Origin of the sequence: Myxococcus sp. CA033 (assembly GCF_013336625.1) — a bacterium.
Classification (GTDB): Bacteria; Myxococcota; Myxococcia; order Myxococcales; family Myxococcaceae; genus Myxococcus; species Myxococcus llanfairpwllgwyngyllgogerychwyrndrobwllllantysiliogogogochensis.
Genome location: NZ_JABUMU010000002.1, coordinates 461,374 through 576,716 on the forward strand (window position 1 = coordinate 461,374; position 115,343 = coordinate 576,716).

Consider the following 115,343-nt stretch of genomic DNA (forward strand, 5'->3'; position numbering starts at 1 on the left):
CGCGCTCACGCACCTGCCAGGTGAGGTCGTAGACCCAGCCCTCCGGCCGCTTCGCCTCCGAAGCGGGCGCTGCGGCCACCACCGAAGGGGCCTTCGCGTCGTCGGACTCAATCCAGTACCGCGAGCGCTGCCACGGGTAGAGCGGCAGCGCCGCCAGCCGGCCTCCCGACGGGAAGAGGCGCCCCCACTCCACGGGGAACCCCTTCACGTGGAGCCCGCCCAACGCGCCGAGCATCACCGTCTGGCCATCCCGACCCTTGCGCAGGGACGGCACCGCCGCGCCTTCCAGCTCGCGGCGCTCCAGCATCTGGAGGACATACCGGCCCAGCGCGGGCTGCGGCCCCAGCTCCACGAAGAGCCGTTGGCCCTCATCGAGCAGGGCGCTCATGGCGTCGGAGAAGCGCACGGCCTCCCGGATGTTGCTCGCCCAGTAGGTCGCATCCAGCGACTCACCTTCGATGACCTGGCCCGTCACCGTCGAAATCATCGGGATGGACGTCGGCCGCGTCTCGAGCCGGCCCAGAGCCTGGACGAGCTCGGCCTGGAGCGGGGCCATCTGCTGGCTGTGGAACGCGTAGTTCACCCCCAGGTCGCGCGTGGAGACACCCCGCGCGCGCAGGGCTTCGAGCACCTCTCCGAGTGCCGCCGGCTCTCCCGAGAGGACGACGGCGCGCGCGTCGTTGATGGCGCCCACCGACAGCCGCCCGGCGTAGCGCGTCAGCTCCCGCTCGGCCTCCTCGGGCGACAGCTCGACCGAGGCCATGCGGCCCTGGCCCGTCACCCGCTGCATGATGCGGCTGCGATGCGCCACCAGGCGCGCGGCCTCCGCGAGGCTCAGCGCCCCGGCCACGTGCGCGGCGGCGATCTCACCCACGCTGTGTCCCACGACGGCGACCGGGACAACCCCGAGCGCGCGCCAGGCCGCCGCGAGCGCGACCTGGATGGCGAAGATGGCGGGCTGTGCCACCTCCGTCTCGTCCAGCCGCGACGCATTCCCTTCGACTTCGAGCGCCTGGATGATGGAGGCACCGGTGTGCGGGGCCAGCAGCGAGTCGCACTCGCGCAGCGCGGCGGCGAAGACCGCGTCGCGTGCGAGCAAATCCCTGCCCATGCCCTGCCACTGCGAGCCCTGACCACCGAAGACGAAGACGACCTTCTCCCGTCGGCTCTCGGCGAGCCCCGTCGTGAGGTACGGCGGCGCCGCGCCCTCCAGGAAGGCCTGGAGCTGCTCGCCCCACTCCTGCCGCGAGCGGCCCGCCACCGCGAGCCGATGCTCGTAGGGGTTTCGTCGGAGCGCGGCGGTGTAGGCGACGTCTTCGAGATTCGGTGCCTGGTCCTCCGGTAGTTTCAGCAGCTCCTGGTACGAGCGCGCCAGCGCCCGCAGCGCACCCTCGCTCCTCGCGGACAGCGCGAGGAGCTGGGCTCCCACGTCGGTGGCCTCGGGAGCGGGCGGCGGCGTGGGGGCCTCCTCCAGGATGACGTGCGCGTTCGTCCCGCTGATGCCGAAGGAACTCACGGCCGCGTAGCGACGCCGCTGGGACACGGGCCACGGCTGCTGCCGCGTCGGGATGACGAAGGGCGTGTCCTCGATGGAGATGCGAGGGTTGAGCGCCTTGAAGTGCAGGTGCTTCGGGATGGCTTCGTGCCGCAGCGCGAGCAGGACCTTGATGAGGCCCGCCATGCCGGCGGCGGCCTCCAGGTGTCCGAGGTTCGTCTTGGCGGAGCCCAGGTAGCAGAGAGAGCCGTCCTCGCGGCGCGCGCCGTAGGTCTCCCGCAGCGCCTCCACCTCTATCGGGTCACCGAGCGGCGTCCCGGTGCCGTGCGCCTCGATGTAGCCAATGTCCTTGGGTGACAGGCTCGCGGCCGCCAGGGCCTCGCGAATCAGCGCCTGCTGGGACAGGACGTTGGGAGTCGTCAGGCCGGTGGAGCCACCATCCTGGTTCACCGCCGAGGCGCGAATCACGCCGAGGACGTTGTCCCCCTGGGCCAGGGCATCGGAGAGCCGCTTCAGCACGACGACGCCGCAGCCCTCGCCACGCACGAAGCCGTTCGCCCTCGAATCGAACGTCCGGCAGCGACCGTCGGGAGACAGCGCCGTCAGCTTGGAGAGCCAGGTGCTGGGCCGCTGGGAGAGCAGCAGGTTGACGCCGCCGACGAGCGCCGCGTCGCACTCGCCGTTGCGCAGGCTCTGTCCCGCCAGGTGCAACGCCACCAGCGAGGACGAGCAGGCCGTGTCCACGGACAGCGCCGGGCCGCGCAGGTCCAACAGGTACGACAGGCGTCCCGCAATCACGCTGTTGGAGCAACCGATGACCGAGTAGACGTCGCCCGCGACATCGCGCTCCGCCTGAAGCATGGCGTAGTCATTGCCGCAGACGCCGACGAAGACACCCGTCCGGCTGCCCACCAGACGCGACCTGGGCAACCCCGCGTCCTCGAGCGCCTCCCAGGCGACCTCGAGCAGCAGTCGCTGCTGCGGGTCCATCGCCACGGCCTCGCGAGGGGCGATGCCGAAGAACTCCGGGTCGAAGCCATCCACCCGGTCCAGGAAGCCACCCCAGCGCGTGCCCTTGTGCTCCGCCGCGTCCGTGCTGCTCCGCCAGCGGTCCGAGGGGACCTCGCGGACGGCGTCCACGCCTTCACTCAGCAGCCGCCAGTACGCTTCGGGAGCGTTGGCGCCGCCCGGGAAGCGGCAGCCCATGCCGACGACGGCGAGCAGTTCGGGGCCCTGTCCGGAGGAAGTCTCCGGGGCGGACGTCCGTGTCTGCTTTACCGAGGGGCGAGCCGAGGGACGCGCCTCGGCGTCGAGCGCGGGCTCCAGCTTGCTGAACAGGTACTCCGTCAACGCCTGCACCGTGGGGTAGGCGTAGACGAGCGTCGCGGACAGCGTGAGCTTCAGACCCGATTCGATTCGGTTGCGCAGCTCCAGGCCCGTCAGGCTGTCCATGCCCACGTCGCCGAAGGGCTGGTCGGCTTCGATGCGCGCCGGCTCCATGCGGAGGATGCGCCCGAGCTGTTCGCGCAGGTAGGACTCCAGAAGCCCCCGTCGCCGGGCTGGCTCCGCCGCCGCCAGTTGCTCGCGCGCGTCGCCCTTGCGCGAGGGCTGCGTGCTCGCCCGCTCCTGCATCAGCACGGAGAGGAAGGGCGACTGCGCCGCGCTCAGATAGAACTCACGCCACTGCCGCAGGTCCAGCGGCACCACCGCCACCTGCACGGCCTCGCGCGCCAGCAGCCGGCCCAGCGCATCGAGGGCCTGCGACGGCGGCATGTTGCCTACGCCCCGCAGCGCCAGACGGTCGCCCCGGCTCGTGGCCACGGCCGCGAGGCCCACCTCGGCCCACGGCCCCCAGTTGACGCTCAGCGCGGGAAGGCCCGCCGCGTGGCGGTGATGGGCCAGCACGTCCATGAAGGCGTTGGCCGCCGCATAGTTGCCCTGCCCTGGCGAGCCCAACATCGACGCCGCCGAGGAGAACATCACGAACAAATCCAGGGGCCGCCCCTGCGTCTGCGCGTGCAGGTTCCATGCGCCCTGGACCTTCGGCGCCAGCACCGTGCGCAGCCGGGTCTCATCGAGTTGCGTCAGCACGCCATCGGCGATGACGCCGGCCGCGTGGACGATGCCTCGCAGCGGCGGCAGCTCCGCGTCCATCGTCCCGAGCAGGCGCGCCACCTCGGCGGCGCTCGTGACGTCCGCGCCGTAGACGCGCACCTCGACTCCGCCCGCTCGAAGCTCTCCGAGCACGCGAAGCGCCTCCTCGGAGGGAGCGCTCCGTCCCGTCAGCGCCAGGTTGCGAGCCCCCCGCTGGACGAGCCACTTCGCCACCTCCAGCCCCAGGCCTCCCAGGCCGCCGGTGATGAGGTAGGTGCCCGCCGGGGAGAGTTCACTCGGCTCCGAAGCCACTCGCTCGGAGGTACCCCGCTCCAGCCGCGCGACGTGACGAGACGTCCCACGCAAGGCGATGCGGTCTTCCGCCCCATCCGCGAGGAGTTCCTCCGTCAGCGACGCCAGCTCCTCGGGTGAGGGCTCCGCGCCCAGGTCCACGTGCGCGCATCGCAGCTCGGGATGCTCGTGGGTGATGACCGCGGCGAGCCCCGACAGGAAGGCCGCGGCGGGCGCGCCAGACGGCTCGCCCTGGGCCAGCACCTGCATGCCCGCCGTCACCAGCCACAGTCGAGGGGTGTCACGCCAGCCGCGCTGTGCCCACGCCTGGAGCAGGTGAATCACGCTGGTGCCACCCAGGGAGACCGCGCGCTCGAACGCCTCGGGCTTCGACACGTCGGACGCCACATCGAGCCCGAAGAGGTGCACCATGCCTCTGCACGGCGACTGCTCGCTGAACGCATCGCGCAGGAGCGCCTGGAAGTCCTCGAGCCGGGAGGGATTGACGCGGTAGTGCTCCGCGTCGAGCCGCTCGTAGGCGGCGCCCACCTCCACCACGACGCTGCCTCCGGAGCGCTCACCGAGTCCCGTGGCCAGCGACGCGCCCAGGCCCCGCGTGTCCGCGAAGACGAGCCAGCGGCCCTCGCCGCGCGCGCCCACCGTCCCCGTCGGACGCGGCTGCGACCGCCACTGGACGGAGTAGAGCCAGCGGTCCACTTCATCGACGGGGGCGCTGGTGACGGAGACCTTCTTGCACACCAGCCGCCGCACCTCCGCCACCACCCCACCCTGGTCATCCAGGAGCGTGACGTCGCACTCGATGGCGCTCGAACCCGTGGCCGCGCCACTGACGATGCGAACGTGGCTCCAGAGCCCGGCCGACGGGGGGCGCGACAGGACGCGCAGGTGCTTCAGCTCCACGGGGACGTAGACGCCCCCTTCGCTGTCGATGCTCTCCAGCGCCGCGCCCAGGACCTGGAAGCAGCCGTCGAGCAGCGCCGGATGCAGGCTGTAGTGCGCCTCCGAGGCCGTCAGCTCGCCTTCGAGCCGCACGCGGCCCAGCGCCTCACCGTCCGCCCGGTACAGCTCCCGCACGACACGGAAGGTGGGGCCATAGTCCAGCCCGATGTCCCGGAGCGTCTCGTAGTGCGCCTCGACCGGGGACTGCTCACCCAGCCGCGCGCGAAGCTCCGCGAGCACGACGGGGGCCGTGTCCGCCGCGACCTCGCCCTGTCGCAGCGAGCCTTCGGCGTGGAGCGTCCAGTTCAGCTCGTCCGAAGGCACCTCGCGCATGACGGGTGCGCTGAAGAGGCGGAACGTGTGGGCCCCCGGACGCTCCGTCGACAGCCAGAGCTGGAGGACCCGCTCCTCGTCCTCGGGGAACGACATCAGCGCGCTGAAGGTCACATCCTCCAGGGAGACGGGCTCTCCGAGCGTCTGCCTCGCCGCGCTGAGCGCCATGTCGGCCATGGCCGCCGCCGGCAGCGCGGGCACGCCCTGGACGCGGTGCTCCGCGAGCAGCGGGAAGTGCTTCGGTCCCAACTGCACCTGCCACAGGCGGGAGACGTCTCCCTGCGCGGACAGGTCGATGCGCTCACCGATGAGCGGATGCCCGGAGGCGGTCCGCGACGAGCGCGCGGCGCGGGAGACAGGCTCCATCCAGAAGCGCTCGCGCTGCCAGGGATACGCGGGCAGTGGCACGAGCTGCCCCTTGCCCGGATACACGCGGTTCCACGCGACGCGGTGGCCCGAGGCATAGAGGGAGCCCAGTGAAGCCAGCAGGGTGTGCCGCTCCTCCTCGCCCCGCCGCAGGGAGGCGAGCACCAGGCCCTGCTGCGTGCCCTCCGCGCCCATCGTCTGCTCGACGGCCGGGAGCAGGACGGGGTGGGGGCTCACCTCGATGAAGAGGGTGTGCTCGCTCGCGAGGAGCCGCCGCGCCGCCGCCTCGAAGCGCACCGGGAGCCGGAGGTTGTTGCCCCAGTGGGCCGCGTCGAGCTTCGCGCCGTCGAGGAACTCGCCCGTCACGGTGGAGCAGAGGGGCACGTCCGAGGCGCGCGGAGTGATGCGTGCGATGCGCCCTTCCAGCTCCCGACTGATGACCTCCACCAGCGGGGTGTGCGACGGCACGTCCATCTTCACCCAGCGGGTGAAGACACCCCGGTGCCCGAGCGCGTCGACCGCTTCCTTGACCGCCTCCGGGTCTCCGGACAGGACCTGCGAGCGGGGGCCATTCAGGCCTCCCAGCCAGAGCCTGCCACTCCAGGGACGGATGGCCTCCTCGGCCTCCTCCGCGGAGAGCTCGACCATCGCCATCGTCGCGCCCCGCCCACCCAGGGTGCGCATGAGCTTGCTGCGGTGGCAGATGATGAGGACGGCGTCCTCGAGGCTGAGCGCCCCGGCCACGTGCGCGGCGACCACCTCGCCCATGCTGTGACCCATCACCGCGTCCGGCTCGATGCCCCACGAGCGCCACAGCGCCGTGAGGGCCACCTCCACCGCGAAGAGCACGGGCTGGTTGACGTCAATCTCCGCCAGACGCGAGTGCTGCTCGTCCGCGGCGATTTCGTCGAGCACGCTCCAGCCCAGGTGGGGCCGCAGCGCCTGGTCCACCTTGACGAGCGCGTCGCGGAAGACAGGCTCTTGCTCCATCAACGCCCGCCCCATGCCGGCGCGCTGCGCGCCCTGCCCCGGGTAGACGAAGACGACCTTGCGGCGCGCGCCGAACGACTTGCGGCCCGTCCAGGTGTCCGCGGGCTGCTCTCCTCGCGCGAAGGCCCGAAGCCGCTCGGCGGTGCGCTCGCGGGAGTCCGCCAGCACCGCGAGACGGTGGGCGTGGTGCGTGCGGTGCGCTGAGGCCGTGTAGCAGACGTCCGCGAGGCTTCCGCCCCCGTCCCGACCCAGCCGCTCCGCATGACGCTCCGCGAGCGCCTGGAGCGCCTCCCGGCTGCGCGCGGACAAGGGCAACAGCTCCGGACGCTGGGGCAACACGTCCTTCACCGGGGACGCCGGTGCCTCTTCGAGGATGACGTGGGCATTGGTGCCACTGATGCCGAAGGAGCTGACGCCCGCGCGACGCGGCTGCCCGGCCACCTCCCACGGGGTGAGCCGCGTGGGGATGGTGAGCGCGCTGCCCTCGAGCTGGATGCGCGGGTTGACCTGCTTGAGGTGCAGGTGCGCCGGGATGCGCTGATGCCGCATCGCGAGGACGACCTTCATGATGCCCGCGACGCCCGCCGCGGACTCCAGGTGCCCCAGGTTGGTCTTCACCGAGCCGACGCCGCACACGCCGCCGTCAGCGCGCGGGACGCCGTAGGTCTCCCGCAGCGCCTCCGCCTCTATCGGGTCGCCGAGCGGCGTCCCGGTGCCGTGTGCCTCCACGTAGCTCACGTGCTCCGGCTTCAGCCCCGCGTTCTCCAGGGCCTGACGGATGAGCGCCTGCTGCGAGAGCACGTTGGGGGTGGTGAGCCCCGTCGACTTTCCGTCCTGGTTGATGGCCGAGCCGCGAATCGTCGCCAGGATGTGGTCGCCGTCGGCGAGCGCGTCGGAGAGGCGCTTGAGGACGAGCATTCCGCAGCCCTCGCCTCGGGTGAAGCCGTTGGCGGAGGCGTCGAACGCCTTGCTCCGGCCATCCGGAGACAGGGCCTGCAGCTTGGACACGAGCAGCAGGGACTGCGGCGAGAGGATGAGGTTCACGCCGCCGGCGAGCGCCAGGTTGCACTCGCGGGCCCGCAGGCTCTGGCATGCCAGGTGGAGCGATACGAGCGAGGACGAGCACGCCGTGTCCACCACCAGGCTCGGCCCCTGGAGGTTGAAGAGATAGGACAGGCGGCCGGACAGGACGCTCGCGGCGACGCCCGTGGCGCTGAACGCGTCTCCCGTCTCCGGCTGCTCCACCTGCATGCAGTGGTAGTCGTCGTTGCAGGCGCCGATGAAGACGCCGCTGCGGCTGCCCGAGAGCTTGTCGACATCCAGCCCCGCGTCCTCGAGCGCCTCCCACGCCACCTCGAGCAGCAGGCGCTGCTGGGGGTCCATCTGCACCGCTTCACGCGGGGAGATGCCGAAGAAGCCCGGGTCGAAGCCATCCACCGCGTCCAGGTAGCCGCCCCAGCGCATCGCCCCTTCACCCAGGCCGGAGACCTCATCCCGCCGCCAGCGCTCCAGCGGAATCTCCCGCACGGCGTCGACACCGGCCTCGAGCAGCCGCCAGTAGGCGTCCACGTCGTCGGCCTGAGGGAAGCGGCACGCCATGCCCACGATGGCGATGGGCTCCTTCGCGGCACCTTCCACCGCGTTCAGCCGCGTCTGCATCTTCTCCAACGCCACCAGCATGCGCTTGGCGGGGGACAGCTCGCTGGACTCGTCGTTGCGGTTTGCCATGGGGGTTCTCTTCACTCAGCCAATGCGGCGAGCTTCTCCGCGAGGAGCGCCTCGGCCTCTTCGTCCGAGAGCTGATTGACGTTGTTGACGAGCACGGCTTCGAGCGCCGCCGCTTCATCGCGGGGCTGCTCGGCCTGAGTCGTGATGGGAAGTTTCAGTTGCTCGGCCAGGTGCTCGACGAGTGACTCCACCGTCGGGTAACGCCACACCAGCGTCGCCGGGAGCCGCAGCCCCAGGCTGGCCTCGAGCCGGTTGCGCAGCTCCAGCCCCATGAGCGAGTCCAGCCCCATGTTGCCGAAGGGCTGCTGCGGGTCGATGCGGGAGGGCGCCAGCCGGAGCACATGCCCGGCCTGCTCGCACAGGTGTGTTTCCAGCAGTTGAGCCCGCTTCGGCCGCTCCGCCGCGCGGAGCGTCTCCACGAAGGCGCCCCGGTCCGCCGGGCCTTCCGCGCGACGGGACTGCTCGCCAGCGAGCCGTGACAGGAACGGCGACTTCGCCGCCGTCAGGTAGAACTCGCTCCACTGGCGCATGTCGAAGCGCATCACCACCACCCGCGCGTGGGAGCCCGTCAGAATCCGGCCCAACGCCTCGAGCGCCTGCGCCGGCGGCATGCTGTCCACGCCTCGCTGGGAGATGCGCTCGCCGCGCGCCTCCGCCGCAGCCGCCAGTCCCACGCCAGCCCAGGCGCCCCAGTCGACGCTCAGCGCGGGCAGGCCCAGTCCCCGCCGGTACGACGCCAGCGCGTCGAGGAAGAAGTTGGCCGCCGCGTAGTTGCCCTGTCCCGGTGAGCCCAACAGCGAGCCCGCCGCCGCGAAGAGCACGAAGCTGTCCAGCGGCAGGGCCTGCGTCAGCACATGCAGGTTCCACGCGCCATGGACCTTGGGCTCCATCACCTTGCGCAGGCGCTCCGCGGTGAGGTTCGCCAGCACGCCGTCATCGAGCACCGCCGCCGCGTGGAAGACGCCCCGCAGCGGAGGCATCTGGGCCGCGAGTTCTCCGAGCACCCGCTCCAGGTCCGCTCGCACCGCCACGTCGGCCTTGCACACCCGGACCTCCGCGCCCGCCGCGCGCAGGCCCTCCAGCGTCCGCTGCGCCTCCTCGGACGCACCGCCCCGGCCCAGCAGCGCGAGGTGGCGGGCGCCGCGCTCCACCAACCACTCCGCGAGCTTCAGGCCCAGACCTCCCAGGCCGCCGGTAATCAGGTACGTGCCATCGGCGCGAAGCTCCGCCGGCGCGGCCTTGCTTCGCTCCATGCGCGACAGTCGGGCCACGAACCTCGCGGGCCCACGAAGCGCGACCTGCTCCTCCGGCGTCGACGCGAGCAACTCACTGGCGAGCCCGCGTGCCTGGTCCTCGTCGAGCGCGCCCAGGTCCACCGAGCAGCACCGGAGCTCGGGGTGCTCCAGCGAGAGCACCCGGCCCAGACCCCAGATGGGGGCCTGCTCCACATGGAGGACCTGCTCCGAGGGACGGGGGGCCTGGACACCTTCCGTCACCAGCCACAAGCGAGGCATGTCACGGAAGCCCGAAGCCACCAGCGCCTGCGTGAGGTGGAGCGCACTGCCCGCCCCGAGCATCCGCGCTCGCGCCAGGGCCTGGGGCCCGTCCTCGGGACGAGGCGCATCCAGGCTGAAGAGGTGGACGACGCCCCGGCACGATTGCCGCCCGGCGCCGAACTCGGCCTCCAGAATCCGCTCGAAGCCTTCCACCCGGGACGGGTCGACCACGTAGTGCCCGGGTTCGATGAGGCGGGACTCCTCGCCGTGAGAGACGAGGATGCACCGCTCGCCGCGCGCGCTCAGCGCCGCCTGCAACTTCCGGCCGAAGCCCTGCCGGTCCAGGAGCACCAGCCAGGCCCCGGGCGTGGAGTCCGGAGCGGGCGTCACCTGCTCACGCGGCATCTCCTGCCAGTCGACCTGATACATCCACGAATCGACCTCGTCGGAGGACCGCCGCCGCATCGCCTCCAGCCGGCGGCACAGCAGCCCCCGGGCCTCCATCAGCACGCGGCCCTCGCCGTCCAGCAACGTCACATCCGCTTCGAGCGAGCCCGCGCCGCTGCGCGTGCCGGGCCGGATGCGGGCGTGTCCCCACAGCTCCCCGCCGGGGCGCCCGTGGGCACGCAGGCTCTCGACAGCCATCGGAACGAACGTCTCTCCCGGCCGGTCGCCCAACCCCGCTCCATTGATGACCTGGAGGCAGGCATCCAGCAGCGCCGGATGGAGCTGATGGGCCGCCATCTCCGAAGCAACCGACGACGACAGCTCCAGGCGCCCCACCGCCTCCCCGGGCCCCTTCCACAGCTCCTTCAGCAGTTGGAAGCTGGGACCGAAGTCGACGCCTCGCTCCTTCATGAGCTGGTAGTGCGTCTCACCGTCCATCCGCTCCGTGCACCGCGCACGCGCCTCGTCGAGCGCGAAGGCCTCCGCCGCCTCGGCTTCACGGAGCCGGCCCTCGGCGTGCAGCGTCCAACCACCGCCCGCTTCCGTGGACCGGCTGAAAATCTGGAACCGCTTCGCTCCGCCCTCGTCCGGGGTGAAGCGCATCTGCACCGCGAGCGGCTCGTCGCGGGAGAGCACCATCATCTCCTGGAAGCTGACGTCCTCGAGCGCATGACACGTGGGCCCCAGCGCCTCGGCGGCGCCCGCGAGCGCCATCTCCAGGTAACCCGTCCCAGGAAGGACGACCTCTCCGTGCACGACGTGGTCACCCAGATACGCCGGGCTGTCCGCCAGCAGCCCGGTCTGCCACAGGTGCGCGCCGTCCTCTCCGGCCAGCGCCACGTGGGCCCCCAGCAACGGGTGCTGCCCGGCGACCAGGACCTGACGCGCGCGCGGGGATGACTCGAACCAGAAGCGCTCGTGCTGCCAGGGATAGGTGGGGAGCGCCGCCCGGAGGCCCCGCACCGGGTGCTGGCGCTGGAAGTCCACCGCATGCCCCACGGCGTACAGGGAGCCCAGCGACGACAGCATCGAGCCCCGCTCATCCTCGTTGCGCCGGAGTGAAGGCAGCACCGCGCCCTCGCGCCCGAGGTGCCGCAGGTGTTGCTCCACGGCGGGCAGGAGGATGGGATGCGGGCTCAGCTCGATGAAGATGTCGTGTCCGTCGACCGCGAGTCGCTCGATGGCCGTCGAGAACAACACCGGCTCGCGGAGGTTGTCGGCCCAGTAGGAGGCGCCGAACGCCGCGCCATCCGTCAGCGCTCCCGTCACCGTCGAGCAGATGGGGACACGCGACGCGCGGGGTGAGATGCCCTGGAGGGCCGCGAGCAACTCCGGCCGCAGCGAGTCCATCTGCGGGCTGTGCGACGCGACGTCCACCTTCACGAAGCGGCAGAAGACCTCCCGCTGAGTGAGCGCGCCGGAAATCTTCTCGAGGGCCCCAGGGGCTCCCGAGAGGACGGTGGAGCGCACGCTGTTGCTGACCGCGACGGAGACCTGGTCCTCGAAGCCGCGCAGAGCCTCCTTCGCCTCTTGCAGCGTCAGGTCCACCAGGAGCATCGAGCCCTGGCCACTCACGCCGCGCAGCAGCCGGCTTCGGCGGCAGATGATGGTCGCCGCGTCCTCCAGGCTCAGCGTGCCGGCCACGTGTGCCGCGGCCACCTCGCCCATGCTGTGGCCCACCACCGCGTCCGGCTCGATGCCCCACGCGCGCCACAGCTCCGCCAGCGCCACCTCCATGGCGAAGAGCACGGGCTGGATGACGTCAATCTCGTGCAGACGACCCTGGCCCTCCTCGGCCGCGAGCTCCGCCAGGACACTGAAGTCGGCGCAGGCCCGGATGGCCACGTCGCACCGCTCCAGCGCGGCGCGGAACGCGGGCTCCTCCTCAAGCAGCCTCCGGCCCATGCCCAGCCACTGCGAACCCTGGCCTGGGAAGACGAAGACGACGCGGCGGCGGACCTGCCCCGAGCCGCGCCCGATGGCCGCTCCAGGCACGGACTCGCCCCGCGCGAACGCCTCCAGCTTCTCCACGAAGTCGGCGTGCGTGCGGCCCGCGAGCGCGAGCCGCTGCTCGTGGTGGGAGCGCGACAGGGCCGCCGTGGCGCACACGTCGCGCGGCGACACGTCCGGGTGCTCGGTGAGCCAACGCGCGTGACTCGCGGCCATCGCCCGGAGCGCGTCAGCGCCGCGCGCCGAGAGCACGAGCAACTCCGCGCCCCGCGAAGGAAGCGGAGGCGGGGGCGCCGGAAGCGGAGGCTCCTGCAGGATGACATGCGCGTTCGTTCCACTGATTCCGAACGCGCTCACCCCCGCCAGACGCGGCTGCCCGGCACGCGGCCACGGCTGCACCCGCGTCGGGACGACCACCGGCGCGCCGTCCAGGACGATGTCCGGGTTGAGCCGCTGGAAGTGCAGGTTCGGAGGAATCGCCTCGTTGCGCAGCGCGAGCGCCGTCTTGAGGACGCCGGAGAGCCCGGCCGCCGCCTCCAGGTGGCCGAGGTTCGTCTTGACCGAGCCCACGAAGAGCGGCGACTCGGCGCTCCTGCCCGTCGCCAGCGCCCGCGCCAGGGCCTGAAGCTCGATGGGGTCGCCCAGCGAGGTGCCCGTCCCGTGGGCCTCGACGTAGGAGATTCGCGAGGGCTCCAGGCCACCGCTCGCCAGGGCCTGGGCGATGACGCGCTCCTGCGCCGGGCCGTTGGGAACCATCAGTCCGCTGCTGGCGCCATCCTGGTTCACCGCCGAGCCGGCGACGAGCGAGAGAATCTCGTCACCGTGGGCCAGGGCATCGGAGAGCCGCTTGAGCACCAGGACGATGCAGCCCTCCGCGCGCACGAAGCCATTGGCGGAGGCATCGAACGTCTTGCAGCGCCCGTCGGGCGCGAGCCCCCTGCTGCTGGACAGCGCGATGGTCGCGTCCGGCATCAGCATCAGGTTGACGCCCGCGGCCAGCGCCACGTCGCTCTCGCGGTTGCGCAGGCTTTGGCAGGCCAGGTGGAGCGCGACGAGCGACGACGAGCACGCCGTGTCGATGGCCATGCACGGCCCCTGGAGGCCGAGCGTGTAGGAGAGCCGGCCCGCCGCCGCGTTCAGGGAGGTCCCCGTCAGGTGGTAGATGTCCGGGGCCCCGCCGAGCTGCCGCGCCTGGAGCTGCGCGTAGTCGCTTCCGATGATGCCCAGGAAGACGCCCGTCTTGCTTCCGGCGAGCTGGTCGGGCGGCTGGCCCGCGCGCTCGAGCGCCTCCCACGCGACTTCGAGCAGCATGCGCTGCTGCGGGTCCATGCGCGCGGCTTCGCGAGGCGACACGCCGAAGAACGCGGCGTCGAAGTTCTCCACGCCGTCGAGGAAGCCTCCCCAGCGCGCATAGGTGCGGCCCTGCTTCATCGGGTCGGCGTCGAACAACGCCTCCGCGTCCCACCGCTCACGGGGCACTTCGGTGATGGCGTCCACGCCCTCGTGCAGCAGCCGCCAGAATGCCTCCGGCGTCCGCGCTCCGCCCGGCACGCGACACGAGGTGCCGACGATGGCGATGGGCTCCGAACGCGTCCGCTTGAGGGCCTCGCTCTCCGCGTGCAGCTCGAGCGCCAGCAACACGAGCCTCTTGGGAGGGAGGCTCGAAATCTTCTCGTAGAATTCTTTGCTCATCGCCGTCGTGCCCGCCGCTTCAGCTCAGCTTCTGTGCAATCAACCGCTCGACTTCGTCGTCGGACAGCTCCGTGACCTGCGACAGGCGCGCGGAGAGGTCATCGATTTGCGCGGGCGCCACCTGCGCTCGCGGCTCTTGCGCCCCCGCCACGGTGGGCAGGGGGATTTCCACCGCGGTGACACTGCTGGCCAGACGCTTCGCCAGCGCCATGACGGTGGGGTGGTCGAACGCGAGGCTCGCGGGCAGCTCCTTCTCCAGCCCCCGCTGGAGCACCGCGCGCAGCTCCACGGACATCTGGGACGTCATGCCCATCTGGAAGAAGCCCCGGTCCGTGGGGGGAAGCTCGGTGGGCGCGAACCCGAGGATGCGCCCGACCTCTCCCTGGATGCGGAGCACCAGCGTGTCGAAGCGGCGGTCGGGCGGAAGCGACTGGAGCTCCGCGAGCAACCGCGCCCGCGAAGACGCCTCACCCACCGACGCGGACGCGGACTCGCCCATGTGTCGCAGGAAGGGCCGGCGGCGCCGGGCCTCCCAGATGGGCTTGAGCACGCTCCAGTTCACCGACGCGACCGTCTTGTGGCTCGCGCCCGAGCCCAGCACCTGGCCCATCGCATCGAGCGCACGCTCCGAAGCCATGGGATTGAGGCCGAAGCGCGCGAAGCCGCGCACGCTGTCGGCGCGCTCGCCGCCAATCTCGTCCCACGTCCCCCAGTGCAGGGTGGTCGCGGGCAGTCCCGAGGCCCGCCGGTGGTGCGCCAGCGCCTCCAGGAACTGGTTGCCCGCCGCGTAGTGCGCCAGGCCGGAGGCGCCCCACAAGGTCGACGTCGACGAGAACATCACGAAGAAGTCGAGCGCCAACCCGCGAGTCAGCTCATGCAGCACCCAGGTGCCGAGCACCTTCGGCCGCAGCATCGCCGTCATCGCCGTGAGGTCCAGGTCCTCCAGCCGTCGCTCCGTCAGGAGCGCCGCGGCGTGAATCACCCCGCGTAGCGGAGGAAGCGTCTCGGCCGTCTCGCGCAGGAGCGTCGCCATCCGCTCGCGGTCCGCCACGTCGGCGGCCAGCGCGGTGACAGTCGCGCCGAGTGCCCGGAGCGAATCGAGTGCCTCACGGCGCCGCTCCGACGCCGCGTCGCCGGAGCCCGACAGGCCCCCACGGCCCAGCAGCACGAGGTGCCGCGCGCCCCGCTCCACCAACCACCGCGCCACCTTCAGGCCCAGTCCTCCGAGCCCACCCGTGACGAGGTAGGTCGCGTCCTGGCGCAGCCTCAGCGGCTCCGTGGGTGCCGTCACCCGGCCACGAGTGAGACGGGCCACCAGCGAACGCCCCTCGCGGAGCGCGAGCTGGTCCTCGCCATCCACGCCGAACGCGGAGACCTCGCGAAGCACCGCCAGCACCTCCTCGGGATGACGCTCCGGAGACAGGTCGATGAGGCCTCCCCACACGCCGGGCTGCTCCAGGGACACGCTGCGACCCATGCCCCACAGCGGCGCCTGGGCCAGCGACACCCGCTCGTCGCCCACGCCGGTGACCTGTGCGCCCCGGGTGACCATCCAGAGCCGCGCGCGGCCAGGTGCGCCCATGAGTGCCTTCACCAGGTGCAGCGCGGCCACGCAGGACTCCGGCGTCCCCGTCTGCTCGTCGAGCACCGCGTCGAGGCCCCACAGGAAGAGTGCACGGCCCTCGTGTCCCGAGGGCAGCGCGGGCAACTCGCGCAGCAGACGCTCCATGTCCTCCGGCCGCTTCGGGTCCACCACGAAGCGCCGTGCATCCAGCCGCTGGAATCCGCCTCCCGAGGTCACGGTGACAGGCGAAGCACCCTGGCGGCGCAGCGCCTCCACGAGCCCGGCGCCCCAGCCCCCACCATCGACGAACACCAGCCAGTCCGCGGGCACAGGCGGGGCCACGCACACCGGCCTGGGCTCCCACGTCACGTCATGGAACCAGTCCTGGGTGCGAACCTCGCCCAGCACTTCCAACAGCCGCTCCGTCGCCACGCGCCGCAGCCGCACCCCGCGCGCCACGGCCACCTGGCGACCGGCTGCATCCAGCAACGTCAGCGTCCCCACGCGCTCCTCGGAGCGGACCGTGGGCGCGATGGACACATGGGCCCACTGCACGTCCGCGCGGCCCGGAAGGCACTCGAACGACTCGAGGCTCAGGGGCATGAACAGCGCGGCCTTCTCGGGCTCCGCCGCGAGGGCGAGCGCCAGGGTCTGGAGCCCCGCGTCCAGCAGCGCCGGGTGGAGCTGGTAGCGCGCGGACTCCTGCATCCGCTCCGGTCCCATCACCACGCGCCCGAGCGCCTCACCGGGCCGCCTCCAGGCTTCGCTCAGCGTCCGCAGCGGCGCGTCGTACTGGACATCGCTGCGCTCCAGCTCCTCGTAGATGGCCGCGCCCTGGACGTGCTGTGCGCAGCGTGAGCGCACCGCCTCGATGACGTCCGGCACTCCCGTGAGCACCCCCAGCGGCCGGACCTGACCCCGGCAGTGCCGCACCCACTCCGTCTCGGACGCGGCTCCGTCCACCGCCCGGCTGTGGAGATGGAACATGTGCCGCCCCTCCGAAGCCGAGGAGAGGTGGACCTGCACGATGCGCCGTGAAGACTCCGTCAGCACCAGCGCGCGCTCGAACTCCACGTCGGAGAGTTCCCGGGCGCCTGAGCCCAGCGACTCGGACGCGGCGCTCAGCGCGAGTTCAACCAGGGCCGAGGCAGGGACCACTGCGACGCCGCCCAGCCGGTGCGCGCCCAGCCACGGCAGGGAGGTGCTGCCCAGCTCCAGCTCGAAGACCTGGCCGTCGACCCCATGCGCGACACGGACCGGTCGGCCCTTCAGGGACGTCACCTGCTCGGTGGTGGAGACGACGGGCGTCGCCACCGCGTCGAGCCAGTACCGCTTGTGCCGCCAGGGATACGTGGGCAGCGGGACGACCTGTCCGCCCTCCGGGAACAGCCGCGTCCACGCCACGGGGCAGCTCGCGCGGTACAGCGCGCCCACGGACTCCAGCATCACCGTGCGTTCGGACTCCTCGCGGCGAAGGGAAGGAGCCGTCACCCCTTCGCGTCCCGCGTGCTGCATGCACCGCTCGACGGCGGGCAGCAGAATCGGATGCGGGCTCATCTCCATGAACACGGTGTGCCCGCTCTCGACCAGGCCGAGCACGGCTGAGGAGAAGAGCACCGGCTCACGCAGGTTGCGCACCCAGTACGCCGCATCGAAGCCCGAGCCATCACAGCCGGCGGCCGTCACCGTCGAGACGATGGGCACGGAGGCGGAGCGCGGCCGGACCGAGGAGAGAACGGAGAGCAGCTCTTCTCGCAGGCAGTCGACCTGCGGGCTGTGAGAGGCCACGTCGACCTTCACCCAGCGGCAGAACACGTTGCGGGCTTCGAGCGACCCACGAAGCTCCTCGAGCGTCACCGCATCGCCGGACAGCACCGTGGACGTCGGGCTGTTGCTCACCGCGATGGCCACACGCTGCTCATGCCCCACCAGGACCTTGCGCGCGTCCGCCAGGGACAGCTCCGTCGCCAGCATCGCGCCCTGGCCACTGATGCGCTTGAGCAGCCTGCTCCTGAGGCAGATGATGGCCGCCGCATCCTCCAGGGTGAGCGCGCCCGCCACATGCGCCGCGGCCACCTCGCCCATGCTGTGCCCCACCACCGCGTCCGGCTCGATTCCCCAGGAGCGCCAGAGGGCCGACAGCGCCACGGCCATGGCGAACAGCACCGGCTGCACGACGTCGATTTCCCCCAGGCGCGACGACTCGGAGGGCGCCCGGAGCACGTCGAGCAACCCCCAGGACACATGGGGGCGCATGGCCGCGTCGATGCGCTCGAGCGCCTCGCGGAAGACAGGCTCCTGGTCGAGGAGCTGACGACCCATGCCGTGCCACTGCGAGCCCTGGCCCGGGAACACGAAGGCCACCTTGGGCCGCTCGTCCGTGCCCTTCATGGCGGCGGTGACGCCCGACGAGGCGAGGTCCTGGAGCTTCTCGGCGATGGCGGCCGGGGACTCGCCCGCGACGGACAGGCGGTACTCCTGGTGGGTGCGCCGCAGCGAGGCCGTGTAGCAGACGTCCCGGAGCGACACGTCCGGCGACGCCACGAGGAGGCTTGCATAACCACGCGCCAGGGCCTGGAGCGCGGCGGGCGAGCGCGCCGACAGGGGCAGCAGGTGGGCACCCGCCGCGCGCTGGGACGGCGCGGCCACGGGCGCGGGCGGCTCCTCGAGAATCACGTGCGCGTTCGTCCCGCTGATGCCGAACGAGCTGACCGCGCCCCGGCGCTTGCGCTCGGCCTGGACGGGCCACGGGTGGAGTGACGTCGGGAGGGTGATGGACTCGCCGGTGAAGTCGATTCGCGGGTTGAGCCGCTGGAAGTGCGTGAGCGGCGGAACGGCCTCGTGCCGCAGCGAGAGGACCATCTTGATGATGCCGGCGATTCCCGCGGCCGACTCCAGGTGGCCAATGCTCGTCTTCGCCGCGCCCACGACGAGCGCCTGCCGCGCGGACCTGCCGCTGGCGTAGACCTCGTGGAGCGCCTCCATCTCGATGGGGTCACCCAGCGACGTCCCCGTCCCGTGCGCCTCGACGCAGTCGATGTCGGCGGGCTCCAGGTTCGCGCTCTGGAGCGCCTGACGGATGAGCGCCTTCTGGGCGAGCACGTTGGGCGCCGTCAGCCCCGCGGATTTGCCGTCCTGGTTGACGGCCGAGCCGCGCACGAGCGCCAGGATGGGGTCTTTGGCGGCGATGGCATCCGACAGCCGCTTGAGGACGACCACGCCACAGCCCTCGCCGCGCACGAAGCCGTTGGCGCGCGCGTCGAAGGTCTTGCAGCGCCCATCCGGCGACAGCGCCTGGGCCCTGGAGACGCTGCTCGAGGAGAGCGGCGAGAGGATGAGGTTGACGCCGCCCGCCAGCGCCATCGAGCACTCCTGGTTCCGCAGGCTCTGCGCGGCCAGATGCAGCGCCACCAGGGACGAGGAGCACGCGGTGTCCACGGTCAGGCAGGGGCCCTGGAAGTCGAGCAGGTAGGACAGGCGCCCCGGCACCACGCAGTTGATGGCGCCCGTCACGCTGCTGGAGTCACGCGCGGACGGGTTGCCCACCTGGAGCAACGCGTAGTCGTCGCTGTACACCCCGATGAACACGCCCGTGCGGCTGCCCGCGAGCCGCGACATGTCCTGCCCGGCGTCCTCCAGCGCCTCCCAGGCCACCTCCAGGAGGATGCGCTGCTGCGGGTCCATCCGGTGCGCCTCGTGCGGCGAGATGCCGAAGAAGTCCGCATCGAACTGGTCCACGTCCTGGATGAAGGCCCCCCACCGCGCCCCCAGCTTCTCCAGTGCCTCGGGGTCCATCCGCGCCATCTCCTCGCGCGTCCATCGCGAGGAAGGCACCTCGGTGACGGCGTCCCCGCCATCGCGCAGGAGGTTCCAGTACGACTCCGGGTCCTTGCCTCCACCCGGGAAACGGCACCCCATGCCGATGATGGCCACCGGCTCCGAGCGGGTGCCCTCCACCGCGTCCAGGCGGGACTTGAGGTCCATCGCGAGCAGCGCGAGCCGCTTGGGGGAGTACTGCGCGATTTTCTCCGCGAAGCTCGTCATGTGCCCTGCCCCATGCGCTGAGCGAACAGCCGCTCGACTTCCTCTTCGGACATCTCGTCAATCGCGCTCGCCTCGGCGATGGCCGGCGGCGCCGCTTCGTCCAGTGGCTCCGGAGCCCGGTCCTCGAGCGGAAGCCCCAGCTTCTCCGCCAGGAAGGGCGTGAGCGTGGCCACCGTCGGATAGGTCCACACCACCGTCGCGCTGAGCTTCAGCCCGAGCGCCGCCTCCAGGCGGTTGCGAATCTCCATGCTCATCAGCGAGTCGAGCCCCAGGTTCATCAAGGGCGTCCTCGGGTCGATGCGCGCGGGCGCCATGCGCAGCACGCCGCCCACCAGCTCGCGCAGGTGGCCATCCAGCAGGGCCCGGCGCTCGGAGGCACGAGCGGCGAAGAGCTGCTCGCGAATCCGGCTCCGTCCCGCGCTCACGGAGGGCCGGGCAGAAGGCTCCTGGGCGAGCCGGGTGAAGTAGGGCGACTGCGCCGCGGACAGGTAGAAACCCAGCCACTGCCTCGCGTCGAACGACATCACGCTGAGCTGTGGCCGCGCCTGTCCCATCAACATGCCGAGCACGCTGAGCGCCTTGTCCGGAGACATGCCCCGCAGGCCCCGGGCCTCGAGCCGCTCACCCCGGTTGGACTGCGCCGCCGCGAGCCCGACGCTCGTCCAGGTTCCCCAGTTGATGCTCAGCGCGGCCAGTCCCCGCGCGCGGCGGTCATGGGCCAGCGCGTCCATGAACGCGTTGGCGGAGGCGTAGTTCGCCTGCCCCGGCGTGCCCAGCGAGGCGGCCACGCTGGAGAAGAGCACGAAGTGCTCCAGCGGCAGGTGGTGCGTCTGGGCGTGCAGGTTCCAGGTCCCCAGGACCTTGGGTGCCATCACCGCGGCGAAGCGCTCCTCGGTGAGGTTGAGCAGCAGGCCATCCTCGAGGAGCCCGGCCGCGTGGAACACGCCGCGCAGCGGTGGCATCGCCTCGTCCACCCGGGCCAGCGCTCGCGCCACGTCATCCGCGACGGCGACATCCGCCTGGAAGGACTCCACGCGCGCGCCCGTCTGGCACAGCTCCGTGAGTACGTGCTCGGTGGCCTCGGTGGGAGCACGGCGCCCCAGCAGGAGCAGGTGACGCGCCCCATGGGAGACGAGCCAGCGGGCGACTTCGAGCCCCAGTCCGCCGAGTCCACCCGTGATGAGATAGGTGCCGTCGTCGCGAAGCAGCGTCGAGGGCTCCCGAGCGACCAGCGCGTCCGGGGCCCTGGACAGCCGCGCCACGAAGCGCGTGCCACCGCGCCAGGCGGACTGGTCCTCGAACGTCGTGGACGACAGCTCGCGGAGGAGCGCGTCGGCGCAGGCGTCCACACCGCCCTCGACATCCACGCGCGTGCAGCGCAGGTCCGGCTGCTCCACGGCCAGCACCTGTCCCAAGCCCCAGAGCGGCGCCTGCGCCACCGCGACGCGCTCCGGCGACCCGCAGACGGACCGCGCGCCCCGCGTGGTCAGCCAGAGGCGGGGAGCATCCCTCCAGCCCACCTGGGAGAGCGCCTGCGTCAGGTGCAGCACGCTGGTGGTGGTGGACCGGCGCGAGTCCTCCAGCACCCGCGGCGTGAGCGCGTCATTCGCGGCGACATCGAGGCTCCACAGGTGCACCACCCCGCGGCAAGGAGGCGTCCCGGCCCCCAGCGCTTCCCCGAGCAGCCGGCGCAGGTGCTCCGCGTTCCGGGGGTCCACTTCGGCGCGCCCCGGCCCCATGAGCCGATACGTCTCTCCAGGGACGACGAGCACGCACGTCTCCCCGCGCGCTCGCAGCAGGGTGGACAGCGCCTGCCCCACGCCCCCCTGGTCACCGAGAATCAACCAGCTTCCCGGTGTGCGCTCCGGCCACGTCGGCTCCACCGGCAGGGGCTGCTTCTCCCAATCCACCTGGTAGAGCCACTCACCGAGCGCCTTGCGGGCCGCGACGCCCGCGTCGAGCCGGTACAGGCGCAGCTCGTCCAGCTCCAGCAGCACCTGTCCCTGGTCATCCAGGAGCCGCAGGTCGAAGGAGCGCTCCCGCTCGTTCGCCGCCCCGTCGCCCACGGAAGTCACGTGGACCCACACCGCGCGCCCAGGCCGCTGGAAGAGCCGCACCCGGCCCAGTCCCACCGGCACATAGGTGGGCGCAACGGCCGACGCCTCCGCCACGGATGCAATCAGCTCCACCGCGACCTGGAGGCTCGCGTCCAGGAGCGCGGGATGAAGCCGGTATGCTCCGCTCTCGGCGGCCACCTGCTCGGGAAGCTCCACGCGCCCCAACCCCTGACGCTCGCTTCGCCACAGCCGCCGCAGGCCCTGGAACGTGGGGCCGTACATGAGCCCCTGCTCCTGCCTGCGCTGGTAGTGGGCCTCGGAGGAGAGCTCCACGGGGAGCCGCTGCCGCAGTGACTCGGGAGGCTCGGAGACGGGCCTCGTGGCCGCGTGCTCCTCACGGCGCAGGCGCCCCGCCGCATGCTTGCGCCAGCCCGCGTCGCCCTCGGCGCGGCTGGAAATCTGGAAGGAGGCATGCCCCGCCTCCTCCTCGTTCAGCACCACCTGCACGCGCCGCGACTCCGCCGGCTTGAGCGCGAGCATCTCGCTGAGGGAGACGTTCTCGAGCACGAGCCCCGCCTCACCCAGCACCTCCGCTCCGGCGGAGAGCGCCAGCTCCAGATAGGCCGCGCCCGGGAAGACGACGTCCCCCCAGACGCAGTGGTCGGAGAGATACGGGAACGCCGCCGTGCTCACGCTCCGCTCCCAGAAGTGGGTGCCGGGCTGCACGGAGGAGGACAGCGAAGCGCCGAGCAGGGGATGTCCCGCGCGGCCTTCATCCCCGGAGCCCCTGAGCTCCGGGTCCGCCTCCGCCTCGTCCATCAGCCAGTAGCGCTCCCGCTGCCACGGGTAGCCAGGCAGCGCGACGACCCGCCCACCCGAGGGGTGCAGCGACGACCAGTCGACGGAGCACCCCCAGGCGTACAGCGCCGCGAGCGACTCCAGGAGGCTGCGCCGCTCAGGCATCTGTCGCCGCAGCGACGCGAGCGCGAGGGCCTCCCGCTTCGACTCGCGCAGCGTCTCCTCGATGGGCGCGAGCAGCACCGGATGCGGGCTCACCTCCAGGAACACGCTGTAGCCGTCCTCCAAGAGCTGCTCGACGGCGCCGTGGAACAGCACCGGCTCGCGCAGGTTCCGGACCCAGTAGGCCGGATGGAAGTCGCCCCCGTCGCTCGTCTGTCCCGTGACGGTGGAGTAGATGGGCACCGGCGCGGACTGGGGCGCGAGGCCCTCCAGCACACGCAGGAGGTCGCCCTTCAGCGAGTCCATCTGAGGACTGTGTGAGGCGACATTCACCTTCACCCGACGGCAGAAGATGCCCCGCCCCTCCAGCGTGGGCAGCAGCGCCTCCAGGGCCTCGGTGTCACCGGAGAGCACCGTCGAGCGCGCGCTGTTGCTCACCCCCACGGAGAGCCGCGTCTCGTAGCCCGTCAGGGCCGCGCGGGCCTCTTCCAGGCCAAGCTCCACCACGGCCATGGCCCCCTGCCCGCTCTTGCCGCGAAGCAGCTGGCTGCGCAGGCAGATGATGCGCGCCGCGTCCTCCAGGCTCAGCGTGCCGGCCACGTGCGCCGCGGCCACCTCGCCCATGCTGTGGCCCACCACCGCGTCCGGCGTGATTCCCCTTGAGCGCCACAGCGCGGCCAGCGCCACCTGCATCGAGAACAGCACCGGCTGCACGACGTCGATGTCCTGGAGGCGCGAGCGTGGCTCCTCGGCGAGGAGTTCCTCGGTGAGCGACCAGTCCACATGGGGACGCATCGCGCGCTCGCAGGCCTCGATGGCCTCGCGGAACACGGGCTCCTCGGCGAGGAGTTGGCGGCCCATGCCCAGCCACTGCGAGCCCTGACCGGGGAAGACGAACGCCACCTTGGCCTTCCCCTCCGGACTCACCTTCCCGTGGCTCACGCCTGGATGGGCTTCGCCACGCGCGAAGGCCTCCAGCGCCTCCGCCATCTCCCGCCGCGAGCCACCCACCACCGCCAGACGGTGCGAAAGCTGACCGCGGCGCACGCCCGCCGTGTAGGTGAGGTCCTCGAGCGACGCACCGGAGGCCTCGCCCAGCACGTCACGGAAGGCGGAGGCCAGGGACGTCAGGGCATCGGGGCTTCGGGCCGACAGGGGCAGCACCCGAGCCGGAGCCTCGCCCTCCTCCACGCTCCCCCTGGAAACCGACTCCCAGCGGACCGGCTGGCCGTGGACGTACAGGACGCCCAGGGTGTCGAGCATCGTGCCCCGCGCGTCCTCCTGTCGACGCAGGGTGGGGACGAACAGCCCCTGCTGACCGGCGTGGCGCAGGGTCGACTCGATGGGGTGCTTGAGAATCGCGTGGGGGCCCACCTCCAGGAAGACGCGGTGCCCCTCGCCAAGCGCGTGGGTGAGCACGCCCGTGAAGAGCGTGGGCATCGCGATGTTCTTCTGCCAGTGGGGGGCATCCGCGTTCGCACCCTCCAACACCGCGGCGGTGACACCGGACACCATGGGGAGGCGCGCGGACGCGGGACGAATTCCCCGCAGCTCCTCGATGAGCACCTCACCCAGCACGTCCATCTGGTGGCTGTGCGCCGCCACGTCGATGTCTCCCTGGCGGCAGAACACGCCACGCGCCTGCAGGGCGGCGAGCACCTCGGCGAGCGCCGCGGGCTCCCCCGACAGCACCGTCGAGTCCGGGCCGGAGTCGATGGCGCGGTCCAGCCGCCCCTCGTAGCCCACCAGCAGCTCGGCGGCCTCGGCCCAGGGCACGGCCACGAGCGCCATCGCGCCCTCGCCACTGCGCCGGTGCATCTGCCGGCTCTGGAAGCAGACGACGCGAACGGCGTCCTCCAGGCCCAGGATGCCCGCGGCATGGGCCGCCGCCACCTCGCCGATGCTGTGCCCCATCACCATCGCGGGCTCGACGCCCCAGGAGCGCCAGAGCGCCGTCAGGGCCATCTCCAGGACGACGATGGCGGGCAGCGCGATGTCGATTCGCTTCAGCCGCGCCGCCGAGTCCTCCGCGCCCAGCACCTCCAGCAGCGACCAGCCCACGTTCTGCTGGATGAGCCGCTCACACCGCATCATCACGGCCCGGAACACCGGCTCGGTGCGCATGAGGGACAACCCCATGCCGGGCCAATGCGCGCCATGGCCGGAGAAGACGAAGACCGGCTTCCAGCCGTGCTCGGGCCCCACGCTGCCCACGCACACGCCCGCCCGGGCCTCTCCTGCCAGGAAGGCCTGGAGGCTCGCGCGCAGGTCCTTGCGCGACCGGACCGTCATCGCCAGGCGATGCGCGTGCGCCCCGTCTTCGTCCGCCGCCGAGCGCAGCAGCTCGGACCAGGGCTGGTGGATGGCGCCGTCCAGACGCTCGAACAGCCGCTGCGCCGCGGCCCGGAGCGCCTCCGGACTCTCCGCCGACACGCGCACGAGTTCGGCTCGGGGCGCGTCCGGCTCCTCGAGCAGGACGTGGCAGTTGGTGCCGCCGAAGCCGAAGGAGCTGACCCCCGCGAGGAGCTTCCGGTCCGGCTCCGGCCAATCCGTCAGGGTGCGTTGGACCTCCAGCCGCAGCGCCTCGAAAGGGATGAGCGGATTGGGCGTCTCGAAGTGGAGGCTCGGAGGGAGCGCCCGGTGCCGGATGGAAAGGGCGACCTTGATGAGCCCGGTGATGCCCGCGGCGGCCTCCAGGTGGCCGACGTTCGTCTTGGCCGAACCGATGTGAAGGGGCTTGTCGACGGGCCGCCCCTCACCGAGCACTTCGCCCAGCGCGCGGGCCTCCATCGGGTCACCGAGCTGCGTGCCGGTGCCATGGGCCTCGACGTACTGCACGTCGGTCGTCGCGACGCCCGCGCGGGCGCAGGCCTGGCGAATCACGTCCGCCTGGGCGCTGGTGTTGGGCGCGGTGAGGCCGTTGCTTCCACCGTTGTTGTTGAGGGCACTGCCTCGGATGACACAGCAGAGGGAGTCGCCATCCGCGAGAGCCTGGGAGAGGGGCTTGAGCACGACCACACCGCCCCCCTCGCCCCGTACGAACCCGTTGGCGCGGGCATCGAAGGTGTAGCAGCGACCGTCCGGAGAGAGGGCGCCGAGCTTGGACAGGGCGACCGTGCTGTCGGGCGCGAGCGTCAGGTTCACGCCGCCCACCAGGGCCAGGGTCGACTCGCCCCTGCGAAGACTCTCACAGGCCAGATGCACCGCCGTCAGTGAAGACGAGCACGCCGAGTCCATGGACAGACTCGGCCCCCTCAAACCCAGGACGTAGGAAATGCGGTTGGCGACGATGCTGTGGTGGTAACCCGTGGCGGTGTACGAAGAGATGCGCCGCAAGCCGAGCCGTTGCAGCTGCGCCTCGTAATCCATCCAGACGGCCCCGAACATGACAGCCGTGGGCGAGCCCCGCAGCCGATCCGCTGGGATGCCCGCATCCTCCAATGCCTCCCAGGTCAGCTCCAGCATGAGCCGCTGCTGCGGGTCCATGTGGAGCGCTTCCTTGGGTGAGATGCCAAAGAAGAGCGGGTCAAACCCATCCACCCGGTCCAGGTATCCCCCCCAGCGGGAGGTCACCTTGCCGGGAGCCGCGGGGTCGCGATCATAAAGACGGTTGACGTCCCATCGCTCGGCGGGGACCTCGGAGATGGCATTCGTCCCGCCCGCCAGCAGACGCCAGAACGCCTCCGGGTGGGGGGCCTGGGGAAGACGACACGCCATGCCAATCACCGCGATGGGCTCATCCTCCATCGAGTGTCTGGGAAGGACCTGCGAGGTCGGGCGAGCCCGCGCTCCAGAGAGGTGCGCGGCCAGGGACTCCAGGGTAGGGAATTCCCAGGCGAGCGTGGGTGACAACGGCCGCCCGAGCATCGCTCCCAGCTCCGCGATGAAACCCGTGGCCATCACGGAGTCCAGCCCATACCTGCTGAAGCTCTCGCGCACGTCCAACTGGCGCGCATCGACTCCCAACCGTTGTGCAAGCACACGGGCCAGACGCGCCTGGATCCCAGCCAGGCCGTCCTTCACCACACTATCGTTCGCTGACACTGGAACCTCTAACTCGCGCGCCCGCAAGCCAATGACGTTTTCCCGGAAAGCGAGACTTAGACTGGCATAACCCGTCTCCCCTTGATTTGACGCGATGCAGGGAAAACAGATGCCAAAGATTGTCGTGCGTTGCAAGCCATAAAGCGGCGCCGACTGTTTTGCTGGAAAACAAACCAGAATTGCGAAAACCGTGACCCCCCAATAATGAGGGACCGGTTTGTATGAATTTACCTGATGACCTCAGTCAGACAACCGTGAGTCGCGTCTGAAGTCTCTCGCCGGGCAAAAACATTGCACAACGGCCATCCCTGACTTGCGCATTCGGAGAGACCCGCACAGGACAGGCGGACGGGGGACACCGCCGCGTCCAGGAAATTCGACCTGGCTTCTCGAGAGCGCCACGAACGAAGACCGTCACGCGGTCCTCGGGCGGGGCCACACACTCATAGAAATTTCATCGTGTCGGCAGAGCGACGCCCTTGCGCGATTGCCTTTACGTGGCTTTCGTCAGACAGCCATCGCAAAGACTCGCGCCTGATGCACGGACGCCACAAATCCATGCGGGCTGGAAGCGGGGAGTCCCGTCACCCCGCCGCGACACGTGACGCGGCGAAGCTCCACGGGCGACTTCAGCCCAGCAGCGGCAAGCCACTCAACGCCGGAGGCTTCCCGCATGACGAAGTCACCCGTCGCGGGGTGGGAGGAGGGCCAGAGGGTGCGGGCCTGGCCCGTTGCGCGTGCGGGCTCGCTCTGCGCGAGCGCTACTTCACGCGTTCAATCTTGTGCTTGCGGCCCTTGATGCGGCCTTCGCTCAAGCGCTGGAAGGCCATCTTCGCCACGCGGCGCGCGACGGCGACGTAGGCGATGTGGTCCTGAATCTCAATCTTGCCGACGTCCGTGGCGGCGAAGCCACCCGCCTCACCCGTCAGCGCGCCGAGGATGTCTCCCGGCCTCATCTTGTCCTTGCGCCCGGCGGAGATGTAGAGCGTCTCCCAATCCGAGCCGAGCGAACCCGGCTTCGACGCCGCGGCCTCCAGCTCCGCCGCGTCGCCCGGCTCCAGCTTCAGGCCCAGCGACTGCTCAATCTCTTCCACCTTGCGCTTGTCGTTCGGCGCCACCAGCGCGATGGCGAGCCCCGTGCGCCCCGCGCGCCCCGTGCGTCCGATGCGATGCACGTACGGCTCCGGCTGGAAGGGCATGTCGAAGTTGACGACGGCGTCGAGCGCCTCCACGTCGATGCCTCGCCCCGCCACGTCCGTGGCGACGAGCACCCGCGTGGTGAGGTTGCGGAACTTCGCCATGACCCGGTCCCGCTCGAACTGCTCCAGGTCCCCCTGGAGCCCGTCCACGCTGACGCCCGCGTCGGAGAGTGCCTTCGTCAGCTCCACCACCGTCGCCTTGTGGTTGCAGAAGACGATGGCGGAGGACGGCTGGTAGAGCCGGAGCACGCGCAGCAACTGCTGGGTCTTGTCCTCGGGCTTCGTGTCGTAGCGGACCTGACGAATCGCGGGCGTGGCCTCGGTGTCCTCCACCGTCACGCGCACGGGGTCCTTCTGGAACGCGCGGCTCAGGGCCGCGATGTCTGGAGGGAACGTCGCGGAGAAGAGCACCGTCTGACGCCGTGACGGCATCGCGCCGATGATGCGCTCCATGTCCTCGCGGAAGCCCATGTCGAGCATCCGGTCCGCCTCGTCCAGCACCACCGTGCCCAGGCGCTTCGTCTCCAGCGCCTCGCGCTCCAGCACATCAATCACCCGGCCGGGCGTCCCCACCGCGATGTGCACGCCCTTCTCCAGCGCCTCCAACTGCGGCCGGATGGGCTGTCCGCCCGCCAGCACCAATATCTGAAGGCCCGGCAGCCGGCGCCCCAGCTTGCGAATCTCTCCCGCCACCTGGGCGCACAGCTCTCGCGTGGGGCAGAGCACCAGCCCCTGCAGGCGTCGGTCCTGGAGCTGGACGTGCTGGAGCATGGGCAGCGCGAAGGCCGCCGTCTTGCCGCTGCCGGTGCGCGCCTGGCCGACCAGGTCCTTGCCCTTGAGCAACACGGGGATGCTCTGCGCCTGGATGGGCGTGGCGGCCTGGAAACCCAGCTCGGCGATGACCTGGAGCAAGGGTGGAGACAGCTCGAGCGTGGCGAAATCCATCAGGGCCTCGATTGAACGGAGGCGCGGAAGGTGCCTCGGAATCCCGGGGCCCTTGTAGCAGCCGTCCGTGGCGGAACAAGCCCCTGTGTCAATGCACCGTCGGGTGCTGGCGCGAGCGCCGCCTGGCTGGACGCAGCCCGCGCTCCAGATGCGCCTTCAGGACGACGGCGCTGTTGTGGTCCTCGTCCCGCGCGCTGAACAGCAGCGTCACGTCTCCCCGTCGGGCCGCCTCGACGAGCGGCTCCAGGGCCTCGCGATGCTCCCGCAGCTCCTGGGCGTACCTGCGCTGGAACTCCTCCCAGCGCGCGGGCTCATGGCCGTACCACTTGCGCAGCTCCGTGCTGGGCGCCACGTCCTTGAGCCAGCCATCCAGCTTCAGGTGGGTCTTCTTGATACCTCGTGGCCACAGTCGCTCGACGAGGAAGCGAGCCCCCTCCGAGTCGTGCGGCTCCAGGTGGTGATACACCCGCTCGATTTGAATCATCGTCCCGTGCTCCCCCGACAGGTGGACGGGCAGGCGCCCTGGCATCCCGCGCTGGCGCCTCGCCGCCGTGCCTCAACATGACGATGCGAGGAGCCCGCCGGAAGCCACGTGGAGGAGCCGGGCGACCCCTGCCCCGGGCGGACCGGGATGGCGGCCAGCGGACATGACCGCCCCGGGAGGTGACGGGCAGACGACGCCCGGTGCGGACCGCGAAGGAACGGTATCCAGCTGAGGCCCGGGTTCTGCGACACTGCGTCCCGTGACCGCCTCCGCCCTCTACCGCGACTGCGCCCGCCTGTTCATGGTGGGCTTTCCTGGGACTCGCATCGACGCCGACCTGGCGGCCCTGATGGATGACGGCGTCTATGGCGCCATCCTCTTCAAGCGCAACGTGGGTACGGCACAGGAGACGGCGACGCTGTGCCGCGAGCTGAAGACGCGCGCGGGTCGGCCCTTCATCCTCTCGGTGGACCAGGAGGGAGGACGGGTGGCGCGGCTGCGCGGGGCGCCGTTCACGGCCCTGCCCCCGATGCGCGAGCTGGGACAGCGCGGGGACGCCCGGTTGGTGGAGCGCGTGGGGCGGCTGCTGGCGCACGAGCTGCGCGCGGTGGGCTTCGACTGGGACTTCGCGCCGGTGCTGGATGTGGACACCAACCCGGCCAATCCCGTCATTGGGGACCGGAGCTTCAGCCGGGACGCGGAGGAGGTGGCGCGGCTGGGTGTGGCGCTCGCGCGGGGCCTGGAGGCCGGCGGCATCGCCTCCTGCGGCAAGCACTTCCCCGGGCATGGGGACACGACCACGGACAGCCACCTGACGCTGCCCAGGCTGGCGCATGATTTGGAGCGGCTGCGGCGTGTGGAGCTGGTGCCCTTCCGGGCCTTCGCGCAGGCGCGGCTGGCCTCGCTGATGACGGCCCATGTCCTGTTCGACGCGCTGGACAAGGGCGTGCCCGCGACGATGAGCGAGCGCGTGCTCACGGGGGTGCTGCGCGAGGAGCTGGGCTTTGACGGCGTGCTCGTCAGCGACGACCTGGAGATGAAGGCCATCGCGGACCACTACACGGTGGAGGAGGCGGCGGTGCAGGGCACGCTCGCGGGCGTGGACCTGTTCCTCGTGTGCCACCACGCGGAGGTGCAGCGTCGCGCCGTCGAGGCCGTGGTGAAGGCGGTGGAGTCCGGCAGGATTCCGCGCGAGCGCATCACCGAGGCGCACCGCAGGCTCGACGTACTCGCCGCGCGCTTCGCGCACCCGGCGGAGGACCGGCTCGCCACCCTGGGGGGCGCCGAGCATCACGCGCTCGCCAAGGGGCTCGACAGCGCCTTCGCGGGCAAGGACCCCACCGAGGTCATGCTCGCGTCTCGCTGAGCGTGACGGCCACGGGCACCACCCCGTGTAGCGGGCCAAGGCCCCCGCCGAGGTCCTGCTCGCGTCTTGAGGAGCCCCACGGGGCACCGGCCCCGTGTAGCGAGCCCAGGCCCCACCAAGGTCATGCTCGCGTCTCGATGAGCGCCACGGGGCACCGGCCCCGTGCACCGAGCAACTAGTGCGGGACCTTGGAGTCCTCGCGTGGAGGAGCATCCCCTGGCTTCGGGGCCGACGTTCCATCCGGCGTGTTCTTCGCGGGCGGGGCCCCCTGGGGCGGTGCGTCCTGCTCCTGCTGCTCCTTCTGAATCGCTGTCGGTGAGCCCGCGGCGATGCCGGGCTCCACACGCGGAGGGACATTGCCCACCGCCGTGGGCGGCAGGTTCGTGCCCACGATGTCCTGCACGGGCGCGATGTCGGGCGTGCCCGAGCCACCCGTTCCCGGGCCGAAGCTGCTCAAGGGCTGCGAGTCATTGGCGACGCCCTGATAGGGGCCGCCCGTCCTGGGAATCTCCCGACGGACGCGCTCTTCCTCCCGGTGACACGCCGTGCCCACCAACGAAGCCACGGCCAGCGCGCCGGGTAGGAGCCAGCGGCGAATGTTTCCCTGGTTCATGTGTCCATCCCTCCGGCGAGCCATTCAGGCCCCAGAGGGATGGATACCCATCCTCGTACGCGGGTGCCGGCGAAGAACCAGCCGTCCGCCCGAGTCGAACCTAGCGCCGCAGCCGAGCGTTGCGGTCCTGCCAGCCCTGCGGCCGGTAACCCCAACCATGGTTGAAGTCAGTCGAGCCACCCTGAATCGCGCCATCCTCGCCACCCAGCCCCTGTGACGTCGGCGCGAAGGTGGCACCCCCCTCGACGCCGTACCGGTCCTCCATCATCTTCCCCTTGTCGTCCCAGAGGGACTTGTTCTGCTGTCCCTCCAGCTTGGGCGTGCGCGGGTCGATGCTGGAACCAATGTCCTTGATGGTGCCGTTGTGGCCCCGGTCCGCGACCATCAACCAGGGCGGGGACTTCTCGGGGTGCACGTTGCCCTGCATGTCCAGGAGCGCATCCGGCTGGATGCCACGCTGAGCGAACGGCCCGCCGCGACTCTCGCCCGGCTGCTTGCCCCCTGTCTCGGGCAGGCCACCGCAGCCCACCGCGCCCATGACACCCACCGTCAACGCCGCCACCTGAGCCCACCGCCGGAAATTCCGCTCGCGCATGTCCCACTCCTCGGATGTCTGTCTTCAAGTCCCCCGCATCCCAGGAGAATGGGCACGTCTGGTGTCCAAACCACGAGGCGGGTACACGGCGGCCGCTTGGGCCGCTTGCTCAGTTACGCCCTCCTCGGCGCTCGCGCACCGTCTTCTTCATGGTCACGGTGGATTGAGACTTCTTCGGGACAGAAGCCCGCGTCTCGCCGCAAATTTTGCGCGGCGAGTCCCTGCTCCCTTGCCTGGTTCAAAGCACCGTGCGTCCGAGCACGAGCATCGTCGCCGCACAGACAGTGCTCCGTGGCGCCTCATCCCCAGATACGGGGACGAGGCTTGAAGCGCCGCGTCCACGCATCTGGGAAGTGGCCGTGCTTCACGGCAGCGCTCTGCTACTTCCGCTTCGCAGCTGACTTCTTCGCGGGAGCGGACTTCTTCGCCGAGGCCCCCTTCTTCGTGGGCGCCTTCTTCGCAGACGCCTTCTTCGCGGAGGTCTTCTTCGCGGGCGTGGCCTTCTTCGCAGACGCCTTCTTCGCGGCTGCCTTCTTCACAGGCGCTGCCTTCTTCGCGGAGGTCTTCTTCGCGGGCCCGGCCTTCTTCGCGGCCGCCTTCTTCACAGGCGCTGCCTTCCTTGCGGAGGTCTTCTTCACAGGCGCTGCCTTCTTCGCGGAGGTCTTCTGCGCGGGCGCCTTCTTCACAGGCGCTGCCTCCTTCGCGGAGGTCTTCTGCGCGGGAGCGGCCTTCTTCTCGGGCGCGGCCTTCACAGGCTCGGCCTTCTTCTCGGAGGCCGGCTTCTTCGCGGGCGCGGCCTTCACAGGCTCGGTCTTCACAGGCTCGGCCTTCTTCTCGGAGGCCGGCTTCTTCGCGGGCGCGGCCTTCTTCTCGGGCGCGGTCGTCACCGCGACAGCCGCCCCGGCCGGCGTCTCATCCTGCGACGCGGCCTTGCTCGCGGGAGCCTTCGTCGCCGCGGACTTCCGCTTCGCGGGCTCGAACTTCGTCACCTGCGCCGGCGCCGTCAACGGAGTGCCCGAGAGCGGAGTGAGTTCATCTACCCACTCCGAGTCCTTCACGGACGCCGCGGGCAGTTCGGGCGCCGCCGCCTCCACATCTAACGCGGACCCGCCCGACACCGGAGCACTCGGCTTCGCCCCCAGCGCGGCGAGGACCTCCACCACATGGCCGTTCACCTTCACCTTCGGCCACACCTGCTTCACCTTGCCGTCCGGTCCAATCAGGAACGTGGCGCGGTTGATGCCCAGGAACTTGCGTCCATACAGCGACTTCTCCCCCCAGACGCCGTAGGCGTCCGACACCTGGTGCTCGGTGTCCGCCAGCAGCGGGAAGGGAAGGTTGAACTTGGTCGCGAACTTGCGATGGCTCGCGGTGCTGTCCGCGGACACGCCGAGCACCACCGCTCCAGCGGCCTCCAGCACCGAGTGCTCGTCGCGGAAGCTGCACGCCTCCACGGTGCATCCGGGAGTGTCATCCTTCGGATAGAAATAGAGGACGACGTTCTTCCCCGCGAGCTGCGAGAGCGTCACGGAGTTGCCGTCCTGGTCCTGAAGCACGAAGTCGGGAGCCGCGTCACCTGCTTGGGGCATGGGCATGCGCGCTCCATAGCCACAAACCCGACGTGTTCTCAATCATCCGTGAGCGACGTCACACGGCGTCAATGCGGCGGACTCCCATGCTCGTGGCCTTCTTCCCCGGGGGGGTGGCTCTTGGCCTCCAGCCGGACCAGGTCCGCGTGACACTGCTCGAGCGCCTTGTGCAGTGGCTCGCGAGTGGCCTCGTCCGACGCCTGTCCCAGCTTCTTCGCCAGCGCCTCGCACGCGGCGCGCTTCACGTCCGCCTCGCTGGTGCCGGGCCCCGTCGCACCGGGGGTCGCCAACGGACGCGGAGGCAGGCTGCCCCGCAGGCCACGAATGGCCGAAAGACGCTTGTCGGCTTCCGGACGCGAGCGTGAGCCGGCGGGCACCTTCTCCAGCGACGCGACCACCGCGTCCCACGCCGGGTCTGTCGGCGGCACGCCCCGGTCCACCAGCGCCTCGTACTGTGCATTGGCTTCCTGGAATTGCTTCTTCCCCGAGTCACACCCGGTGAAGAGGACCCAACAAAACACGAGTGAAAGCGCGGCCGGCAGCGGTCGGAAGGCAGTCCACATGACGCGTAGGTACCTCTTGCTGGCCTCCGGAGGGAAGCGCGGCTAGGGTGCCGCGTCGTGCAGCCCATTCTCCTTGCCTTCCTGCTCGGTCTGTCCCAGGGCCTGCTCCACGCCGTGGGGCCGGACCATTGCGCGGCCGTGGCCACGCTCGGAACCCTGAATGGGGGCCGGCGTCGCGCGGCCATCGCCACCGCCTTCCGCTTCGCGCTGGGGCACGCGGCCATGCTGGGCGGCATCGCCTCCCTGTGCCTCCTGGCCGGCGTGGGCCTGTCCGAGACCTTCGAGCGCTGGGCCGAAATCTTCGGCGGCGCCGTGCTGGTGGCCCTCGCCGTGACGGCGCTGTTGTTCCCCAACAGCCTGAACCACGGCCACCCCCACCTGCCCGGCCACTCCAAGGAGCCGCACGAGCACGTGCACACCGTCAGCACCGCCGCCGGCGCGCTGATGGCTGTCAGCGGCGTGCGTTCGTTGCTGCTCGCCCTGCCCCCGCTGCTCGTCGGCGGAAGCATGAGCCTGGCCGCGTGGACGTACCTGCCCGGCTTCGCGCTGGGCATCCTCATCGGCATGGGCACCGTGGGCCTGCTCTTCGCCGAGGGCCTCACCCGCCTCAACGACCGCATCACCACCTGGGTGCAGCGCGTCGTCGCCGTGGGCTCCGGTGCGCTCGGCCTGTTCTGGATTGGCTCCCGCCTGACGGGCGGCTGAGCTCGAGCTCCAAGCCACCCCGGGCGCCCCAGGCTCCAAGCAGGCGCCCGCCCGGCGACCCGGACGCGCTACGAGCGCTTGTCCAGGATGCCCAGCGCCATCATCGCCACCAGGAAGCCGTAGACGACGTGCTCGGGGCGGTTGGCGAACGCCAGCAGCTCCGCGACGGTGCGGTTGCCGTCAATCTTGGGCAACAGCTCCGCTTCCCACCGCTCCAGCTCCACTTCGTTGAGCTGGTACGCCGGGGCCACCGCGGGGATGAGCCGGTCCTCCGGCTGCAGCAGCCGGCGCAGGCGCTCCGGCTTGTAGAGCTTCTTGATGCCACGGACGATGAGGTTGGCCGGGTGCACGTCCAGCTTGATGGACTCCGAGCTGGCCTTCTCCCGGAAGCTCATCAGATACGTGCCCTCTTCCCACGCGAAGAGCGAGTAGATGACGGCCTTCACCTGCTGGCCCACGTAGTAGAGCCGCTCGGTGTCCTTGAGCAGCCCGCGCTCCACCAGCACGTCGCCCGTGCGCCGGTTCGTCGCTCCCGCCACGGCGGAGGCATCCTGGAGCTGCTCGGGTTTGATCTTCCCCACGCGGACGAGGAACTGCCCGAAGCGGTCCGCCAGCAGGTTGGAGAGGGCGAACACCGGCATGCCCTTCTCGAAGTAGACGACCTTCTTCACCTTGCCGCGCTGGATGCCCAGCTCGCCCGTCTCACGGGAGAGGTAGTAGGCGGTGAGCAACGAGGGCAGGTTGTCCTTCAGCTCGCCCCGGCGGCTGCCCGGCGCGCCCGAGCCCGCGGGAGGAGAGTCCGGCGGATGGCCCGGCGTGGGCCGCCGCACCTGGGTGGCCGGCACCTTCTGCATGGGGCTGGCGGTGAGGTTGGCGCCGCGAATCTCCGCGGTGATGTTGCCGCCACCCGTCACCTTGATGCGGCCCGTCAGCTCCATCACATCCTGGGGGCCCTCCTCCTCCACGTCGATGTCCAGCTCCACCTCGAAGGCGTCCTGGAGGGAGCCGGCGGGCGGGGCCTTCTTTTCCGGAGGGAGGACCTTGGTGACGGCCTCCAGCAGCTTCTGCGCCTCGAACGGCTTCTCGAAGTAGCCGGCGGACTGGTACTTCTGCCGGGCCTCCAGCGCGTGCTTGCCGCCCTTGAAGACGCCGGTGATGAAGAGCAGCGGGAGCTGGGGGTTGTCCTTCCGCAGCGCGTCCGCCAGGTGGTAGCCCATCATGTCCGGCAGCAGGATGTCCAAGACGGCCGCGCCGGGGGGATTGGCCCGAGCGACGTCAACCGCCTGCCTGCCGCGGCTGGCGCCGACGACCTCGTAGCCCGCGTCCTCGAACAGCTGCGTGAGGAGGGAAAGAAGCTCCGGGTTGTCATCGACGACGAGGATTCTGGGGGCGGCCATCGCGGGTCGTACGCTACCAGATGAAGGCGGTGGGGTGGGACAATCTACCCCCGAGTTCCGGTTTCCACGGTGGATGCATCTGTGCGGCGGGGCGGTTAGGGTGACGACCCCGTCATGTCCCTTCGTCACCTTGTCCGCGCCCAGGGCTTGTCTCTGCTGGCCTGCCTCCCCCTCTTGCTGCCCGCCGTCGCCCTCGCCCAGTCATCGGGGGACGGAGGCATCATCATCCCCCTCCCGGACGCATCCACTGGAGAGGGCGGACCCGACCGGGACAACCCGGAAGGGGAGGACGGGACGGGGCGGGTGAACACCGTCTGTCGCAGCAGCGGAGACTGTTCGCCGCGCTTCTCCTGCGAGGACGGAACCTGCCGCTACACGGGGGTGCGCAAGGCGGAGCAGGTGGGTTGCCTGATGGGCGTGGAGGCCGCGCTGGTGATGGTGGGACTGGCCGGCCTGGCCCTCCCCCGGAAGAAGCGTTAGGGGGCGCGCGCATGCGGCTGGGGCTCAAGGCGGACAACCTGCTGGAGCGTGTGGCGGACTGGTTCAACCTGGCCCCCCAACCCCTGGCCCATGCCTTCTTCGGGATGATGGCGTCGCGCACGCTGATGGCGGGCGTGCGGCTGGGCATCTACGGCGCGCTGGCGGACGGCGCGGCCACGTCGGAGGCGCTGGCGGCGCGGCTGAAGCTGTCCCCGGAAGGCACCCGCTCCCTGCTGGAGGCGCTGGTGGCGTGCGAGGCGGTGGAGCGTCAGCGCGACGGCCGCTACCGGCTGGCTTCGCGCTCCAAGCGGTGGCTGGACCCGCGCTCGCCCAAGTACGTGGGCGCCTTCCTGGAGTTCAACTACGCGCAGTGGGACTGGTGGACGGGGCTGGAGGGCGTGGTGCGCTCGGGCGAGGCGGTGGACATCCACGACTTCGCGCCGGAGGACCCGCGCTGGCGCGACTACATCCACGCCATGCATCAGCTCGCCCGGCTGGCGGCCCCGGAAGTAGTCGGCGCCATCCCCCTGCCCCGGGGTGCCAGACACCTGTTGGATTTGGGCGGTGCGCATGGCTGGTTCGCCGCGGAGCTGTGCCTGCGCCACCGGGGCCTCAAGGCCACGGTGCTGGATTTGGAAGGCAGCGTCCGAGTGGGCCGGGACATCATCGCCTCCGCGGGGCTGAGCCACCTGGTCACCCATCAGGCCGGGGACATCCTCTCCGCGGAGCTGGGTGGCCTCTATGACGGCGTGCTGCTGTTCCAGGTGATGCACCACCTGACGCCCGCGCAGAACGTGGCGCTCCTGCGCCGCATCCGCTCCTCGCTGGCCCCCAAGGGGACGCTGGCCGTGCTGGAGTATCTGCGCGAGGACATCCAGGACCCCGCCAGCTCCGCGCCCCTCATCGGCCTGCACTACTTCGTCACCTCCGGCGCTGACGCCTACACGCCCGCGGAGGTGGAGGGCTTCCTCGACGATGCGGGCTACCGCATCGAGAGCAGCCGACCCATCCGAAACCTCCCCCTTCAAACCCTGCTGATCGCCCGACTCGACTGAGCGGTGCCCTGGCGGGCGGGGGGCCGCGCGCCCTTCCCGCTCCCAGGAGCGGTCCAACAGGGTAGCCTTCGCCCCCGTTGCCCATGCTTCCCGAGACACCCCTCACCGCTGACTCGCCCGACGTGGCGCTCGCCGTCGACCTCGACGGGACGCTGGTGCGCACCGACACGCTGCACGAGAACCTGCTCGTGCTCTTCAAGCGCGCGCCGTGGCTGCTCCTGCTGCTGCCCCTGTGGGTGCTCAAGGGCAAGGCGTACTTCAAGGCGGAAGTCGCCCGGCGGGCGGGCCTGGACGCCGCGCAGCTGCCGTACAACGAGGAGCTGCTCGCGTTCCTCCACGAGGAGAAGGCGCGGGGCCGCCGGCTGGTGTTGGCCACGGCGGCGGACCAGCGAATCGCGCAGGCCGTCGCCGCGCACCTGGGAATCTTCGCGGAGATCCACGCCAGCGATGGCACGGTGAACCTCTCCGGCGCGCGCAAGCTGGCGAAGCTGAAGGCCGCGTTGGGCACGTTCGACTACGCGGGCAACGACGCGGTGGACGTGCCGCTGTGGCGCGAGTCGCGAAACATCGTGGTGGTCCACGCGCCGGCGGGCGTGCTCGAGAAGGCCCGGGGACTGGGGCGTCAGGTCCACCGCGTCTTCGAGAGGCCCAAGGTGGGCCCGCGCGTCTGGGTGAAGGCGCTGCGCGTGCACCAGTGGGCGAAGAACGCGCTCGTCTTCGTGCCGGTGCTCGCCGCGCACAAGGCCGCGGCGCCGAATCTGTTGGCCCAGGCGGTGCTGGCCTTCGTGGCGTTCAGCCTGTGCGCGTCCAGCGTGTACGTGCTCAATGACTTGCTGGATTTGGACTCGGACCGGCGGCACCCGACGAAGAAGAAGCGCCCCTTCGCGGCCTGCTCGCTGCCGGTGAGCGTGGGCGTGGTGCTGGCGCCGGTGCTGCTCCTGGCCGGGGCGGCGGTGTGCCTGCTCTTGCCGCCCGCCTTCGCGGCGCTGCTGGCGACGTACTACGCGCTGACGCTGGCGTACTCGCTGCGGCTCAAGCAGGTGGTGATGCTGGACGTGCTGGTGCTGGCGGGCCTGTACACGGTGCGCATCTTCGGCGGCTCGCTGGCGGTGGGCGTGCCCACGTCGAGCTGGCTGCTCATGTTCAGCATGTTCCTGTTCCTGTCGCTCGCGCTGGTGAAGCGGCTGAGCGAGGTGCGCCGGCTGCGGCTGTCCAACGAGACGTCCGCGCATGGGCGCGGGTACCTGGCGCAGGACTACGAGCAGCTCGCCAGCCTGGGCGCGGCGGCGGGCCAGGTGTCCGTGCTGGTGCTGGCGCTGTACATCACGTCAAAGGAAGTGACTGTCTATTACGACCACCCGGAGCGCCTGTGGCTGTTGTGCCCGGTGATGCTCTACTGGGTGGGCCGCATCTGGGTGCTGGCGCATCGCGGGCAGGTGAACGAGGACCCGCTCGTCTTCGCGCTCAAGGACAAGGTGAGCTACGCGGTGGGGCTCGTCTCCGCCCTGGTCTTGTGGGCGGCCACGTGAGAGGGCTTCCGCGATGAAGTCACTGGAGTCCTGGGGGCGTTACCCCCAAGTCGAGCAGCGCACGCAGGCGCTGACGTGGCGCTCGGACGCACTGCCGCAAGTCTCTGGCTCCGTGCTGCCGCACGGGCTGGGGCGCAGCTATGGCGACTCCTGCCTCAACGGGGGCGGGACGCTGCTGCTCACCTCGGGCCTGGACAAGCTCATCGCCTTCGACGCGGCCACGGGCGTGGTGCGCTGCGAGGCGGGCGTCACGCTGGACACGCTGTTGCGACTGGCGGCGCCTCGGGGCTGGTTCCTGCCGGTGACGCCGGGCACCAAGTACGTGACGGTGGGCGGCGCCATCGCCAACGACGTGCACGGGAAGAACCACCACCGGGGCGGGACGTTCGGCCGCTATGTGCGCCGCTTCGAGCTGGTGCGCTCGGATGGCAGCCGCCGGGTGTGCGCGCCGGACGAGAACCCGGACTGGTACGGCGCGACGATTGGCGGCCTGGGACTCACGGGGCTCGTCACGTGGGCGGAGGTGCAGCTCAAGCCCATCAGCAACCCGTACGTGCTCCAGGAGACGGTGCCCTTCGGCAACCTGGACGAATTCCTCGTCGTGGCGCGCGAGTCCGAGGCGGACCACGAGTTCACCATGGCGTGGGTGGACTGCCTGGCGCGCGGCAAGAAGGTGGGACGGGGCCTGCTGTACCGGGGCAACTTCGCGCCGCCGCAGTTCGACGGGCTCCCGCTGACCAAGAGCCACCTGTCGCATGGCATTGGCCTCGCGGTGCCGATGGACATGCCGGCCTTCTGCCTCAACCGGCTGTCGGTGTCGGCGTTCAACTGGCTCTACTTCCACCGGCAGAACGGCAAGCCCAAGCAGCGGCTGACGCACTACGACCCGTTCTTCTATCCGCTGGACGCCATCTACGCGTGGAACCGCATCTATGGCAGCCGGGGCTTCCTCCAGTTCCAGTGCGTGGTGCCCTACGCCACCGCGCGTGACGCGCTGAAGGACATCCTGGAGCGAAGCTCGCGCGGCGGACTGCCCAGCTTCCTGTCGGTGCTGAAGACCTTCGGTGACCTTCCCTCGCCGGGGTGGATGTCCTTTCCGCGCCAGGGTGTGACGCTGGCCATGGACTTCGCCAACCGGGGGGAGAAGACGTACCGGCTGGTGGAGGAGCTGGACCGGGTGACGCGCGAGGCGGGCGGCGCGGTGTATCCGGCGAAGGACGCGCGGATGAGTCCGGAGAGCTTCGCCGCGTACTTCCCGCGCCGCGCGGAGTTCGCGGGGTACATCGACCCGGCGTTCTCCTCATCGTTCTGGCGGCGGATGAATCCGGTGGCCATGCCCTTCTCGCTGGAATCGGAGCGCGCTTCCGGAGCGCCGCATCCCAAGTCCCTGCTTGCGCTTCGCTGACCTCTCTCCGAGATTGCCGACCCCATGAAGAAAGTGCTCGTCCTCGGCGCCACCAGCGCCATTGCCCAGGCGACGGTGCGGCTGCTCGCCGCTCGCGGTGCCTCGCTGTACCTCGTGGGCCGCAACGCGGAGAACCTGGACGCGGTGGCGAAGGATGCCGCCACGCGGGGCGCCGCGAAGGTGGAGTCGAAGGCGGTGGACCTGAACGACTTCGCCGTGCACGAGGCGCTGGTGGACGGGGCGTTCCAGGCGCTGGGCGGGCTGGACGGCGTGGTGCTGGCGCACGGCGTGCTGGGAGACCAGGCGGAGGCGCAGCGCTCGTGGACGGCGACGGAGGCGGTGCTGCGCACCAACTTCCTGAGCGCGGCGTCGCTCCTGACGGTGCTGGCCAACCGCTTCGAGGCGCAGAAGGCCGGCACGCTGGTGGTGATTTCGTCGGTGGCCGGAGACCGCGGCCGGCAGAGCAATTACGTGTACGGCACGTCGAAGGGCGCGCTGACCGTGTTCCTGCAGGGCCTGCGCAATCGCCTGGCGAAGTCCAACGTGGCGGTGGTGACGGTGAAGCCGGGCTTCGTGGACACACCGATGACGGCGCACCTGCCGAAGAACAAGCTGTTCGCCTCGCCGGAGAAGGTGGCACGCGGACTGCTCAGCGCCGCGGATGCGCGCAAGAACGAGGTCTACGTTCCCGGCATCTGGGCGCTCATCATGCTCATCATCAAGAGCATCCCGGAATCCGTGTTCAAGAAGTTGAAGCTCTAGCTGTAAACGGACGCCGTCAGCGGCGCGGCTTGTCGGACGGCCCTGCTATCTCCACACTCGGGGCATGGCCTACGGCAAACGCGAGACAGAGGGTGTCGCGACCCTCGCCGACATCGAGGCTCTGCCCGAGGGCGTCGTGGGCGAGATCATCGAAGGAACGTTGTATGTGCATGCCCAGCCACGTGCTGGGCATATGAATACCCTTGGAAGTCTGCATGCCCTGCTCTGGAGCCCCTTCCAGCATGGGAGTGGCGGACCTGGGGGCTGGTGGATTCAGGTGGAGCCCGGCATCCGGCTGGAGGGTTCGCCGGAGTTCATTCCGGACGTCGCGGGCTGGAGGAAGGACCGGGTGGCACGGCTACCCACGGGTTCCTGGCTCGTAGCACCTGACTGGGCCTGCGAAATCCTGTCACCGTCGACACGTGCGTATGACCTGCACATCAAGCAGCCGTTCTACGCGCGGATTGGCATCAAGCACTTGTGGTTCATCGACGTGGACGCACGAACCCTCACGGTGAGCGAGCTGCGCGACGGACTCTGGATGGAAGTAGGGACCTACGGTGATGAGGACGTCGTCCGCGTGCCTCCGTTCGAAGACCTCGAGCTGAGACTCGGCGCGCTCTGGCCGTTCGTGGAGCCCTCCGCCGGGATATAGCCTCTCGCGTCCGCTTGTCAGACAGCGCTGCTATCTCCACACTCGGGGCATGGCCTACGGCAAGCGCGAGACAGAGGGTGTCGCGACCCTCGCCGATATCGAGGCTCTGCCCGAGGGCGTCGTGGGCGAGATCATCGATGGAGCGCTGTACACGCATGCCCGCCCCGGTGGTGGGCATGTCTATTTCGGGCTGAGACTCTTTGGTGAGCTGGATGGTCCGTTCCAGCTCGGAAACCCAGGGCCGGGCGGCTGGTGGCTCATGGTCGAGCCCGGCGTGCAGGCCGGAGGCTCCCCGGAGTTCATCCCAGACCTCGCGGGCTGGCGGAGAGAGCGCGTCGCCCGTCTTCCCGAGCGACAATGGACCACGGAGCCCGACTGGGTCTGTGAAATCCTGTCGCCGTCGACTCGTGCGTATGACCTGCGCATCAAGCGCCCGTTCTACGCGCGACTCGGCATCAAACACCTGTGGCTCATCGACCTGGACTCACGCTCGCTCACCGTGAGCGAGCTGCGTGAAGGACAATGGGCCGAGCTGGGCGTCTACAACGAGCACGACGCCCTCATCCGAGTCCCACCCTTCGAGGACCTGGAGCTGCGCTGGGGCTGGCTCTGGCGCTCCCTTCAGCGCACCGACTGAAACCAGCCTCCAGCGCGCACCCGAACTTCAGCGCACCGCCGGACGGAACCACGTCGGCTCGGCGCGCACGGACGTGCCACCGGTGAACATGCCGCTGGTGAAGAAGGCGTTCTCGAAGAAGATGTACGGGTGGACGAGCTCCGGGCGACCGGCCGCGTCCAGCTTCGCCGCCTGCGCCTCCGGAATCTCCACGTCCAGCGCACGCAGGTTCGCCTCGAGCTGCTCCAGCTTCGTCGCCCCGATGATGGTGGAGGCCACCCCCGGCCGCCGCGTCACCCACGCCAACGCCACCTGCGCGGGCGGCTTGTCCAGCTCCCGCGCCACCTCCATCAGCGTGTCCACGATGCGCCAGTTCTTCTCCGTGAAGAGCTTCTCCATTCCCGGGTTGCCTCGGCCCTGCACGGCCGGCAGTCGCCCCTCTCCCTTCGCCACCAGGCCCTCTCGCGTGTACTTGCCCGACAACAACCCCGACGCCAGCGGGCTCCACGGGGTGATGCTCGCCCCCAGCTCCAGCGCGGCCGGGATGTGCTCCCGCTCGATGTTGCGCTCCACCAGCGAGTACTCCAGCTGCAACGCGACGACGCGCTCCCAGCCCTCGCGCTCCGCCAGCGTCTGCGCCCGCGCGAAGTACCAGGCCGGCACATCCGACAGGCCGATGTAACGAATCTTCCCCGCCCTCACGAGGTCCGTCAGCGTGCTCATCACCTCCTCCATCGGAGTGATGCCGTCCCACGCGTGCATCCAGTACAGGTCCAGGTAGTCCGTCTTCAGCCGGCGCAGAGAGCCCTCCACCGCGCGGTGGATGTTCTTGCGGCCGTTGCCTCCCGCGTTCGGGTCTCCCGGCGACGTGTTCACCGTGAACTTCGTCGCGATGACGGCGCCGTCACGCCCGCCCTGCTTCGCGAAGTAGTCCCCGATGATTTCCTCGCTCGTCCCGTTCGTGTAGCCGTCCGCCGTGTCGAGGAAGTTGCCCCCTGCCTCCAGGTAGCGGGCCAGCAGGCGGTGCGCCGTGTCCTTGGGGCTCCCCCAGCCCCACTCCGTGCCGAACGTCATGGTCCCCAGGGCCAGCGGGCTCACCCGCAGCCCCGAGCGCCCCAACAGGTGGTAGCGAGAAAGCGAGTCGATGCGGTTCGTCGTCGTCATGTGTGCCTCCGTGAATGACCTCAAACTGCCGCCCGAGGGCCTTTCGGAGAAGAGACACGGCGCGAAAGCACTGTTTAGAATGGCTTCACAATGGCACTGACCCCACTGAACGAGCTGGCCGTGTTCGTCTCCGTCGCACGGCACAAGAGCTTCACCCGGGCCGCGAAGGAGCTGGGCGTCTCCACCTCCGCGGTGAGTCAGTCCGTGCGGCTGCTGGAGGAGCGGGTCCAACAGGCGTTGTTCTTTCGCACCACTCGCAACGTGTCACTCACCGACGCTGGCCAGCGCCTGCTGGAGCGCGCCGCCCCGGGACTGGAGTCCGCCCTCAACGCGCTCGAGCACCTGTCCGCCGATACCACGCAGCTCACCGGCACCCTGCGACTCACGGTGCCCAGCATCGCCCTCGCCAGCATCATCGAGCCGGTGCTGCCCCGCTTCCTCCGGGACAATCCGCATGTCCACGCGGAGGTGCGCTTGTCCGACAGGTTCGTGGACATCGTCGAGGAGGGGCTCGACGCGGGACTGCGGCTGATTGAAGCCGTGGAGAAGGACATGGTGCAGGTGCGGCTCACGCCCGCCTTCCGCTTCATGGTCCTCGCCTCCCCCTCCTACCTGAAGCGCCACGGCACCCCGATGCACCCCGAGGACCTGGCGAAACATGACTGCATCACCTACCGCGCGCCCACGACGAGCCTGCCCTATCACTGGGAGCTGGAGCGGGGTCGCAAGGAGCTGCGCATCCAGGTGAAGGGCCGGCTGGCCACGGACCATTCCGAGGTCATGTACCGCATGGCGGTGGCGGGCGTGGGGCTGACCTACCTGGCGGAGCTGCAGGTCGCCCCCGCCCTGCGCGCGGGCACCCTCGTGCCCGTGCTGGAGGACTGGGCGCCCTCCGTCCCGGGCATCTTCCTGTACTACCCCCACCGGGCCCGCGCGTCGGCGCCGCTGCGCGCCTTCATCGCCCTGGCGCGCAAGCTGCTCCCCACGAATTGACACGGGGGCATCGCCACCTCACGACGCCGGCGCGGGCTCCTCCAGGAACGCCAGCGCCGTTCGCGCGAAGTCCTCACGCTGCTCCCCGAAGATGGGGCCATGTCCCCCGCCCGGGACGACCCACAGCCGGGACGCGGGAATGGCGCGATACAGCTCCACCGACAGCTCCAGCGGATAGAGCGGGTCCTGGTCCCCCTGGACGAGCAGCGTCCGCGCGCGCACCGTGCCGAGCAGCGGCGGCGTGAAGTTCATGTCGTCGAAGCTGTCCGCGAAGCCTCGGCCGTGTCGCCAGAGCGCGCGAATCTGCGCGTCTCCGTGGACGTGCTTGGCGCGCATGTCCGCCCACTCGGCCTCGGTGCGCGATTCCTCCGTGAAGGTGGCCATGAAGCGGCGCGCCTGCGCGGGGTAGTACGGCGTGCTGGAGACGAGCACCATCCGCTCCACGCGGCCCGGTGCACGCGTCGCGAGGTGCAGCAGCGTGTTGCCACCCAGGCTCATGCCGATGGCGCGAAACCGCTCGATGCCCAGCGAGTCCAGCAGCGCGAGCACGTCCACCCCGCCCTGGCGCGTGGTGAAGTCCTCTGACGGGTTGTCGGTCCGGCCGTGGCCCCGCAGGTCCGGGATGATGAGCCGGTACTCGCGGGCGAGCATGTCCAGGTCGAACACATGGACCCAGTCCGCGCCCGTCCCCGTGAAGCCGTGGAGCAGGACGAGAGGAGGGCCCTCGCCCATCAGCGTGCAGTGCATTCGCAGGCCATCGAGCGTGACTGTCCGCAGGTCTTTCGTCGCGTTCATCCCGTGACTCCCGTGAGGGACTGGAGGTGTTCCAGTCACGCGGGGAAGTACGGGAGACTTTTGCAACTTGATAGCTGCGTTCTTTTCCGCAAAACTGCTTCGCGGCATCACGGCATGGGAGTTCACGCCGGGCCGGACGTCGCAGCGCTAGTCGAGTGCTCCGTCGATGATCTTCTTCGCCACGCCGAACGAGAAGCCCGCGCGAGCCAGCGACGCGAGGTCGCGCTTGCGATTCTCCTCACGCGTGGCCAGGTCCTTGCGAAAGGGCCCCAGTCGCTTCTTCCGGGCCCAGATGCGCGCGGCGTCCTCGTCGGAGACCTCCGCGGTGGCCAGCGCCAGCTTGCGCTGCACCAGGTCCGAGGCCACGCCCTTCATCCGCAGCTTCTGCGCAATCATCCGCGTGCTGCGCCCCGAGGCACGCAGCGACTGCGCCTTCATCCCCGCATAGGCGTCGTCGTTGACGAGGTTGTTGCGGACGAGCTTCTGCGTGAGCGCGTCAATCCACCCGAGCGCCTCGGCGCGGTCTCCGCCATGCTCCTTCACCGAGCGGTCCACCCGGCGTACCAGCACGCGCTTCAACTGGCTCACCGTGGAGGCGTAGCGCTTGAGGTAGTGCAGCGCCACGTTCTCCAGATAGCGGGCGGACACCTTCCGGGGTCGCTTCTGTTTCCTGGGGGGCCTGCTGTCCTGTCCGGTCCGGTCGTCGTCCACGTGGCCCCCTATCTACCAGGGGCGTCTGACCCGGACGCGAAACAAGAGGTGTCAGGTCCAGGAACACCCAAGCGGGCAGTCAAGCGGCGCCACCGCCTCCTCACTCGCCCTCATCGCGCGGCGGCGGCATTCGCGGCGCAGCTCGCGGGCACGGACGTCCCAGGCGCCAGGGCCTCGCAGAGCGGACTTCCCGAGGCATCCGGCAGCGTCACGCCCAGCCACGTCGCCAGCGTGGGCGCCAGGTCGAGCGGAGTGACGGGCCGCCCATGGCGCGCGGCGGGGAGGCCCTGGCCGAAGAGGATGAGCGGCACGTGGATGTCGTACTCGTACGGCGTGCCGTGCGTGCTCGCATGGTCTTCCCCCGGGTCCAGCAGCACATGCGGGTCCGCGATGATGACGAGTTCCCCGGACCGCGCCGGCACGTACTCCCCGCGCACCCTTCGAGCGAAGCCCCGCTCACGACCCGCGCTCACGTCCGAGGCGGAGACGACGTCGGAGATGCCAGGCAGCGCCTGGACCGCGGTGCGGCTCACCTCGACGGCATCTTCCAACCTCACCTTGCGCGCCTTCAGTCGCGACTGACGCAGATACAGGTGCGGCGTGCTGAAGGCCTCCACCCAGTCCTCGGGTCCGAACGCGCGGTCCAGCGCCGCGTCCACCGCGTGCGTCACGAGCGCACCTGGCATCCGCTGCTCGGCTCGCGAGGGCGCGGGCGCCATCCCGTGGTCCGCGCTCATGGCCACCAGCACCCGAGACAATCCGAGCTCCCGCTCCAGCGTCGCCAGGAACGCGGCCAGCGCCCTGTCCATTCGGAGAATCATGTCCGCCGTCTCGTGACTCTCCGGACCGAAGGCGTGGCTCACCACATCAACACTCGACATGCCGATGGCCAGCAGGTCCCTCGCACCAGGACGCTTCCCCAGCGCTTCGGCGCGCAGGCCCGCCAGGGCGAACTCGAACAGCTTCTCCGCGCCCAGCGGGGTGTAGAGGAAGGCGTCCTCCGTGGAGAGGGGATGCGGAAACGTCCGCCCCAGGTCCTCGGGTGGACGCTCGCGCGCATCGTCATCGGGCCCCAGCGCGCCGTACGCCCCGGGCTCCGCGCCTCGTGCCCAGACTCCACCCTTCTGGGAGACCTGGGCCTGATTCCAGGTGGAGACCCAGGATGGCAGTTGCTCCGCGTGGTGACGGCTCGTCGTGAAGCCCTTCGTGCCCCACCAGTACGCCTGTCCCCGGTGGCCTCCGAGCATGATGGCGGCGCGGTCCTTCAACGAGACGGACAGCACGCGCGACGAGGCCCCATGCGTCGCGAGCAACCGGTCTCCCAACGTCGGCACCAGCAGTCGCCGGGGTGACACGCCCTTTCCCTTCGGGTCATCCAGCGGTGGGCTCGCGGCGTCCTTTACACAGCTCACCTCCGCGCCGGACTCCCGCTCGTACCACTCGTTGGAGATGATTCCGTGCGCGCCGGGCAGGGCCCCCGTCGCGAGCGTGGCGTGTCCTGGACACGTCTTCGTCGTCGCATAGGGATAGCGCGCGGAGTCGAAGACGGTGCCGCCCTCCAGCAGCCTGCGGAAACCTCCCGGCCCCATCCGATGGCGCCACCGCTCCAGGTCGTCGTAGCGCAATCCGTCGAACACCAGGAACACCACCAACGACGGACGCGCCTCTTCCACGGCGGACGCCTGGGCCCGCGAGAAGCCTCGGACTGGAGCCACCGTGCGCGACCCCACCTTGCCCGAGGACACCTCCGGCTCACGTGCCTCGCTCGGGCGCGAGCCCAGCACCACCCATAGACAGCCCAGCGACACGAGCGTCCGACTCCATGAACCCGTCATGATTCCACCTCCGACACCGCGCACCTCGCGATGTGGAGGGCATCCTGCGAGCGCTCCGCGCCATCAATCCAATGGATAGACTGGATGGAGCCGATAGAATGGTTCGATGGATCTGGACCCTCGCTATCTCGAGACCTTCCTGACGGTGAGCCGCGAGCGGGGCTTCAGTCGCGCGGCGACGGTGCTGCACCGGACGCAGCCGGCGGTGAGCTACCAGATTCATCAACTGGAGCAGCAGTTGGGCACCGTGCTCTTCGACCGCACGACGCGGCGACTCACGCTGACCGACGCGGGCACGAAGCTGCATGCCCTCTGTGAGCGCTTCTTCGACGAGTTCGGTCGACTCGCGCGCACGTTCAAGGAAGGCGACACCCAGCCAGCACCGCTGCGCATCGCCTCGGTGAGCGGCTTCGGACGCTATGTGCTCTATCCCCTCCTCTCCCGTGAGCGGGCCTCCGCGCCGTACTCCCTGCGCTTCCCCACGGCGGACCAGGTCTTCTCATCCCTGGAGGACGGTGTCTGTGACGTGGGCTTCGTCTACCTGCCCCACGTATCGAGCCGCCTGCTGACCGCGCCCGTGTGGCGCGAGGAGCTGGTGCTCGTCGGTCCGCCCCAGGCACGGGGACGCGCGTTCCCGTCGCTCGCGGCCTTCGAGGACCTGGCCTTCATCACGTATGACGAGTGTGAGTACGTCTTCGGCAAGTGGTTCGAGGGCCACTACGGACGACAGCCCCGCTCCGTGCGGGGCACGTACCACTTCGAGGAGCTGGAGGAGGTGCTGGGCACGGTGGCCGCCGGCCACGGCTGGTCCATCCTCCCCGACCACTGCGTCGCCCAGGCCGCCCGTCAGGGCACCGTCGTCGTGCCCCAGGCCCCGAGCCGCCAGCAGGTCGTCAACCTCATCTACTCCGTGCAGCGGGCGAGCGCCCCGGAGAACCCCGCGGCGCTCCGCCTCATCGAGTCCCTGCGCACCGCCAGCGAGCAGCGTGGACTCACCGCGCCCAAGACACGCCGGACCAAGGCCCGGCGCAAGGCGCGGTAGGCGCCTCGGAGGAACGGAGCGGGCTCCCGCGAGCGCGCCACAGGGCAATCATCCTTTTGGGCACCCCGTGCTCCCTGGCTACGATTGGGCGCAGGAGCCCTCCATGACCACCGCCACCCCTCTTCACTCCGAGCCAGGGCCCGTCGCGCCAGTGCCAGCGGCGCCCGTCCCCGCCCCTCCGGTGCCCGAGTCTTGGAGCCCCGCGAAGCGCATCGCGTTCCGCTTCGTCTGCGCCTTCGTCCTCATCTACTGCTTCGCCTTCCCGTTGGACGCGCTGCCCATCATCGGCAGGCCCCTGGCCACGGCCATCTCGGGCTTCTGGCAGGTCGTCGTGCCCTGGGTCGCCCGACATGTGGTCGGCTACGAGCAGGAGCTCTCCATCGCCACGTCCGGCAGCGGAGACAAGGCCATCGACTACGCACAGACGGCCCTCTGCCTGGTGCTCGCCTTCATCGCGGCGAGCGTGTGGTCCGTCATCGACCGGCGTCGCACCCGGTACGTGAAGGCCCACGACTTCCTGCGCGTCTACGTCCGCTACATGCTGGCCCTCGCCATGCTGTCCTATGGCTTCGCCAAGGTCTTCAAGTCCCAATTCCCCTTCCCCACCGTGGACCGACTCACGCAACCCCTGGGCGAGTTCTCTCCCATGGGGCTGCTGTGGACCTTCATGGGCTTCTCCCCGGGCTACAACCTCTTCACCGGAGGAGCGGAGGTGCTGGGAGGCCTGCTGCTCCTCTTCCGACGCACCACCACGCTCGGCTCACTGGTGGTCGTCGGCGTCATGTCCAACGTAGTAGCGCTGAACTTCTTCTACGACGTCCCCGTCAAGCTCTACTCCACGCTGCTCCTGCTGTACGCCGTCTTCCTGCTGCTGCCCGACCTCCGACGCCTGGCCGACGTCTTCGTCTTCAACCGCGCCGCCCAGCCCGCAGTGCTCGACACGCCCTTCGCCTTCTCCTCCCGCGTCACCTGGGCGCTGCGAGGCGTGAAGCTCCTCTTCATCGGCTGGATGCTCTACTCCAACGCCAGCCGGACCCTGGAGGGCCACATGAAGTGGGGAGATGGCGCGCCACTGCCGCCGCTCTACGGCCTCTATGAGGTCGAGTCCTTCACGAAGGATGGACAGGTGCTGCCCCCGCTCCTGGGCGACACCTCGCGCTGGCGCAGCCTCGCCATCGGCCGCTTCCGGATGACCCTCCGGAAGATGGACGACTCCACACAGCGCTACCAGGTGTCGGGCAGCCCGGAGACCCGGACGCTCGTCCTCGCCGAAGGCCGGGGCGAGGACGCGAAGAAGACGACCTTCACCCTGGAGCAGCCAGACCCGGAGCACCTGGTCATCCAGGGCACCTTCGAGGGCGCCGCCCTCCACGTCCGCGTGCGCAAGGTGGACACCTCCCAGCTCCAGCTCCTCAACCGAGGCTTCAACTGGGTCCAGGAAGTTCCGTTCAATCGCTGAAGCGGCTACTCGGAAACCACCGTATCCGGGTGGCAGATACCCGCGAGGGCCGCGGCGGTCGTCGGCAGCGGCTCCACGTAGCGTCCCTCGCCGAACCCCAGCGCCCAGAAGCGCGGTCGCACCTCCTCGCGCGCCAGCAACCGCAGCAGCAGGAACTTCGCCTCGTCCTGCCCGTCGAAGGCCATGGGGAAGGTGTTGTGGTGCATGGCCACGGACGTGGAGGAGTTCAGCACCTTGTGCGCATCCAGGGCCTCGCGCGGCCCCATGTGCACCTTGTGGATGATGCGCGGACGGAACGCGCCAATCGGCAGCACCGACAGCCGCATGGGCCCGAAGCGCGCGGCCATCATCGAGAAGTGCGGACCGAAGCCCGTGTCCCCCGCGAAGAGCACCGGCCCTCCCGTGGTGGAGACGACGTAGCCCGCCCACAGCGTCTCGGACAGGTCCGTGAGGCCCCGGTTGGAGCGGTGCTGCGCGGGCACCGCCGTCACCTTCACCTCCGGCGTCACATCCGTGGACTGCCACCAGTCCAGCTCCTCCACGTTCCGGAAGCCCTCGCCCTTCAGCAGCGCCTTGTTGCCCAGGCCGACGATGAAGCGCGGATGGTGCGCCTCCTCCAGCCGGCGCAGCGTGGGCAAATCCATGTGGTCATAGTGGTTGTGACTCACCACCACCACGTGGATGGGCGGCAGGTCCTCGAAGCGGATGCCCGGCGGATGCACGCGCTTGGGCCCCACCCAGGGCACCGGGCTGGGCCGGTCCGAGTAGATGGGGTCCGTCAGCACATTCACCCCGTCCGCCTGGAGGAGCACGGTGGCGTGGTTGATGAGCGTCACCCTCAGCCGGCCCGGCCCCACCCGCGCCGGAGGAGGCCTGCCCGGCGTCAGCTCCTCGTACTCCCGCCACTCTCCGCGAGGCTCCTTCAGCGCCGCCTCCACCAGCTCCGTCGTCTTCAGCTCCGGCGCGTCCCCGAGGTTGTGGAACTTCTCGCCATCGAAGTGCGCGAGCGGCGGCCCCTGGTGACTCGGGCCCGCGAAGAGACAGCCACCGAGGAGCGGTGCGCACAGCAACAGGAACAGAACCGTCGAGGTGGGGGACTGGCGGTCCAGGGGCATGGGCACGACACTCCATCGAAGCGACCGAGCCCTCCGGCCAGGGCGCGCTGGGGACCCATCGTAACGGCCGGCGTGACGACGCGCAGGCCTCTTCAAGGGGAAGTGGCGACCTGGGGCTTCTCCAGCACGGGCGCGGCCTTGAGCGTGTGCTCGCGCAGCCACGCCACCGTGTCGCGCAGCGTCTCGTCCAGGGGACGGAACGACGCGCCCAGCTCCCGCCGCGCCTTCGTCGAATCCACGCTCAGCTTCGCGTGCATGACGCGCACACCCTCCACCGTCAGCGACGTCTGGCCCCCCGTCAGGCGGGCCCACGTCTGCCCCAACGCGCCCAGCACCACCGCCAGCCCATGCGGCAGCGTCCGGCGCGGCCCCTTCACCCCCGTCACCCGCTCGAGCGCCTGGGAGAGCGTCACGAGGTCCACGAATTCACCGCCCACCAGATACCGCTCGCCCGCACGGCCCTTCTGTGCCGCCACCACCGTGGCCTCGGCCACGTCGCGCGCATCCACCAGCGACGAGCCGCCGTCGAGCAGCGCCGGCATCTTCCCCGCGAGGAAATCCAGCACGAACTGGCCCGAGCCCGTGGGGCCCGCGTCCCCCGGCCCGAACATCCACCCCGGCAGGATGTAGACCACCTCCAGGCCCGAGCGCGCGCTGAAGGCATTCAGCTCCCGCTCCGACTCCACCTTGCTCTTGAAGTACAGGTTCGAGGAGGCGACGGGTGCGGGCGGCGTCTGCTCGTCTCCGGCCGAGCCGTCCGGCTTCGTCCCCACCGTCCCCGAGGAGCTGATGTCCAGGAAGCGCTTCACCCCGCGCCGGTGCGCCTCCTCGGCAAGCTCCACCGTGGCCTTCACGTTGATGGCATACAGCTTCGGCCAGTGGTCGCCGGGCGCGTAGTATTCACGGAAGTAGGCCGCCGTGTGGATGACCACGTCACAGCCCTCCAACGCGGCCGCGAAGCCCTTCACGTCCAGCATGTCCCCTTCCACCACCTCCACGCCCGCAAGGCCCCCCAGCACCTGGCGCGCCTTCGACGGCGAGCGGGCCAGCGCCCGCACCGTGTGCCCTCCCGCCACCAGCGCCCGCACCACGTTGTTACCCAACAGGCCCGTGCTACCCGTCACGAATGCGCGCATCCCGCGTCTCCCAGTCTATATGAGCACTGTTCAGATAAGAAGCAATCTCAGCAGTGTCAAGATGAACGACATCCCAGGAAGGGGGCAGGGGCGATGACGACTCGGGTCGGGAAGAAACCGGCGGCGCCGCGAAAGCGCGCCTACCACCACGGAGATTTGCGCCAGGCCCTGGTGGACGCGACGCTGAAGCTCATCGCGACGGAGGACGTGGGTGCGGTGTCCCTGCGCGAGGTCGCCCGGCGGGCCGGTGTGACGGCGGCGGCGCCCTACCACCACTTCCGGGACAAGGATGCGCTCCTGGCGGCGGTGGCGGAAGAGGGCTACCGGGCGCTCAACCAGCGGATGGACGAGTCGCTGTCCAGCATCCGAGCCCCCCGGACGGACAACCAGCTGCGGGCGCTCGCCCGGTGCTACGTGCGCTTCGCCGTGGAGCACCCCGCGCACTACCGCGTCATGTTCCGGCAGGAGTGGGGGGACGAGGAGAAGTACGCGAGCCTCCACGCGGAGGGCATGCGCGCCTACGGGCGGCTCCAGGAGCTGGCGAAGGAGACCACGGGCGGCAAGGTGGACATGGACACGCTCGCGTTCACCGTCTGGGCCTGGGTGCACGGCCTCGCCTCGCTGTGGAATGAGGGGCCCCTGCGCAAGAAGACCCGGAGCGACTCCATTGAACCCCTGCTGGAGCGCTCCGTGGAGCTGTTCGTCGGGTGGGTGATGGCGAAGTAGGCCCCGTCACGCCACGACGGCGTGGAGGATTCTCTCGAACATCCACGGGCTTCGCCCCAGCAGCCGGACGATGGGGCGTCGCAACCCGGGCCTTCGCGCCAGCATGAGCAGCGCGCGCGTGGCCCAGGCGTACTTGCGGAACACCTGCTGGAAGCGCTGCTCGTAGGGGCGCAGCACCTGGCGCGTCGCCCCCTTCGTCAGCGCGTCCGGCAGCAGCGTCCCCAGCGACTCCGCGCACGCGAAGGCCAGTGACAGGCCCTCGCCCGTCAGCGCGTCCACGTAGCCCGCCGCGTCGCCCACCAGCGCGAAGCGGTCCGCCACGCGCACCCGCGCCACCCTCGCCAGCGGCCCCGCGCCGCGCACCTGCGAGTCAGGCGCCGCGACGAGCAGTCGCTCCTGGAGCCGAGGGAAGCGCGCGAGCAGCGTGTCGAAGCCCACGCGCCCCTCCACGCCACCGTCTTCCCACAGGAAGGCCAGCCCCACGCGGCGCGCTCCGGCGGGCGTCACATACGCCTCCACGCCGTCCGAGAAGTGAACCTCCACGTAGGGCGTCCACGGCGCCAGTTGGAAGTGCCTGCGCAACCCGAAGCGCCGAGGCCCCTCCGTGGCCACCTCCAGCCCCTCCGCGCGCCGCAGCGGCGAGCCCAGCCCGTCCGCCGCCACCAGCATCCGCGCCTCCACGGGCCCGTCCGCCGTCTCCAGCGTCACCCCGTCCGCGCCGCGCCGATGCGACAGCACCTGCGTGCGCTCGCGCAGCTCCACGCCCACGTCCCGGGCCCGCGCCACCAGCGCCGACGCGAGCGCCACCCGCCGCACCCCCAACCCGCCCGGCCCCGGCAGGAGCCCCTCCGCCATGCTGCCATCCTCCTGCACGTAGCGGATGCCCACGAAGGGCGAGCACTCCGCGCGGTCCAGGTGCGCCAGCGCGCCCAGGCGCGCCAGCGCCGCGAGCCCCGAGGGCATCAGCCCCTCGCCGCACGCCTTGTCCGCGGGCAGCGTCGCGCGCTCCAGGACGACGGTGTTCAGCCCGCGCACCGTGGTGTGGATGGCCACCGCCAGTCCCGCGGGCCCGCCCCCCACCACGGCCACGTCATACCGTCTCACGTCTCGTGCTCCGCCCGCGCCATGGCCAGCGCGCTGCGCGCCATCTCCACCGCCATGCCCACCATGCCCACCTTCTTCGGCGGCGACAGCTCTCCGGACAGGTAGCGACGCAGCGCCTCGCCCCGGCGCAGCTTCCCGCTCGACGTCCGGGGCAGCGTCCCCGCCTCCAAGAGCTTCACCGTGTGCGGCCGAACCCCCGTCGCCTCCACCACCGCCGCGCGGATGCGCTCCTCCACGTCTGCTTCCGCCGCGTCGCCACCGCGTTCCGCGAGGATGAGCAGCGCCTCGTCCTGGCCTCCCTCGGGCGTGAAGCCCAGGGCCACCGCGCACCCCGTGCGCACGCCCTCCACGGACTGGAGCGGCTCCTCGAACGCCTGCGGCGCGTGGTTGGCGCCCCGGATGATGACCACGTCCTTCGCGCGGCCCGTCAGGTACAGCTCGCCGTCCGCGATGAAGCCCAGGTCTCCGGTGTCCAGCCAGCCATCCAGCGTCAGCGCGCGCCGCGTGGCGAGCGCGTCACCGAAGTAGCTCGTCATCAGCGACGGGCCTCGCGTGAAGACCCGGCCCACGCGCCGGTCCGGCTGCACCGCGCCCTGCTCGTCGCGCACCTCCACCTCGAAGCCGGCCACCGGCGCGCCCACGCTCACCAGCATCCGCGCGCCCGCCTCCGCCCGCCCCTCGCTCGCCAGCACCGTCGGGTCCACGCCGAGCGAGCGAGGCCCCCGGCCCTCCGGAGGGAAGGTCACCGCGAGCGACGCTTCCGACAGCCCATACACCGGACGCAGCGCCCGCGCGGAGAAGCCCCAGCGCTCGAAGCGCTCGACGAACCGCTGCAACGTCTCCGCCGACACCGGCTCCGCGCCGTTGAGCGCGTGTTTCCACGACGACAGGTCCACGCCCTCCATCTCCGCGTCCTTCACCCGCTTCAGGCACAGGCCATAGGCGAAGTTCGGCGCGGGCGAGATGAAGCCCCGGTGCCGCGACAGCGCGCGCAGCCACAGCGCGGGCCTCGCCAGGAAGACCTCCGGAGGAATCAGCACCAGGTGCCCAGGATAGTGCAGCGCGGACAGCAGACAGCCGATGAGTCCCATGTCGTGGTACAGCGGCAGCCAGCTGACGCCCACGCGCGGCGTCTCGGGTGACGACAGGGGCATCGCCACCTCCAGCGCCATCACCTGCGACAGCAGCGCTCCGTGCGTCAGCGCCACCGGCTTCGGGTCCACCGTGGAGCCGGAGGAGAACTGGATGAGGCCCAGCGCCTCAGACGCCACCGCCACCTCGCGCACCTCGTCCCCTCGCGACACGTCGTCCACCGTGTGACAGCCCAGGCGCGGGCGGGACTTCTCCACGCTCGGACCCAGGAGCAGCCGCACGCGAGAGTCCGTCAGGACGAGGCTCGCCTCCGTCACCTGGAGCATCCGCGCCGTGGCCCGGTGGTACTCATCCAGGCGCCCCAGCCGGACGGGCGGATACAGCGGCACCGGCACCGCGCCCGCGAGCAGCGTCCCGAAGAAGGCATCCATGAAGCCCGGCGAGGTGGGCAGGAGCAACGCCACCCGCTCCCCCTCGCGCACCCCCAGCCGCGCCAGCCCCGCCGCCGTGCGCCGCGCGCGGCGGTACACCTCCGCCCAGGACAGCGACTCCTCGCGCTCGGCCGCGTCGACGAACGTCAACTGGAAGGGCGTCCGGCTGGCCGCCGAGAGCATCGCGTTCACCGTGGGGAACCGCACCTTCGGCAACGTCGGACCTCTCACGAGCGGACCTCCGTCGGCGTGCGCGCCGTCGTGGCGACGCGGCGCTCCACCAGCTTCGCCAGGTCCGCCACCGTGCGCACCCCCTGCGCGTCCTCCTCCGACAAGCGGATGCGGAAGCGGTTCTCCAACCCCACCGCCAGCACCGTCAGCCCCAGGCTGTCGAGTTGCAAGTCCCGAACGAGGTCGTGCTGGGGCTCCACCACGCCCTTCCACTCCAGCTCATCGGCGGCGATGCGACGAATCTCCGCCAGGACTTCCAGTTCGAGCTCAGCCACGGGGCACCTCGGGAAGGAAACGGGGGCGGTGGGAGAAGGCGCGCGCATACGCGTCCCCCAGCGCCGCTTCCTCCGCGCGGATGCGCACGGAGAGCAGCACCAGGTTTCCCACCGAAAAGAACACGGCCGTCCACCACGCGCCGTGGATGAGCGGCACACACGCCAGCTCCAGCACCACCGCGACGTAGTTGGGGTGACGCAGGAAGCGATACGGCCCGCCCACCACCGGCGGCAGGTCCGGCACGACGATGATGCGAGAGTTCCAGCGCGGGCCCAGCGTGGAGATGGCCCAGTAGCGCAGCCCCTGCGCCACCACCGCGCCGCCCAGCGCCGCCCCGCTCCAGCCCCCCAGGAAGGGCCGGTGCAGAAGGAACACCTCCGCCACGCACGCCGCGAGGAAGAGCGAGTGGAACACCACCATGAAGCGGTAATGGCGCTGTCCCGTCTCCACCCCGCCCCGAGCGAAGGCCCACGCGGCGTTGCGCTTGGAGAGCACCAGCTCCACCAGCCGCTCCACCCCGAGCAGGCCCATGTACCCCAGGAAGACGGCCTGTGTGGCGGTCACCATCGCAAGAGCACCATCTCCGCGCAGAAGCCCGGGCCCATGGCCATCATCAGTCCGTACTCTCCGGGCTTCGCCGTCACCTTCTCCAGCGTCTCCCCCAGCACGAACAACACTGACGCCGAGGACAGATTCCCCACTTCGCGCAAAGACGCCCACGAGCGCGCCAGCGCGTCCTTGTCCAGCTCCAGCGCCTCCTCGAAGGACTCCAGCACCTTGGGCCCGCCGGTGTGCGCCACCCAGTGACGGATGTCACCGCGCTTCAAACCCTGGGACGCGAGGAAGCCGTCCACGTTGCCCTGGATGTGGTCCTTCACCAGCTGGGGCACCTTCGCGGACAGGACCACCTTGAAGCCGGAGTCGACGACGTCCCAGCCCATGATGCGCTCGGAGTCCGGATAGAACACCGAGCGCGACGCCACCACCCGGGGTCCCTTCGCGCCTGGCGCCTGGGCGCCCCTCAGCACCGCGCACGCCGCGCCGTCGCCGAAGAGGCCGGAGGCGATGATGTTGGGGATGGACAGGTCCTCGCGCTGCAGCGTCAGCGAGCACAGCTCCGCGGAGACGACGAGCGCGGTGTGCGTGGGGAAGGCGCGCAGGTAGTCCGCCGCCCGCGCCATGCCCGCCGCGCCCGCGACACAGCCGAGCCCGAAGATGGGCGTGCGCTTGAAGTCCTCGCGGAAGCGCAGCCGGTTGGCCAGCCGGGCCTCGATGCTGGGCGTGGCGATGCCCGTCACCGTGACGAAGAAGACGTGGTCCACGTCGGCCGGCGCCAACCCCGCATCATCCAGCGCCTGTCGCACCACGACTTCGCTGAGCGCCGTGGCCTCGCGAATCCAGGCGTCATTGCGCTGCTGGAAGGTGACCAGGGCCGGATACGCGTCGATGGGCAACGCCAGGTAGCGGCCTCCCACCTGCACGGCGCGGTGCAGGTCCTCCAGCCGCTCCAGGTTGAAGTGCCGTTTGGCCCACAGCTCCCGGAAGGCCGCGATGAGCTGCTCCTGCGAGGCGTAATGAGGCGGGAGTGCGCGCCCCACCGAGCGGATGAAGGGCGCGCTGCTGTCCTGGCCGGATGCGCTGTACATGAAGGTCTCGGGTCCGTGCGGCGGTCAGGAGGACACGCTTAGCTGGAACTCGGGACAGACGCGATATGCCTCGCACCCACTTGAACGAGTCCTGACGCCTCGCTCGCCTCGTAATGTCGCGCGGTCGACGGCGAATTCCTCCCCAGGGAAGGGGAGGCTGGACTCCCTGTCACACCCCGGACAGCACCTCCCCGCCCGCAACCTTGGACATGCCTTGGGCAAGGGCTAGCGTGGGCGAGGATGCGTCCACTGCATGTCGTTCTCTGTTCGCTGCTGCTCGGAGCCACCGCGTGTGGCCACTCCGCCCGCATTCCCTCGCTGCCCGCGAGCCATGGGCACCTGTCGCGCGCCATGGCCCACTACCTGGACCCGCGGACCGAGGACTCCAGGCTCTTCGGATCCGTCGTCAGCCCGCCCGGAGACTCCGCGCCGACCACCGAGGTGGAGCCCGAGCAGGCCCCCAGTGTCTTCGCGGAAGCGGTCCAGAAATTGTCGGGCACGCTCACCCAGGAGCAGTTCCGCCAGGCCTCCGCGGGCATCGGCGCCGCGTGCAGGGCAGGCTTGAAGGAAGCGTGCGACTACCTCCGCACGCGGTTCCAGCCACCCAAGCGCATCGCGGGCCAGGCACCTGTGGTTCCGCTGGAAGCCCGCCTCAACAAGGGGGTGGCCATCGTCGTCCTCACCGCCCTCCTGGGGGCGGACGGGCAGGTCCGGAACATCCGAGTGGTGGAGTCCGCGCCGTATGGAGTCACGGAGGCCCTGGTCGCCTCGGTGCGGACGATGCGGTACAAGCCGGCGAATCTGGCGGGACACCCGGTCGAGACGGAGTACGTCTTCCAATTCAACACGATGCTCAGCGACGTGGAGCTCACGGCCCAGGAGGAGCTGGACTGGGCGCGGACTCGGACCGAGCAGTTTCCGACCAGCCCCGCGGCCTGGGCGCATCTGGCCCGGGTGCTCGCACGGGACAATCCAAAAGACGCCACGTACGAGAAGGCGCTGCGCCAGTTGAACCGCCTGTCGCCCAGGTACTGGTGGGCCGCGACGGAGTTGGCGTGGCTGCATGTCCAGGCCGGCCGTTACGTCGAGGCCGAGCCCCTGACGCACACGGCGAAAGAGACCGCGTCCCACAATTCCTATGTGCTGGAGACAGCGGCTCGGGTGGCCTACCACCGAGGCCGCTGCGAGGACGCGCTGCGCGAGCAGCAGCAGGCCATCGCGAAGCTTCCGGCCGAGTGGCCCAAGGAGGAGCAGGAGCGCTTCCAGCGTGCGCTGACCGAGTACCAGCGCCAGTGCCCCTCAGGGACGCCCGCGCCGACACCTCAGCGGGCACCTGCTCCCCAGGATTCAGCGCCCCAGCAGCACACCTCCGCCCAGGGCTCCTGACTCGACTCGGGCTCGCGTGGCCTCGGCCTCGCGGGGCGAGGCTCACGCCCCGGCGATGACGTTTCGTCCAAAGCCTCCAGCTCGATGCGATGCCGCGACGCACGCGCTCCCGGCGACGTGGCCTTTGTCCGGGGGCACCAGCTCGACGCGGGGCCACGACGCGCGCCCCAGCGAGGCGGCCTTCGTCCGGGGAGCCCGGCTCGATGAGAGGCCTCGACGCGCGCCCCAGCGAGGCGACCTTCGTCCGGGGGCGCGGCTCGACGAGAGGCCGCGACGCGCGCGGCCCCAGCGGTGACGTCTCAAGCCAGGTCAGGTTTCGCTCAGGCCAGGAGCCGCCACACCGCGCTCACCGCACGGAGTCACGGCGCACCACGACTGCCCGCCGAAGCGCCTGCCTCGGACGTGCACCGAGCGCAAGCAACGCCAGCACCAGCGCCATCCAGCCAGGTCCGCTCGGCGCCGCGCTACAGCCCCCTTCGTCCTCGGGGTCCTCGGGCTCGGGCGTCACGTCGACACACGGCGCACCCGCGGGGTCCGCCGTGAGGCAGAGCGTCCCGTAGCGGCCCACGCCCTCGTGGCGACCATCCACCACCGCGATGATGACCTCGCTCGCATCCGACGCGTCCACCTTCGCGGACAGCGCGCCCGTCCCCTCCGCGCGTGACACGCGGAGCACCGATGTATCCGTCACCGCCGCCACCAGCAGGTGCAGCTTCGCGGGGTCCTCACCGGCCTTGAGCACATACGTGGCCAGCACCTCCGCGGAGCCACCCGGGACCGTGAAGTAGCGCGTCGACGCGGTCGTCACCCGGACATCCGCCTCCTCGGTGGGCAACGTCCGGGCCGACGGCGCGAGCCCGTCATACCCGCCCCCTCGCGCATAGCCCTGCTCGACGCGCGCCCGCGCGCCGGTGGAGAGGTTCCACTGCGAGAACTCGGCGAAGGCCGTGTCAAAGTCCGCGCCCCACTCGCGACGCAGCACCGTGTCCAACAAGATGGCCCAGGGCGCCGTCGGCGCGACGAGGCTCTCCTGCCACATCGCCAGGATGACCCTGTCACCGAAGCGCTCACCCAGGTACTGGAAGAACACCCCCGCGCCATAGCTGAACGACGCGGCCGGCCCCGTCGGGTCCAACACGAGGCTGCGGTCCGTCCGGGACAGATACGACGACGTGAACTGCTCCAGGTCATCGAGCGTCGCGTCGAAGCGCTCGCTGGCCCACACCGCCGTGCCCTCCGACGCCACGCTGCCCAGCCCCGGTCGATAGGCCGCCTGCACCGCGTGGAAGAACTCGTGGCTGGCCAGGATGCTCACCGCCTCCTCGAAGGAGGGGTAGTCGTACCCCGCGAAGTCGTTCTCCTGGAGCATGTGCCCCGCGCACTTCTGGTCCACGCTCTCGCAGCCATCCAGCCGGAACGCGCCATCCGCCCGGCCCGCGAAGTCCACGAGGTACACGTCGAACAGCCCATCACCGCCGTTGTCCGCCCCCACCGACGCATCGTCGCGCGGCAGGAGGAACCCCAGCCCGACATAGAAATCCGCGACGCGCTCATAGGCCCGCCCGACGACGTCCACCGCGTCGGGCACGCCATTGCCATCCGCGTCCCCCGGCGGCACCGCGTTGAGCCCGACGCGCGAGAAGTGGACCCGGAAGCGCCCCCCCGGGGACACCGCCGACTCCACCTGCTCGTCCACGCCGAAGCTCGGCGGTACCGCCTGGGGTGAGGTGGGGCGCGCTCCAGCCTGCTGCCCCGCTCGCGACCCGGCGAACGTCTCCGGAAGCTCATGCGGCTCCCTCGATGCCTGCACGGGGCCACAACCCAGGGGAAGAAGCAGGAGCCACGCCCCGAGCCTCATGGCAGGAACGCCCACTTGATGCGGATGGAGCCAGAGCCGCTCGGCTGCGGCACCGAGTGCGTCTCGTTGCAGACCTGCTGCGCCGCAGGCTCGTAGTACCCCGTCACCTCCAGCTTCACGTGACGGCCGTCCGCCAGCCGGACGATGAAGATGCGACCCGTCATCTCCACGCAGCTCTGGTACGTCCAGAAGCCACCCAGGAGCGTCGCGGGCCCGCCCAGACCGGAGTCGTCGGGGATGAGCGTGCAGGTGGAATCAAACCACGCCTCCGTCTTGAACTCCCCGGCCGCGCTCTTCGACGTCACCGAGGCGAACGTCGTGCCCTCGGGCGTGTTCGCCACCGAGACGCAGGACGGCCCGGACGTGCCGCTGTTGACGCGCATCGTGTAGCGACGCACCGCCAGGTCCCACTCCGTCGACGCGAGCGCCGCCTGGTCACTCACCTGCACCTGCGTCAGCCCCGTCGGCGTGAAGCGCAGGTACGTATAGGACATCGTCGGCGTCAGGCCACCCGCGCGCGAGTCCACGAAGGTGTGGAACTCACCGGCCGTCGTCCCCTCCTCGCGAACCTCACCCGTGGAGACCGCCGTCAGCAGCGTCAGCCGGTCGATGGTCTGCTCGGTGCAGGTCACCTGGCTTGCTTCACAGACCTCCGGCTCGGGCTCCACCTTCGGGTCGTCCTCGCCGCAGCCCGCAAGCAACGCCAGCGACATCCCCACGGCCACGAGGACCCACAACCCCTGCTGTCCGGCGCGCCTCGGCAACGCCTGCTCGTTATCGCTCATCATTCCCTGATTCCTCTCCCTGTGCGGACTGCGTGACGTGACTCCCAGAGCACGCGACTCCGGGTTTTCTTGTCGAGGGCCCCGCCGCGCTCTCCGACGCTCAGGCACCACTTCCACGCTTCCGCGAAGCACTGCCCACTCGACAGGACGATAGCCTACTTGATAACGATTCTCATTTTCAATATTAAAGATTGAACACCGAAACCCCGACGGAGAGAGCCATGCCGGAGATGCCCGCGGTCCTCGCGAACACGTTGATGCCCTGGTTCGCGAAGCCCTCGCACGTCGCCCGGGTGGAGACGCTGGCGCCCCGGTTGCGGCGGGTGCGCTTCGAGGGAGAGTCCCTGCGCGGCGTCGTCCACGAGCCCGGGCAGGAGGTGGAGTTCCGCGTCAACGCGACGGCGTTCCGCCACTACACGCCGTCGATGATGGACCCGGTGACAGGGACAATGGAGGTCGTCTTCTTCCTACATGGGCAGGGGCCCGGCAGCGCGTGGGCCGCGGCGCTCCAGCCGGGAGACACGGCGGACATCCTCGGGCCCGGAGGCCGGCTCGGCGTGGACGAGGAGGCCCCCGCGCACGTGTTCCTGGGCGACGAGACGTGTCTGGGGTTGTTCCAGGCGATGATTCGCGCCCTGCCCTCACCGCTGCGGCTGCTGGGCGCCATCGAGGTGGAGCCCGGAGCGGAGGACTGGCTGGAGCGGGTGGGCGTGCCCCTGACGGCCGTCGCGCGCGAGCACGGACAGCCGCGAGGCGAGGCGCTGCGAGTGTGGCTTGGGCGCAACGTGCTTCCGGGCGCGACGTGTTACCTGGCCGGGCACGCGGGCTCCATCGTCACGCTGCGCAAGGAACTGCTGGAGCGGCACGGCGTCTCGCGCCGCTCGGTGCGAAGCAAGGCCTACTGGGCGGACGGCAAGCGCGGGCTGTGAGGCACGCGGCTCACTCGAAGCGGTAGCCCTTGGGCACCACGACGATGCCGCTCTCGGTGACGGTGAAGCCGCGCGCCCTGTCGGCCTCCAGGTCGTAGCCCACCTTCGCGTTGGGAGGCACTCGCACGCCCTTGTCGATGATGGCGTTCTTCACCTGCGCGTGCCGGCCGATGTCCACCTCGTCGAAGATGACCGAGCGCTGCACGCTCGCGTAGCTGTTCACCCGCGCGCGGCGGAAGAGGATGCTCTCGCGCACCACGCCGCCGGAGATGATGCAGCCGCCGGCCACCATGGAGTTGAGCGCGCGCCCCACCCTGTCCCCGGCCTCGTGGACGAACTTGGCGGGCGGGCTGTACTCGCTGGCGGAGCGCAGCGGCCACTCGGCGTTGAAGATGTCGAACTCCGGGTTCACCGACACCAGGTCCATGGACGCCTCGTGGTACGCGTCCAGCGTTCCCACGTCCCGCCAGTAGGTGTTGGGCGCCGTCTGGCCGGGGATGGGGTTCTTGGCGAAGTCGTAGGCCTGGATGTGATAGCCGTCACGCAGCGCGCGCGGCAGCACGTCCTTGCCGAAGTCGTGCTGTGAGCCCTCCGTCTTCGCGTCCACTTCCAGCAGCTCCGCGAGCACCTTGCTGCGGAAGATGTAGTTGCCCATGCTGGCCAGCGCGGTGTCCGGCCGGCCGGGGATGGCCTTGGGGTCCTTGGGCTTCTCCTGGAACTCCGTCACCCGGCCCCGCTCGTCCACCTGCATGACGCCGAAGCGGTGCGCGTCCGCCAGGGGCGTGGGGTACGCGGCGATGGTGATGTCCGCGCGCTGGGACTCGTGCTGCTCCAGCATGTGCGCCACGTTCATCTTGTAGATGTGGTCGCCGGAGAAGATGGCCATGTGCTCGGGGCGGTGGTTCTCCACCAGATGCATGTTCTGGTAGATGGCGTCCGCGGTGCCCCGGTACCAGACGGGCCCCAGTTCCTCGTACAGGTACATCTGCGCGGGCACGAGGGTGATGAAGTAGTCCGACAGCAGCACCGAGCCGAAGCGCCAGCCGCGCTGGATGTGCTCCGTCAGCGACTGCGCCTTGAACTGCGTCAGGACGTAGATGGAGTAGATGCCGGAGTTGATGAAGTTGTTGAGCGCGAAATCGATGATGCGGTACTTCGAACCGAAGGGCACCGCTGGCTTCGAGCGCCTCAGCGTGAGCGGCGACAACCGAGTTCCCTGGCCTCCGGCCAGCACCATGCCGAGGATGCGCGTACCCATGCTGAGATGTCTCCCTGAGTGGCCCCCAGTATAGGGCTCCACGAAGGGTTGTCCGTTTTCACGGCGCGCGCCCCACCAGAAGTCCTCGTGCGTCAACGCGCGGGGCCACGAGGGCAGGTCCGACTCAGGTGGCGTCCTTCGAGGGACGGACGGAGAAGCCGTTCAGCAGCGAGCCGCCGGCCATGAGCGCGATGCCGAGGAACGACAGCCAGGGTCGCACCGGGAGTTGTTGCCGCGCACCCAGGATGACGGCGAGGCCCACGAAGCTGAGCACGAAGGGGACGTAGCCCTTGCGCGGCGCCCGCCGCAGCAGGAGCCCCAGGTGGACGCCCGAGAGCCCCAGCAGCACGGGGAAGAGCCACTCCACGGCGGGCGCGCTCGCCAGCCCGACGCTTCCGAACAGGCTGAGGTACGCGGCCCAGCACATGGCGCACTTGGGGAAGAACGCCATCAGGACACTCAAGAACACGGTGAGAACCGAGCGCGCCGTCGCACCGGACAGCGGGTGCTCCGCCTCCTCCCGCGGCCTGGACATGCGTCACCTCCAGCCCGTGAAGCGTTGCGGGAAAGACTGTCGAAGCAAGCGCTGGAGCACCTGCGTTCGACAGGGGTTGTCCTCCCTGCCTAGCCTGCGCCCCTGGCGGCCCGTGCCGAGGCACGGCGGACACATTCGCACTCACGGAGCATGACCATGCGGGGACAGTGGCTCAAGCAGCTGTGCGGAGGGCTGACCGTGATTGTCGGACTGGCGACGCAATCCCTTGCGGCAACTCCTTCCCAGACAACACCCGCGCGCGTGGGGCCCGTGCTGGTCAACGTGGAGGCCCGCGCCGGACAGGACCTGTCGGGTGCATGGCACTGGTCCGTGGACCCGTACCGAGACGGCCTCGCGGGCTTCCATGGCGCGGAGGCCGGCCCCGGGCACCGTCGCCATGACGACGTCGATGTCGATGCCGTCACGCGCGCGAATCCCCAGGCGCTCTACGAATACGACATGCGTCGCTCGCCGGTGGTCCACCTGCCCGCCTCGTGGATCTCCCACGACGAGACGATGCGCTACTACGACGGGCTCGTCTGGTACCAGCGGACCTTCACCGCGACCAAGGCTCCGGGCCAGCGAGCGTTCCTGCGCTTCGGCGCCGCGGACTACGTGGCGCGTGTGTATTTGAATGGCAAGTCCGTGGGGATTCACGAGGGCGGCTTCACGCCCTTCGCGTTCGAGGTGACCTCCTTGCTGCGCACGGGGGAGAACCAGGTGACGGTCGGCGTCGACTCCGTGCGCTCCGCCGACACCGTGCCGCCCACCGTCACCGACTGGGAGACCTATGGCGGCCTCACCCGACCCGTGCGACTGGTGCTGACGCCGACCACGTACATCGACGATGCGTGGGTGCGCCTGGGCGACGACGGCCGCCTCCGCGCGACGGTGCGGCTTCAGGGCACACGGCCCGGGGACACCGAGGTGCGGGTGCGCATCCCCGCGCTGTCCCTGACGTTGAAGGGACGCACCGGCGCGGATGGGAGCTGGACGGGCGATGCGGCGGAGCCCTCCGCCCTGAAGCGCTGGAGCCCAGAACAGCCCTCGCTCTACGAGGTGACGGTGGAGGCCGGCGAGGACCGGTTGGTGGACCGCATCGGCTTCCGGACGCTGGCAGTGAAGGGCCACGACATCCTGCTCAACGGCAAGCCTGTCTTCCTGCGCGGCATCAGCCTGCATGAAGAGGAGCTGGGCAAGAACCCCACCCGCGCCATGACTCCCGGGGCGGCGCGCGCGCTGCTCGGCGAGGTGAAGCACGGACTCCACGGCAACTTCGTGCGGCTGGCCCACTATCCGCACTCGGAGGTCATGACGCGCATGGCGGACGAGCTGGGGCTGCTCGTCTGGAGCGAGATTCCCGTCTACTGGCGCGTCAACTTCGCCCGGGGCGAGACGCTGGAGACCGCGCGGCGGATGCTCGCGGAGAACATCCTGAGGGACCGCAACCGCGCCTCCATCGCGTTCTGGAGCGTGGCCAACGAGACGCCCGTGAGCGATGCGCGCAACGCCTTCCTCGCGCGACTGGCGGCAGATGCGCGAGCGCTCGACGACACGCGGCTGGTGACGGCGGCGCTGCTCATCGACCGTGTCCAGGAGAAGGGCCAGTCGGTGATGGTGGTGAAGGACCCGCTGGTGAGCCACCTCGACGTGGCGGCGGTGAACACCTACAACGGCTGGTATTCCGACGACGCGCTGGCGGACCTGCCGGGCATCGGCTGGCGCAACGACACGGGCAAGCCGCTCGTCTTCTCCGAGTTCGGCGCCGACGCCCAGGCGGGCTTCCACGAGCCCGGGCTGAAGCGGAAGTTCTCCGAGGAGTTCCAGGCCGAGTACCACCGGCAGACGCTCGCGATGAGCGAGAAGGTGCCCTCGCTGCGCGGCCTGTCTCCCTGGGTGCTGAAGGATTTCCGCTCACCCCGGCGCCAGCATCCCGTCTACCAGCAGGGCTGGAATCGCAAGGGGCTGCTCTCGGAGACGGGCCAGCGCAAGCAGGCCTTCGACGTCCTCGCCGAGCACTACCGCAAGTTGGAGGCACGGCAGGCCCAGCCCGAGCAGGCCCGCGCGCCCTGACAGCGTGCACACGGATCGCATCGTCGTCCCTGCCCAGTGCCTCGCGCCCATGGTGAATACCGTCCAGCACAGGGCCTCCTTCGGACTCGGAGGCCACTGCTGACGCGCCGCCCGCGTTACTGGGGCCGCAGTCGTTGGATGAGCTGCTTCGCGCTGAACGGCGTCGTCGAGGTATCGACGTCCGCGTCCCCCGTGAGGGAGACCTCGCCCGTGGGGTGGTACGTCAGCTCCCACGCGGCTCCGTGGAAGGGCCCGATTCCCGCGCCCCAGAGTCGACTTCCTGCCGGAGAGTAGAGCCCGAGCACTCCATCCGTGCCGCCGAACTGGACCTCGGGCGGCGGACACGTGGCGTCGCACGCCCCCAGCACCGCGATGCCGAGCGGGCCCGTGGAGACATCCTTCAGCCAGGCCCCCACCAGTGACATCCAACGCTCCTCTCCGGTGAGCGAGTACGCCGCGATGTTGCCGCGTCCCCAGATGCCTCCCGGATAGTCCTGTCCCTTGAAGCGCATGGTCCCCGAGAAGCTGCCCACCGCGACGATGTCATCACCGAGCGCCGCGACGGCATAGAAGCCACCGGTGGCCTCGGGGTACTCGCGGAACCAGCGGTGCGGACCGTTCCGGGCGAACTTGGACACGAAGGCCACCCGCTCCGGCGAGCGATTGAAGACATAACGCCACCCCACGACGACGACGCCATCGTCCGAGGAGGTCTTCAGGTCCATGACCTCCACGCGGTCACCCCTGCCACCAATGGCGCGGTCGAAGACGTAGTCGCCATTCGCGTCGAACTTCGCGATGTAGCCCTGCCACCCCGGGACCTCCAGCACCCACCGGACGCCGCCGCCCACGTTGCAGTTCAGGCCCACCTGACCTCCGAGCCACACCGCGCCCTGCGAGTCGACCGCCACCGCGCGGATGCCCAGTTCGTCACACAAGGCGTGCCGCCACAGCAGCGTCCCCGATGGAGAGAACTTCGCCACGAACGAGCGCTTGCCCAGCGCGCCATCTCCCAGGTCCATCGTCTCCGGCGCATGGCCCGCCATCAGGATGTTGTCGGAGGCATCCACCACCAGGTCCGGGAACGAATAGAAGTCCGACTCGGCGGGCTGGAGCTGCGCCACGGGCCACGCGAAGACCTTGCGCCAGACCTCCTGTCCGAGCGGGTTCAGCTTGAGCAGCTCCAGCGTGCGCTGGGAGCCGTTTCGCCAGTAGCTCGCCAGGGTGAGCACGTTGCCCGCACTGTCCCGCACGATGCGCGAGGAGCGCGTGTTGCCACGATAGATCATGCCAGTGTCCAGCACCTGCCACGCGCGCACGCTCGGCGGTCCCACGGCCTCCTGGGATGCCATGGGGCGCCCCACGTCGTCTCCCCGGGTGTCGGGCGCCATGCCCTCCTCGGGTTGCCCGCAGCCCGAGAGCACCACCCAGCCCAGCAGCACCATGCCGAGCGTGACTGTCTTCGTTCGCAAACTCCGCATCACCTGACTCCTTTTCCATGCACGGGGGCACACCCCAGGCGCTCGCGCAGCGAAGGGGGCTTCACGGAGTTGTGAGGCACACGCCGGGAAACAACCCCCGGGCCCGAGGCGCACACGACGGGTTGTTCAGTCCAAGGCGTGGCGCGGGCCGGGAGCACCTCCACCAGGGCTCTATGTCCCACGGGCCTCGCCCGGGTCGGCCACTCCGTCAGACTCCCTCGTGGATGAGGTTCAGAGCGCGAGCACCGCAGGTTCGGGGCACCGCGCATCTCCATCGCAGGCGTCGGCGGTCCTGAATCCGACAGGTGCCGGGGTGACTCAGGATTGAAGCGAAGCACCACGCCGGGCCACGAGCACGCGCAGGTGGGCCCGCCCCAACCGGAGTCGACTCCTCACCGTCTCGAAGGGAATCTCCAGCGCATCCGCCAGCTCGGGCACGCTCATTCCCTGAAGGTGGTGAAGCACGAGTGCGCGGCGCTGCTCGTCGGGGAGCTGCGCGAGGAGCCCCTCCACCTGTCGGCGCAGCAGGCAGTCCTCCCTCGCCAGTTCGTCGCAGGACTCGAAGCCCTGGGCACTCGCTTCATCGCGCTGACGTCGCTCGACGCGGGCCCTGCGTGAGGCCGCGAAGCTCACCCGTCGCACCACCTGGTCCGCCCAGGACGCGAAGGCGCCGTCGCCCCGGTAGCCGCGCAGGCCGCGCAGGATGGCGACGAGCGCCTCCTGCGTCACGTCGTCCACCTCCGTGTCGCGGCGGACCAGGTACCGCACCCGCGTCCGGACCCGGGGCAACAGCTCCGTCAGGAGCGCGCCGACCGCGTCACGATTCCCCCGACTCGCTTCCCGGACGCGAGGTTCATCCACACCGAGCTTGGCAGTCGCCATGGCCTCTCCCAGCCTCATCCGCGCAGGGGCGTCGGGCCCGGCGCTGCCCGGCCCACCGGGCGCTCCCGGTGGGCGGTGTCACCTGTCGAGGACGCGGCACCCTCACCCCGCGAAGCGGAGAAGCAGAAGGGTGCCGCCCCCGTCAGTTCAGCTCGACCTCGCGACTGCTCCGGCCATCACTCGCCCGAGCGCGCAGCAGCACCCGGCCCGGGGCACTCACGGGCTCCGAATAGACGGCCCAGCTCCGGCCGCCATCCGCCGAGTACTCGATGACGAGGCCCGGGAAGCGCACGTTGGCGTGCACCTTCCCGCCCGTGCGCCGAGCCCCGGGCAAGGGGATGCGGTAGTTCACCCCCACGCTGTCGGGCAGCTCCCCGCGCACGTCCACCGGGCGATAGGCGCCCAGCCGCGGCAGGACGGACTGTCCCAGGCTGTTGGCGAAGCGAGCCCACAGCGCGGGCATCTGGTCAGGCGCGGGCAGCTCCGGGTTCCAGGCGCGCTCCGCCACGCCCAGTATCTTGGGGAACGCCAGATACTCCATCACCTGCGGCGTCTTGACGTTCTCCCCGAAGAGCAGCCCGTGCATGCCGAGGATGTTCTTGCGCCCCGCCTCGGTGAGCCGCTCCTTCGTCGCCCAGGCGCTCGGGTCGATGGGGTTGCCCATCCGGTCCGCCGTGCCATTCACATACACATCGAACGGTCGGTACTCGAAGGTCTTCTTCTCGTCGACGAAGTTGGCCCAGTAATAGCCGGGCTCGTCCGGGTCCTTGTTGTACGCCAGGTCCATGTAGAGGTTCGTCGCGTGCGACAGAATCACGCGGTAGCCCTGGTTCGCATACCGGTACGCGTCGTCCTCGCGCCCCCAGCCCCACACGTTGCTCCACGGCATGGGGATGAAGCCCGGCAGGTCCAACCCGTGGTGGATGATGTCGTCCCAACCCGTGGCCGCCGCGCCCGTCGCGGTGATGAGCCCGCCCCAACGCGTGAAGAACCGGTTGAAGAGCTGCACGTCCGTGAGGCCACGCGTCTCCGGGTTCTGTTGGCACACCGGCGAGCCCTGCCACCACACATTCGCCGCGAGCGACGGCAGCTCATCGCCCCCCGCATGGATGGCCAAGAGCCGCGCCCCGGGCACCGCGTCGTGACGAGCCTTCAGCTCCTGGGCCACCTTGGCCAGGAAGGCATAGGTCGACTCCAGGCAAGGATTGACGAAGTTGTCCGTGTAGCCCTGCACGCTGGTGTGCACCGAAGTGTCGGCCGGATCCACCAGGCGGTACTCCGCCGCGCGCACCGGGTCCGTGCCCTGGTACTTCCGGAAGCGGTACTCCATCGCCTTCACCGCCGCCCGCGCGTGCCCCGGCATGTCGATTTCCGGAATCACATCGATGTGCCGCTCGGCCGCGTACGCCAGCAGCTCCTCGTAGTCCTTCACGGTGTAGTAGCCATGGCCCGCGCCCACGAAGTTGAGCATCGCCCGCTCGAAGCCCTGGTAGCGCGGCGCGACTCCACCGTTGGCCTCGGTGGGCGACTCCGGCTTGAAGGCCACACCGTCTCCGTGCGCCAGGTCGCCGCCACTGCCCAGACCGATTTGCAACATCTGGGCTTCCTGGAGGTCATAGCCGCGCCGCGCGCCGTAGGCGGTCAGCTCGGGGATGCCGGGCACCTCGATGCGCCAGCCCTCGTCATCCGCGAGGCGCAGGTGAAGCGCGTTCACCTTGTAGTGCGCCAGCACGTCGAGCAGCTTCTTCACCGTCTCCTTCGTCTGGAAGTGTCGTGCCACGTCCAGGCTCATGCCCCGGTAGGCGAAGCCCGGCACGTCGGTGATGCGCACGCGAGGCAGCGACAGCACGGCGGGCCTGCTCGTGGGATTCACCGAAGCCGCGTAGGCCTCCACCGGCACCAACTGACGCAGCGTCTGGATGCCGTAGAACACCCCCGCCGCGTCCGAGCCCACCACCGACACGCCGTCTGCCTCGACCTCCAGCACGTACCCTTCGGCGTCCTTGTCGCCATCGCCGTCGACATCGAGCGCCGAATCGATGCTCAAGCGGATGCGCTCCGAACCCGCGTCTCCCTGGGCCTCGCGCGTGGTGATGGACGCCGAGAGCACGTCTCCGAGCGCCGCGGCGAGATAGGCCGCCTCGCCTCCGAGCCCCGGCGCGTGGAGGATGCCCACCGCGCCACCCAGCACCACCTCGCCCTCCCGGACGTCCACCTGACGCGGGGTCGGCAGCAGCCGCGCCTTCAAGTCCAACGACTGGAAGGAGGGGTTCTCCGCGTAGCGCAGCGCCGGCGTCTGAACGGGCAGCACGTCTCCCTCGAAGCGCGTCGTCTGCTTCGGGTCCGCCGCATCCAGGCGCACCGTGGCGGGCACCGCGAGCGAGAGGTCCGCCCCGAACGGGCCGCCCTCGAAGACGATGTGGAACCCGGCGGGCGCGTCGGACTTCAGGACGGCCCAGTCGGAGGCCAGCACCGACAGCTTCCGCTTCTCGCCGGGGCGCAGGGGGACGAAGCCCGGCAGCGGCTCCAGCACATAGTAGTCGCCGCTCTTCGCCACTCCGGCCCTGGAGAGTCGGATGCCCTGCGCCGCGAGCGCCTGGATTCCCGTCGCGTCACCCTCCCCTTCGTCGAGGATGCGGCGCACGAAGCTGAAGTAGAGCTTCCAGCCCCGCGAGCCCAGCTCCCGCTCACCTCGGTTCTCCAAGGTGAATTCGGAGCGGAAGAACTTCCAACTGCCCACCGAGTTGTCCACCGGCTGCCACTCGACGGCCAGCTCCGTCGGGCGACGGCACGCGGACAGCAACGACGTCACCATCATGAGGCACAACACGAGCCGCTTCATCGGGTCTCCCTTCGCCACGTCGAGCGTGGTCCTGAAACGAAACTGTGGATGGGGTGTCGCGAGGAAGGTCAGAGCCACCACTCCACGCGCGCGCCCAGGTAGTGGCCCACGGTGGAGCCGCCCACCGTCTGGAGGTACGGCGAGATGAGCCGGTCGACGGACGCCTGGTTGTAGACAGCCAGCGTGTAGAACAGCCGCAGGTGCGGCCGGGCCCAGACGTCGCGCTTGCCGGTGGGAACCAGCGTGGGCACCAGCGACAGCTTCAGCGCCGTCCCGTACCGCTGATGTCCCTCGCGGAAGCCCTGGAAGCTCGCCTCGTTGACCAGGTGGAACTGGTCGTGGAGGAACAGCGTGCTCTGCGCGCCCAGCGCGTACTCGACATAGCGGTCCGTCACCGCGCCGCTCGCGCCCCGGCCCGCGTGCAGGGTGCCGTAGGCGTTGACGCTCAAGAGCGGGTTCACGTTGTAGAGCAGGTGGTTCACCACCTCCACGCCATACGCGCCCGAGTACCGGCCATTCGCCGCGGGCAGCCCATACGTGTTCCACGTCGGAAGCCCCGCGAGGCTGCCATTGGCGATGCGGCTGCCGATGCGCACCGAGGTGTCGTTGAAGCTGCCGTTGCCAAGCTCCACGTGCCCCTTGACGCCTCCCACCACGCCCACGTCCGGCGGCAGGATTCGCGCGTCGGCGGGAGCGAGCGAGGCCGCCTCGGGCAGCGCGTGAATCTCCGTCAGCAGATGGATGGCGTGCTTGCTCTGGAAGGTGTGCGTGTACTGGCCCACGATGACGGTGCGCTGACGGCGGCGGTCCGGCTCGCCATCGCCATCCGTGTCCACCGCGTACTCCGCGAGCGTGGCGGAGGTCTGGAGCAGCACCGCCACGTCGATGGGCCCGTACTGAACTCCCAGCCCCTGCGCGGACAGGTTGTTGAAGTACCAGTAGTCCGCCAGATACACGTTCGTGCCGCGATAGAAGCGCACGCCGCCCCAGAACTTCAGGCCGGGGACCAGGATGTTTCCCGCCGCGACGTAGGCCTCTCCCAACTCCAGCGCCAGCGTGGAGCTGAAGCGATTGCTCGTCAGGCCGATGAACAGGCCGTTGTTGGCCCACATCGCGGGCGTCAGCACCGCGTAGGCGTAGGGCGCATCCACGCTGCCCTCGGCCGGCTTGAGCAGGTGCAGCTTGAGGGAGGGCTCCAGGTAGTCGCCCTCCTCCAGCCGTCCTCCCACGGAGCGGCCCGTGAGGTTGAACGTCTTGCCCTGGATGAACTCGCCGCTGGTGGGCGCCCAGCCCACGCCGACGCGGCCGTACATGGAGAAGTCGAGCCGGTCCGCCAGGGATTGCGCGCTCGAGGGAAGTGCGAACAGCAGGCAGAGCGCGGCCAGCAGCGGACGCGAGGAACGACCGAGGAACAACGGGACTGAGGGGCCACCGGGAATCATGTGTGAACCTCCGGGCAAGGCACGGCCAGCACCCCTCCCGAGAGAGGGGTTCATTCGGTTGGAAGAGAGAATGGGGAGTCGGGGGCTAGAGCATCGCGCGCAGCTCGTCCGCGACACGCTCCGCGGTGGGACCAAGGATGACCTGCACGCTGCCGCTGACGGGCTTCACCACGCCTCGCGTCCCCAGCCCCTGAAGCTTCGCGTCATTCACCAGCAACGCGTCCGCGACACTCAGCCGCAACCGCGTGGTGCAGCTGTCCACGACGCGCACGTTGGCCGCGCCACCCAGGGCGTCGAGCATGGCCCTCGCCAGGGTGCGGTGCTCGGCCCCGGGCGCCGCGGCGCCCTGGAGCGCCTGCTTCACCTCGGCGGCGAGCTGGTCCGCCTCGGGACCGATGATGACCTGCACACTGCCTCGCGCGGGGCGCAGCACACCACGCGCCCCGAGCTGCTTGAGCGTGGCCTCGTCCACACGCTCCGAGTCCACCACCTGGAGCCTCAGGCGCGTGGTGCAGGCGTCCACTTCCTTCAGGTTGGCCACGCCTCCGAGCGCCTTCAGGTACGCCTCGCCTCGGGCCAGGGCCGGAGCGGGAAGGCTCCGGCCCTCACTCGGGGCACTCACGGCGGCGAGCTCATCCTCGCGACCGAGTGTCTTGAGGTTGAAGCGGACGATGATGAAGCGGAACACGCCGTAGTAGACGCCGAAGTAGGCGAGTCCCACGGGCAGCAACAGGAGCGGCTGGGTGGACTTGCCGTAGTTCAACACGTAGTCGAACAGCCCCGCGGAGAAGCCGAACCCGAGCTTCACGCCGAGCACGTTCATGATGACGTGCGACATGCCCGTCAGCACCGCGTGGAGCAGGTACAGCGGCGGGGCCAGGAACATGAAGGCGAACTCCACCGGCTCGGTGACTCCCGTCAGCGCGGAGGTGAGCGCCATGGACAGCAGCACGCCGCCGACCCTGGCGCGATTGCGCTGGGGCGCCGCGTGGTACATGGCGAGGCACGCCGCCGGCAGACCGAACATCATCACCGGGAAGAAGCCCGCCATCATCGCGCCGGCCGACGGGTCCCCGGCGAAGAAGCGCTTCAGGTCTCCCGTCACGCCGTTGAAGTCACCGAGCACGAACCAGGCGAGGTTGTTGATGATGTGGTGCAGCCCGGTGACGATGAGCAGTCGATTGAAGAAGCCATAGAGGAACAGCCCCAGTCCTCCGGCGGAGACCACCGAGCGGCTGGCCCCATCCAGCCCCAGCTCCACCACCGGCCAGGCGAAGCCGAACGCCAGGGCGAACAGCAGACAGGCGAAGCCCGTGACGATGGGAACGAACCTGCGCCCTCCGAAGAACGCCAGGTACTCCGGCAGCTTCGTGTCCTTGAAGCGGTTGTAGAGCAGGCCCGCGCTCAAGCCCGCGAGGATGCCGGCCGGCGTGCTGATTTTCGCCGCCAGCCGCGTCTTGAAGGTGGACAGCGCCAGGTCTCTCGCCGCGCCCTCCAGGCCCGCCGTCACCTCGGGCGGAATGGTCACCAGCGCCTGCGTGCCCTGGATGATGATGAAGTAGCCCACCGCGCCCGCAAGCCCCGCCGCGCCATGGTTCTCCTTGGCGAAGCCGACGGCCACGCCCACGGCGAACAGCAGGCCGAGGTTCGAGAAGATGGCGTCTCCGGCCGCCGCGACGAAGGCGATGTCCAGCAGGTCCGGCTGCCCCAACCGCAGCAGCAGGCCCGCGATGGGCAGCACGGCAATGGGCAACATCAACGCACGCCCGAGTTGCTGCACTCCAGCAAACGAGTTGCTCACCACGACGTACCTCCAGGGTTGGGAGCCGGGCTACAGCCCGGGCCAGGTGCTCGACACCAGAGCGCGCACCGCCTCCGCGCTCTCCAGTTCCAGGGCCTCGCGCGCGACCTGCTCGCAACGCGCGAGGGACAGCGTGCGGATGAACGCCTTCAAGTCGGAAATCACCGAGGGCGTGGCGGACAGCTCCGTGACGCCCAACCCCAACAGCAGCGGCGCGGCCCGAGGCTCCGACGCCACGCCACCACACACCGCCACCGGGCGCCCGTGGACCCGCGCGCCCTCCACCGTCTTCGCCACCAGTCGCAGCACTCCCGGATGAAGGCCATCCAGCCGCGCCGCGAGGTGCGGGTTGCCTCGGTCCACGGCCAGCACGTACTGCGTGAGGTCATTGGTACCGATGGACAGGAAGTCCGCCTCCGCGGCGAGCTGGTCCGCGAGCACCGCGGCGGCAGGGACCTCCACCATGGCGCCCAGGAGAATCGGCGCGGTGAGACCGAGCGCGCGCTGCTCTGATTCGAGAAGGGCGCGCACGGCGCGCAGCTCCGCCCGCGAGGAAATCATCGGAACGAGGATGCGGCAGACCCCCACGGGACGGACCCGGAGAATGGCGCGCAGTTGGGTGCGCAGCAGCTCGGGCTCTCGCAGCGACACCCGCACGCCCCTCAGGCCCAGCACCGGATTGTCCTCGTGTGGCAGTGGCAGGTAGGCCAACGGCTTGTCACCGCCGACGTCGAGCGTGCGGATGACCACGGGCCGCCCGCCCAGCGCGTCCGCGATTTCCTGGTAGCGCGCCAACTGCTCGTCCTCACCGGGCGCGCGGACCCGCTCCAGGAACAGGAACTCGGTGCGCAAGAGGCCACAGCCCTCCGCGCCCTTGTCCCGAGCCGTCACGGCCTCACCCGGGCGACCGAGGTTCGCGAGCACCTCGATGCGGACTCCATCCGCGGTGCGGCAGTCCTCGTGCGCGGTCAACATGTGGACACGGCGGTGGGCCGCGCGCGACGTCATCGCGCGACGGGTGGCCTCACGGGTCTCCTCGGACGGGAAGACCCGCACCTCGCCCCGGTCTCCGTCGAGGACGAGCGGCGCGCCCTCCGGAATGCCCAGGGCCTGATTCCCCAGGGCGACGACGGCGGGCAGGCCCATGCCCGACGCGAGGATGGCGACATGCGAGGTGGGCCCGCCCCGCGCGGTGCAGATGCCGGCGATGCGATGAGGCTCGAGCGCGGCCAGCTCCGAAGGCAGCAGCTCATCCGCGACGAGGATGGCCTCTGGCGGCAACGTCGAGGGAATCCGCGAGCTGGCCTCTCCCGTCAACGCGGCGACGACGCGGCGCGCGAGGTCATGCAGGTCCCCAGCGCGCTCCGCCAGTCGCGCGTCCTCCAGGCCGAGCAGCACGGCGGCCTGTCGCTCGACGACCGCGCGCCACGCCCAGGCCGCGCCACGTCCGGCGGCGAGCTCGCGATTCGCGGCCTCGATGAGCTCCGGGTCATCCAGCAGCGCCAGGTGCGCCCGGAAGATATCCGCGCGGGCGCCTCCATTCCCGGGCGTCGCGGACATCGCCTCTTCGAGCTCCCTCCGGACGCGGGCGAGGGCCTCCGACAGGCGCTGTTCTTCCACCGTCACGCCGAGTCCCTGCTCGGGCAGGTCGACGGGGAGGTCGATGACCCGGACGGCCCGCCCCACGGCGGAGCCCGGCGACGCGACGATGCCCTCGAGCAGCAGCTCCTTTCCGGGCAGGAAGGTCGGAGCCGCGACGGGCACGGGCGTGATACCGCGCGCGGTCATCACCGGCTCCGCGACGGGCGTCGTCGGGTCGCCCAGTCCACTGGCCACCCACTCCGCCAGCTCCTGCGCCACGCGCTCGGCCGCGTCTCCCTCCACGTGAAGGGTCAGCAGGTCTCCGTGCGTGGCCCCCAGGCCCATGAGCGCGGACACGCTCTTGCCGTTGACCACGCGCCCATGACAGGCGACGCGCACCGTGCCCGCGTGTTGCCGGCCCCGCTGGGCGAGCGCCGCCGCGGGACGGGCGTGCAACCCATGCGCGATGAGCAGCCGGACCTGCCTCGTCGCACCCCCTTCACCCGCTCCCTCCGGCGCCACCGGCGCGCTCCCCGTGACGGCGAGCAACGGCTCCCCGACGGACACCGAGCGACCCTCCACCCGCTCCGTCACGGTGTAGCCCTCGGCGTTGACCACCAGCATGAGCGTCTGGAGGCTGCGCGCCTTGCGTGCGAGCAGATCCAGGTCGAAGCCAATCAGTACGTCTCCGGTGCGCACCTTCTGGCCCGTCTGGACATGGACGGTGAAGCCCTCGCCGCGCAGCTCCACCGTGTCGATGCCGATGTGGAGGAGAATCTCCGCCCCCGTCTCGGCGCGCAGGGTGCACGCGTGGCGCGAGGCGTGGATGGAGATGACGACACCGTCGCAGGGAGCGCGCAGCTCGGCGGAGGTCGGGTCCACCACGATGCCGTCACCCGCCAGGCGCTGGGCGAAGGCCGGGTCGGGCACCTCTTCCAGCCGCGCCGCCCAGCCCGACAGCGGCGAGGAGAGCAGCAGCGTGGCCGAGGAAGGACGAGCGGTGACGAGCTTCAGCGGGAGTCCGGTCATGAGGGGTCTACCTCCTCCGAGGAGAGCGCCGACAGCGCGAGCCGCAGGTTGCCCCCGGCGCGCTCCAGGGCCGCGTCCGCTCGCGCGACATCCAGCCCCGCGAGTCCCAGCACCGCGCGCTTGACGGTGCCGTGTGCCGTGAGCGCTTCGGCGGCGCGGAGTTCATCCACCTGGGCCAGCCGCGCCACCATGGCCACGCAGCGCTGACGCAGCTTCGCGTTCTCCGGCCGCACGTCGACCATCAGGTTGTCGAAGACGCGCCCCAGCCCCGCCATGACGGAGGTGGAGAAGAGGTTCAACATCACCTTCTGCGCCGTCCCCGCGCCCAACCGCGTGGAGCCCGCGATGACCTCCGCGCCCGAGGCGACGACCACCTCGTGTGCCGCGACACGCGCCAGCGGCGACTTCGCGCGACACGTCAGCGCCACCGTGAGCGCGTCGCGACCGCGCGCCACGTCCAACACGCCCACCGTGAAGGCGCTGTGCCCGCTGGCGGAGACCCCCAGCACCACGTCCTCGGGTCCCAGCCGCGCCCGCAGCGCACGCTCCCGACCCGCGCCCTCGTCATCCTCCGCGACAGCGTCGAGCCCGTGAGAGAGGTCCAACCCTCCCGCCATCACCACCGCCACCCGCGACGCCGGCCAGTCGAACGTCGGCCCCAACTCCACCGCGTCCAGCGCCGCCAGCACGCCCGACGAACCCGCCCCCGCGTACACCAGCCGCCCCTCGCCCCTCGCCAGCCGGTCGACCGTGGCCTCCACCGCCGCGCCCAACGCCGGCAACGCGGACAGGCAGGCCGCCACCGCCCGGGACTGACCGCCCCAGAGCGCCTCCAGCGTCTCGGCCGTCCCCCAGGTGTCCAACCCCTGGAAACGACGAGCCATGTGCTCCGTCTCCTCCGCCATGACTGTGCCCCCCGGCAACAACTGGTATCAAACTGGACTCAATGACAATACCAGCAAAAATCCTGATTTCAAGGAGTAGTCGGCTTTTTCCAGAGACGCAGTGCGACATGCGACTTCGTCCATGCCGATATTCCCAAGTACATTCAGCCACTTGGGATGGCTGACTGACCGAGCTTTCTGGTTGGTCGGGAATACTGGCTGGTGCTATAGTGGTATCCGACTGGTTCGACACCTGAGAGGAGCGATGTCGGTGGACCCACGTAGAGCCGACCCTTTCGACAAGGGCGCGATTTCAAACGCGCTGCCGATGCCGCTCTATCTCCAGCTCGCGCGGCACCTGCGAGGACTCATCGTCGGTGGGCAGCTCGGACACCTGGATGCGCTCCCCGGGGAACGGGAGTTGGTGGAGCGGTTCGGCGTCTCGCGCGTCACGGTGCGCAAGGCGCTGCGCGAGCTCCAGACGGAAGGACTGCTCCAGCAGCGACAAGGCGCGGGCACGTTCGTCAATCGCGTGCCGTACGTGGAGCAGCGACTGTCCTCGTTGACGAGCTTCTCCGACGACATGGCCTCGCGCGGACTGTCGGCGGGCTCGGTGTGGCTCCAGCGCGTGGTGACGGTGGCGACGCCGGAAGAGACGATGTCGCTCGGGCTGAGTCCGGGAGCGACGGTGAGCCGGCTGCACCGGCTGCGCACGGCCAACGAGACGCCCATGGCGCTGGAGCTCGCCGTCATCCCCACGCGTTTCCTGCCGGACCCTCGCACGGTGGAGGGCTCACTGTACGGAGTGCTGCGGAGCCGGGGCTTCACGCCGTTTCGCGCGCTCCAGCGGTTGACGGCGGTGCGGCTCACCGCCGAGCAGGCGGAGCACCTGCGCGTGCCGGAAGGCGCGGCGGCGCTCTACATCGAGCGCCGCACGCTGATGGAAGACGGCACGCCGCTGGAGCTGGTGCGCTCGCAGTACCGGGGCGACGCCTATGACTTCGTCGTGGAGCTGAACATGAGCGGGGGCGCCGGGCCCCAGGAGCCGAACCGATGACCCCGTCAGCGCACCTTCCCATCATGGCGCGCGAGGCCGCGCAGGCCGCGGACGTCGCTCGGCTCCAGTTGTCCCACGGAGAGGATGCCTTCGCGGAGCTGGGTGAGCGCCTGCGCCGCCATCCTCCGCGCTTCGTCGTCACCTGCGCGCGGGGCAGCTCGGACCACGCGGCCGTCTACGGCAAGTACCTCATCGAGACGACGCTCGGACGCGCTGTCGCCTCGGTGGGCCCCAGCGTGGCGTCCATCTACGGCGCGCACGCGTTGGACTTGCGCGACGCGCTCTTCATCGCCGTCTCCCAGTCCGGGCGCAGTCCCGACCTGCTGCGGATGACGGAGGCGGCGCGCGCGGGTGGCGCGCTCGTCGTCGGCTTCGTCAACGAGCCCGCCGCGCCCCTGAGCGCGCTGTGCGACGTGAGCCTCCCGCTGGGCGCGGGCCCGGAGCGGAGCGTCGCCGCCACCAAGTCCTATCTGCTCTCCGGCCTCGCCTTCCTGCGACTGGTGGCGCACTGGTCCTCGGATGCGAGGTTGCACGAAGCGGTGGCCGCCTTCCCGGAGGCACTGGACGCGGCGCGCGCGCTCGACTGGTGGCCCGGGCTGGAGACCCTGGCCCCGGCCCAGAGTCTCTACGTCGTCGGTCGGGGCAGCGGGCTCGGCGCCGCGCTCGAGCTGGCGTTGAAGCTCAAGGAGACGTGCCGACTGCACGCCGAGGCGTTCAGCGCGGCGGAGGTGCTTCACGGACCGCTCGGTCTCGTGCGGCCGGGCTTCCCCGTACTCGCGCTGGGACAGGAGGACGGTTCAGCGGAGGGAACACGCGGCGTGGTGCGCCGCATGTTGGAGCTGGGCGCCGACGTGCGCTCCGTGCTCCCCGTCCCCGGCGCCGTGACACTTCCCACCGTGCCCGGAGTGCCGGTGGCGCTGGCCCCGCTGTGCCAGGTGCAGAGCTTCTACCTGGCGGTCCACCGGCTGGCCACGGCGCGCGGGTTGGACCCCGATGCACCCGCCCATCTGCGCAAGGTGACGGAGACCGTGTGATGAGACAGGTCCTGCTGGGTGCCCGCGTGTTCACCGGGGAGCACATTCTCGACGGACACGCGGTGGTGCTCGAAGCCGAGCGTATCGTCGCCGTGGTGCCACGACAGCAAGCCCCCGTGGGCGTCACCGCGCGCACCCTGCCCTCCGAGTCCCTGCTCGTCCCGGGCTTCATCGACCTCCAGGTCAACGGCGCGGGCGGCGTGCTGTTCAACGAGTCGCCCACCGTCGACGCGGCGCTCGCCATCGCCACGACGATGCGTCGCACGGGGACCACGGGCCTGCTCCCCACGTTCATCACCGACGCGCCCGACCTCACCGCGCGCGCCTGCGAGGCGGCCTCCGAGGCGATGGCCCGTCCCGGCGGTGGGGTGCTCGGCATCCACCTGGAAGGCCCCTTCATCAGCCCCGAGCGCGCCGGCGTCCACGCGCCGCGCTACATCCGTCAGCCCGAGGCGAGCGACCTCGAGTCCTTCACCGCGCTCGCCGAGCGCCTGTCCCGCGCGGGCGGACGGCTCCTGATGACCCTGGCACCAGAGCGCGTGGAGGACACCTTCCTCCGACGCCTCAGCGACGCCGGAGCCGTGTTGTTCGCGGGCCACACGGCGGCGAGCTTCGAGCGGACCCTGGAGTCCATCGCGGCGGGCGTGCGCGGCTTCACGCACCTGTTCAACGCGATGCCCCCAGTGCTCAATCGCCAGCCCGGCCCCGTGCTCGCGGGCTTCAGCGCCGACGAGGCGTGGTGCGGCGTCATCGTCGACGGCCACCACGTCCACCCCGCGAACCTGCGCCAGCTCTTGAAGGCCAAGCCCCGCGGCAAGGTCCTGCTCGTCACGGACGCGATGCCTCCCGTGGGAACCCACGAGACCACCTTCACGCTGTACGGCCACACCATCCTGCGCCGGGACGGTCGGCTCGTGACAGAGGACGGGACGCTGGCGGGCGCGGACATCGACATGTCAGCGGCGGTGCGCAACTGCATCCACCTGCTGGGTGTCCCGCTGGAGGAAGCGCTGCGCATGGCGTCTCTCTATCCCGCGCAGGTGCTCGGGTTGGAAGGGCGACTGGGAATGCTCGCCGCCGGACATCGCGCGGACCTCACCTTGCTGCGCGAGGACCTCTCCGTGCAGGCCACGTGGGTGGGTGGAATCGAACAGTGGCATTGAGGCCGCTTCCGGCGGGCGCGTGTTCTTCCATCCACACCGTCCACCGCAAAGCCTCACATTCCTTTCGCATCCTGATGCTGCAAGGCATTAACCCGGAAAAATAGGTCCAAGCCTCCCTCCTGGAAACGAGTTCCCGAGTCGACCCCGCGTGAACGACGCGCGGTGCGCGTGGGGCTCGCACCGAGGAGAGCACGCATGCGTCGCAGCAAGTGGTTCATTGGACTGATGGTGACAGCCCTGTCCGCGAGCGGTTGTGGACAGGACGTTTCCTCCTCACAGGGTGAGGGCCCGGGCAGCGTGATGAAGGCCCCGCTCCTCGCGGAGTGGGCGGTGGGCGTCGCCTATGCGGTGGGGGCGCAGGTCACCTACGGCGGCCGGCTCTACCAGTGCCGTCAGCCGCACACGTCACAGGCGGACTGGACGCCTCCGGCCGTCGCGGCCCTGTGGCTGGACCTGGGGCCCTCGGGAGGCGGTGACACCACCGCGCCCGCCGTCACGTTGAATGCCAGCGCGACGAACATCACCGCGCCGGGCTCGCTCACGCTGACGGCCACCGCCACGGACAACGTGGGTGTGTCCCGCGTGGAGCTGCTGGAGAACGGCACCGTCGTCTCCACGGGCAACAGCTACACGCGCAGCTTCTCCGGCTCCGCGCAGAACGGCACCTATACGTACGTCTTCAGGGCCTTCGACGCGGCCGGCAACGTGGGCACGCAGCAGGTCAGCGTCACGGTGGCCATCACCATTCCCGGTGACACCACCGCGCCCACCGTCACGCTGAATGCCAGCACCACGAACATCACCGCCCCGGGCTCCGTCACGCTGACGGCCACGGCCACGGACAACGTGGGCGTGACGCGGGTGGAGCTGCTGGAGAATGGCACCGTCGTCTCCACGGGCAACAGCTTCACGCGCAGCTTCTCCAGCTCCGGGCAGAACGGCTCCTACAACTACGTCTTCAGGGCCTTCGACGCGGCCGGCAACGTGGGGACCCGCGAGGTCCCCGTCACGGTGGCGATTCCCGGCGGCAACCCGAGCAAGCGCATCGTGGGGTACTTCACCCAGTGGGGCATCTACGGCCGCAACTACCAGGTCGCCCACATCCCCGCGGCCAAGCTGACGCACATCAACTACGCGTTCTCCAACATCTCCGCGGATGGCAGGTGCGTGCTCGGTGACGTGTTCGCGGACATCGACAAGGGCGGCGGCTGGGCGGGCGAGTGGGACCCGGGACAGCTGCGCGGCAACTTCCGCGCCTTCAAGGAGCTGAAGCGGACGCAGACGCACCTCAAGGTGCTCATCTCCGTCGGTGGCTGGACGTGGTCGAAGTACTTCTCACAGGTGGCGGCCTCGGCGGCGTCCCGCACGGCGTTCGTGAAGTCCTGCGTCGACCTGTTCATCAAGGGCCAGTACCCCGGCGTGGACCCGGTGAATGGCGCGGGCGTCTTCGACGGCATCGACATCGACTGGGAGTACCCGGTGGGCGGCGGCCTGCCCGGCAACACCAACAACCCGGCGGACAAGCAGAACTACACGCTGTTGATGGCGGAGTTCCGCAGCCAGCTCAACGCGGTGACGACGCAGACGGGCAAGCCGTACCTGCTCACCATCGCCACGGGTGCGTCGCCGGACCTGCTCGCGAACAAGCAGGAGACGAAGAACCTGTCCAACATCCTCGATTGGATCAACGTGATGAGTTACGACTATCACGGCGCCTTCGAGAGCACGGTGAACTTCCACTCGGCGCTCAACCGGGTGACGGGGGACCCGATGGCGAACACGGGCTTCTACACGGACGGCTCGGTGGCGAAGATGCTCGAACTGGGCGTCGCGCCGAACAAGATTGTCGTCGGTGTTCCGTTCTACGGCCGTGGCTGGGGCGGCGTGCCGAACGTGAACAACGGCCTGTTCCAGAGCGGCGTGCCGACGCGCGGCACCTGGGATGATGGTCAGTCCGGACTGACGGGCGTGTTCGACTACAAGGACGTGAAGGCCAACTACGAGCGCGCCGGCTCCGGGTACACCAAGTTCACCCACCCCGAGGCGAAGCAGGCCTACGTCTACAGCCCGTCCACCGGGGTGTGGATTGCGTATGACGACCCGCAGACGCTCCACGCGAAGTCCGACTACATCCTGAGCAAGAACCTGGGCGGCGCGATGTTCTGGGAGCTGAGCGGCGACGACGGAACCCTCGTCGACGTCCTCTACCAGCGCCTGCACTGAGGACACCCGACGGATGTGACAGCCCGCTTCCAGGCGACGGGACACCCGGTCCGGTGTCTCGTCTCCCTGGGGTGAGCAGGCCGTGGATTGCGAGGCGGGCCGGAATCCGGCGAACGCACCTCGGCATGTCTCCCGCGAGCAGCCGAGCGCCAGCGCTCACCGCAACCGGCGACACGCGGCGGTCTTCACCGCCAGATGCACACGGACTCCCGAGGCCACGCCCAGCTCACCCACCGAGGCCTCGGTGAGTCGCACCACCCATCGCGTGCCCGCGATGTCCACCGTGGCCGCGGCCTCCCCTGCCCCCGCGCCCTCCACTCCCACCACGGTGCCCGCCAGCACGTTGCGCGCGGACACGCCCGACAGCGGTCCCATGGACAACAGGATGTCCTCGGCCGGCACCGCGTAGGCCGCTCTCGTGCCTGGCGGCAGCTCCGGTGCATCGGGAACCCAGAGCGACAGGCCCTCCGTCACCCGCAGGCGGGTGCCACCCTCGGACGGTCGCTCCAGCACGCCTTCGAGGATGTTCTCCTCACCCTCGGACTCCGAGGCCAGCAGTCCGCGCGCGGACGCCCCGAGCACCTCGGACGCGGGCCCCGAGGCGCGCACGCGCCCGTCCTCCAGCAGCAGGGCTTCCTTCGCCAGCACCCGCGCCTCGCCAAGCTGATGCGTCACGTACAGCATCGGCACGCGCGCCTCGTCCCGCACGCGCAAGAGGTACGGCAGCACGCGCTCCTTCAGCGTCACGTCCAGCGCGGCCAGCGGCTCGTCGAGCAACAGCAGCGCCGGGTCCGTGGCCAGCGCTCGCGCCAGCGCCACGCGCTGCTTCTCGCCCCCCGACAACGTGGCCGGATAGCGGTGCAGCAGCGGCCCCAGCTCGAGCAGCGCCACGGCCTCCTCGACACGCGACGGCCGGCCCGCGCGCGCGCCATAGCGCACGTTCTGCTCCGCCGTGAGGTGCGGGAACAGCAGCGCGTCCTGCGGCACGTACCCCATGCGCCGTGCCTCCGGCGCCATGTCCACGCCCGCCTCGCTGTCCAGGAGCACGCGTCCTCCCACGACGACTCGCCCGCGCGCACCGCGTCGAAGCCCCGCGAGAATCTCCAGCAGCGACGTCTTCCCGGAGCCCGAGCGGCCCAGCACCGCCACCGACGCGCCCTCCAACCGCACGTCCACCTCCAGCGCGAAGCGCGCCAGCGGCAAGCGCACGGACAACTCCAGGCTCACGCGCTCACCCGCCGTCCCCGCCATCGCGTCAGCCCCTCCGTGGCGTACACCGCCACGAAGGCCAGGAGCGCCGCCACACCCGCCAACCGGAGCGCCTGCGCGTCCTGCCCCATCTGCGTGTACTGGAAGATGGCGAGCGACAACGTCTGCGTGCGCCCGGGGATGTTCCCCGCCACCAGCACCGTCGCGCCGAACTCACCCAGCGCGCGAGAGAAGGCCAGGAGCGCGCCCACCGCCACCCCGCGCCACGCCAGGGGCAGTGTCACTCGGAAGAACGCCCGTGCCCGCGAGTCCCCCAACGTGCGCGCCACCGCCACCAGTCTCGGGTCCACCTCCTCGAAGCCCGAGCGCGCCGAGCGAACCAGCAACGGGAACGCCATCACCGCGCTGGCCAGCACCACCGCCCCGGGCGTGAAGACCACCTCCACGCCCACCGCATCCAGCAAACGTCCCAACGGACCATTGCGGCCCAGGAGTTCCAGCAACACCAGGCCCACCGCCGTCGGAGGAAGCACCAGCGGCAGCGCGAGCACCGTGTCCACCACGCCCCGCCCCGGGCCTCGCCAGCGCGCGAGCGCGTACGCCGCCGCCACTCCGGGCGGAAGGATGATGAGCGTGGCCACCGCCGCCACCGTCACCGTGAAGAGCACCAGTCCCGTCGTGTCGTCCGTCACTTCGCGGACTCTCCACCATCTGGAGCGAGCACGACGAAGCCATGTCGCTGGAAGGCCGCTTTCGCGGGCTCGGACTGGAGGAAGCGCACGAAGGCCCGGCCGACCTCGGGTGCCTTGCCCTTCGTCAGCGCCGCCACCGGATAGACGATGCGGGGCGCGTCCGTCGCGGGGACCTCGAAGGCCACGCGCACCTTCTTCGACTGCGCCGCGTCTGTCGCATACACCACACCCGCATCCACGCGGCCCGCCTCCACCGCCGCCAGCGCGGCCCGTACATCCAGCGCCGGCACCACCCGGGGCGCCAGGTCCTTCCACAGCCCCGCCTTCTCCAGCCACGCCTTCGCGTACACCCCCGCGGGGACGATGGCGGGGTCCGCCAACACCAGCCGCTTCAGCCCCTTCAGTGACTCCGGCCCGACGAGCTTCCGCTTCGAGTCGAGCGGGATGACGACCACCAGCCGGTTGGACAACAGGTCGACTCGCGTCCCGGGTTGCACCAGACCCGCTTTCTGGACGGCCTCCATCCTCGCCACATCCGCCGAGAGGAAGGCATCCGCCGGAGCTCCCGCCATCGCCTGACGTGCCAGGTCTCCAGACGAGCCCAGCGCCAACACCACTGAATGCCCCGTGGCCTTCGTGAAGGCGGGCCGCAGCTCCTGGAGCACGTCCGTGGTGCTGGCCGCGGCGAAGACGAGCCCTTCTTCGGCGTTCGCGGCTCCTCCCAGGAGCATCAGGGTCAGCACGCACAGCCTGGACATGGTACGCACTCCTGGACGCTCCTCTTGCTCCCCCCAACGGGGAGCGCATTGTCCGCACGGCTGCCCACGCCGTGACAACGGGTTGACCCGTGGGGCCCTGCCCGCTAAGCCATACTCCGTGTCACGGAATATCCACCCTAAAGAGGATGAGGACATCTCGGCGGACGTGCTGAAGCTTCAGCAGCTCCTGCTCGCGCTGGGCCGGCGCCGTTCGCTCCGTGACCCCATCGCCAGCACCTGCGAGCAGCTCCAGTTCACGCCCCCGCAGGTGCATGCGCTGCTCTGGCTCGGCCAGGACGGCTCGCTCACGATGGGCGAGCTTGCTCGCCGACTGGGCGTCACCGAGAAGACCGTCACCGGGCTCGTCGACCGGCTGGAGCGCGAGGGCCACCTGATGCGCGAGCGCAGCGCGGCCGACCGCCGCGTGGTCCGCTGTCGGCTCACGCCCGACGGCCTGCAGACCTACCAGCGGCTCGAGCGCTTCATGACGCAGGGCATGGGGCAGCTGCTCTCCATCCTCGACGGCGTCGACCGCAAGGCGCTCTTCCGCATCCTGGAGAAGCTGCTGCGCCGGATGGACACGCTGGGGCCTCCGAGCGCCGCGACGACGGCGCGCGAGCGCTCGGCCTGAAGCCCGTGGAGCGGGCGAGCAAGGCCCGCTTCCTCGTGCCTTCTCCCGCCAGGGGCCCCACCTCAAGTGACACGCGGCGTCTTTCGCGCCGGCAGGGCCCGGTGCTTCTTCCGACGGACGACTTCCGCACCATGGCAGCGCGGCGTTGATGCGAGGGGAGGAACGCGATGAAGGGAAGCAGACGCGTCGTGGCCGTGGGCCTGGTCCTGACACTCGCGGGCTGCCGCCGGGAGCAGGAAGAAGCGCCGCCCGCCCCGCCGCCCTCCGCGCAGCAGGAGCCCGCGGCGCCGTCACCCGAGGCGGCTCCGGAGGGCACGCCTCCCGCGAAGCAGCCGATGCCGCCGGACATGCGCGGGGCGCTCGCGTCCATCGCGCCGCTGGTGGAGTCGGTGAAGTCGGCCGTCGTCAACGTGGAGGTGCGGGAGGCCTCACCCGCGCGCGGCCCTCGTCGGGGCTCTCCCTGGAATGGAGGGGGGCCGGGCTCTCCGTTCGGCGGCGGCATGCCCTTTGGTTCTCCGTTCGAGGACCCGCGTGAGGAAGGGCCGCGCCAGGGCCTGGGCTCCGGCTTCGTCATCGACGCTCGGGGGTTGGTGCTCACCAACAACCACGTGGTGGCGGATGCCACGGAGATACGCGTTCAGTTTCCCGACGGACGCGAGCTGGACGCGAAGGTGCTGGGGACAGACCCGCTCACGGACGTGGCGGTGCTCCAGCTCAAGGGAGATGTGAAGGGGCTCCCGGTGGTGAAGCTGGGCGACTCGGACGCGCTGCGCGTGGGCGATTGGGTGGTGGCCATCGGCAACCCCTTTGGACTCGCCTCCAGCGTCAGCCTGGGCATCGTCTCCGCCAAGGCCCGCGACATCCAGGTGGGGCCCTTCGACGACTTCCTCCAGACGGACGCCGCCATCAACCCGGGCAACTCCGGCGGGCCGCTGTTCAACCTCCACGGCGAGGTGGTGGGCATCAACACGGCCATCGTCGGCCAGGGCTCCGGCATCGGCTTCGCCGTGCCCAGCACGCTCGTGAAGGAGCTGTTGCCCCAGTTGGAGAAGGATGGCGCCGTCACGCGGGGCTGGCTGGGCGTCGCCGTGCAGGATTTGACGGCGGACCTGGGCAGCGCGCTGGGGGTGTCCAAGGGCGAGGGCGCCATCGTCACCGAGGTAAACGAAGGCACGCCCGCCGCCGAGGCCGGGCTGAAGCCGGATGACATCATCGTCGCGGCGGGGGGACGCCCCGTCACCTCTGGCCGCGCCCTCACGCGCACGGTGGCGCTCAAGGCGCCGGGCTCCGAGCTGCCGCTCACCGTGTACCGAGGTGGGAAGAAGACGGAGCTGAAGGCGAAGCTGGGCACGCGGCCGGACCTGGAGGGCGTGGCCTCGCGCAAGCCGCCGGAGGAGCACGCGGAGCCGCCGCACCAGCGCGTGGGACTGAGCCTGTCGGACATGGACCCCAGGCTCTCGCGAGCGCAGGAGCTGCCGCGCGCGGGCGCGTTGGTGACGGACGTGGTGCCGGGCTCCAGCGCCGAGCGCTCCGGGTTGCTGCCGGGCATGGTGGTGGTGGAGGCGCGAGGCCAGCCGGTGCGACGGGCGACGGACCTGGCGCGCGTGCTGAAAGAGGCCGAGCCGGGCGAGTCCGTGCTGCTGCGCGTGGCGGTGCCCGGAGGCCGGCGCGAGCTGCGCGCGCTCACCGCGCCGGAGTCGTGACGTCCGGCCCCGCGTCCCCAGGCGCGCGGGCCCACAACACGCGAGGGTGCAGCACCAGCGCGACGGCCTCGCGCACCGTCCAGTAGAAGCGGTCCACCCAGTGCAGGTTGCGCTCGGTCTCCAGCGCGGGGCTCGTGCTCACCTCGAAGCCATTGAGCCGGAAGTACTGCCGCGCGCGCAGCAGGTGGTACGGGTCGGAGACGACCACCACGCGCCGCGCGCCCAAGTCGCGCAGCAGCTTCGCCGTCAGGCGCGCGTTGTCCTCCGTGGAGTGGCTCGACTCCTCCAGCACGCACGCCTCCTCGGGGACGCCCAGCTGCGTCGCGAGCGTCAGCATCACCCGCGCCTCCGACGGCGGATGCACACCCACGCCACCGGAGAAGACGAGCCGGGGCGCCACGCCACGTCGGTACAGCTCCACCGCCTTCTCCGTGCGGGCCCGCAGCGCGCCGGACGGCACCCCGCCCGCCAGCACGCGCGCGCCCAGCACCACCACGGCGTCGGAGGGCTCCGCGCGCTCGCGCTGCCCGAAGCGGTCCACCACCCACGCCAGGCCGAACACGCCGCACGACGCCACACCCACGGACACCACGAGCAGTCGACGCACGCGTCCGGGCCGCGCGCTCAGCGAAGTTGGAGGCACGAGCCGCACGTTAGCCGCGCGCAGCCCGCCTCGACGACTTTCCTCAAGGCTCGAAGCCTCCGAGGAACAGCTCCCGCCCACCGCCTCCGGGCTCGCCCAGCGCCACCGTCCCGAACTCCATCGCGGAGAGCCGCGTGCCCAGCAAGGCGCTCGCCCCCTTCTTCGACGACGAGACGAAGAAGCGCTCCTCGGAGACCTCTCCGACGCCCGACGGCGCCATGGCGAAGCCTCGCGCCCAGCGCACCCCACCGTCCACGCGGTCCAGCTTCACCATGAAGAGATTGAGCGTGCTGCCCGGCGCGCCCACCACGGCCCCCGCGCCCAGGTCGTCACCGTGTGCGTAGCGGCCCACGACGACGGCGCCGTCGTGCTCGTCCATCGCGATGCCCAGCCCCTGGAAGCCGAAGGCCCGAGCCCAGCGCGGTGTGCCCTCCCGGTCGAACGCGGCCACGAAGGCCTCGCTCCCGCCCGGCTCCACTTCGTGCGTCTTCCCCTCGAACGTCAGCGGTTCGGAGAACGCGCCCGTCACCAGCACGCGGTCGCCGTGCACCGCCACCCCGGTGGCCCCGCCGGACGCAGTGTCGAGTCGTCGCTCCCACAGCGGGCGCCCGCGAGGGTCCAGCTTGAGCAGGAACGGCTGCGCATCGAGCGTCACCGGCGAGCGCGGGGGATGCAGCAGCCCCGTGACGTAGAGGGAGCCCTCGCGGTCCGCCGCCACGCCGGTGGCCGCTCCCGGCTCCGGGTGCGCGTACGTCCACAGGTAGCCGCCCCTCGCGTCCACCTTCACCAGCGCGGCAACCCCGCCGAGCTTCGCGTCGGGAAGCGTGCCCGCCAGCACCACGTTGCCCAGCAGGTCCACCTCCGCGCGCTGGAGGACGAAGTCGGGCGAGACGCCCAGCGACACCAGACTCCGAGCCCAGACGAAGTCTCCCTCCCGTCCCAGCTTGAGCAGGAAGCGTCCCGCCGGCAGGGGCCCTCCGCCCAGGTCCGCGCCCGCCGGATTGCGGCCCGCGACGAACACGTGTCCGCGGGAGCTCACCGCGACGACCTCCGCGAAGCCCGGCAGGGAGACGGACCACATCCGCTCTCCCCCCGTGCCGTACTTCGCCACGCCGAAGGTCTTTGGCGCGGCGGTTCCGGAAGCGGGTACCAGCAACGGACCGAAGAGGTCCGCCACCGCGTCCTCCGAATCGAGGGCCAGCACCAGGTTGCCGCGCGTGTCGTGCGCGAGCCCCACCGCGGACTCCCGGCCCGCGCCCGTCAAGGCGCGCAGCCAGCGCGTCCTTCCCGTCAGCGACCCTGCCTGTGGGGCGCGCACGACGGCCGGCGGGCTCTCGACGGAGGGACTCGGGCCCACCGCCTCGGACTGCTGACAGGCCATGACCAGCAACGCCAGCGCCTGGCAGGCCCTGCTGCCCCGTGCCCCATGAAGCATTGCGTCGTGCCCCCACCCGCCCCGTACAGGCCCGTGGAATCTCGAAGAAGTGACGGGCAGGGTGGGGATGCGACCTGGCGGGCGCGAGGTGCCCTCGAGTCCGAGAAGACGGCTCGCCGCTGGACGGAGGGCCCATGCGTGGGCTCCAATCCGACAGGTGATGACCCAGGATGAAGTGACGAAGGTGCTGTCGGACGTGGAGTTGGTGCCGTGCGCGGAGATGGCGCTGGCGGACGCCCGGCGGCTGGTGGAGGCCTGTCTGGAGGCGGACGTCCCCGCGCTGGTACACCGCGAGGCGTGCGCGAAGCCCGGGTGCAGCCCGAAGTTCCAGGTGCTGGTGCGCCCCGAGGACGGCCTGCGCGTGGCGACGCTGCTCCAGCAACGTTGGATGGACAGCATCCAGCGCGAGGGCGTGCTGGCGGACGGCGCCTCGCCCTTCGCATTGCCCGCGACGGAGGACGGTGAGCCGCCGTGTCCGGCCTGCGGCACCGTGGCGCCCCTGGTCGCCGGAGCCTGCGCCGACTGCGGTCTTCAGCTCGAGTAGCAGGCAGGCGTCGCCTGCGCGCGACGTTGTCGCACCCTATCCTTCCCGTGGAAGCCGGGACGGACTCCCCCGAGCGCGGCCCCGCGCGGGGTCAGGCAGTGGAGGCACACGGATGGAAGTCAAAGGCGTGGCGTTCCTGGCGCGACAGCAGATGGCGATGCAGTCCCACGGCGAGAAGGCGTGGAAGGACTTCATCGCGGACATCAAGAAGAAGGAGCCCGTCTTCGCGCAGCCCGTCCTCCCGGTGACGCGCATTCCGGTGGATGCGTTCCTGCGGCTCAACGAGGAGCTGCTCCAGCGCTTCTACGGAGGAGACCCCAACGCGTGGTGGCAGTTCGGCATCAAATCCGCCGAGTACGCGCTGGGCCAGGGGCAGCTCAAGGCGATGTTCAGCCCGGGTGACTTCCGCCGCTTCCTCTTCTTCACGCCCGGCATCTGGAAGGGCTACTTCACCGAGGGCGAGCTGGAGGTGCTGCCGGGAGCTGGCCACACGGACCTGCACATCATCAAGGTGCCCAAGCCGCACGTGTACTTCGAGCTGTCGGTGATGGGCTTCGCGTGGGGCGGCCTGACGGTGCTCGGCGCGAAGGACCTGAAGCACGAGGTCCTCAAGGGCTACAGCCGGGGAGACCCGGACGTGCTCTACCGCTTCAACGTGAGCTGACCTTCCGCGTCCGTGGGAGGAAGCACGTCCAGCCGCAGGTCCGCGACGACGGGGTAGTGGTCCGACGCGGCGACCCGCAGCACGCGGCTGGCCACGGGCGTGAAGGCATCACAGGCCAGCACGTAGTCGATGCGCAGCGTGGGCAGGAACAGGGGCATCGGGTAGGTGCCCCTGGCTCCGCCGGTGGCGGCGACGACGTCGCGCAAATCGCGGCGCAGCAGGCGCACCGAGTGCGAGTCCGGGTCGTCGTTGAGGTCACCCAGGAGCAGTCGAGGCCGGGAGTCCTGGGCGAGCAGTCGGGCCACGTAGCCGCTCTGGCGCAGGCGCGTGGCGTTGTTGAAGGGGCGGCGGATGAGATGCGTGAGGTAGACGCTCACCTCGCGACCATCCACGGACACGACGGCGTGCGCGAGCGTGCGCGGCTCCGCGCCCGAGGGCACGGGCAGCGGGTACTGCGCGAGCGACTCCAGTGGGAAGCGCGACAGGATGGCGATGCCGTAGGCGCCGCCATGCAGATCCGTGGTGCGGAAGTGGGCGCGGTGAGGCAGGCCGGTGAGGAGGGAGAGGGCCTCCACCTGGTCGATGCCGCCGGCGCGCCTGGAGCCGACGTCGACCTCCTGGAGCGCGACGAGGTCCGGCACGGAGGCGCGGATGACGCGGGCCACGCCATCGAGTCCACGGGCACCGGACTGGATGTTGAAGGTCATCACCCGCAGCGTCCCAGGCTCGCGGTGTACGGCGGCGAGCGGGACTTCCGGGGGGAGGAGACCGGGGCCTGTCGCACACGCGAGCGGCCCCAGCATGAGCAGCAGGGAGAGGAGGCGGAGGTGCATGGAGAGCGAGGGCGGGATGTTAGGCCGCGCCGTCGCTCACTGTCTCCCCGCCCCCCAGGTGCCTGATTGAGGAGCAGCCAGCCGCTTACGCGTCGCGGCGGCGCAGACGCGCGCCGAGCAGCAGCAGGGCTGCGCCCAGGAGGGGCACGCCACCGGCCGCGGCGCAGCCACCGCCGTCGTCCTCACCACCGCCGCCGCCGTCTCCGCCGTCGCCGACCTTCACCTTGAGCGTGGCGGTGTTGGACGCGTCACCGGTGTCCTCGTTGTTGCCGTTGGTCGAGTTGCCCGCGCCGAACAGGGTGAGCGTGGCGCCGGTGGACGGGGCGACGAGGGTGAAGTCGAAGCGCACCGTGCCGCTGGCGAAGGCCTTGGGCTGGGTGTGGGTGAGCTCGCCGGAGACCTTCTTGGAGCCGGTGCCGGCGGTGAGGGTGGCGGAGCCATCCGTGGCCACGTTGAAGCCGCCGCGAACGCCGGGGCCGCCGGTGATGACGAGGGCGTAGGTGCCCGTCTGGCCGGGCTCGAGGGACGCGGGTCCCTCGAGGGTCACGGTGGGCTTGGTACCCGTGGTCGAGTGGCACATCGAGCTCGCGCACGTCAGCGAGCTGTCCTTGCCGCTGTGGCCCGTCTGGCCGGTGGCGTAGGCGAGGGCGGAGCCGGAGACGAGGCACGCCGTCAGCGCGCCAGCCACTCCGAGAGACGGAAGAAACGACCGCATGAAGCCTCCAGGTGGAAAACCATGAAAAATGGAGAGCACGTCATAGCGCGACGCGCCAACGCTTCCCAGCATCCGTCAGGGTGTGACGCTCGCGTTGCATCCACGCGAGAGGACTCCAGATAGCCGGTATCAAAAAGGGTCGGCGGCGACCCGCGCCAAGGCCCTCGCGTCGCCCGTGTATCGCCAACACCGTGTGAGCCCTCAGCCCGCGAGCCGGTGGAACGCCTCGCGCAGTGCCTCGCGCGCGCCCGTCTCCTGCACGTCTCCGTGGCACACCACCACCTGCTTCACGTCCCACGCGAGCACCCGCTCCAGCGACGCCTTCACCGCCACCCGGTCCTTCACCACCGCCTTGGTGATGAACGTGGGCGCAAGCCGCTGCCACGCGCCACAGAGCTTCAGATACGTGCGCGTGAGCCACGAGCCCGTCTGGTGAAAGTTGAACGCCAGGTCCGTGAGCAGCACCGTGCCAGTGGGCCGGTGGAAGAACACGAACTCGTCCAGCTTCGGCATTCCCTTCACCTGCACCTGGTCGATGACCCCCGCCCAACCCGCGTCCGCCGCGTCCCCCAACTCCAGGTCGATGCGCAAATCCTTCCGCTTCGCCCTCAGGCTCGCCGGCGCCACCACGCGCGCCTCCGGATAGGCCGCCGCCCATGCCCCCACCCGCAGGTGGTGCATCAGGTTGGGCGCGACCAGGAAGCTCACCGGGCCCAGCGCGTCCACCGTCGCGCGCGCCTCGGGCGTGCAGGCGACCGGCGAGTGCACCCACAGCCCCCCGCCCGGCAGGCGGATGACCGTCATCCGTCCCCCCAGGTCGAACGCCCCCATCCGGAAGGGAACCGCCAGGGAATGAACCTCTCCAGCCACGGCGCGCAGCATGTCTTCCTCCTGGGACGACCACGGGACAGCCGGGGCATCCTCGCCGCCCTCCGAAAGCCCTCGCAACGTGAACGACCCACCCTGGGACGAGCCGAGGGACGTCCTGGGACGACTGGAGCGTTGATTTCCGGGTGGCCAAAGCGTAGGCAACCGTCCTCTTTCAACGACTTGAAAAGGTGCTCAGCACATGGCCGATAAGCTCACGCCCCGAGAGAAGGGCTTTTCCGAGTGGTACGTCGACCTGGTCCAGAAGGCGAAGCTCGCCGACTACTCGGACGTGAAGGGCTGCATGGTCATCCGTCCCAACGGCTACGCGCTGTGGGAGAACATGCAGCGCGTCCTGGACAAGATGTTCAAGGACCTGGGCCACAAGAACGCCTACTTCCCGCTGCTCATCCCCGAGAGCTACCTCAAGAAGGAAGCCGAGCACGTCGAGGGCTTCAACCCCCAGCTCGCCGTCGTCACCCACGCGGGCGGCGCCAAGCTCGAGGAGCCCTACGTCATCCGACCCACGTCGGAGACCATCATCAACCGCAGCTTCGCCAAGTGGGTGCAGAGCTATCGGGATTTGCCCCTGCTCATCAACCAGTGGGCGAACGTGATGCGCTGGGAGATGCGCACGCGCCTGTTCCTGCGCACCACCGAGTTCCTCTGGCAGGAAGGCCACACCTGTCACGAGACGGAAGAGGACGCGGAGAAGGAGACGCTCCAGATGCTGGAGGTCTACCGGACGTTCTCCGAGGACTACATGGCCATGCCCGTGATGACGGGCCGCAAGTCGGAGTCGGAGCGGTTCGCCGGCGCCCTGCGCACCTACAGCATCGAAGCCATGATGCAGGACAAGAAGGCGCTGCAGGCCGGCACCAGCCACAACCTGGGACAGAACTTCGCCAAGGCCTTCGACACCAAGTTCCAGGGTCGCGACGGCCGCGAGCACTTCGTCTGGCAGACGTCCTGGGGCGTGTCTACGCGCCTCATCGGCGGGCTCATCATGACCCACTCGGATGACTCGGGGCTCATCGTCCCGCCGAAGCTGGCGGCCACGCACGTGGTCATCATCCCCATCTTCGGCAAGGCGACCGACACGGAGAAGGCCCAGGTCCTGGAGAAGAGCCACGCGCTCGCCGCCGACCTGCGCAAGTCCGGCCTGGGCGTGGTGGTGGACGACGACGACAGCAAGGGCCCCGGCTTCAAGTACTTCGAGCACGAGCTGGTGGGCACCTGCGTGCGCATCGAGATTGGCCCCAAGGACCTGGCCAAGGGCACCTGCGTCATGGTGCGCCGTGACTTGAAGGTGAAGGAGTTCATCCCGCTGGGCGAGGCCGCCGCCAAGGCCCAGTCCATGCTGGACCAGATGCAGAAGGACCTCTTCCAGAAGGCGAAGACGTTCCGCGACGAGCACACCTTCGAGGTCAACTCCTACGAGGAGATGAAGGAGAAGGCGGATGCGGGCTTCCTGCTCGCGCACTGGAACCTGGACCCCAAGGTGGAGGCGCGCATCAAGGAAGAGACGGGCCTGACCACGCGCAACCGTCCCTTCGCGCTCAAGCAGGAGCCGGGCAAGTGCGTCGTCACCGGCGAGGACTCACCGGGCCGCATCGTGTTCTCCAAGGCGTACTGAGCCCCACCGCGAACGCGGCGTCATGACAGAGGGCCGTGGAGGGACTCCATCAGTCCCCCCTCGGCCCTTTGTCACACCTCGAAGGGCGTCTCCCGCTCGAACTCGCGGCTGGGGACGCCGACGATGGAGTAGTTGGGCGACTGGAGCGGCGGCATGCGCCGGACGATGCGGCGGTGGAACGTGCGGTGGCTGCCCCGGAACTTCCCGCTGTTGTAGACGCGCAACAGGTTCGCGGTGAACAGGCCGTTGAAGGCTCCGTCGCTGGAGAGCTGGTTGTCCTGGCACCCGGAGATGAGCAGCACCGTCGCCTTCGTCTTCGCGATGGGGTCATCCTTCGGGAGTCCCGCCATGACGTCGTCGTAGAAGGCCTTGTTGTCCCGGTACGTGCGCAGGGCAATCGCCGTGGGCATGTCCTTGAAGCGCCGCTCTCCCGGCGTCGGGTCATGCAGCGTGTCCGACAGCAACTCCAGGCTGCCTGACCCCCGAAGCGCCGCGTAAGCCGCCTTGCTCACCGTGCCACTGTGGCAGCTGTCGGAGAACATCAGCACGCGCACGCCCTGCTTCATCTTGGACAGCGCGAGGTGGATTTCGTCGTCGATGAGCTCTCCGTCGTAGAGCACCCACGTCTCGTCCTGCGCGTCCGACTCGTCGCTGTTGCGGTCCGGGAGCTGCCCGCCGTGTCCGGAGTACGTCAGCAGGAACAGGTCTCCGGGTTGGAGCACGCGGGCCGCCTCGTCCATCTCCTTCAGGATGCGGCCCCGCGTCGCGTCCCGGGTGAGCACCTTGCGCACGGTGGAGAACTTCCGCTCCGTGGCGATGGCCACCATGTCCTCGGCGTCCGCCTCGCAGGCGACGAGCGCTCCGTCCCAGCCCGCGTAGTGCGCCGGGTCCACCAGATTCAACCCGATGTTCAACGAATATCCCTGAGCCATGGTCACACTCCTCCTGTCACCGGAGGGAGCGCGAGGCTTCCAGGTGTGAGCCCACCGGCCCCAGGGCGCCGAGCCTCCCCGCCCGGCCCTCGTCCGCTCAGCCCACCTCGCGCAACGCCTGCTTGCCCGGGACGAAGGTGGCCACGGGCTCGGCCTTGCCCGCGACGGGCAGGGGCGCCGCGGGCTCGAAGCGCAGCGACGCATCGTCCTGGCAGAAGCGGCGCGTGGCCTCCGACACCAGCATGGCCACGCCCACCTTCTTGGTGAGCCCTTCGATGCGGCTGGCCAGATTCACGGCGTCGCCAATCACCGTGTACTCGCGCCGCTGCGCGCTGCCCACGTCCCCCACCACCACGCGCCCCGTGTGGATGCCGATGCCGATGCGCAGTGGCTCCTCACCGCGCGCCACACGCTCCGCGTTGAGCGTCTCCAGCGCCTCCAGCATGGCCAGCCCACACGCCACCGCGGCCTTCGGGTGCCCCGGCAAATCCAGCGGCGCGCCGAAGTACGCGAGGATGCCGTCACCGATGAACTTGTCGAGCGTCCCTCCATGGCGGAACACCACGTCCACCATGCGCGACAGGTACTCGTTGAGCAGCGCGACGACTTGAGGGCTGTCCATGCGCTCGGACATGGAGGTGAAGCCTCGGATGTCGGAGAACAGCAGTGTCACCTCGCGGTGCTCGCCGCCTCCCGCCTCGGTGCCGTGCTGGGCAATCTGCCGGGCGACCTCGGGGGAGAAGTAGCGGCCCAGCCGCTCCAGCCGCACCTCCTCTTGCGCCACCTGCGTCACCAGCCCCAGCACCTGCCGGCTGATGAAGGCCGCCGCGAGCGCGCCCAGCGCCAGCACCAGCACCATGCCCGGCAGGAACGCCTGCCACTCCACCTGGGCCTGGAACACCAGCATCTTCTCCAGGCCGATGGCCACCACCGTGGCCAGCACGACGATGACGCGCGACAGCGTCACCAGCGACACGAGCACCACCAGCACGATGTACACGCCCAGCGTCAAGAGCGCGGTGGGCACCGCGTTGTCGTTGTTCGCCGTGCCGATGGCCAGCGACTGGAGGGCGAAGACGGCGGGCATGTCCAGGAAGACGAGCCCGAGCGCCGGGCGCCGCCCCAGGCGGGGAAAGCGGCGCGCGCCGGCCCACAGCACCACCGCCAGCGCCAGGTACGCGGCGAGCACCCCGAGCGGCGTGCGCCACTCGAACTGCCACGTCATCACCAGCCAGCTCGCCGTGCCCGCCGCGCGGACCCGGTTGAGCCACTCGCCCACCTGCGCGCGCCACCCTTCCAGGCGTCGCGCGAGCGTATCCTCGACATGGGAAAGCACCCGCATGAGGTCGCACGCTACCACCACCCTCCAGGGAGCCACCCGCGTGCGAGCCAAGAGGCCCAGGTGCGGTATCTTCCGCCCCAGGAAATCATGGCGAGCATCGGTCACGTGGCGGTGGGCATGGCCCTGGGGCGGTATGAGGCGAACGGTGGGTCGACCCGTCGCCTGGTTGCCTCCATGGCACTCTTCTCGATGCTGGCCCTGCTGCCGGACGCGGACGTGGTGGCCTTCGTCTTCCGCATTCCCTATGCGGCGCCATGGGGACACCGGGGCGCGTCGCACTCGTTCGTCTTCGCTGCGGCGGTGGCGCTCGCGGTGGCGGGGGTGGCGAAGTGGGCGGGGGCGCCCGCGGGCCGCTGGGGTGGGCTGGCGTTCCTCGCGGTGGCGAGCCACGGGCTCCTGGACTCGCTGACGGATGGCGGGCTGGGCGCGGCGTTGCTGTGGCCCTTCTCGAATGCGCGGCTGTTCGCGCCCGTGCGTCCACTGCCGGTGTCGCCCATTGGCGCGGGCATGCTGTCGCCGCGCGGGCTGTATGTCGTCGGCGCGGAGCTGCTCGCCTTCATCCCCTTCTGGGCCTACACGCTCTGGCCGCGCGGGTCCGCGAGAAAGCGCTGAGCCATGCGACTGTTCACCGCCGTCACGCTGGGGAACAGCATCGAGGCCCGGGTCGCCGCCGAGCTGAAGCGGCTGCGCCAGTTCGCGAACCATGCCCGCTTCGTGCGAGTCGAAGGCATCCACCTCACGCTCGTGTTCCTGGGGGAAGTGGAGTCCTCGCGACTGCCCGCCATCCGTGAGGCGCTGGCCTCGGTCGGCCCCCGGCACGCGCCCTTCACGCTATCGGTGGGCGGAGGCGGCACCTTCGGGACAGCCACGCATCCGCGCGTGCTCTGGGCGGACGTGCATGGAGAGACCGACGCGCTCAAGGCCCTGCAGGCCGACACGGCGGAGCAGTTGCAGCCGCTCGGCTTCGAGTCGGAGTACCGCGACTACGCGCCGCACCTGACGCTGGCCCGGAGCCACACGTCGTCCGGAGACCCGGCGCTGCTCGAGTGCGTGAAGGCCCTGTCCGGCACGGACCTGGGCCAGGGCCGCGTGGACCGGCTCATCCTCTTCGAGAGCCGTGGCCCGGAGTATCACCGCGTGGCCGAAGTGCCGCTGACGCGCACCGCCTGACAGCTGCACGCGCGCTCCCTTCTCCAGGGAACACCGTCGGCGCCAGGGACGTCACATGCCTCTCGGATGGGGGCGTGGGAATGAGCCCTGGCATCGGGGCTGCATCGTGAGACAGCGGGCGTGGCAAACGCCGGAAAGGACAGGGTCCATGCGTTGGCTCGTGTTGTGGGGAGTGTGGTTGTGGGGACTCAGCGCGGTCGCGGCGCCTCGGGAGGAGCTGGCGGCGAAGCTCCAGACCGGGGACGTCGTGCTGCACACCTCGCGCTCGCGGCAGTCCCAGGCCATCCGGGCGGCCACGCACAGCGCGCTGTCCCACGTAGGGCTGGTGGAGGTGACGGCACAGGGCGTGTTCGTGGTGGAGGCGGTGCAGCCCGTGCAGCGCGTCCCGTTCGCGAAGTGGAAGGCGCGCGGCGTGAAGGGCCACATCCTCGTGCTGCGCCCCCAGGGACTCGACGCCGAGCAGCGGCAGCGCGCACTGACGGCGGCGAAGTCCCACCTGGGCAAGCCCTATGACTGGCGCTTCGGCTGGGGCGACGAGGCGATGTATTGCTCGGAGCTGGTACGCAAGGCCTACGCCCAGGGCGCGGGCGTGGAATACGGAGCAATGGAAGCCCTGGGCTCGCTCGACGTGGCCGGCCTGAAACAGCAGATGCGCGAGCGCTACGGCGCCCAGGTTCCGCTGGAGCAGGAACTGATAACACCCGCGAGCCTTGCTCGTGATGCGCGGTTGTCGGTGGTTCACTCGGATTTCCCGAGTGAGCGCCAGCCCGGGTCATGAATATCCAGGGGTGTATTCAACCCTGACTCGGAGAAGGTGAGCCGAGCCGGGAAGCGCGGATACACTTCGTTTCATGCGACGCCTCCTGCTCGTCCTCCCCCTCCTCCTCCTCGCTGGCTGCAAGAAGGACGTCACCCAGGGCGCGGTCAAGGTCACGGTGAAGTACGGCCCCTTCCTCCCGGGATGCCTCCGGGTGGAGGCGTTCGACGTGGCCAGCGGGCAGACACGCGGCAAGGACGTCGTGGGCACGGACGTGAAGGGAACTCGCGCCGACGGCGGCAGCATGATGGTGGCGCTGATACCTCCTCTCGACTGGGGAGCGTCCGTGGGAGTGCGCGCCACGGCCTTCGAGCAATCCTGCGAAGGCAAGGCCGTGGTCTCCGACTCGCAGCGCGTGACGGTGGAGCTCGACACCGTGCATGCCGTCACGCTGTCCCTGCAGGCCACGGACGCGGACCAGGATGGCTACGTCGGAGAGAGCAGCAACGGCACCGACTGTCGGGACGACGTGCTCGCCATCAATCCAGGCGCCGAGGAGCTCTGCGACGACGTGGACGACAACTGTGACGGCGTCGGCGACACGGTCCACTTCCAGCTGGGAGAGGCCTGCTCGACGTCGGCGGACTGCTCCGGTGTCTTCCGCTGCGGCACGACGGACCGCGCCCGGTTCTGCGACACCCCGCCCAGCAGGAATGTGTATCTGGACGGGGACCAGGACGGCCACGGCAAGAAGGACTCGACGCCCCTCATCGTCTGCGGCGCCACGCCCGACGGCTACACCACCGGCGCTCCGGACGATTGCGACGACACGAACCGCGACATCCGCCCAGGGCTCACCGACCTCTGCGATGACGTGGACACCAACTGCGACGGAGTGAAGGACGAGGGCTTCCCCACGCTCACGCAGCAATGCACGGATTCGTTCCAGTGCACGGGAACGAACCAGTGCAACAGCGTCCAGACGGCCCTGGAGTGTGTGACGTCCTCGGTGGCCACCCTGTGGTACCCGGACGAGGACGGCGACACCTTCGGTGGCAACACCGGCATCGTGCAGTCCTGCGTGAAGCCCGCGGGCGCCTATGTCACCAACAGCTCGGACTGCAACGACGGCGACTCGCGGACCCATCCCGGCGCCACCGAGCTGTGTGATGACCTGGACAACGACTGCGACGGCCAGAAGGAACTCCAGAGCGTCTGCCCGGGCGGAAACGCTCCCGCATGGACCAGCAGGAACGTGGGCTCGGGGGGGATGAAGGACTGGTACGCGGCCTCTTCATGGACTCGCGGCGGAGTGTGGGTCGGGGGTGATGACAACCGTCGCGCGCGGCTGCTGCCCACCGGCACGAACTTCACGGTCATCACGGATGACAGCTGCGGCGCCGACGACACCCAATGGCGCGCCATCTGGGCGGACCCCACCACGGGCCGCGCGTGGCTCGGCTCCGAGGGCGGCAAGAAGGCCCACCAGGACACCACCGCCGCGGGCTGCTCCGACATCAGTGACGACAACCGGTGGATTTTTGGAATGACCGGGCTGCGAACCAACAACGTCCTCACGCTCTACGGTGCCAACTCGCCCACGGGCGAGGACAACGAGACCACTGGCACGTCCTTCACCTGGGATGGCGGCGGAACCCTGAGCTACAACGCCGCGAACAACGCGCTCCCCAGCGTCTACAACATCCACGGGAGCGCCCAGAGCCACCTGCTGTTGGTGGGTGGCGCCTCGAACACGCCTCGCGTCTTCCGGTTCAACCCCGCCAACAGCCGCTGGGAGACGGAGAACGCGGAGCAGAACACCTCCGGTGCACGCCCCCTGCGGGCCGTCTGGGTGGTGAACGACCAGGTCGCTTTCGCCGTGGGCGACGGAGGCACCGTCCTGCGCAAGGTCAACGGCACGCAGTGGGTCAAACAGGGCTTCCCCAACGCCCATGACCTGACCTCGGTCATCGCCTTCGGCGCGGGGTCCGCCTATGCGACGTGCGCGAACGGCCACATCTACCGCTACAACGGACAGACGTGGACGGAGATTCACGCGGCCTCCGGAGGGCGCCTCAACGACATCACCGGCACGGGCCCCGACGACCTCTGGGTGGTGGGCATCGGCGGGCGAATCCTGCGCTGGCCCGCCTGGCCCTGAGGACGCGAGCGCTCAAGTCCCCCGCCGCGCCACCACGAAGCGGCGGGTGAACAGGAACGGAGTGCCCCGCGAGTGAGCGGGGTACGCGTCGCGTAGGCGCGGCCCCAGCTCCTCCAGGAACGCCTGTCGCTCCGCCTCACCCAGCGCCGCCAACACCGGCCGCAGCGTCGTCCCCAACAACCACTGCAACACCGCGTCCTCACCCGGCAGCAGGTGCAGGTACGTGGTCTCCCACGCATCCACCGTCATCCCCCGCCCCGCCAGCAGCGACTCGTACGTCTCCAGCGTCTCCACGGGCCGCCGCCTCACGGGCGCGAGCACCCGGGCGAAGCGCGGCAGCGCCTTCACCTCGTCGACGAGGCGGTGCGAGGGCGCATCGAAGTTGGCCGGCACCTGGAAGGCCAGCACGGCGTTCGGCGAAAGCTTCGCCACCAGTCGCGCCATCAGCGCCGCATGGTCCGGCACCCAGTGCAGCGCCGCGTTCGACACCAGCACGTCCAGCGGCACCGGAGGCGCCCAGCCCGCGAGTTCCCCCACCTCGAAGCGCAGGGAGCCCGGCGCGGGGCGGCGGCGCGCCTCCTCCACCATCTCCACCGAGGAGTCCACGCCGTACACCGTCGCGCCAGGCCAGCGCTCGGCCAGCACGCGCGTCAAATCCCCCGTCCCGCACCCTAGGTCGGCGACGTGCGTCGGGGCGGCCACGTCCACCCGCGACAGCAGCTCGAAGAAGGGCCGCTTCCGCTCATCGCGGAAGCGCGTGTACTGCGACGGGTCCCACATGCCAGCCTCCCGGCGGCGTGCTCGCGCCGCGCACCGGGAGGTCTAATCCACCCGCCCGCTCAGCGCTCGATGCGCAGCACCTGAAAGCCCTTTCCCGCGCTTCCGAAGCCGCTCACGTTCTCCATCCGCACCACCAGCTCCCCGGAGGGCAACACACCCCACACGTCCGCGCGCGCCAGGTCGGCCCCGCTCACCCGCTCGTGGCGCCGCGCCTCCTTCCACGTCTGCCCATCCCCGCTGGTGAACAGTCGCGCGGAGACATCCCCCGGCACCTGCACGTCCCCCGCGCTGGACCAGGCCGTCCCCAGCACCCAGCCACCTCCGGGCGCGGCGACCAGCGAGTACGCGGGCCCTGGCAGCTCCCGCACCGTGCTCACCCGGCCGTCCACGGACAACCGCAGCAGCTTCGGGTGCTCGGGCTCGAACAACGTGGACTGCCCGAGCAGCAGCGAGCCATCCGCCATCACCACGCCCGCCACCGCGTTCGCCCCGTAGCCCTGGAGCAGGGACTTCCACGTCCGCCCGCCATCCGTGGAGCGCAGCACCGCCGCCTGCGTCTTGTTGCTGCCCATCAGCGCCCACAGCGCCCCCGTCACCGGGTCCGCGACCAGCGCATAGCCATGACGGTGCGCGGTGAGCGTGGAGCGCACGGACCAGCTGGCCCCGCCATTCGTGCTCGCCCACACCCGCACCGGCGCGGACGACGAGGTGAAGCTCTGGTACTCGAGGAAGAACCACGTGCCGCCCAGCTCCGCGAAGCTGCGAGGCCCCATCGCCCGGTAGTTCCCCAGGCTCACCTCGCCCGTCCACGTCCGCCCGCCATCCGTGGAGCGCTGCAGGTTGTACACACCGCTGTGGCTGGCCACCGCCACCAGCGTCCCGTTCGTCATCGCCGCCAGCGTCCACAAATTTCCCCCGTCCTGCCCGCGCGAGGAGAAGGTGCGTCCGCCATCCGTGCTCGCCATCAACCGCGAGCGCTCGCCTCCCGCCGCGAGTCCGTAGAGCGTGCCCGCGCCATCCACCGCGAGCAGTTCATGACTCGCACTGGAGCGCACCAGCTCCAACGTGAAGGGCTCCTCGGAGGGCTCCTCCGGCGGCTCCTCATCCAGCACCATCGCCACGCGCGACACGGTGCCTCGCGAGCTCGCGTCCACGGCCTCGCCGTACAGACACGGCACCTCGCTGCTGCCCTCCGGCAGCACGTCCACCGCGTTGGGATACCCCTTGAACGTCGAGTCCCCGTCGAGCGTCACCGCGGCGCTCAGGCTGCCGTCCTCGAGGAGGGCGCGCACACGCAGCTCGCTGTGTTGATTGAGCACGCGCATGCGGTTGTAGAAGATGTACAGGGTGTCGCCGATGCGGGTGGTGGCGGCCTGGAGCGCCCAGTCGGATGTGCCCTCCACCAGCTTGCGCGGCCCGAAGGACGTCCCGTCGAAGCGCCGGTGGTACAGCCGCTCCTGCTCGTCCTTGTAGACCAGGTGCATGCCGCCCCGGCCGTCCGCCACCGCGCTCAGCGCCGCGCCGTGGTAGATGCCGTCGGAGAAGGCCTCGCGCACCGGCCCCCAGGTCTCCACGGGGTCCGCGTCGTTGCGCACCCGCATCCGCGTGGGCACGAAGCCATCATGCATGGCGTAGACGAAGACGAGCTTCGTCCCCACGCTCAACAGGCGCCCGCCGCCTCGGCGGCGAACCTTGTCCAGCACCTGGGGCGCGCCAAAGTCCTGCCCGCCATCGGTGGACACCGCCACCACCGCGGTGGAGCCGCCATCCGACTCCACCCGGAAGGCCTGCACCCAGAGACGCCCCCGTGAGTCGCGCGTCAGGAGCGCCCGCGAGTAGCCCGTGCGGTCATCCGCCGAGTCCAGCACGCGCACCGCCGGCTCGGGCTGCCACGTGTCCGCCGAGGACTGGTAGCGCCACCACTGGAACCAGACGTCATGGCGTCGGGAGGGCGCCAGCTGCGGACCCTCGTACGAGTAGACGAGCGCCACATCCCGGCCCACCGCCAGGAGCTCCGCCCGGTCCGTGTGCGTGGAGTCCGACTGGATGTCCCCCACGCGCCGCACGGTGCGCAGCGCGTCCTCGGAGCGGTACAGGACCAGCCCCTTGCCCTCGGTGCCACCGTGCTGGATGGCCACCAGGAAGCTGGGGGAACGACTTCCACCTCTGTCGATGCGAACGATGTGGCGCTGCGCCGGGAGCGTCAGGGCATTGCCCCCACTCACCGGAACCAACGCCGAGCCGCCCGCCGCGAGCACCACGGCGAGCAAGGCCCCAGTCAGCCCTGTCATGAATCCCCTCCCCCGAACACCGAGGAGGAAGACTGTGGGCGGTCAGGGGGAGAAGGAAGCCGCCCCGCACCACCAGGGCGCCCCATTCCTTTTCAAGTGAACGGGGCGCCTGTCATCAAGCACACGCTCCCGCGAGCGCGGGCGTGCACCAACGACGAACTACTTCGTGCGACGGCGCTTGGCCGGAGCGGCCGTGCCCGCGTCCTGCGGACCCGCGTCGGGAGCAGTCGCCTCGACCGCGGCACCCTCCGCGGCGACACCCGCGTCACCCGAGCCGGCATCCGCCGCGCCCGCCGCGCCCGCGCGCGGAATGGCCGGAGGCGGGTTGACGAGCTGGAGCGAGCCCAGGAAGTCATCCGCCGCCGGAGCGCCGATGCTCGGGTTGTAGAGGACCAGCATGGTGTAGAGGCGCGGGCCCACCAGGTAGTTGCGCGCGCGCACCTCGCCGTTGGGCGAGGACACCGTGTAGGACTTACCGGGGTAGCCGTCGAGCGTCAGCTCCTGCTCGTTGCTGACGGTGCCCTTGAGCTGGTTGGTGAGGCCGTCGCGGCCCTCGTTCAGGAACGCTTCCGGCGGCCGGCTGGCGACGACCTTCTCCGGGTAGTCGGCGATGCTGACCGAGTAGATGACGCCCTCGGGGGTCTGCAGCGAGTAGGCCGCCGTGGACACCTCGCCCGCGGGGATGTTCACCTTCTGGCGCTGGACCTGGGGCTGGCCCGGCATCTTGACGTTGAAGCCCTCCTCGGCGCTCACGGGGTTGAGCTGCGGGCCCGCGGCGGCCGGCTGCGCGCCGCCCGTCTCTCCACCCTCGTTGGGCAGCTCCTCCACCGTGGAGGTCGCTTCACCAGAGTTGTTGGAGCTGCTGTCGGTCTTCTGCGGACCGACGCACGCGAGGGCCATCAGCGCAAGGGTGGCAATCGAGGCAAGGAGGCGGGACAACGAAGGCATGGGCGCGCTTCCTGAAATGAGTTTGGGAGAGTTGAACGCGGTGCGTCGGACGACGCTAGACGAACTGCTCGACTTCTGACTACCCGAGATTCGGAGACCCGCCAGTTTCCAGGTGTCACGAGGACCCCAGAAGCGTCGGCGGCAGGACGAACGTGGTGCGCCGGGAGGCGGAAACTCGGCCTTCCAGAGCCTACTCGCCCAGATAGGCGCGGCGCACCTCCGGGCTCTCCAACAGCGCTTTACCGGGGCCGGCCATCACCACTTCACCCGTCTCCAGCACGTAGCCGTAGTGGGCGGAGTTGAGGGCCAGGTGCGCGTTCTGCTCGACGAGCAGCACGCTGACGCCCGCCTTGTTCACGTCGCGCAGGGTGCGGAAGATGGTCTCCGTCACCTGCGGCGCAAGGCCCAGCGAGGGCTCGTCGAGCAGCAGCAGTTGGGGCCGGCTGAGCAGCGCGCGAGCGATGGCGAGCATCTGCTGCTCTCCGCCCGACAGCGTCCCGGCCATCTGGTTGCGCCGCTCCTTGAGCACGGGGAAGAGCGTGAAGTTCTTCTCCATGTCCGCGCGGATGTCCGCGGTGTCCCGGCGCAGGTAGGCCCCCAGCTCCAGGTTCTCCAGCACGGTGAGGTTGGGGAAGATGCCGCGCCCTTCCGGTGCGTGGGCCATGCCCCGGGGCACCAGCTGGTGCGCCTTGAGGGACGTGGTGTCCTGCCCGCTGAAGCGGATGCTCCCCGCGCTCGCCTTGAGCATGCCGCTCACCGCGCGAAGGGTGCTCGTCTTGCCCGCGCCGTTGGCGCCGATGAGGGCGACGACTTCACCCTTGCCCACCGTCAGCGACACGCCCCTGAGGGCCTGGATGGCGCCGTAGTGGACCTTGATGCCCTCCACCGCCAGCAGCGGGGGGAATGCCTGGCGCTCACCCAGCGTCTTCACCTGCGCCTCGCTCACGCCGCTCCTCCGTGGCTCTCCAGGTAGCTGTCACCCAGATACGCCTCGATGACCTTCCGGTCGCTTCGCACCTCGGCCGGAGCGCCGCGCGCAATCGTCTCGCCGTGGTCCAGCACGGTGATCTGCTCGCAGATGCCCATCACCAGCTTCATGTCGTGCTCAATCACCAGCACGCCCAGCTTGAAGTCGTCGCGCAGCTTGCGGATGAGGACCATCAGGTCCGCCTTCTCGCGCGTGTTCATGCCCGCGGCGGGCTCGTCCAGGAGCAGCACGCGGGGCTGGCTGCCCAGCGCGCGCGCGATTTCCAGCCGGCGCTGCTCGCCGTAGGGAAGGTTGCGCGCCTCCTCGTCGCGGCGGTGCGACAGGCCCATGACCTCCAGGAGGTGCTCGGCCTGCGCCGTCAGCCGGCGCTCCTCGCGCTGGAAGGACGGGGTGAGCAGGAGCGCCTTCCACCAGTCCGCGTAGTTGTGGGCCGCGTTCGCCAGCTTCGCGCCCACGCCCATCCGGGACTGGTGCAGCGCCGTCTGCGCGCGGCAGGCCACCTTCACGTTGTCCAGCGCGGTGAGCGCGCGGAACAGACGGATGTTCTGGAAGGTGCGCGCCACGCCCAGCAGGTTGATTTGATGCGGCTTGCGCCCGTTCACCTTCGTGCCGCTGACGAACACCTCGCCCTGGGAGGGCTGGTACACGCCGGTCAGCACGTTGAACGCGGTGGACTTGCCCGCGCCGTTGGGGCCGATGAGGCCCTGCAGGTCGCCCTGCTGGATGGAGAGGCGGAAGTCCGTCAGCGCCTTGAGGCCACCGAACTGGATGCTCACCCCGTCCGTGCGCAGGAGCGCGGCGGACTTCGTGGCCGGAGCGACAGGGGCCACCGGCTGCGCGTTCGCGCTCATGCCAGCCCCCTGCGCTTGCGAGGCAGCCACCGGGGCAACACGTCCCAGATTTCCTTCGTGCCGAACAGGCCCTGGGGACGCGACAACATCAACACGACGAGCAGCAGGCCGTAGATGGGCATGCGAATCTGGTCCACCCGCTGCGCCAGGCTGCCCTCGGTGCCCAGCGCGCCGAACAGCGAGCGCATGCCTTCGGGCAGCAGCGTGAGGAAGATGGCCGCGACGAACGCGCCGGTGGTGGAGCCCAGGCCGCCCAGCACCACCATGACGACGATTTCCATCGAGCGCACGAAGGTGAAGGAGCCGGGGTTGATGATGGGCACGAAGTGGGCGAACAGCCCGCCGGCGATGCCCGCGAAGAACGACGAGAAGACGAAGGCGCGGACCTTGTAGCCGGTGGTGTCCACGCCCATGGCCTCGGCGGCCACCTCATCCTCGCGGATGGCCCACAGGCTGCGGCCATGGCTGGAGCCGGCGAGCCGGCGCGCGGCCAGCACCACGAGGAACACCCAGAAGAACACCATGCCCGGGCTGGAGTACTGGGGGATGCCCGACAGGCCCAGCGCGCGGCCGAACGCGTCCGTGTTCTGGACGAAGACGCGGATGATTTCGCCGAAGCCCAGCGTGACGATGGCCAGGTAGTCGCCCCTCAGGCGCAGCGAGGGCAGCCCCACCAGGAAGCCGCACGCCGCGGCGGCGGCGCCCCCCGCGAGCAGCGCCAGCATGAAGAGCACCTGGTCGCTGGCGGCCACGGGGAGGAAGGACAGCGCCACCTCCTTGAGCTGCAGGGAGGTGTAGCCCGCGATGTACGCGCCCACGGCCATGAAGCCCGCGTGGCCGATGGAGAACTGGCCCGTCATCCCGTTCACGATGTTGAGGCTCACCGCGAGGATGATGTTCACCCCGACGACGGACAGCAGATACGTCGCGAAGTCGGAGCCGGTCAGCGACCAGTGGAACAGCGCGAGCGTGGGAATCGCGATGACCAGCGGAAGGATGCCGCGCAGCGCGGGGGGGACGAGCGACGGTGCCTCGGGGATGGAAAGCGCGGGGGATTCCATCGTCACACCTTCTCCGCGGCGACCCGGCCGAACAGGCCACCCGGCTTCACCAGCAGCACCAGGATGAGGAAGCCGAAGGCCACCGCGTCCCGCCAGGTGCTGGCCGCGTAGCCCACCACGAACTCCTCCACCAGCCCGAGCACCAGCGCGCCCACCACCGCGCCCGGCACATGGCCGATGCCGCCAATCACCGCGGCGACGAAGGCCTTGAGGCCCACGTACAGGCCCATGAGCGGGCTCACCGACGTGTCCTTGATGGCGTAGAGCAGCCCCGCGCCCGCGGCCAGGCCGCTGCTGAGCATGAACGTCAGGGCAATCACGCGGTCGGTGGGGATGCCCATCAGCGCCGCCACCCGGTGGTCCCAGGAGACCGCGCGCATCGCCCGGCCGAAGCGCGTGCCGAAGACGAGGTACTGCAGGGCCACCATCAACCCCACCGCGATGAGGAAGCTGATGACCTGCCAGTTCCAGACGACGACGTCCCGGTCCCCGATGATGAGCCACTCCTTGGGCTCGATGATTTCGGGGAACGCGCGGGGGCTGGCGCCGGGCAGGAAGCCGATGTCCAGCTGGAAGCCGTAGGAGAGCGCGAAGGAGATGCCGATGGCGGTGATGAGCGCCGTCAGCCGGGGCTTCTCGCGCAGGGGCCGGTAGGCGAAGCGTTCAATGAGGAAGCCGAACAGCGCGCACCCGAGCATGGCCACCGCGAACACGGCGGCGATGCCGAGGAACGAGCCGCGCGCCTCGCGTCCAATCGCGAAGGCGGTGGCGTAGCCCATGTAGACGCCGACCATCATGACGTCGCCGTGGGCGAAATTGATGAGCTTGAGGACGCCGTAGACCATCGTGTAGCCGAGCGCGACGAGCGCGTAGATGGTTCCGGCGGCCAGACCGTTGATGAGGTGCTGGAGGAGCTGCGCCATTTAGGGAGAGATGGTCGTCACATACTGCGTCTTGCCGTCCCCGACCTTGAGGACGACGGCGGACTTCACGGCATTGCGCTTGTCATCCAGGGTGACGGTGCCCGCCACGCCCGGGAAGTCCTTGGTCTGCGCGATGGCATCCCGCACCGCCGGACCGCTCAGGTCCTTGGCGCGCTTGAGGGCCTCCACCGCCACGCGGGCCGCGTCGTATCCCAGCGCCGCCAGCGCGTCCGGCACACCGCCGTACGCGGCCTTGTAGTCGGCGATGAACTTCTGCACGCGGGGGTCCGGGTTGTCCGGCGAGTAGTGGTTGGAGAAGTAGCTGCCAGAGATGGCGCTGCCGCCCAGCTCGAAGAGCTTCTCGGAATCCCATCCGTCGCCGCCCATCAGGGGGACCTTGAGGCCCACCTCGCGGGCCTGGCGCGCGATGACGCCGACCTCGCTGTAGTAGCCCGGGACGTAGATGCCGTCCGGCTGCGTCTTCTTGATGGCGGTCAGCTGCGCGCGGTAGTCGGTGTCGCCCTGGCTGTAGCTCTCCGTCGTCGCGACCTTGCCGCCCATCTCCGTGAACTTGCGCGTGAAGACGTCCGACAGGTCGATGGAGTAGGCGCTCTTGTTGTCCTGGAGCACCGCCACCTTGCCCAGCTTCAGGTCCTCGCGGGCGAACTTCGCCATGACGAAGCCCTGGAACGGGTCGATGAAGCACACGCGGAAGATGAAGTCGCCCTTCTGCGTCACGGTGGTGTTGGTGGACGAGGGCGTAATCATGGGCACGCCCGCCGCCTGCGCCTTCTCCGCCATGGCCAGCGAGTTGGACGAGGCCACGTCGCCCAGGATGAGCACCACCTTGTCCTGCGTAATCAGGCGGGTGGCGGCCTGCGCGGCCTCCTCCGGCTTGCTCTGATTGTCGTAGACGCGAATCGCCAGCTTCTTGCCATTCACGCCGCCCGCGGCGTTGGCCTCCTTGAGGGCCAGCTCGATGCCGTTGCGCGTGGAGATACCGAAGGTCGCCTGACCGCCGGTGAGCGCGCCCACCTGGCCCAGCAGGATGGTGTCGGAGCCAGCGGCGGGTGTGCCGCTCACCGTGCTCCCGGACTGACCCTGCGCGGCCTGCGTGCCAGCCTCACCGGAGGGAGTGGGCTGCGTCTTCTTCTCACAAGCGCCCGCCATGACGGCGAGCGCGGCGAGCAGCATCGGGGCAAGGCGTCGCATGCGGAGCAATCCTCCTCAACAGGGGGTGCTGCGATTCAAAGCCCCGGTTTTCTAGGGGAGCCCTCTCCATGGGTCAAGCGCGCTGCCAGACAGGCCCTCCCCCCACGTACCCTCCGTGCGGCGCGTCACGTGGGGTTCCGGGCCCGGGCGCCGGAGGGGACCGAGGCGTTTCGCGCGCCCATCCCACCCCCAAATGCCGCGGTCCTCGGGGGGAAAGGGCCCGTGAACCTGGAGGACGACGCCCCTGGAGGAAGAAGCGATGCACGCCGGGAGAGGGCAGGCAACCCCCGTCGGGGGCAACCACGGGACCGAGCCCCTCGCGCTCGTGTTGCCACGGCACTGTTCATCCCCGGACCTGTTCCCACCTTCCGGTTGATGGAGTGGTGGACCGCGCCCTCCATCCAGCCAGCCAGCAGGAGGAGCCAGCCATGTTCCAGCGCAAAGACGTCAGGGAAGGAATGGCCGTCCGCAGCATCGACGGCGAGAAGCTCGGCAAGGTCTTCGCCATCGGCGACGACGCATTCCACATCGAAAGGGGCCTGTTCTTCCCGAAGGACTACCGGGTCGCCTTCACGGAGGTCAGCGAGATTCGCGACGGAGAGGTGATTCTCAACCGGGGCAAGGAAGCGCTCCAACAGGTCTCCGACGCCGAGCGCGCCAAGGCCACCGCGGGCACGGGCGTAGCGGCCGGAGCCGTGGGCCTGGCCTCCGAGCGCACGACGACCACGACGGAGACGCGGGTACGCGACACGGACCTGGGCGCATCCCGGGGCTCCGTCACGTCGCTGCCTGGCGCGAACCTGGGCACGGACGCCAACTACGCGGCCAACATGCGGGCGGACACCGACCTCCGCAGGGGCGACACCCGCCTGGAGACCGACAGGCGCCTGGAGACCGACAAGCGCCTGGGCTCCGAGAGGCGTGACACCGACGACATCTCCATCCCCGTCCACCGGGAGAAGCTGACCGTGGAGAAGCGCGACACGCAGGCGGGCGAGCTGCGCGTGCACAAGGACGTGGTGGAGGAGGAGGAAGTGGTGAAGGTCCCCCTGCGCCACGAGCGGGTCCGCGTGGAGCGCCGGGCGGCGACGTCGGACAAGCCCGTGGTGGGCGCGACGTTCAAGGAGGAGACCATCGTCGTCCCGCTGCACGCCGAAGAGGTGGACATCACCAAGCGCTCGGTCCTGGACGAGGAGGTCGTCATCCACAAGGACGTCGTCGAGGAGGAGCGCCGCATCACCGAGAGGGTGCGCCACGAGAACGTGGACATCCGCACCGAGGGCGAGGTCGACGCCCCGCGCACGCTCAACGCCACGCCCGACGACCCGTCGCTGCGCCGCTCCTGAAGTGACGCCCGGGCACCTTCCGCCTGGGCGCTCGTTCGGCCTGGAATGGGGCGGGAGCCCCACTCCGCCTGGAGTGGGGCCGGCCCCCCTCTGCTTCGACCCAGGTGGGGCCACAAGCCTTGCTCCATCTGGAGTGAGACCGGTGCCCGCCCGAGTCAGGGCGCGGCCTTCTTCTGGGGCACGGGGCGAGGCTCCGTGTCGATGTCCTCCTGGGGAGGCCACCCCTCTGGGGGAGCCCGCACGTCGCGGGACGCCACCGGAGGCTGTCCTCCTGCCTCCGTGCGGTCCAGCCGGTTCAGCTCTCGCAGCCGGTCCGGAAAGTGCCGGGCCATCAGCCGCGACAGCTCCGTTTCCTTCGCCGGCGTGACGATGTCCAACAGCCGCTCCGCCATCTCCTGCGCGCTCGCGAAACGCGCCGTCGGAGACTTGGCCAGCGCCACCTCGAGCACCTCCCACAAGGGACGGGAGATGGTGTCCGGCCGCGTCAGGCGCTCGTCGCAGATGGCCTGCATGGACCGCAGCTCGTCCCCCCGGTCAAAAGCGCGCCGTCCGGTGAGCGCCTCGTAGAGGATGAGGCCCATGGCGAACAGGTCGCTGCGGGCGTCCAGCCGCTGCCCCCGGGCCTGCTCCGGCGACATGTACAGCGGCTTGCCCTTCACGATGCCCGGCAGCGTCATCGTCCGCTGCGCGCGGACTTTCGCCACGCCGAAGTCCAGGACCTTCACCTGGCCGTCGAAGCCCACCATCAGGTTGTGCGGGGACAAGTCCCGGTGCACCAGGTGCATCGGCTTGCCGTCCTCGCCCTTGAGCAGGTGCGCCGCGTGCAACCCGTGCAGGGCCTGCACGACAATCGCGGCTGTCTGCTCGGGCGTCAGCGGCCCCTTCTGCGCGCGCAGCAGCCGGTCCAGGTCCACGCCCCGCACCAGCTCCATGGCGATGAAGTACGCCCCCTGGGCCTCGCCGAAGTCATAGACGTGAACGAGGTTGGGGTGCGACAGCCGCAGGCCGATGCGCGCCTCGTCCAGGAACTGCTGGACGATGGCCGGCTCCGCCGTCAGGTGCGGGAGGATGCGCTTGAGGGCCACCAGCCGCCCCAGCCCCTCCGGGCCTCGCGCCCGAGCCACCAGCACCTGGGCCATGCCCCCGGTGCCCAGCGGCGTCAGCACCTCGTACTTGCCAATGCGCCCGCGCGGCACCGGCGTGTCGTCCAGCGCCAGTTCGTCCAGCCGCTCCAGGGGCCCCTGCCCGTCCATCAGCGCCAGGAAGGCCAGCACGGCCGTGTCCAGCTGCTCGCCGATGGCCTCCACCAGCTTCATCACCAGCCCGCCGCCGTCCGCAAAGCCTCCCTCCACCGCCAGCCCCAGGCCGCCCAGCTCCAGGTTCCCCAGCTTCAGCCGGGTGCAGAACAACATCCGCCCGTTCTTCAGCCGGTGGGGTCCCCGCCAGCTCGCGGCCTCGAAGACGTCCGCGCCCAGCTCGCCCAACACCCGCGTCAGCACCGGCCCGCGCGTGCCCCGCAGGGACACGAAGCCCGCGGGCGCGTGCACCATGCGCGCGCACTGGGTGAGGAAGACATCCAGCCCCGCGTCCAGCGTCAGGCCGCGCTGGAGGCAGTCCTCAAGGATGTCGTCCGACATCCGATGAACCGCCACCAGGCCGCGCAGGAACGCGACCTCTGTCTCCAATGAAGGGAATTCCACGGGCCCATTACACACCCGCACGAGCTTCCCCGGAAAGTCTGGGGTTGCCGCTAGACGCGCTCGCGGTCCTTCAAGGACCCGCT

Annotated in this window: 83 protein-coding genes (2 of these 83 only partly in view); 30 read left to right on the top strand and 53 right to left on the bottom strand. The window is 70.1% G+C overall.

The features are described 5' to 3' along the window. The 6 genes from HUA78_RS07790 to HUA78_RS07815 all read right to left on the bottom strand — a co-directional run. Positions 1-8,257, bottom strand: partial view of a type I polyketide synthase gene (locus HUA78_RS07790; RefSeq protein ID WP_174475990.1) — the 5' portion only. 7,286 nt of this gene lie to the left of the window's left edge; only the first 8,257 of its 15,543 coding nucleotides appear in the window; its start codon is at positions 8,255-8,257; its stop codon lies off the left edge, out of view. 11 nt (positions 8,258-8,268) lie between these two features. Continuing rightward, positions 8,269-13,842 (bottom strand): type I polyketide synthase, encoded by a 5,574-nt coding sequence (locus tag HUA78_RS07795; protein ID WP_174475991.1) that lies wholly within the window; start codon positions 13,840-13,842, stop codon positions 8,269-8,271. Positions 13,843-13,861: 19 nt separating this feature from the next. Continuing rightward, positions 13,862-19,450 (bottom strand): type I polyketide synthase, encoded by a 5,589-nt coding sequence (locus tag HUA78_RS07800; protein WP_174464874.1) that lies wholly within the window; start codon positions 19,448-19,450, stop codon positions 13,862-13,864. After that, entirely contained in the window at positions 19,447-26,511 is a 7,065-nt protein-coding gene (locus tag HUA78_RS07805; RefSeq protein WP_371745523.1) for an SDR family NAD(P)-dependent oxidoreductase, read from the bottom strand. The genes HUA78_RS07800 and HUA78_RS07805 overlap by 4 nt, the downstream gene beginning before the upstream one ends. Before the next feature lie 761 nt (positions 26,512-27,272). Then, a complete protein-coding gene (dbpA, locus tag HUA78_RS07810; protein WP_174475992.1) occupies positions 27,273-28,655 on the bottom strand; it encodes an ATP-dependent RNA helicase DbpA in 1,383 nt (460 codons plus the stop codon). A gap of 88 nt (positions 28,656-28,743) precedes the next feature. Then, on the bottom strand, positions 28,744-29,184 hold the full coding sequence (locus tag HUA78_RS07815; RefSeq protein WP_254614143.1) for a DUF488 domain-containing protein: 441 nt from the start codon (positions 29,182-29,184) through the stop codon (positions 28,744-28,746). Between the two features lie 256 nt (positions 29,185-29,440). On the opposite strand from HUA78_RS07815, the gene nagZ reads away from it, so the two are divergent. Further along, complete coding sequence (gene nagZ / locus HUA78_RS07820) at positions 29,441-30,505, top strand: beta-N-acetylhexosaminidase (protein WP_174464878.1); 1,065 nt, start codon at positions 29,441-29,443, stop codon at positions 30,503-30,505. A gap of 175 nt (positions 30,506-30,680) precedes the next feature. Here the strand turns inward: nagZ and HUA78_RS07825 are convergent, their stop codons facing one another. From HUA78_RS07825 to HUA78_RS07840, 4 genes are all read right to left on the bottom strand, one after another. Then, entirely contained in the window at positions 30,681-31,118 is a 438-nt protein-coding gene (locus HUA78_RS07825; protein ID WP_174454202.1) for a hypothetical protein, read from the bottom strand. Positions 31,119-31,218: 100 nt separating this feature from the next. Beyond that, positions 31,219-31,713, bottom strand: coding sequence for a hypothetical protein (locus tag HUA78_RS07830; RefSeq protein ID WP_174475993.1), 495 nt, complete (start codon positions 31,711-31,713; stop codon positions 31,219-31,221). A gap of 380 nt (positions 31,714-32,093) precedes the next feature. Continuing rightward, positions 32,094-33,308: a thioredoxin-dependent thiol peroxidase gene (bcp, locus tag HUA78_RS47460; protein WP_174475994.1), complete on the bottom strand. Its 1,215-nt coding sequence runs from the start codon at positions 33,306-33,308 to the stop codon at positions 32,094-32,096. A 62-nt stretch (positions 33,309-33,370) separates the two neighbouring features. Then, positions 33,371-33,865: a hypothetical protein gene (locus HUA78_RS07840; RefSeq protein ID WP_174454200.1), complete on the bottom strand. Its 495-nt coding sequence runs from the start codon at positions 33,863-33,865 to the stop codon at positions 33,371-33,373. 57 nt (positions 33,866-33,922) lie between these two features. On the opposite strand from HUA78_RS07840, the gene HUA78_RS07845 reads away from it, so the two are divergent. Further along, positions 33,923-34,570: a hypothetical protein gene (locus tag HUA78_RS07845; protein ID WP_141641657.1), complete on the top strand. Its 648-nt coding sequence runs from the start codon at positions 33,923-33,925 to the stop codon at positions 34,568-34,570. Positions 34,571-34,638: 68 nt separating this feature from the next. Here HUA78_RS07845 and HUA78_RS07850 read toward each other — a convergent pair whose 3' ends face one another. Then, complete coding sequence (locus HUA78_RS07850; protein ID WP_141641656.1) at positions 34,639-35,967, bottom strand: response regulator; 1,329 nt, start codon at positions 35,965-35,967, stop codon at positions 34,639-34,641. Positions 35,968-36,081: 114 nt separating this feature from the next. Between HUA78_RS07850 and HUA78_RS07855 the strand changes: the two genes are divergently transcribed. The 7 genes from HUA78_RS07855 to HUA78_RS07885 all read left to right on the top strand — a co-directional run bounded on the left by HUA78_RS07855 (position 36,082) and on the right by HUA78_RS07885 (position 42,490). Next, on the top strand, positions 36,082-36,447 hold the full coding sequence (locus HUA78_RS07855) for an MXAN_6627.5 family MYXO-CTERM protein (protein ID WP_141641655.1): 366 nt from the start codon (positions 36,082-36,084) through the stop codon (positions 36,445-36,447). 11 nt (positions 36,448-36,458) lie between these two features. Next, positions 36,459-37,502: a methyltransferase gene (locus HUA78_RS07860; RefSeq protein WP_141641654.1), complete on the top strand. Its 1,044-nt coding sequence runs from the start codon at positions 36,459-36,461 to the stop codon at positions 37,500-37,502. Positions 37,503-37,585: 83 nt separating this feature from the next. Then, positions 37,586-39,031, top strand: a complete 1,446-nt coding sequence (locus HUA78_RS07865; RefSeq protein ID WP_174475995.1) for a UbiA family prenyltransferase — start codon at positions 37,586-37,588, stop codon at positions 39,029-39,031. Between the two features lie 13 nt (positions 39,032-39,044). After that, a complete protein-coding gene (locus HUA78_RS07870; RefSeq protein ID WP_174454197.1) occupies positions 39,045-40,436 on the top strand; it encodes an FAD-binding oxidoreductase in 1,392 nt (463 codons plus the stop codon). Between the two features lie 24 nt (positions 40,437-40,460). After that, entirely contained in the window at positions 40,461-41,198 is a 738-nt protein-coding gene (locus HUA78_RS07875; protein WP_141641651.1) for an SDR family oxidoreductase, read from the top strand. Between the two features lie 64 nt (positions 41,199-41,262). Then, on the top strand, positions 41,263-41,853 hold the full coding sequence (locus HUA78_RS07880) for a Uma2 family endonuclease (RefSeq protein ID WP_174464870.1): 591 nt from the start codon (positions 41,263-41,265) through the stop codon (positions 41,851-41,853). Between the two features lie 49 nt (positions 41,854-41,902). Then, positions 41,903-42,490, top strand: a complete 588-nt coding sequence (locus HUA78_RS07885; protein ID WP_174454195.1) for a Uma2 family endonuclease — start codon at positions 41,903-41,905, stop codon at positions 42,488-42,490. A gap of 27 nt (positions 42,491-42,517) precedes the next feature. Here HUA78_RS07885 and HUA78_RS07890 read toward each other — a convergent pair whose 3' ends face one another. Further along, entirely contained in the window at positions 42,518-43,633 is a 1,116-nt protein-coding gene (locus tag HUA78_RS07890) for an aldo/keto reductase (protein WP_174454194.1), read from the bottom strand. 90 nt (positions 43,634-43,723) lie between these two features. On the opposite strand from HUA78_RS07890, the gene HUA78_RS07895 reads away from it, so the two are divergent. Beyond that, positions 43,724-44,626 carry a LysR family transcriptional regulator gene (locus HUA78_RS07895; protein WP_174454193.1) on the top strand — a complete coding sequence of 301 codons (903 nt, stop codon included), beginning with the start codon at positions 43,724-43,726 and terminating at the stop codon, positions 44,624-44,626. Between the two features lie 18 nt (positions 44,627-44,644). Here the strand turns inward: HUA78_RS07895 and HUA78_RS07900 are convergent, their stop codons facing one another. From HUA78_RS07900 to HUA78_RS07910, 3 genes are all read right to left on the bottom strand, one after another. Next, positions 44,645-45,421: an alpha/beta fold hydrolase gene (locus tag HUA78_RS07900; protein ID WP_174475996.1), complete on the bottom strand. Its 777-nt coding sequence runs from the start codon at positions 45,419-45,421 to the stop codon at positions 44,645-44,647. 147 nt (positions 45,422-45,568) lie between these two features. Continuing rightward, positions 45,569-46,132, bottom strand: coding sequence for a regulatory protein RecX (locus HUA78_RS07905; protein WP_141641645.1), 564 nt, complete (start codon positions 46,130-46,132; stop codon positions 45,569-45,571). Positions 46,133-46,242: 110 nt separating this feature from the next. Beyond that, the gene (locus HUA78_RS07910; protein ID WP_174475997.1) at positions 46,243-47,967 is read right to left on the bottom strand and encodes an alkaline phosphatase family protein; all 1,725 of its coding nucleotides are present in this window, start codon (positions 47,965-47,967) and stop codon (positions 46,243-46,245) included. A gap of 106 nt (positions 47,968-48,073) precedes the next feature. Here HUA78_RS07910 and HUA78_RS07915 point away from each other — a divergent pair, with 106 nt between their 5' ends. Beyond that, entirely contained in the window at positions 48,074-49,009 is a 936-nt protein-coding gene (locus HUA78_RS07915) for a LysR family transcriptional regulator (RefSeq protein WP_141641643.1), read from the top strand. A 103-nt stretch (positions 49,010-49,112) separates the two neighbouring features. After that, positions 49,113-50,468, top strand: coding sequence for a hypothetical protein (locus HUA78_RS07920; protein WP_174475998.1), 1,356 nt, complete (start codon positions 49,113-49,115; stop codon positions 50,466-50,468). A 5-nt stretch (positions 50,469-50,473) separates the two neighbouring features. Here HUA78_RS07920 and HUA78_RS07925 read toward each other — a convergent pair whose 3' ends face one another. Both HUA78_RS07925 and HUA78_RS07930 read right to left on the bottom strand, forming a co-directional pair. Continuing rightward, the gene (locus HUA78_RS07925; protein WP_174475999.1) at positions 50,474-51,583 is read right to left on the bottom strand and encodes an MBL fold metallo-hydrolase; all 1,110 of its coding nucleotides are present in this window, start codon (positions 51,581-51,583) and stop codon (positions 50,474-50,476) included. 92 nt (positions 51,584-51,675) lie between these two features. Next, positions 51,676-52,719, bottom strand: coding sequence for an SDR family oxidoreductase (locus tag HUA78_RS07930; RefSeq protein WP_174476000.1), 1,044 nt, complete (start codon positions 52,717-52,719; stop codon positions 51,676-51,678). 93 nt (positions 52,720-52,812) lie between these two features. On the opposite strand from HUA78_RS07930, the gene HUA78_RS07935 reads away from it, so the two are divergent. After that, positions 52,813-53,445 (top strand): TetR/AcrR family transcriptional regulator, encoded by a 633-nt coding sequence (locus HUA78_RS07935; RefSeq protein WP_174454187.1) that lies wholly within the window; start codon positions 52,813-52,815, stop codon positions 53,443-53,445. 6 nt (positions 53,446-53,451) lie between these two features. On the opposite strand, the gene HUA78_RS07940 is transcribed toward HUA78_RS07935, so the two are convergent. Genes HUA78_RS07940 through HUA78_RS07960 form a run of 5 tightly spaced genes read right to left on the bottom strand, consistent with a single transcriptional unit; the run spans position 53,452 to position 58,225 of the window. Beyond that, complete coding sequence (locus HUA78_RS07940; RefSeq protein WP_174476001.1) at positions 53,452-54,549, bottom strand: FAD-dependent monooxygenase; 1,098 nt, start codon at positions 54,547-54,549, stop codon at positions 53,452-53,454. Next, positions 54,546-56,255 carry a fatty acyl-AMP ligase gene (locus HUA78_RS07945; protein WP_174454379.1) on the bottom strand — a complete coding sequence of 570 codons (1,710 nt, stop codon included), beginning with the start codon at positions 56,253-56,255 and terminating at the stop codon, positions 54,546-54,548. Before HUA78_RS07945 ends, HUA78_RS07940 begins: the two co-directional genes overlap by 4 nt. 44 nt (positions 56,256-56,299) lie before the next feature. Then, positions 56,300-56,578: an acyl carrier protein gene (locus HUA78_RS07950; RefSeq protein WP_141644603.1), complete on the bottom strand. Its 279-nt coding sequence runs from the start codon at positions 56,576-56,578 to the stop codon at positions 56,300-56,302. Then, positions 56,571-57,146 (bottom strand): isoprenylcysteine carboxyl methyltransferase family protein, encoded by a 576-nt coding sequence (locus tag HUA78_RS07955; RefSeq protein WP_174454185.1) that lies wholly within the window; start codon positions 57,144-57,146, stop codon positions 56,571-56,573. The genes HUA78_RS07950 and HUA78_RS07955 overlap by 8 nt, the downstream gene beginning before the upstream one ends. Beyond that, positions 57,140-58,225 (bottom strand): type III polyketide synthase, encoded by a 1,086-nt coding sequence (locus tag HUA78_RS07960; protein ID WP_174467086.1) that lies wholly within the window; start codon positions 58,223-58,225, stop codon positions 57,140-57,142. The genes HUA78_RS07955 and HUA78_RS07960 overlap by 7 nt, the downstream gene beginning before the upstream one ends. Positions 58,226-58,465: 240 nt before the next feature. On the opposite strand from HUA78_RS07960, the gene HUA78_RS07965 reads away from it, so the two are divergent. Beyond that, complete coding sequence (locus HUA78_RS07965; RefSeq protein WP_174454184.1) at positions 58,466-59,611, top strand: energy transducer TonB; 1,146 nt, start codon at positions 58,466-58,468, stop codon at positions 59,609-59,611. 346 nt (positions 59,612-59,957) lie between these two features. Here HUA78_RS07965 and HUA78_RS07970 read toward each other — a convergent pair whose 3' ends face one another. Together HUA78_RS07970 and HUA78_RS07975 are read right to left on the bottom strand one after the other, a co-directional pair. After that, positions 59,958-61,469: an MXAN_6640 family putative metalloprotease gene (locus HUA78_RS07970; RefSeq protein ID WP_254623602.1), complete on the bottom strand. Its 1,512-nt coding sequence runs from the start codon at positions 61,467-61,469 to the stop codon at positions 59,958-59,960. Continuing rightward, positions 61,466-62,257 carry an HmuY family protein gene (locus HUA78_RS07975; RefSeq protein ID WP_141644599.1) on the bottom strand — a complete coding sequence of 264 codons (792 nt, stop codon included), beginning with the start codon at positions 62,255-62,257 and terminating at the stop codon, positions 61,466-61,468. The genes HUA78_RS07970 and HUA78_RS07975 overlap by 4 nt, the downstream gene beginning before the upstream one ends. Before the next feature lie 218 nt (positions 62,258-62,475). Here HUA78_RS07975 and HUA78_RS07980 point away from each other — a divergent pair, with 218 nt between their 5' ends. Next, entirely contained in the window at positions 62,476-63,183 is a 708-nt protein-coding gene (locus tag HUA78_RS07980; RefSeq protein ID WP_174476002.1) for a siderophore-interacting protein, read from the top strand. A 10-nt stretch (positions 63,184-63,193) separates the two neighbouring features. Here HUA78_RS07980 and glgC read toward each other — a convergent pair whose 3' ends face one another. Together glgC and HUA78_RS07990 are read right to left on the bottom strand one after the other, a co-directional pair. After that, complete coding sequence (gene glgC, locus HUA78_RS07985; RefSeq protein ID WP_141644597.1) at positions 63,194-64,441, bottom strand: glucose-1-phosphate adenylyltransferase; 1,248 nt, start codon at positions 64,439-64,441, stop codon at positions 63,194-63,196. A gap of 124 nt (positions 64,442-64,565) precedes the next feature. Continuing rightward, entirely contained in the window at positions 64,566-64,976 is a 411-nt protein-coding gene (locus tag HUA78_RS07990; protein WP_174476003.1) for a hypothetical protein, read from the bottom strand. A gap of 156 nt (positions 64,977-65,132) precedes the next feature. Between HUA78_RS07990 and HUA78_RS07995 the strand changes: the two genes are divergently transcribed. Beyond that, positions 65,133-67,049, top strand: a complete 1,917-nt coding sequence (locus tag HUA78_RS07995; protein ID WP_217442385.1) for a glycoside hydrolase family 2 protein — start codon at positions 65,133-65,135, stop codon at positions 67,047-67,049. A 116-nt stretch (positions 67,050-67,165) separates the two neighbouring features. On the opposite strand, the gene HUA78_RS08000 is transcribed toward HUA78_RS07995, so the two are convergent. The 7 genes from HUA78_RS08000 to HUA78_RS08030 form a co-directional block, all read right to left on the bottom strand. Continuing rightward, entirely contained in the window at positions 67,166-68,530 is a 1,365-nt protein-coding gene (locus tag HUA78_RS08000) for a hypothetical protein (RefSeq protein ID WP_174476005.1), read from the bottom strand. Between the two features lie 318 nt (positions 68,531-68,848). Then, a complete protein-coding gene (locus HUA78_RS08005; protein ID WP_174476006.1) occupies positions 68,849-69,412 on the bottom strand; it encodes an RNA polymerase sigma factor in 564 nt (187 codons plus the stop codon). Between the two features lie 142 nt (positions 69,413-69,554). Further along, complete coding sequence (locus tag HUA78_RS08010; RefSeq protein WP_174476007.1) at positions 69,555-72,254, bottom strand: family 20 glycosylhydrolase; 2,700 nt, start codon at positions 72,252-72,254, stop codon at positions 69,555-69,557. Positions 72,255-72,322: 68 nt separating this feature from the next. Beyond that, positions 72,323-73,696: a carbohydrate porin gene (locus HUA78_RS08015; protein WP_174467091.1), complete on the bottom strand. Its 1,374-nt coding sequence runs from the start codon at positions 73,694-73,696 to the stop codon at positions 72,323-72,325. 85 nt (positions 73,697-73,781) lie between these two features. Continuing rightward, positions 73,782-75,497 carry an N-acetylglucosamine-specific PTS transporter subunit IIBC gene (nagE, locus tag HUA78_RS08020; RefSeq protein ID WP_371745524.1) on the bottom strand — a complete coding sequence of 572 codons (1,716 nt, stop codon included), beginning with the start codon at positions 75,495-75,497 and terminating at the stop codon, positions 73,782-73,784. Between the two features lie 30 nt (positions 75,498-75,527). Next, entirely contained in the window at positions 75,528-78,107 is a 2,580-nt protein-coding gene (gene ptsP / locus HUA78_RS08025; protein WP_174476008.1) for a phosphoenolpyruvate--protein phosphotransferase, read from the bottom strand. Next, positions 78,104-78,991: an N-acetylmuramic acid 6-phosphate etherase gene (locus HUA78_RS08030; protein WP_254614142.1), complete on the bottom strand. Its 888-nt coding sequence runs from the start codon at positions 78,989-78,991 to the stop codon at positions 78,104-78,106. Before HUA78_RS08030 ends, ptsP begins: the two co-directional genes overlap by 4 nt. Positions 78,992-79,256: 265 nt before the next feature. Here HUA78_RS08030 and HUA78_RS08035 point away from each other — a divergent pair, with 265 nt between their 5' ends. From HUA78_RS08035 to HUA78_RS08050, 4 genes are all read left to right on the top strand, one after another. Continuing rightward, positions 79,257-80,048: a GntR family transcriptional regulator gene (locus tag HUA78_RS08035; protein ID WP_141644587.1), complete on the top strand. Its 792-nt coding sequence runs from the start codon at positions 79,257-79,259 to the stop codon at positions 80,046-80,048. Then, positions 80,045-81,082 (top strand): SIS domain-containing protein, encoded by a 1,038-nt coding sequence (locus tag HUA78_RS08040; protein WP_174476009.1) that lies wholly within the window; start codon positions 80,045-80,047, stop codon positions 81,080-81,082. Before HUA78_RS08035 ends, HUA78_RS08040 begins: the two co-directional genes overlap by 4 nt. Continuing rightward, positions 81,082-82,245, top strand: coding sequence for an N-acetylglucosamine-6-phosphate deacetylase (gene nagA, locus HUA78_RS08045; protein ID WP_174476010.1), 1,164 nt, complete (start codon positions 81,082-81,084; stop codon positions 82,243-82,245). The genes HUA78_RS08040 and nagA overlap by 1 nt, the downstream gene beginning before the upstream one ends. A 195-nt stretch (positions 82,246-82,440) precedes the next feature. After that, positions 82,441-84,468, top strand: a complete 2,028-nt coding sequence (locus HUA78_RS08050; protein WP_174454170.1) for a glycosyl hydrolase family 18 protein — start codon at positions 82,441-82,443, stop codon at positions 84,466-84,468. A gap of 156 nt (positions 84,469-84,624) precedes the next feature. On the opposite strand, the gene modC is transcribed toward HUA78_RS08050, so the two are convergent. Genes modC through modA form a run of 3 tightly spaced genes read right to left on the bottom strand, consistent with a single transcriptional unit; the run spans position 84,625 to position 87,127 of the window. Continuing rightward, positions 84,625-85,719, bottom strand: coding sequence for a molybdenum ABC transporter ATP-binding protein (modC, locus tag HUA78_RS08055; RefSeq protein ID WP_217442386.1), 1,095 nt, complete (start codon positions 85,717-85,719; stop codon positions 84,625-84,627). Continuing rightward, a complete protein-coding gene (gene modB, locus HUA78_RS08060) occupies positions 85,692-86,369 on the bottom strand; it encodes a molybdate ABC transporter permease subunit (RefSeq protein ID WP_174476011.1) in 678 nt (225 codons plus the stop codon). The genes modC and modB overlap by 28 nt, the downstream gene beginning before the upstream one ends. Beyond that, the gene (modA, locus tag HUA78_RS08065; protein WP_217439538.1) at positions 86,366-87,127 is read right to left on the bottom strand and encodes a molybdate ABC transporter substrate-binding protein; all 762 of its coding nucleotides are present in this window, start codon (positions 87,125-87,127) and stop codon (positions 86,366-86,368) included. The genes modB and modA overlap by 4 nt, the downstream gene beginning before the upstream one ends. 118 nt (positions 87,128-87,245) lie before the next feature. On the opposite strand from modA, the gene HUA78_RS08070 reads away from it, so the two are divergent. After that, positions 87,246-87,758, top strand: a complete 513-nt coding sequence (locus HUA78_RS08070) for a MarR family transcriptional regulator (protein ID WP_174454167.1) — start codon at positions 87,246-87,248, stop codon at positions 87,756-87,758. A 167-nt stretch (positions 87,759-87,925) separates the two neighbouring features. Continuing rightward, positions 87,926-89,461 carry a trypsin-like peptidase domain-containing protein gene (locus HUA78_RS08075; protein ID WP_174454166.1) on the top strand — a complete coding sequence of 512 codons (1,536 nt, stop codon included), beginning with the start codon at positions 87,926-87,928 and terminating at the stop codon, positions 89,459-89,461. Here HUA78_RS08075 and HUA78_RS08080 read toward each other — a convergent pair. Together HUA78_RS08080 and HUA78_RS08085 are read right to left on the bottom strand one after the other, a co-directional pair. Next, positions 89,442-90,104, bottom strand: coding sequence for a YdcF family protein (locus HUA78_RS08080; RefSeq protein WP_174454165.1), 663 nt, complete (start codon positions 90,102-90,104; stop codon positions 89,442-89,444). The two genes, HUA78_RS08075 and HUA78_RS08080, sit on opposite strands and share 20 nt — an antisense overlap. A gap of 43 nt (positions 90,105-90,147) precedes the next feature. Continuing rightward, positions 90,148-91,539, bottom strand: a complete 1,392-nt coding sequence (locus HUA78_RS08085) for a hypothetical protein (protein WP_174454164.1) — start codon at positions 91,537-91,539, stop codon at positions 90,148-90,150. A 160-nt stretch (positions 91,540-91,699) separates the two neighbouring features. Between HUA78_RS08085 and HUA78_RS08090 the strand changes: the two genes are divergently transcribed. After that, positions 91,700-92,083, top strand: a complete 384-nt coding sequence (locus HUA78_RS08090) for a hypothetical protein (protein ID WP_174454163.1) — start codon at positions 91,700-91,702, stop codon at positions 92,081-92,083. 112 nt (positions 92,084-92,195) lie between these two features. Then, complete coding sequence (locus tag HUA78_RS08095; RefSeq protein ID WP_174454162.1) at positions 92,196-92,747, top strand: hypothetical protein; 552 nt, start codon at positions 92,196-92,198, stop codon at positions 92,745-92,747. Here HUA78_RS08095 and HUA78_RS08100 read toward each other — a convergent pair. The 3 genes from HUA78_RS08100 to HUA78_RS47465 all read right to left on the bottom strand — a co-directional run bounded on the left by HUA78_RS08100 (position 92,726) and on the right by HUA78_RS47465 (position 95,177). Then, positions 92,726-93,580, bottom strand: coding sequence for an endonuclease/exonuclease/phosphatase family protein (locus HUA78_RS08100; protein WP_174460886.1), 855 nt, complete (start codon positions 93,578-93,580; stop codon positions 92,726-92,728). The two genes, HUA78_RS08095 and HUA78_RS08100, sit on opposite strands and share 22 nt — an antisense overlap. A gap of 85 nt (positions 93,581-93,665) precedes the next feature. Continuing rightward, a complete protein-coding gene (locus HUA78_RS08105) occupies positions 93,666-94,295 on the bottom strand; it encodes an MXAN_6652 family MXYO-CTERM-anchored protein (RefSeq protein ID WP_174460885.1) in 630 nt (209 codons plus the stop codon). A gap of 201 nt (positions 94,296-94,496) precedes the next feature. Beyond that, on the bottom strand, positions 94,497-95,177 hold the full coding sequence (locus HUA78_RS47465) for a DUF4336 domain-containing protein (protein WP_174476012.1): 681 nt from the start codon (positions 95,175-95,177) through the stop codon (positions 94,497-94,499). A 187-nt stretch (positions 95,178-95,364) separates the two neighbouring features. Here HUA78_RS47465 and proS point away from each other — a divergent pair, with 187 nt between their 5' ends. Next, positions 95,365-96,798 (top strand): proline--tRNA ligase, encoded by a 1,434-nt coding sequence (gene proS, locus HUA78_RS08115; protein WP_141649056.1) that lies wholly within the window; start codon positions 95,365-95,367, stop codon positions 96,796-96,798. A 71-nt stretch (positions 96,799-96,869) separates the two neighbouring features. On the opposite strand, the gene HUA78_RS08120 is transcribed toward proS, so the two are convergent. Then, positions 96,870-97,730 (bottom strand): caspase family protein, encoded by an 861-nt coding sequence (locus tag HUA78_RS08120; RefSeq protein WP_174476013.1) that lies wholly within the window; start codon positions 97,728-97,730, stop codon positions 96,870-96,872. Positions 97,731-97,827: 97 nt separating this feature from the next. Continuing rightward, positions 97,828-99,072 (bottom strand): adenylate/guanylate cyclase domain-containing protein, encoded by a 1,245-nt coding sequence (locus tag HUA78_RS08125; protein WP_141649058.1) that lies wholly within the window; start codon positions 99,070-99,072, stop codon positions 97,828-97,830. An 87-nt stretch (positions 99,073-99,159) separates the two neighbouring features. On the opposite strand from HUA78_RS08125, the gene HUA78_RS08130 reads away from it, so the two are divergent. The 4 genes from HUA78_RS08130 to HUA78_RS08145 all read left to right on the top strand — a co-directional run bounded on the left by HUA78_RS08130 (position 99,160) and on the right by HUA78_RS08145 (position 103,160). Next, the gene (locus HUA78_RS08130; RefSeq protein ID WP_174476014.1) at positions 99,160-99,684 is read left to right on the top strand and encodes a metal-dependent hydrolase; all 525 of its coding nucleotides are present in this window, start codon (positions 99,160-99,162) and stop codon (positions 99,682-99,684) included. A gap of 3 nt (positions 99,685-99,687) precedes the next feature. Further along, the gene (gene thpR / locus HUA78_RS08135) at positions 99,688-100,242 is read left to right on the top strand and encodes an RNA 2',3'-cyclic phosphodiesterase (protein ID WP_174454157.1); all 555 of its coding nucleotides are present in this window, start codon (positions 99,688-99,690) and stop codon (positions 100,240-100,242) included. A 148-nt stretch (positions 100,243-100,390) separates the two neighbouring features. Further along, entirely contained in the window at positions 100,391-101,020 is a 630-nt protein-coding gene (locus tag HUA78_RS08140; protein ID WP_174476015.1) for a YiiX family permuted papain-like enzyme, read from the top strand. Between the two features lie 73 nt (positions 101,021-101,093). Then, complete coding sequence (locus tag HUA78_RS08145) at positions 101,094-103,160, top strand: MopE-related protein (RefSeq protein ID WP_174476016.1); 2,067 nt, start codon at positions 101,094-101,096, stop codon at positions 103,158-103,160. Between the two features lie 12 nt (positions 103,161-103,172). Here the strand turns inward: HUA78_RS08145 and HUA78_RS08150 are convergent, their stop codons facing one another. The 8 genes from HUA78_RS08150 to HUA78_RS08185 form a co-directional block, all read right to left on the bottom strand. Beyond that, positions 103,173-103,940, bottom strand: a complete 768-nt coding sequence (locus HUA78_RS08150; protein WP_174466794.1) for a methyltransferase domain-containing protein — start codon at positions 103,938-103,940, stop codon at positions 103,173-103,175. A 59-nt stretch (positions 103,941-103,999) separates the two neighbouring features. Further along, positions 104,000-106,231, bottom strand: coding sequence for a sialidase family protein (locus HUA78_RS08155; protein ID WP_174476017.1), 2,232 nt, complete (start codon positions 106,229-106,231; stop codon positions 104,000-104,002). Positions 106,232-106,390: 159 nt separating this feature from the next. Then, positions 106,391-107,179, bottom strand: coding sequence for a hypothetical protein (locus tag HUA78_RS08160; RefSeq protein ID WP_174454152.1), 789 nt, complete (start codon positions 107,177-107,179; stop codon positions 106,391-106,393). A 190-nt stretch (positions 107,180-107,369) separates the two neighbouring features. Beyond that, the gene (locus HUA78_RS08165; RefSeq protein WP_368773767.1) at positions 107,370-108,074 is read right to left on the bottom strand and encodes an ABC transporter ATP-binding protein; all 705 of its coding nucleotides are present in this window, start codon (positions 108,072-108,074) and stop codon (positions 107,370-107,372) included. A gap of 47 nt (positions 108,075-108,121) precedes the next feature. After that, on the bottom strand, positions 108,122-109,018 hold the full coding sequence (locus HUA78_RS08170; RefSeq protein ID WP_141642011.1) for an ABC transporter ATP-binding protein: 897 nt from the start codon (positions 109,016-109,018) through the stop codon (positions 108,122-108,124). Then, positions 109,015-110,079 carry a branched-chain amino acid ABC transporter permease gene (locus HUA78_RS08175; protein WP_174476018.1) on the bottom strand — a complete coding sequence of 355 codons (1,065 nt, stop codon included), beginning with the start codon at positions 110,077-110,079 and terminating at the stop codon, positions 109,015-109,017. Before HUA78_RS08175 ends, HUA78_RS08170 begins: the two co-directional genes overlap by 4 nt. A gap of 2 nt (positions 110,080-110,081) precedes the next feature. Next, positions 110,082-111,002, bottom strand: coding sequence for a branched-chain amino acid ABC transporter permease (locus HUA78_RS08180; RefSeq protein ID WP_141642010.1), 921 nt, complete (start codon positions 111,000-111,002; stop codon positions 110,082-110,084). Next, the gene (locus HUA78_RS08185; RefSeq protein WP_174454150.1) at positions 111,003-112,214 is read right to left on the bottom strand and encodes an ABC transporter substrate-binding protein; all 1,212 of its coding nucleotides are present in this window, start codon (positions 112,212-112,214) and stop codon (positions 111,003-111,005) included. It abuts the gene before it with no gap. A 428-nt stretch (positions 112,215-112,642) separates the two neighbouring features. On the opposite strand from HUA78_RS08185, the gene HUA78_RS08190 reads away from it, so the two are divergent. Next, positions 112,643-113,560: a YsnF/AvaK domain-containing protein gene (locus tag HUA78_RS08190; RefSeq protein WP_174454149.1), complete on the top strand. Its 918-nt coding sequence runs from the start codon at positions 112,643-112,645 to the stop codon at positions 113,558-113,560. A 155-nt stretch (positions 113,561-113,715) separates the two neighbouring features. Here HUA78_RS08190 and HUA78_RS08195 read toward each other — a convergent pair whose 3' ends face one another. Next, positions 113,716-115,197, bottom strand: a complete 1,482-nt coding sequence (locus HUA78_RS08195) for a serine/threonine-protein kinase (protein ID WP_254614211.1) — start codon at positions 115,195-115,197, stop codon at positions 113,716-113,718. Positions 115,198-115,310: 113 nt separating this feature from the next. Next, positions 115,311-115,343 carry the 3' end of a hypothetical protein gene (locus HUA78_RS08200; RefSeq protein ID WP_174460878.1) on the bottom strand. It continues 267 nt past the right edge of the window, so 33 of the gene's 300 nt are visible here — the last part of the coding sequence; its start codon lies beyond the right edge, outside the window; its stop codon occupies positions 115,311-115,313.

What these genes read in the sequence shown, in the direction of transcription:
- HUA78_RS07795 (WP_174475991.1), bottom strand. Translation starts at nt 13,842, where the DNA reads ATGAGCAAAGAATTCTACGAGAAGATTTCGAGCCTCCCTCCCAAGAGG.
- HUA78_RS07800 (WP_174464874.1), bottom strand. Translation starts at nt 19,450, where the DNA reads ATGACGAGCTTCGCGGAGAAAATCGCGCAGTACTCCCCCAAGCGGCTC.
- dbpA (WP_174475992.1), bottom strand. Translation starts at nt 28,655, where the DNA reads ATGGATTTCGCCACGCTCGAGCTGTCTCCACCCTTGCTCCAGGTCATC.
- HUA78_RS07815 (WP_254614143.1), bottom strand. Translation starts at nt 29,184, where the DNA reads ATGCCAGGGCGCCTGCCCGTCCACCTGTCGGGGGAGCACGGGACGATG.
- nagZ (WP_174464878.1), top strand. Translation starts at nt 29,441, where the DNA reads ATGGTGGGCTTTCCTGGGACTCGCATCGACGCCGACCTGGCGGCCCTG.
- HUA78_RS07825 (WP_174454202.1), bottom strand. Translation starts at nt 31,118, where the DNA reads ATGAACCAGGGAAACATTCGCCGCTGGCTCCTACCCGGCGCGCTGGCC.
- HUA78_RS07830 (WP_174475993.1), bottom strand. Translation starts at nt 31,713, where the DNA reads ATGCGCGAGCGGAATTTCCGGCGGTGGGCTCAGGTGGCGGCGTTGACG.
- bcp (WP_174475994.1), bottom strand. Translation starts at nt 33,308, where the DNA reads ATGCCCATGCCCCAAGCAGGTGACGCGGCTCCCGACTTCGTGCTTCAG.
- HUA78_RS07840 (WP_174454200.1), bottom strand. Translation starts at nt 33,865, where the DNA reads ATGTGGACTGCCTTCCGACCGCTGCCGGCCGCGCTTTCACTCGTGTTT.
- HUA78_RS07850 (WP_141641656.1), bottom strand. Translation starts at nt 35,967, where the DNA reads ATGGCCGCCCCCAGAATCCTCGTCGTCGATGACAACCCGGAGCTTCTT.
- HUA78_RS07855 (WP_141641655.1), top strand. Translation starts at nt 36,082, where the DNA reads ATGTCCCTTCGTCACCTTGTCCGCGCCCAGGGCTTGTCTCTGCTGGCC.
- HUA78_RS07860 (WP_141641654.1), top strand. Translation starts at nt 36,459, where the DNA reads ATGCGGCTGGGGCTCAAGGCGGACAACCTGCTGGAGCGTGTGGCGGAC.
- HUA78_RS07865 (WP_174475995.1), top strand. Translation starts at nt 37,586, where the DNA reads ATGCTTCCCGAGACACCCCTCACCGCTGACTCGCCCGACGTGGCGCTC.
- HUA78_RS07870 (WP_174454197.1), top strand. Translation starts at nt 39,045, where the DNA reads ATGAAGTCACTGGAGTCCTGGGGGCGTTACCCCCAAGTCGAGCAGCGC.
- HUA78_RS07875 (WP_141641651.1), top strand. Translation starts at nt 40,461, where the DNA reads ATGAAGAAAGTGCTCGTCCTCGGCGCCACCAGCGCCATTGCCCAGGCG.
- HUA78_RS07880 (WP_174464870.1), top strand. Translation starts at nt 41,263, where the DNA reads ATGGCCTACGGCAAACGCGAGACAGAGGGTGTCGCGACCCTCGCCGAC.
- HUA78_RS07885 (WP_174454195.1), top strand. Translation starts at nt 41,903, where the DNA reads ATGGCCTACGGCAAGCGCGAGACAGAGGGTGTCGCGACCCTCGCCGAT.
- HUA78_RS07890 (WP_174454194.1), bottom strand. Translation starts at nt 43,633, where the DNA reads ATGACGACGACGAACCGCATCGACTCGCTTTCTCGCTACCACCTGTTG.
- HUA78_RS07895 (WP_174454193.1), top strand. Translation starts at nt 43,724, where the DNA reads ATGGCACTGACCCCACTGAACGAGCTGGCCGTGTTCGTCTCCGTCGCA.
- HUA78_RS07900 (WP_174475996.1), bottom strand. Translation starts at nt 45,421, where the DNA reads ATGAACGCGACGAAAGACCTGCGGACAGTCACGCTCGATGGCCTGCGA.
- HUA78_RS07910 (WP_174475997.1), bottom strand. Translation starts at nt 47,967, where the DNA reads ATGACGGGTTCATGGAGTCGGACGCTCGTGTCGCTGGGCTGTCTATGG.
- HUA78_RS07915 (WP_141641643.1), top strand. Translation starts at nt 48,074, where the DNA reads ATGGATCTGGACCCTCGCTATCTCGAGACCTTCCTGACGGTGAGCCGC.
- HUA78_RS07920 (WP_174475998.1), top strand. Translation starts at nt 49,113, where the DNA reads ATGACCACCGCCACCCCTCTTCACTCCGAGCCAGGGCCCGTCGCGCCA.
- HUA78_RS07925 (WP_174475999.1), bottom strand. Translation starts at nt 51,583, where the DNA reads ATGCCCCTGGACCGCCAGTCCCCCACCTCGACGGTTCTGTTCCTGTTG.
- HUA78_RS07930 (WP_174476000.1), bottom strand. Translation starts at nt 52,719, where the DNA reads ATGCGCGCATTCGTGACGGGTAGCACGGGCCTGTTGGGTAACAACGTG.
- HUA78_RS07935 (WP_174454187.1), top strand. Translation starts at nt 52,813, where the DNA reads ATGACGACTCGGGTCGGGAAGAAACCGGCGGCGCCGCGAAAGCGCGCC.
- HUA78_RS07945 (WP_174454379.1), bottom strand. Translation starts at nt 56,255, where the DNA reads ATGCTCTCGGCGGCCAGCCGGACGCCCTTCCAGTTGACGTTCGTCGAC.
- HUA78_RS07955 (WP_174454185.1), bottom strand. Translation starts at nt 57,146, where the DNA reads ATGGTGACCGCCACACAGGCCGTCTTCCTGGGGTACATGGGCCTGCTC.
- HUA78_RS07960 (WP_174467086.1), bottom strand. Translation starts at nt 58,225, where the DNA reads ATGTACAGCGCATCCGGCCAGGACAGCAGCGCGCCCTTCATCCGCTCG.
- HUA78_RS07965 (WP_174454184.1), top strand. Translation starts at nt 58,466, where the DNA reads ATGCGTCCACTGCATGTCGTTCTCTGTTCGCTGCTGCTCGGAGCCACC.
- HUA78_RS07970 (WP_254623602.1), bottom strand. Translation starts at nt 61,469, where the DNA reads ATGAGGCTCGGGGCGTGGCTCCTGCTTCTTCCCCTGGGTTGTGGCCCC.
- HUA78_RS07975 (WP_141644599.1), bottom strand. Translation starts at nt 62,257, where the DNA reads ATGATGAGCGATAACGAGCAGGCGTTGCCGAGGCGCGCCGGACAGCAG.
- HUA78_RS07980 (WP_174476002.1), top strand. Translation starts at nt 62,476, where the DNA reads ATGCCGGAGATGCCCGCGGTCCTCGCGAACACGTTGATGCCCTGGTTC.
- glgC (WP_141644597.1), bottom strand. Translation starts at nt 64,441, where the DNA reads ATGGGTACGCGCATCCTCGGCATGGTGCTGGCCGGAGGCCAGGGAACT.
- HUA78_RS07990 (WP_174476003.1), bottom strand. Translation starts at nt 64,976, where the DNA reads ATGTCCAGGCCGCGGGAGGAGGCGGAGCACCCGCTGTCCGGTGCGACG.
- HUA78_RS07995 (WP_217442385.1), top strand. Translation starts at nt 65,133, where the DNA reads ATGCGGGGACAGTGGCTCAAGCAGCTGTGCGGAGGGCTGACCGTGATT.
- HUA78_RS08000 (WP_174476005.1), bottom strand. Translation starts at nt 68,530, where the DNA reads ATGCGGAGTTTGCGAACGAAGACAGTCACGCTCGGCATGGTGCTGCTG.
- HUA78_RS08005 (WP_174476006.1), bottom strand. Translation starts at nt 69,412, where the DNA reads ATGGCGACTGCCAAGCTCGGTGTGGATGAACCTCGCGTCCGGGAAGCG.
- HUA78_RS08010 (WP_174476007.1), bottom strand. Translation starts at nt 72,254, where the DNA reads ATGAAGCGGCTCGTGTTGTGCCTCATGATGGTGACGTCGTTGCTGTCC.
- HUA78_RS08015 (WP_174467091.1), bottom strand. Translation starts at nt 73,696, where the DNA reads ATGATTCCCGGTGGCCCCTCAGTCCCGTTGTTCCTCGGTCGTTCCTCG.
- ptsP (WP_174476008.1), bottom strand. Translation starts at nt 78,107, where the DNA reads ATGACCGGACTCCCGCTGAAGCTCGTCACCGCTCGTCCTTCCTCGGCC.
- HUA78_RS08030 (WP_254614142.1), bottom strand. Translation starts at nt 78,991, where the DNA reads ATGGCTCGTCGTTTCCAGGGGTTGGACACCTGGGGGACGGCCGAGACG.
- HUA78_RS08035 (WP_141644587.1), top strand. Translation starts at nt 79,257, where the DNA reads ATGTCGGTGGACCCACGTAGAGCCGACCCTTTCGACAAGGGCGCGATT.
- HUA78_RS08040 (WP_174476009.1), top strand. Translation starts at nt 80,045, where the DNA reads ATGACCCCGTCAGCGCACCTTCCCATCATGGCGCGCGAGGCCGCGCAG.
- nagA (WP_174476010.1), top strand. Translation starts at nt 81,082, where the DNA reads ATGAGACAGGTCCTGCTGGGTGCCCGCGTGTTCACCGGGGAGCACATT.
- HUA78_RS08050 (WP_174454170.1), top strand. Translation starts at nt 82,441, where the DNA reads ATGCGTCGCAGCAAGTGGTTCATTGGACTGATGGTGACAGCCCTGTCC.
- modC (WP_217442386.1), bottom strand. Translation starts at nt 85,719, where the DNA reads ATGGCGGGGACGGCGGGTGAGCGCGTGAGCCTGGAGTTGTCCGTGCGC.
- modA (WP_217439538.1), bottom strand. Translation starts at nt 87,127, where the DNA reads ATGTCCAGGCTGTGCGTGCTGACCCTGATGCTCCTGGGAGGAGCCGCG.
- HUA78_RS08075 (WP_174454166.1), top strand. Translation starts at nt 87,926, where the DNA reads ATGAAGGGAAGCAGACGCGTCGTGGCCGTGGGCCTGGTCCTGACACTC.
- HUA78_RS08085 (WP_174454164.1), bottom strand. Translation starts at nt 91,539, where the DNA reads ATGCTTCATGGGGCACGGGGCAGCAGGGCCTGCCAGGCGCTGGCGTTG.
- HUA78_RS08090 (WP_174454163.1), top strand. Translation starts at nt 91,700, where the DNA reads ATGACCCAGGATGAAGTGACGAAGGTGCTGTCGGACGTGGAGTTGGTG.
- HUA78_RS08095 (WP_174454162.1), top strand. Translation starts at nt 92,196, where the DNA reads ATGGAAGTCAAAGGCGTGGCGTTCCTGGCGCGACAGCAGATGGCGATG.
- HUA78_RS08100 (WP_174460886.1), bottom strand. Translation starts at nt 93,580, where the DNA reads ATGCACCTCCGCCTCCTCTCCCTGCTGCTCATGCTGGGGCCGCTCGCG.
- HUA78_RS08105 (WP_174460885.1), bottom strand. Translation starts at nt 94,295, where the DNA reads ATGCGGTCGTTTCTTCCGTCTCTCGGAGTGGCTGGCGCGCTGACGGCG.
- HUA78_RS47465 (WP_174476012.1), bottom strand. Translation starts at nt 95,177, where the DNA reads ATGCTGCGCGCCGTGGCTGGAGAGGTTCATTCCCTGGCGGTTCCCTTC.
- proS (WP_141649056.1), top strand. Translation starts at nt 95,365, where the DNA reads ATGGCCGATAAGCTCACGCCCCGAGAGAAGGGCTTTTCCGAGTGGTAC.
- HUA78_RS08120 (WP_174476013.1), bottom strand. Translation starts at nt 97,730, where the DNA reads ATGGCTCAGGGATATTCGTTGAACATCGGGTTGAATCTGGTGGACCCG.
- HUA78_RS08125 (WP_141649058.1), bottom strand. Translation starts at nt 99,072, where the DNA reads ATGCGGGTGCTTTCCCATGTCGAGGATACGCTCGCGCGACGCCTGGAA.
- HUA78_RS08130 (WP_174476014.1), top strand. Translation starts at nt 99,160, where the DNA reads ATGGCGAGCATCGGTCACGTGGCGGTGGGCATGGCCCTGGGGCGGTAT.
- thpR (WP_174454157.1), top strand. Translation starts at nt 99,688, where the DNA reads ATGCGACTGTTCACCGCCGTCACGCTGGGGAACAGCATCGAGGCCCGG.
- HUA78_RS08140 (WP_174476015.1), top strand. Translation starts at nt 100,391, where the DNA reads ATGCGTTGGCTCGTGTTGTGGGGAGTGTGGTTGTGGGGACTCAGCGCG.
- HUA78_RS08145 (WP_174476016.1), top strand. Translation starts at nt 101,094, where the DNA reads ATGCGACGCCTCCTGCTCGTCCTCCCCCTCCTCCTCCTCGCTGGCTGC.
- HUA78_RS08150 (WP_174466794.1), bottom strand. Translation starts at nt 103,940, where the DNA reads ATGTGGGACCCGTCGCAGTACACGCGCTTCCGCGATGAGCGGAAGCGG.
- HUA78_RS08155 (WP_174476017.1), bottom strand. Translation starts at nt 106,231, where the DNA reads ATGACAGGGCTGACTGGGGCCTTGCTCGCCGTGGTGCTCGCGGCGGGC.
- HUA78_RS08160 (WP_174454152.1), bottom strand. Translation starts at nt 107,179, where the DNA reads ATGCCTTCGTTGTCCCGCCTCCTTGCCTCGATTGCCACCCTTGCGCTG.
- HUA78_RS08170 (WP_141642011.1), bottom strand. Translation starts at nt 109,018, where the DNA reads ATGAGCGCGAACGCGCAGCCGGTGGCCCCTGTCGCTCCGGCCACGAAG.
- HUA78_RS08175 (WP_174476018.1), bottom strand. Translation starts at nt 110,079, where the DNA reads ATGGAATCCCCCGCGCTTTCCATCCCCGAGGCACCGTCGCTCGTCCCC.
- HUA78_RS08180 (WP_141642010.1), bottom strand. Translation starts at nt 111,002, where the DNA reads ATGGCGCAGCTCCTCCAGCACCTCATCAACGGTCTGGCCGCCGGAACC.
- HUA78_RS08185 (WP_174454150.1), bottom strand. Translation starts at nt 112,214, where the DNA reads ATGCGACGCCTTGCCCCGATGCTGCTCGCCGCGCTCGCCGTCATGGCG.
- HUA78_RS08190 (WP_174454149.1), top strand. Translation starts at nt 112,643, where the DNA reads ATGTTCCAGCGCAAAGACGTCAGGGAAGGAATGGCCGTCCGCAGCATC.
- HUA78_RS08195 (WP_254614211.1), bottom strand. Translation starts at nt 115,197, where the DNA reads ATGTCGGACGACATCCTTGAGGACTGCCTCCAGCGCGGCCTGACGCTG.